Raw genomic sequence first — 115343 nt, 5'->3', positions numbered from 1 at the left:
GAAGTTGTGCCAGTTACGCCAAGACCAACGACTAATAGCCAGGACGTTTGGTCGCAGGCCATCTTTAGCGGTTTCGCTGGCGACAATCCGCCACATGGGACAGGTCGCCAGAAGAGAAATGGCGGGTTTCCCCCTCAAGATTGTGGGAGAGGTTCGAAACCGGTGTGAACGGCATTGTGTGGCGATTGGGCCGCCAAGCGGCCCAGAACCTGGTCAGGCATTGAGCCGGGAGGTGACTTCAGCCAGCTGCCCGGACAGACCATGCAGGCGTTGGCCTGCCTGCTCGGTATGCTGCACGGCCTGCTGGTTGGCCGTGGCGATGCGGGTGATCTCCACCAAGTTGCGGGAAATATCTTCGGCAACGCTGGTCTGTTCCTCAGCTGCCGTTGCGATCTGCCGGTTCATGTCGCGGATCGCCTCCACCGCCGTGGTGATGCGCTGCAGCATCTGCCCTGCCTGCTCGACCTGCTCGGCGCCTTCCTCGCTGCGTCGCTGGCCACTTTCGATAGCCTTGACCGCGTGTACCGCGCCGGACTGCACGGCGTCGATGATCTGGTTGATCTCAGCGATCGACGCAGCCGTGCGCTGGGCCAGGCTGCGGACCTCGTCGGCCACCACTGCGAAACCACGTCCGGCTTCACCAGCGCGGGCCGCCTCGATGGCGGCATTTAGCGCCAGCAGGTTGGTCTGCTCGGCGATACCACGAATCACTTCCAGAACCTTACCGATACGTGTGCTGTCGCTTTCCAGTTCGCGGATCACTTGGGCGGTGCCAGCAATTTCACGGTTGACCACGCCAATGATGTCGATGGTTGCCTGCATCACTTGCTCCCCGGCCTGGGCGCTGTGGTCGGCATCGTCTGCCGCCCGCGCAGCCTCGGCTGCGTGGCGCGCCACCTCCTGCGCGGTGGCGGACATCTCGTGCATCGCCGTGGCCACTTGGTCGGTGCGCTGGAACTGATCATCCGTGCCCCGGGCCATTCCCCCGGCGAGGGTGCGCAACTGACCGCTGGCGGTTTCCAGCTCATCGGCGTTGTCCTTGAGCCGGCCAACGGTCTCGGCCAGGAAGTCCCGCAAAGTATTGGCGGCACGGGCCAGGCGGCCCAGTTCGTCCTGTCGACGGCTGTCAACCCGAGCGCCGAAGCGGCCTTGGCTCAATTGCGCCACATATTCGATCAAACCACGGATCGGCTCGACCAGGCTGCGGTTGACCAGCCACAGGCTGAACAGGCCCACCAGCACCGCCGATGCGAGCATCACCAACATGCCCAGCCACACCGTACGCTGGGCAGCGGCGCTGAGTTCTGTCGAACGCTCGTGGGCGTCGGCTCGCAAATGCTCGACCAACTCGCTCATTTGCTCGCTGGCGGCGCGGTCCACGCCCTTCACCGCCTGGTCACCCACAACCGGATCACCACCTGCGGCCAGAAACGCCTCACGCCCCTGGGCATAGGCCTTGCCCAATTGCCGGTGGCTGTCGCGCAAGTGCTGTAATCGCGCCTTGAGCTCACCGTCGCTGGCGCCGATCAACTGCTCAAGCAACTGTTGTACCTGCTGTTCGCGGGCCTGGAACTGCTGCCAGTACTTGTCCAGCTCGGCGCTCTGACGACCACGCAGCAACACGTTCTTCCATTCCTGCACTTGGATCTTGAACTGCAGGTTGGCCTCGTCGATCAACTGCGAATCACGCAACGGGCCATCGACCAGCGCGGCATAGCCGCGCACGTTGGCGGACAGGAACTGGAAGCACACCAAGGCGATCAGCAGCATCGCCACCAGGCTGCCGCCAAGCAGGGTGAGAATTTGCACTCTGAGGGATTTATGCAACATCGGGAGATCTCGCAAGCAAGGCTTGGGGAAACGACAGGCCGAAGGCTGCCGCACAAGACGTCCTTGTCTTCGTTCGCAGGCCAAAAAAAAGCTGCCATCGATCGATAGCAGCCAGGTCGAGCACTTACGCAACAGTTGAGCTAGATAGTCTCAGGCAATTGCTACAGAAATGTTACAAGCGCATTGCGCGCTATACCGCTGCAAACTGAAGCGCAGCCAGGCGCGCATAAAGTGGGCTTTGCTCGATGAGCTGACGATGACTGCCCACCGCCACCACTCGCCCCTTGTCGATCACCGCGATGCGATCAGCATGCTGCACGGTGGCCAGGCGATGGGCGATGACCAACGTGGTGCGCCCGGCCATGAGCTGCGGCAAGGCCTGCTGGACCAGGTATTCGCTCTGCGCATCCAAGGCACTGGTGGCTTCATCGAGCAGCAGGATCGGCGCATCCACCAGCAAGGCCCGGGCGATTGCCAGGCGCTGGCGCTGTCCACCGGACAAGCCGATCCCTGCCTCACCCAGTGGTGTCTGGTAGCCCTGAGGCAGTTGCTCAATGAACTCATGGGCATAGGCACTGCGCGCCGCTGCCTCGACTTCGGCCAGGCTGGCCTGGGGTCGGCCATAGCGGATGTTGGCCTCCACCGTGCCGCGAAACAATGCTGGGGTCTGCGCCACCAGAGCGAACTGCCGGCGCAAGCAAGTGGGGTCCAGCGCAGTGATCGCCTGCCCATCGAGCAGGATTTGCCCTTGCTGGGGCTCGTAGAAACGCAGCAGCAAGTCGAACAGGGTCGACTTCCCGGCGCCGGACGGTCCGACCAAAGCCACGGTCTGCCCCGGCTCGATGATCAGGCTCAGGCCGTCAATGGCCGCCACGCCCGGGCGCGACGGGTAGGCAAAGTGCACCTCACGCAGTTCGATGTGCCCGCTCGCCCGTCCCGCCACCTGCTCGCTGGGCTGGGCCGGCGTCAGGATCGCACTGCGTGCTGCCAGCAGTTCGGCAATACGTTCAGCCGCACCCGCTGCGCGCTGCAGCTCGCCGATGACTTCGCTGAGGGTACCGAAGGCGCTGCCGACGATCAGGCTGTAGAACACAAACGCGGCCAGCTCGCCACCGGAGATGCGCCCTGCTATCACGTCCATGCCGCCGACCCAGAGCATCACCCCCACCGCGCCCAGCACCAACACGATCACCAACGTGATCAACCAAGCACGCTGGGCGATACGCCGCCGGGCCACGGTAAAGGCCGCCTCCACAGTCTCGGCGAAGCGTTCGCGATCGAGCGGCTGGTGGTTATAGGCCTGTACGGTCTTGATCTGGCCCAAGGTCTCGGCGACATAGCTGCCGACATCGGCGACCCGATCCTGGCTCTGGCGCGACAAGCTGCGTACCCGCCGGCCAAACAGCAGGATCGGCGCCAGCACCAGCGGCAAGGCCAGCACCACGATACTGGTGAGCTTGGGGTTGGTGACAAACAGCAGTACCACGCCGCCGGCGACCATCAAGGCGTTGCGCAGGAACATCGACAACGACGAGCCGATGACCGATTGCAGCAAAGTGGTGTCTGCCGTCAGCCGCGACTGGATCTCCGAGCTGCGATTGTCCTCGAAAAAGCCCGGATGCAGGCCGAGCAGGTGATCGAACACCGCCCTGCGGATATCCGCCACGCAGCGCTCACCGATCCAGGAAACTAGGTAGAAGCGGCTGAACGTTCCCACTGCCAGGGCTAGCACCAACACGAGGAACAGGCCGATGGTCTGGTTGAGCTGATGCGGTGAACCGGTCATGAAGCCTTGGTCCACCAACAGGCGAATGCCCTGCCCCATGGACAAGGTGATGGCAGCCGTCACGATCAAAGCCAGCAATGCCAACACGACTTGCTTGCGGTAAGGACGGATGAACTGCCAGGCCAGGCGCAGAGCCCGACGTTGACGCACGGAAACCGGTTCAGGCATGAAAGGGGCCATCCACTGCGAAGAGCCTGCAGCCTACCACTCATCGGACAATGCGGAACTGTACAGCGTCTGCAGCCATCGTTAACAAGCGAGACGCCGTGCAAGGGAGCATAGATCAGTCCCTATGCGCTTTCGTTCTAAAACGAAGCTGGAGCTTTCATGAACTTTCTGGTGGACTACCCCTGCCGCGACGCAAGGGATATGTCACAAGGCAGTCACGGCAACGGTTTATCCTGAGCTTGAACCTGATGAGGAGACAGGAAATGAGCCTGCAACATGGCAGTGAAACACCCAAGGCCCCCAACCCACCACAACCTCAGGTCTGTGGTTCGATCATCGATGCACAGGGGCGGGAAATCCCGATCACCGAGCAGATGATCCAGAAGGCCTGCAAGGACCTGGAGCAAAGCCGGGTCGAACGCGTTAAAAAGGCCTGAGCCAAGCATTCCTTACAACCCGGCGCATGCGCCGGGTTTTTATTTGCACGCCCGTTGGTGTCTGCTCGAAACCCGCTTGAAGGAAAAGCCCCCTTCGAAAGCCTCCCTCTGGCAATGGAAACGCCGCAGTTTCAACCTGCCGAATCAGACCAGCACACCACCCAGCGCGCAGACCATCTGCGCCAATTGCGGCGCCTCGCCACGCAGGTGTACCGCCAGCCCTTCGATCTCCCGCCGCTGTGGGTAGTGCTTGCGCAACAGGTCGAATGCGGCGCGCTGTTGAGCGGGGTCTTCGCTCAGGCTTCGACGAAAATCGGCGTCGTCCCGACGCGGGTCATAGACCGCACGGCACAGCGTCGCCAATGCCCAGGCCGGGTCACAACTGGCGTCCAGATCGATCTGCGCCAGCGCCGGGGCAGGCAGTAGTTCAGACAATTGCACCTGCTCCGGCTCCCCCCGCCAGCGGCAGAACGCCTGATAGATCTGCGCCGTACCCCGTTGCTTGCCGTCCAGGCTGTAGCCGGCGATGTGCGGCGTGGCCAGGGTGCACAGGTCGGCCAGGTCGAGGCTCACCTGCGGCTCGCCCTCCCACACATCGAGCACCGCGTGCACGTCCTCGCGATCGAGCAGCAGCTCGCGCAGGGCCTGATTGTCCACCACCGGGCCACGGCTGGCATTGATCAGCCAGGCACCAGGGCGCAGGCGCGCCAACTGATCGGCGCCCAGCAAGTGCCAGGTGGGGTACTCGCCATCGCGCTGCAGTGGAGTGTGCAGGCTGATTGCATCGCAGGTTTGCAGCAGAGTGTCGAGGCTGACGAAGTCCCCACCTTCGCGCGCCTGGCGAGGTGGATCGCAGACCAGCACTTTCCAGCCCAGGCCATGCAGCACCCGCACCAGGCGCTCACCGACCTGCCCTGCGCCGACGACGCCATAAACCCGCTCGCTGAGCTTGGCACCGTCGAGCTCGGCCAAGGTCAGCAAGCTGCCCAGCACGTAATCCACAACGCCACGGGCGTTACAACCTGGTGCACTGCTCCAGTGAATGCCTGCTTGGGCAAAGTAGTCCAGGTCCAGGTGATCGGTGCCGATGGTGCAGGTACCGACGAAACGCACCTGGCTGCCTTCGAGCAGTCGCCGGTCGACCTGGGTCACTGAACGCACCAGCAGCACATCGGCGTCCTTGACGCAGGCGGCGTCGATGCTGCGGCCTGGGTAGCGGCGAATCTCGCCGAACCCGGCAAAGAAAGCATCGAGCAGCGGGATATTCTCGTCGGCAACTATCAGCATGGCGCTCTCCTGTGAGGGGAGCGCAGTGTAGGCCCTATTGCGGTGCGCGATCCAGGCTCAGTCGGCCTTCTTGCGGATCCAGTACAGGTAGGTGCCGGCCTGCTCCTGCTGCTCCAGCAGCTCATGGCCCAGGAAGTTGCAGAACTTGGGGATGTCGCGGCGGGTGGAGGGATCGGTGGCAATGACCTTGAGCAGGCCACCGGCCGCCAGGTCACGCACGTGCTGGTGCAGCATCATCACCGGCTCCGGGCAGTTCAGGCCGGTGGCATCGAGGATGGCGTCAGGGGTGAATTCGGTCATGGGGGGCTCCACAAATGATGGGGCATTGTCGCGCATCGGACGACGAGGTCCAAGAGGGCCGAGCCAGCTCCACGACGGTGGGCGCTGGCCAGGCCTGTGGTCGATCAACGCGACTTGAGGTCCAGCCGGCGCAGATGACAAGTGACTTCTTCGCGGTCGTGGTAGAGCTGCTTGCAGGCGATCGATACCTTGACCTTGCGCGCCTTGAAGCCTGCCTCGATCCGGTCGAGCAGTCGGCGTACTTCGCCATAGCGCTGCTTCATCGGCAGCTTGAGATTGACCACCGCCTCGCGGCACAGCCCCTCCCCCAGCCAGGTCTCGATCAGCGAGGCAGTGCGCGCAGGCTTCTCGACGATGTCGCAGACCATCCAATCCACGGTGTGTTTGGGCTGCCAGGTGAACCCATCGGCCATCAGGTGCTGGACCAGACCGGTTTCCATCAGGCTTTCTGCCATTGGGCCGTTGTCGATGGCCGTCACCAACATGCCCCGCTTGACCAGCTGATAGGTCCAGCCGCCCGGCGAGGCACCCAGGTCCACGCCGGTCATGTCGTCGTTCAGCCTCAGGTCCCACTGCTCGCGTGGGATGAACTGGTGCCAGGCCTCCTCCAGCTTGAGGGTCGAGCGGCTGGGCGCTTCGCGAGGAAACTTCAACCGCGGGATACCCATGGGCCACAGGGCCGAGTTGTTCGACTCGGCCAGGCCAACGAACACCCGGCGCCCACTGATGAAGGTCAACAGCAGGCGCGGCCCTGCGGCATTCTCGACCAGGCGCCCGGCCTTGTGCAGGGCCTTGCGCAACGGCACTTCGAATTTACGGCAGAAGGTCGAGAGCTCCTTGCCCTCGTTGCTGTCGAGCACCTCCAGCCACAGGCTGCCGAACACCGGGTAATCGGCTAAGTGTTCGAGCAAGACGCTGATCCGGTCGCTCTCCGGCAGTTCGACGAACGCGCCCCGTGCCCACTGGCGGGGGAAGATCAGTCGCTCGAAACGCAGTTCACGCATCAAGCGCTCGCCGCCATCGGGCTCTGCACAGACGAACTCGGCGCAGGCACTCTGCGGTTTGCCCCGGGCGTAACCGGCAATGCCCAAGAGGGCGGCGTGTTCGCTGATTTCGGCGCAGACCTCGCCCTCGAAACCGGGCCGGCAATGCATGAACAGGGTATTCATCTTTCACTCCACGTCGCTGGCCTGGATCGCCAGCCTTGATCCGGCGCAAAGCAGGCGCCGGCAGGGCGGCGATGATAAAGGAAGATCGGAACCTGCGACATGCCCCACCTGTCCAGAAGTGGGTCAGGACCGGCAAACCAGTCTACCCTGACCATTCAGCCAGGTCCGTTGCGTACGGGCCGTTACAGAGCGGTGATACCGGCATCCACTGGCTTGTGTGGCAAGTCCGCACACTCGAAGCGGGAATGACCGGACACCGGCGCAGAAGGAGTTGGCAATGCCCTCGCTCGATAGCCTGAAGACCCTGAAGACCCTCAAGGTGGCCGACCACACCTATCATTATTTCAGCCTCGCCGAGGCTGCCCGGCAGCTCGGCGACCTGCAGCGTCTGCCCATGTCGCTCAAGGTACTGCTGGAGAACCTGCTGCGCTGGGAAGACGGCAAGACCGTCACCGGCGATGACCTACGCGCCCTGGCCGGCTGGCTGGGCGAGCGTCACTCGGATCGGGAAATCCAGTACCGCCCCGCACGGGTCCTGATGCAGGACTTCACCGGCGTGCCCGCGGTGGTCGATCTGGCTGCCATGCGCGCCGCCATGGCCAAGGCCGGTGGCGATCCGCAGCGGATCAACCCGTTGTCCCCGGTGGATCTGGTGATCGATCACTCGGTGATGGTCGACCGTTACGCCAGTCCCGCCGCCTTTGCCCAAAACGTCGACATCGAGATGCAGCGCAACGGTGAGCGCTACGCCTTCCTGCGCTGGGGCCAGAGCGCCTTCGACAATTTCCGCGTGGTGCCGCCGGGCACCGGCATTTGCCACCAAGTCAACCTGGAGTACCTGGGCCGCACCGTCTGGACCCGTGAAGCCGACGGCCGTACCTATGCCTTCCCCGACACTCTGGTCGGCACCGACTCCCACACCACCATGATCAACGGCCTGGGCGTGCTCGGCTGGGGTGTGGGCGGCATCGAGGCCGAAGCGGCGATGCTTGGCCAACCGGTGTCGATGCTGATTCCCGAGGTGATCGGATTCAAGCTGACCGGCAAGCTGCGCGAGGGCATCACCGCCACCGACCTGGTGCTGACCGTCACCCAGATGCTGCGCAAGAAGGGGGTGGTGGGCAAATTCGTCGAGTTCTACGGCGATGGCCTGGCCGACCTGCCCTTGGCCGACCGCGCCACCATCGCCAACATGGCTCCGGAGTACGGCGCCACCTGCGGGTTCTTCCCGGTGGACCAGGTGACGCTCGATTACCTGCGTCTTTCGGGGCGTCCGGAAGAGGCAGTGCAGTTGGTCGAAGCCTATTGCAAGGCCCAGGGCCTGTGGCGTGTGCCCGGTCATGAACCGGCTTTCAGCGATACCCTGTCGCTGGACATGCACGATGTCGAAGCCAGCCTGGCCGGACCCAAGCGCCCACAGGACCGGGTGGCCTTGTCGCAGGTCAGCCAGGCCTTCGAGGGCTTCATCGAACTGCAGCCCAAACCGTTGGCCAAGGAGGTCGGACGCCTGGAAAGCGAAGGAGGCGGCGGTGTGGCCGTGGGCAATGCCGACCAGGCCGGGGAAATCGACTATACCCATGACGGCCAGACCCACACCTTGCGTGACGGCGCAGTGGTGATCGCCGCCATCACATCCTGCACCAACACCTCCAACCCCAGCGTGATGATGGCGGCCGGCCTGGTAGCCAAGAAAGCCGTCGAGAAAGGCCTCACCCGCAAGCCTTGGGTGAAAAGCTCCCTGGCTCCGGGTTCCAAAGTGGTCACCGACTACTTCAAGGCAGCCGGCCTTACGCCTTACCTCGACCAACTCGGCTTTGCCCTGGTCGGCTACGGATGCACCACCTGCATCGGCAACTCCGGCCCATTGGATGACGCCATCGAGCAGGCCATTGGCAGCGCCGACCTCACGGTGGCCTCGGTGCTCTCGGGCAACCGCAACTTTGAAGGCCGTGTGCACCCGCTGGTCAAGACCAACTGGCTGGCCTCTCCGCCCCTGGTGGTGGCCTACGCCCTGGCCGGCAGCGTGCGCACCGACCTGACACGTGACCCACTGGGCATCGGCAAGGATGGCCAACCGGTATTCCTTCGCGATATCTGGCCCAGCCAGCAGGAAATCGCCGAGGCCGTGGCCAAGGTCGACACCGCCATGTTCCACAAGGAATACGCCGAAGTCTTCGCCGGCGATGCCCAATGGCAAGCCATCGAAGTGCCTCAGGCGGCCACGTATGTCTGGCAGGACGACTCCACCTACATCCAGCATCCACCGTTCTTCGACACGATCGGCGGCCCGCTGCCACAGGTCCGCGATATCCAGGGCGCTCGCATCCTGGCGCTGCTCGGCGACTCGGTGACCACCGACCACATCTCCCCGGCAGGCAACATCAAGGCCGAAAGCCCCGCCGGTCGCTATTTACGCAGCAAGGGCGTGGAGCCAAGGGACTTCAACTCCTACGGCTCACGACGCGGCAACCATGAGGTCATGATGCGGGGTACTTTCGCCAACATCCGCATCCGCAACGAAATGCTCGCCGGCGAAGAGGGCGGCAACACCTTGCATGTACCCAGCGGCGAGAAGCTGTCGATCTACGACGCGGCCATGCGCTACCAGGACGAAGGCACCCCGCTGGTGGTGATCGCCGGCCAGGAGTACGGCACAGGCTCCAGCCGCGACTGGGCCGCCAAGGGCACCAACCTGCTGGGTGTCAAGGCTGTGCTGGCAGAGAGTTTCGAACGTATTCACCGCTCCAACCTGGTGGGGATGGGCGTGTTGCCGTTGCAGTTCAGGGCCGGCGAAAACCGCAAGACCCTTGGGTTGACCGGCAAGGAGCGCATCGACGTACAGGGCCTCACCGACGCGCAGCTGCGCCCCGGCATGACTCTGGCGCTGCGTATCACCCGCGAGGACGGGCAGCAGCAGCAAACCGAAGTACTGTGCCGGATCGACACCCTGAACGAAGTGGAGTACTTCAAGTCAGGCGGCATCCTGCACTATGTGCTGCGCCAGCTGATCGCAGCCTGATCGGACATCGGGGCGCCTGAGCCCCATCACCGACGCGAACCCAGGTGGTGTCCTGAGCGCCACCTGGGCAGTCGAAAGGATTTCGACGACGTCATGACAAGGAATTCCCATGTATCCGCTTTCCTGGCCCGCACTGATCCCGCTCTGTTTCGGTTACGGCCTGGCCTTGATCCATGGCAGCCTGGGCCTGTCCAGTCTGCCCACCTTTGGCGCCCTGATCTGCGCCGCCCTGCTGGCGCACCGTGCGGTGCGCTGGCAACAAGTGGCGGGGCACGTGCTGTTCATCGTCCTGGCCATCGCCTTGGCAGTGCACTGGCTACCTGGCTTCCAGGGCGCCAAGGTGATCGACCAAGCGACCTTCAGCGACGGCGCCCTGCCCTTTTCCATGTACCTGAATCTCGACAAGCCGTTGATCGGCTTCTGGCTGTTGTTGACGTGCCCATGGGTGCTGGCCTGGCGCGGGGCCGCTTGGAGCACCAGTCTGGCATTCATCCTGCCGCCTACCGTGCTCGTGTGCCTCGGCGGCGCTTGGGCGCTAGGTGTAGTGACCTGGGCACCGAAATGGCCGGATCAGGCTTGGCTCTGGCTACTGAACAACCTGCTCCTGGTCAGCCTCACTGAGGAGTTGCTGTTCCGTGGCTACATCCAAGGTGGCTTGCAACGGCTATTGGGCCATGAGTCTCTGGCGCTGTTCGCCGCCGCATTACTGTTTGGCCTGGCCCACCTGGGAGCGGGATGGCAGTGGTTCTGCCTGGCCAGTCTCGCCGGCATCGGTTACGGCCTGGCTTACCGCCGGGGCGGGTTGATGGCGGCGGTGCTTTGCCATTTCGGTCTGAACCTTGTCCACTTTGCAGGCTTTAGCTATCCGATGCTGGCACTTGGCTAAACAATCGGTCATGATCGGACCAGCGCGTCACAAAACCGTAAAAAATCGGCAATATAGACGCCAATTGATTGGAAAAAACCGAATTTCTTTACTCAAGCCTGGGTGCCATTCATTGCGCCAGATCAAGTAAATTAAATAAACATTCAATAAAACCGGCGGCTGGCCGATACGGATTCAAAGCCTTGCGGATTGAACCTCATGCGTAACAACCAACCGATTACCCAGAGAGAGCGGACGTTTCCTGCTGAACAGCGGTTGATCTCCACCACCAACGCCAAGGGGGTGATCACCTACGTCAACGATGCGTTCATCGATATCAGCGGCTTCTCCCGCGAGGAACTGACGGGAGCGCCTCACAACTTGGTCCGCCACCCCGATGTGCCATCGGCGGTGTTCGCCCACATGTGGCAAACCCTCAAGCAGGGCCTGCCGTGGATGGGGATCGTCAAGAACCGCTGCAAGTCTGGCGATCACTACTGGGTCAACGCCTACGTCACGCCCATCTTCGACAATAACCAGGTAGTCGGTTACGAGTCGGTGCGGGTCAAGCCCACGGCCGAGCAGATCCGCCGCGCCGAGGCGTTGTATCAACGCATCAACCAAGGCAAGCCCGCGATTCCACGCCGCGACAAGTGGCTGCCTGTCCTACAGGATTGGCTGCCATTCATCCTGGTCAGCCAGATCGGCTTCTTGATCGGCAACTGGCTCGGCCACTCCTGGGGGTTCGCCCTGGCTGCCGGCCTGTCGGTGCCGCTGGGCCTGCTCGGCCTGAGCTGGCAACAGCGCGGCCTCAAGCGCCTGCTGCGCCTGGCCGAACAGACCACTTCCGATCCATTGATTGCACAGATGTACACCGACAGCCGGGGTGTACAGGCGCGCCTGGAAATGGCCATGCTCAGCCAGGACGCCCGCATGAAGACCTGCCTGACTCGCCTGCAGGACAGCGCCGAGCAACTCAGCGACCAGGCACGCGAGTCCGACACTCTGGCCCATCAGAGCTCCACCGGCCTGGAGCGTCAGCGAGTCGAGACCGAGCAGGTCGCCGCCGCAGTCAACCAGATGGCTGCCACCACCCAGGAGGTGGCCAACCATGTGCAGCGCACCGCCGATGCGACCCAAGAGGCCAATCGACTGACCAGCCAGGGTCGGCAGATCGCCGGAGAAACCCGCGAGGCCATTTCTCGCCTTTCCCAAGCCGTCGGCGAAACCGGGCAGACCGTCACCCAACTGGCTAAGGACAGCGACGAGATCGGCGGCGTAGTCGATGTGATCAAAGGCATCGCCGATCAGACCAATCTGCTGGCCCTCAACGCCGCCATCGAGGCTGCCCGTGCAGGTGAGATGGGTCGTGGCTTCGCGGTCGTGGCCGATGAAGTCCGCCAGCTGGCTCAGCGCACCGCAGAGTCCACCGGGCAAATCCACAACCTGATCGCCAAGTTGCAGCAGACCGCCAGCAATGCGGTGCAGACCATGGAGAATGGCCATCGTCAGGCCCAGGAAGGCGTGGAGCGGGTGATGGAGGCTGACCAGGCCCTGATAGGTATCAGCGAAGCAGTGGCCAACATCACCGACATGGCCACCCAGATCGCCGCGGCCACCGAGGAGCAAACCGCTGTGGCCGACGAGATCAGCCGCAACATCAGCACCATTGCCGATCTGGCCGACCAGACTGCCGAACAGGCCCAGCGCTCTGCCTTGCTCAGTGAAGAACTGACCAGCACCGCCGGTAGTCAGTACTCACTGGTGGAACGCTTCAACCGCTGACGCACGTCGGCGCATGCCCGCCTCTACAGGTGCATTACCAACCTGTAGGCGCGGGCTTGCCCTCACCCCGACAGATTTCACCAATCCAGCGAGAGTCGGCTCTCGAAGTAACGCATCTCCCCAGTCAGGGGATCCTGGAAACGCAAACTGTGCGCCAACAGCTTCAAGGGGCGCTGGTAGTCGTCCTCCTCCTTCGAAAGCTGCGGATAGAACGGGTCATTGCAGATACCGGCGCCCAACGCCGCCATATGCACCCGCAATTGGTGCGTCTTGCCTGTCACCGGTGAGAGCCCGTAGCGCCACAGCTTGCCGTTCTTCTCCAGCACTTCGGCAAGGGTTTCGCTGTTCTCCACACCGTCCACCTCATGCATGCGGAAGAAGGGTTCGCCATGCACCAGGCGGCTACGGTGCACCAAAGGGAATTCGCGCTCAGGCAGTGCCGCCGCTATGGCCTGGTAGCGTTTGTCGATACGCCGCTCGGGAAACAGCCGTTGATAGGCGCTGCGGGTCTGCGGATTGGCGGAAAACAGCACCAGGCCTGCGGTATGCCGGTCGATGCGGTGCAACGGCACCAGATGCGGGTTATCCAGACGGCGGATCAGGCGGCGCAGCAAGGTCTGTTCGACGTATTCGCCGGTCGGCGTGACTGGCAGAAAATGCGGTTTGTCCGCGACCACCAGATGCTCATCGACATGCAGGATCGACTCCTGTACGGGAATCGGCTTTTCATTGAGCACTTCGCGAAAGTAGTGCAAGCGCATGCCCCGACGGTAGGGAAAGTCCGCCGCAATGGGCTGCCCTTGTGCATCCAGCACCCGCCCCCGGGCGAAGCGGTCCAACCACTGTTCACGATCGATCCCCTTGAAGTGCTCGCACAGGCAATCGAGCACGGTTTGCCAGGAGCCCGGAGGCAGGCAGACAGTACTGGCTTGCTGATGGGCAGGGTCGAAAGGTGCGGTCATGACAGGGCTCGGGAATTCAAAGGCGGGCATTATCCCCCATGGCTACAGGCTCAACCAGCCTTGGCCTGCAGTTCAGTGCGCTCCTTGAGCCAGCGCAGTACTTGCACTGGCTCCCAGCGGGCGGGATCGTAAAGGGCATAGATCAGCCCCTGGTAACCCACCACATCCAGCGCACGGTGATAACCCGCGCGCTGGAACAACGCCTCGATCTCAGCGAAACAGGTGTTGAAATGGACTTTGCCGAACGGAGTCCGGTCGTCGGTCACCAAGCCTTCGAGGCGCAGTTCCAGCACGGCCTCGCATACCTGCTCGGGCGGCATGCGATTGACGCTGTACTTCAGTTGCTCGACGTTGAACATGGGCGAATCCGTATACTGTATTTATATACAGCATACGGATTCGCCCAAGCCTGCGTCAACGGCTCACCCCAGAAACGCCACGACTTGCTCGGCATCGAACGGCCAGCCCAGCTCGGCGCCGGTATCGCACCGGCGAAGTACCGGAATGCGCAGCCCATAGCGCTCGAACAGCGCCTCGCTTTCAGCGATATCGACCAGCTCCACCAACAAGCCATGCTCGATGAACGGCATCAGCATGGCCTCGGCGACTTCGCACAGGTGGCACCCCAAGGTGCCGAACAGTTGGCATTCAGGCAGCATGGACACGCCTCGAGTCTGCGGGAACGGGATATCCATTCTAGGACCATGCTTGCTCCCGCGCATCTGACGCGCGTCAATCTTGATTGGTCGCCCCGATGCGGTGCAGCGACAAGTCTGCGCCTTGGAATTCCTGCTCATGGCTAAGACGCAGCCCGTGTACCCGCTTGATCAGGCCATAGACCGCAAAACCACCAGCCAACGCCACGATGACGCCCGCCAGGCTGCCCACCAACTGACTGCCCAGACTGACGCCCCCCATCCCGCCGAGGGCCATCTGCCCGAAAATGCCGCAGGCGATACCGCCCCAGAGGCCGCATAGGCCATGCAGCGGCCAGACCCCGAGGACATCGTCGATCTTCCAGCGGTTCTGCGCCGCGGTGAAGCACCAGACGAACAGCACGCCAGCGATCAAACCCGTGGCTAGCGCTCCGACAGGGTGCATGACGTCCGAACCGGCACACACAGCCACCAATCCGGCCAGCGGGCCGTTGTGCAGAAAGCCCGGGTCGTTACGCCCGGCCAGCAAGGCCGACAAGGTGCCGCCGACCATGGCCAGCAGCGAGTTGATCGCCACCAACCCACTGACCCCTTGCAGGGTCTGGGCGCTCATGACGTTGAAGCCGAACCAACCGATGATCAGGATCCATGACCCCAATGCCAGGAATGGAATGCTCGACGGTGCGAAGGCCACCAGGCGCCCTTCGCGATAGCGCCCACGGCGTGCACCGAGCAACAGCACCGCCGCCAGCGCCAGCCAGCCGCCCATGGCATGCACCACCACCGAGCCGGCAAAGTCATGGAACGGTGCTCCGAAGCGCGCTTGCAACCAAGCCTGCAGCCCGAAGTTGCCGTTCCATACCACGCCTTCGAAGAGCGGATAGACCACCGCCACGATCAAGGCCGTGGCGCACAGCTGCGGCACGAAGCGAGCGCGCTCGGCAATGCCGCCGGAGATGATCGCCGGGATCGCCGCCGCAAACGTCAGCAAGAAGAAGCATTTGACCAATGCATAACCGTGGTCGTCGGCCAGCGTTGCGGCGGGCTGAAAGAAGCTCACGCCATAGGCCACCCAATAACCCACGAAGAAGTACACCAAGGCCGAGACCGCGAAGTCGCTAAGGATCTTCGATAAAGCGTTGACCTGATTCTTGTGACGTACGGTCCCGACCTCCAGAAAGGCAAATCCCGCATGCATGGCGAGCACCAAGATGGCGCCCATGAGGAGGAACAAGGTATTGGAGCCGTGAACGAGGGAGTCCATCGCGCTGTGCATGTTTTCCATGAATAGGCAGACCTGCTGAAAAGGCACCAGGACAGTTCAAGAGCCCGCATCCCTGCACCGATTAGGTGCCAGGCCTTTGCCCTATTTCGGTGAGCCGGGCGCGACCTGCGTGGTTTTTTCTTGGGTTTGTCGTGGATTGGGTTAAGGTTTATCGGTATCGCATGGCCCGCGCACGCATTCGGCGCGGCCACGCTCCGTGAGGTAGCAAGGGCCGTACCAGCGGCCATACTGAACCTTCCGCCAACCCCATCACTCGAAATAGCCACACACTTTTACAGGGAGAGCCTCCATGGCCAGCAAACCGGCAAAGACTGCTCAAGAGATACTGATGGCTGACTTCCAGGCGTTGGTGCGCGACACCGAAAAGCTGCTCGCCGACACCGCCAACCTGGCAGGCGACCAGGCCGACGAACTGCGTGAACAGCTTCATGACCGTCTGGCCCAGGCCCGCGAAACCCTGCAACTGACACAGGACTCGGTCCGCGAACGTGGCCAGGCAGCCTTGGGCAGCGCCGAGCAATACGTCCAGGAAAACCCTTGGCAGGCCATCGGCATTGCCGCCGGCGTTGGCCTGTTGATCGGCCTGCTGGCCAGTCGACGCTAAGGGGTGAGCATGGAAAACGACGCCCCCGGCACCAGCGCATCCGGCAAGCGCCTCGGCGCGGCGTTGCTCGGCCTGCTGCACAGCCACATCGAGCTGTTCGGCATCGAGTTGCAGGAACAAAAATCCCGCACCCTGAGCCTGCTGCTGTTCGCAGGCCTCGCCCTGGTCTTCGCCCTCCTGCTGTTGACGGCCCTGTCGGGCTTGGTGCTGGTGTTGCTGTGGGACAGCTATCGCCTGGCTGGCATCATCGGCTTGTGCGTGTTCTACGGCATCGCCGCCCTGTACTGTGGGCTGCGCCTGAAAGCGGCGGTATTCGATGAGTCGTCCCCCTTCAGTGCCACCCTCGAAGAACTCGCCAAGGACAGGGAGCGCCTATTGCCATGAGCCTGCCCGAACTGCCCAACACCCGTAATCCCCGAGAACTGCGCAAGGCGTTACTGCGCCTGCGCCTTGAAATGCATCGCCAACAGATCCACCACGAATCGGCGCAACTGCTCGAGCCGGTCCGCCGCCTGCGTGGCATGGGCGATTCATTGCAAGATGGGCTGGGGATCAAGCATGCGCCGCTCTGGGGCCTGGGCGCTGTGGTCGCCCTGGGATTTCTCACCGGCAAAGGCGTGCGCAGCGGCAACCTCGGCAGGCTCGTGCGCCTGGGGACTAGCCTGGCACCGCTGGTGCGATTGTTCCTGCGCAACAGTCGACGCCCCTGATCGATCGCGCCCGCTGCTTGCACGGGCGCGCCCGACACGGGAAGCTATGGCGTCCACCTGACGGGAGATCGAGCCTTGGACTGGCACACCCTGCTGACCCGCGAACGCCTGGGCAAAGCCCTGTACAGCCCCGAGGAACTGGGGCGCAGCCCCTTCCACAAAGACCATGACCGCATCATCTTCTCCGGTGCCTTCCGCCGCCTGGGGCGCAAAACCCAGGTCCACCCCGTTTCGAGCAACGATCACATCCACACCCGCCTGACTCATTCACTGGAGGTCAGCTGCGTCGGTCGCTCGCTGGGCATGCGCGTTGGCGAAACCCTGCGCGAGCGCTTACCGGCCTGGTGCGAGCCCAGCGACCTTGGCATGATCGTGCAGTCGGCGTGCCTGGCCCATGACATCGGCAATCCGCCTTTTGGCCATTCCGGCGAGGATGCCATTCGCCACTGGTTCCAGCAGGCCGCCGGACGTGGCTGGCTGGACGACATGAGCGATGACGAGCGCGCAGATTTTCTCAACTTCGAAGGCAACGCCCAGGGGTTTCGTGTACTGACCCAACTCGAATACCACCAGTTCGATGGCGGCACCCGCCTGACCTACGCCACTTTGGGTACCTACCTCAAATATCCATGGAGCGCCCGCCACGCCGACGCCCTGGGCTATAAGAAACACAAATTCGGTAGCTATCAGAGCGAATTGCCGCTGCTCGAGCAGATCGCCCGCAAGCTCGGCCTGCCGCAGCTCGAACAGCAGCGTTGGGCGCGCCATCCGCTGGTATACCTGATGGAGGCGGCAGATGACATCTGCTACGCCCTGATCGACCTCGAAGACGGCCTGGAGATGGAGTTGCTGCAGTACGCCGAGGTCGAGGCCCTGCTGCTCGACCTGGTAGGTGACGATTTGCCCGAAACCTACCGTCAACTGGGGCCCACGGACTCACGGCGGCGCAAACTGGCGATTCTGCGTGGCAAGGCAATCGAGCATTTGACCAACGCGGCAGCCCAGGCCTTCGTTGAACAACAGACCGCCTTGCTTGCCGGGCACCTGCCTGGCGATCTGGTCGAACACATGCACGGTCCAGCCAAGCGCTGCGTGCTCCAGGCCAAGGACATGGCCCGCAAGAAAATCTTCCAGGACAAACGCAAGACCCTGCACGAGATCGGTGCCTACACTACCCTCGAGATTCTCCTCAATGCATTTTGTGGAGCGGCATTGGAGCAGCACGGCGGGCGTACACCTTCCTTCAAGAGCCGACGTGTACTGGATTTGATCGGTAATCACGCTCCAGACCCGCACGACTCGCTGCATACAGCCTTCCTGCGCATGATCGATTTCATCGCCGGCATGACCGACAGCTATGCCAGCGAGATGGCCAGTGAAATGACCGGACGCTCCAGCCCTCCCTGAGGGCTGGGTACCCAATAGTCTTGAGGGCTAGTAATTGAAGGAAATTTCTTATTAGCCCTCAACAGAATTAAACACTTATCAATATCTAAAAATAAAAAGTTACTAAACCAGGTGCCTTTGGTGACGTCAACACGCTCAATTCGTAGCGCGCGTAGCTTTTTACTGTAGGCATTTTCCCATATGCGAGTCGTGGCAGCTCCTCGCATGTCCGACGACTTCCAACTGAGCTAAGGTGCGCATTATTTCCGACACCCGCCGCATGGAAGTTGAATATGCACTCTGTATATATTGTCGATGATCATCCCGTTATCCGCATGGCGGTTCGCATGTTGCTGGAAAACCAGAATTACAAGGTCGTCGGTGAGTCGGACAATGGCGTCCATGCCATGCAGATGGTCCGAGAGACACGTCCCGACTTGGTGATCCTCGACATTGCCATTCCCAAGCTCGATGGCCTCGAAATCCTGTCCCGCTTCCAGAGCATGGCCTTGCCCTTGAAAGTGCTGGTACTGACAGCACAATGCCCCGCCCTTTTCGCGGTGCGTTGCATGCAATCGGGAGCCGCCGGATATGTCGGCAAACAAGAGGACCTGAGCGAACTGCTTAGTGCAATAAAAGCCGTGCTCTCCGGTTACAACTATTTCCCCAGCCAAGCGGTTAACACCAGCCAGATTATTCCAGACCACGAGATACGACTTTTCCGACACGTTAACGACAGAGAACTTATGGTTTTGCAACTTTTCGCCCAAGGAAAGAGCAATAAGGAAATTGCGAAGGGCATGTTTCTGAGTAACAAAACCGTCAGCACCTACAAAAAGCGCTTGATGCAAAAACTTCAGGTCCAGACGCTGGTCGACCTGATTGATGTCGCCAAACGCAACGCGCTGGTTTGAGGTGCGACATGGGGCGGTACCTAACCTGCCTGTTTATCGTTGCCCTTGCGCTGGCTTGCCATCCAGCGCACGCCCACCAAAACAGGCCCAAAGCACTTAACCTCCTGACGCGCTCGTCGCTAAAGCCGGTTCTGCCAATGCTGACACCGACCCAGCGCCAATGGCTCGCTGAAAAACAAGAGTTGGTGATCGGTACATCCTTCCCGGACTACCCACCTTTCGATATCACCACAGGCGGGCGCGACTACCAGGGGCTCACCGCTGAATACGCTGGCCTGATCGGCATTGCGTTGGGATTGAAGGTCCGCGTGCTGGGCTTCGACAGCCGCCAGTCAGCGATCGAAGCGCTCAAGCATGGCCGGATCGACTTGCTTGGCAGCGCCAATGGTTATGAAGCCGTCGCAGGCCTTGCGCTCTCTCGTCCTTATGCGATCGACCAGCCAGTGCTGGTGACGCGAGAACATGAGCGCCGCGTACTGGATGACGAACTCAAAGGGCTGCGCCTGAGCATGCTCTATCACTATCTCTCGCCCAAAGAAGTACTCAGTGCCTATCCGAAGGCCGAACTGCTGGCATTTCGCTCCTCCACATTGGCGCTGAATGCTGTCGCTTTCGGCCAGGCCGACGTGTTCATTGGCGATACCATTTCGACCCATTACCAACTCAATCGCGGCCATCTCCCGCCTTTGCGCATGGCGAGCTTCGGCAAGCACGAGGCCATTGGCTTTAGTTTCGCCCTGCGCCGCCAGGACACCATTCTCAAGGAGGTGATCGATGCGACCCTGGAGAGCCAGACACCCATCATGGCCGCCAGCATCTTCAAGCGTTGGGGGGCGGGAAGCGATTATCTGCTGACTGATCGCAAGCTTCAGCTCTCGGCCGGCGAAGAGCAATGGCTGCGGGAACATCCGGTGATGCGCGTGGCGATCAACGAGACCGCCGCTCCGGTTTCCTACTTCGACAGCAACGGCAACTTTCGCGGTATCGCCGCCGATCTGCTGGACCTGATCCGGCTGCGCACGGGTCTGCGCTTCGAGATCGAGCGGGCCAGCGGCATCCGGGACATGCTGGCCCGACTCAAGGACGGCCGGGCCGATGTCATCGCCGCCATTTCCAGCGACGAAAAGCACGATGGCGCCCTGCATATCAGCCGGCCGTACCTGGAAAGCACCTATGTTCTGGTCACCCGCGCAGGCAGTGACCAGGCGGCGTCTCTGGAGCACCTGCAGAACCGGCAGGTCGCGATCACCCGCGACAGCATCATGGCCGGCTTGCTCTCGGCCCGTTACCCGAAAATCAGCAAGATCGAGACCGACAGCCCATTCTTTTCCATTGCGCTGCTAAGCAGTGGTGAAGTCGATGCGGCCATCACTACCCTGATCGACGCCAACCATGCCCTGGCCGGAAACCCGGACTTGGTCATTCGCAGTACGATCGGCAGCGAGCCGGCCACGGTCGCGATGGCTACCAACAGCCAGGCCCATGCGCTGGCGTCGATTTTGGACAAAGCCTTGCAAAGCATCTCGCCGGAGGAGCTTGGCGTGATCAACAATCGCTGGGGAGGCTATCGGCTGCATGACGACGTGTATTGGCGGGAGTTTCGTCGCCTGGCGCTGAAGTTCTTGCTGGCAGTCGGCTTGCTGTTGCTTTTGGCACTGATCTGGAACGCGCACCTACGGTGGCAGATCAGGCAACGCAAATGCGCCGAGCGGGCACTCAACGACCAGCTTGAGTTCATGCGAGCCTTGCTCAACGGCACCCCTCATCCGATGTATGTGCGGGATCGTGAAGGGCGGCTGCAAAGCTGTAATGACAGCTACTTGCAGGCTGTCGATGCCCAAACCGACGAGGTCATGGGCAAGCGACTGGATGAAAGCCCGGGTGCTGATCGGGAATATACCCAACAGATGGAGGCCGACTACGAGCAAGTCATGGCCGCCGGCACCCCCTTGATCCTGGACCGTCCACTGCGCATGGGAGGACGGGAGCTGACCATCTACCACTGGATCCTGCCCTATCGCGACTCCCTAGGTGAAGTCCAGGGGATCATCGGTGGCTGGATCGACATCAGTGACCGTCGCGAGCTGGTCCAGGAGCTGCGCCTGGCCAAACAACGTGCCGACGACGCCAACCGTGCTAAAAGCACCTTCCTGGCGACCATTAGCCACGAGATCCGCACGCCTATGAATGCAGTCATTGGCATGCTGGAGCTGGCAGTGCGCCGGGCGGATCGCGGGCAACTGGACCGGCCATCCCTGGAGGTCGCCTACCATTCGGCAAAAGACCTGCTCGGGCTCATCGGCGACATCCTGGACATCGTCAGGATCGAGTCCGGCCATTTATGCCTTTCCCCGGAGTCGGTCGATCCCAGCGTTCTGGTCGAGTCAGTGGCCAGGGTATTCGCTGGCCTGGCGCGACAGAAAGACCTGGCCTTGCAAGTGGTCATCGCGCCAAACGCCCGTTGCCACGCGCTGCTCGATCCACTGCGGTTCAAGCAGGTGCTGTCGAACCTGGTCAGCAATGCCATCAAGTTCACCGACCAAGGCCAGATCCAGATCAACTTGCTCGTGAACGAGGACACCGATCGCGATGGCCCGTGTCTGGAACTCAAAGTCCGCGACACCGGCATCGGGATCCACGAGGAGGCACTCAAGGAGCTGTTCAACCCGTTCGTCCAGGCCAATCCACACAGCGAGGGAGCAAGGGCTGGAACCGGTTTGGGATTGGCGATCAGTCATAGCCTGAGCGAGATGATGGGAGGGACGCTGAGCATCAAGAGCCTGCCTGGCGTCGGCACTCAGGTGACCCTGGTAATGCCCCTGCAACGCGTCGAAGCGCCACCGGTGACCACCCCACTGGTGCAGGACGTGGAGACACCGAACAGCGGGCTGAACGTACTGGTCATCGATGACCACCCGGCCAACCTGTTGTTGATGGAACAGCAGTTGAGTTTCCTGGGGCTGAGCCTGTCCGTCGCCAGCGATGGCCGTGAAGGGCTGGAAAAATGGCGCGCGGGCGGTTTCGATGTGGTGATTCTCGACTGCAACATGCCGCAAATGAACGGCTACCAAGTCGCTGAAGCCATCCGCGCGATAGAGCGCCAACGCGACTGGCCACGCTGCCTGATCCTTGGCTTCACCGCCAACGCCCAGCCGGAAGTCCGTCAGCGTTGCCTGGACGTTGGCATGGACGACTGTCTCCTCAAGCCGATAGGCCTGCACACGCTGAATCAGCGCCTGGCAGGCATCGAACCGAGTTGGCATGCGTCGCCAAGGCGCAGGGCAAGCAAACGTCTCGCCCTTGAGGGCCTGTCCGCCATCGTTGGTGACGACCCGGACAGCCGTACTCGACTCCTCAACGCCTTACTGGAAAGTTTGATACAAGACCTGGCCACGCTGATGGCCATCGACCCGAAAGATGCACGGGCCATTGCCGCTCAGGCACACAAGATCCTCAGCACGGCCAGGATGCTGGAAGCCAGGGATCTGATGGAGGCGTGTGAAGCACTGGAGCAGGAAACCTTGCCATTGGCACAGCTGAAACTGCGACGGCAGGTATTGGCACGGCATATGCGCCGAACGGAGAAAGCGCTGGCCAGGCATTTGCAACACCCGGCCAGGGCTGGATGAGCAGCGCGTAAATACGCTGCTCGGGGCGGATCAGGAAGCCTGGGTGTTGATTGGCTTGTCCGGATACCAAGCGTCCAGCAGCGGGCTGAGTTCGATTTTGGTCAGTTCGCTGCGGCCCTTGAGCCACGCTTCGACAATGGCGCGCTGCTCTTCGCTGACCGAGCCACGCTTGGCAAGGCAAACCAGGCCGAAGTCATCACCACCGACGTAATCCAGGCCGTTGGCATCCATGGCTTCAGCGAGGAAGGCATCGAGGAAGGCATCGATGGCTTCGTCGGACAGGTCTTCCTTGAATTCCAGGTTCAGTTCGAAACCCAGCTCCTGGAATTCGTCCACGCACAGTTTCTTGCGCAGACGACGGGAACGGTTGGTGGCCATGAAACTATCCTCTTGAGTATTAACGCGCGGCACTTTACCAGTTTCCGGGCGGCTGCGGCGCTTTTCCGTCGAACATGGCCCATGGAGGATGCGCTTGGGGCATAATGCGCACTATATTTCGTCCTGGGGCCATCATCTTGTACAGCCCCAATGTCACTTTCCCTCGTCCGCAGGGTTCAAATTGCACATGATCAAAACGCTCCGTCCCCTGATTCTCGCCAGCCTGTTCCTGCCCTTCGCCATGCCTGGCCAGGCCGCGCCTGTCAACACTACCCTCCCGCCGAAAGTGCAACAGGCGCTCAAAGCCAACAAACTGCAGGACTCAGCCCTGTCCCTGGTGATGCTGCCGCTCAACGGTCCCGGCACGCCCACCGTGTTCAACGCCGATGTCTCGGTCAACCCGGCCTCGACCATGAAGCTGGTGACCACCTATGCGGCGCTGGAACTGCTGGGCCCCACCTTCCAGTGGAAAACCGAGTTCTACACCGATGGCACCCTGAGCAACGGCGTACTCAACGGCAACCTGTACCTCAAAGGCGGTGGCGATCCGAAACTGAACATGGAAAAGCTCTGGCTGCTGATGCGTGACCTGCGCGCCAACGGCGTGCGCACGGTGACGGGCGACCTGGTGCTGGATCGCAGCCATTTCGTTCAGCCCAACCTGCCGCAGTTCAATGACGACGGCGGTGATGTGAACAAGCCGTTCCTGGTCCGCCCCGACTCGCTGCTGGTCAACCTGAAGGCCCTGCGCTTCGTGGCCCGCAACGATGGCGGAAAAGTCACTGTGGCCATGGAGCCGCCGCTTGCGAACGTGCGCATCGACAACCAGGTCAAGGCCGTCGCCTCCAGAAAATGTGCAGGTGATGTACGTTACAACCCGGTCACCCAGGCCGACGGCGTCAGCGTAGTCGTCAGTGGCCAGCTTGGCGAAGGCTGCAACTCACAGACCTATCTGTCGCTGCTCGATCATCCGACCTATGCCGCCGGTGCGGTGCGAGCGATCTGGAACGAACTGGGCGGTAGCATTCAGGGCCGCGATCGCATCGAGAACGTGCCCAAAGGTGCACGCCTGCTGGCACGGGCATTCTCGCCGGACTTGGTCGAGGTGATCCGCGACATCAACAAGTACAGCAACAACACCATGGCCCAGCAGCTGTTCCTGAGCCTGGGTGCGCAGTTCCGCACGGATGCCGACGGCGACGACGCCCGCGCAGCCCAGCGTGTGGTACGTCAGTGGCTGGCGAAAAAAGGCATCACCGCGCCGCACCTGATCATGGAAAACGGCTCCGGCCTGTCCCGTGCAGAGCGGGTCAGCACTCGCGAGATGGCGGCGCTGCTGCAGGCAGCTTGGAAGAGCCCCTACTCCGCCGAATTCATCAGTTCCATGCCGCTGGTAGGCATGGATGGCACCATGCGCAAGCGGCTCAAGCGCACGGCCATGACCGGTGAAGGGCACATCAAGACCGGCACCCTGAACACCGTTCGGGCGATTGCCGGGTTCAGCCGGGATAGCAATGGAAACACCTGGGCGGTGGCGGCGATTCTGAATGATCCCAAGCCCTGGGGGGCATCGCAGGTGTTGGATCAGGTGTTGCTGGATCTTTACCGGCAGCCGAAGGTGGGAAGTACTGCGGCGGCTGGGGTGCCTTGATCGTGTGAGTATCCATTCTGGGTGGGGCGCCACCGGCGCTTTTCGCCTTTACGGCGACCTACTTTGCTCGCAAGCAAAGTAGGCAAAACCGCTGGCTCCCACCTCCGGCCTCCTGAGGTCACGATCGGCGGCGACTGAACTACAGCGCACCAAAGGCAAACAAGCTAATTAATGTGTTGTTTGTTCCGGCCAATTCGCGGGTAAATCAGAGCGCCGAACCGCCGCGCCTACAGGCAATCCCACCCTCAGCGCAACTCCGCCTCAACCCGATCCCGCCCCGCCTGCTTGGCCGCATAAACCCCGGCGTCAGCCCGCAACAGCAACGCATCAGCTCCCTCCCCCGGTCGCCAACCCGCCACTCCAAAGCTCGCCGTCACCCGGCCCACTCCATCGACCGGAACACTGCGAACCCCCTGCCACAGCTCCAATGCCAATGATCGTGCCTGCTCGGCATTGCTACCCGGGCAAAGCACCATGAACTCCTCGCCCCCCAAACGGCAAAACACATCGGTACGCCGCAGGCGACTGCCGATCCGCTGGCAAAGGCTGCGCAACACATGATCGCCCACCGCATGGCCGTACTGGTCATTGATCCGCTTGAAATGATCGATATCCAGCATGATCACCGCCAGCTCCAATCCGTCACGCTGTGCACGCTCCAGCTCGTTCTGCAATCGTTCCTGGAAATGTCGCCGGTTATGGATGCCGGTCAAGGCATCGGTGACCGAAAGCGCCCGAAGCTCTTCCTCCACCCGCTTGAGGTCGGAGATGTCCGTCTGGTAGCCATGCCACAAGGTGCATCCTCCTTCACCGATTTCGGGGGTAGCTTCCCCGCGCACCCAGCGCAGGCCCGCCTGAGGCAGTATCACGCGGTACTCCTCACGCCAGGGTGTCAGGTGCAAGGCCGAATAACGGACCGAGCGACGGACGCGCTCCAGGTCATCGGGGTGGATGCGTTCGAACACCGCCGATGCATCCTCACGCAGCGTCTTCAGATCGACTTCATAGATATCGTGCAGGCCTTGGCTGGCATAGGGGAAACAAGAGTGTCCGTCGGTATCCAGGCGGTACTGGTAGATCCCACCGGGCACTTCGGCGCTGAGCTTCTCCAACAACCGATCACGGGCCGCCAGCGCTTCATGGACGCGCCGCCGTTCGGTGACGTCGATGCAGATGGCCAGGTAGCCAACCCACAACCCCTGCTCGTCCAGTACCGCAGTGACCAGCATGTTGGCCAGCAGGCGGCTGCCATCCTTGCGCACCAAGGTCCACTCCCCTGCCTCGGTCCCTTTTTCCTGCACGGTCTCGGCAAACATCGCCTGGCCACCGCCGATCTCGCGTCCATAGCGCACGCTCAGGGCGTGGGCGCGCTGGCTGAGTTCCTCAGGGGGGACCAGATCCTCCAGCCGCAACTGACCAATGGCTTCGCTTGCCGAATAGCCCAGCATGCGCTCGGCACCGGCATTGAAGGTACTGACCAGGCCCTTGAGGCTGGTGGCGATGATGGCGACCTGTGTCGCGGCGTCCAATACGCTGCGCAGCTGATTGTGGGTATCGCGCAAGGACTGCTCGCTGACCCGCAATTCGCCAGTGCGCTGATCGACCAGTGCCAGGGCACGCTGACGCTGGCTGAACAGGCTGTAGAGCAAGGCACTGAGCAAGACGCTGAGCAAACCACCCAGCAAACTGACCACCACCACCGCGGAGGAGCGGTTGGCTTGGAGAAAAGCCCGGCTGGGACGGATATCGAGCTGATAATGGTGATCGGCCAGATGCAAAAGGTGGGTGCTGGCCAATGGCACCTGGGCGACGGTGTTGCGTGAGTCGAACAGCACCTCCGGCCCTTTGGCTCCGGAGGTATCGATAATGCGCACCACCAGGTTGTCATCCGCGGCAGGCGGCAGCCCTTCGGCGACCAAGCGCTGCATGCTCAGCAACGCCATGACATAGCCAGAAGGCAACCCACCGGGATCACCATCAGCGAACACCGGCGCCACGACCAGCACCCCACGGGCATAGGTAGGCTCGACATTGATCATGTCCAGCGGCGCAGAGACCGCCATGCTGCCGGGTGACGTAGCCCGAACAAGGGCGGCCTCGCGAAGGGGCTGTCCACGCAAGTCCAGGCCGTAGGGCTGCCCTTGCAGGGACGCCGCCTGGGTATAGAGCACCGGATAGTAATAGTCACGCGTGGGCGCAGGATGCCAGATACCCTGTGCGTCCTGATCACGGATCTGATACGCCTGCCCAAGCCAGGCACTGGCACGTCGCTCGAAATCGGCGCGTTGTCCAGCATCGACCCGGGGCGCCCAGGAATACGCCTGGGTCCGGTACAACAGTGGCCGCGCGTAACCGTCAAACTCCTGCGGGGTGATTTCGTTGGAATAACTGAAAAACCGTCGCAGGCCATCCAAGCGCTGCTCCTGGTCGTCGAAACGTTCGGCGATGCGACTGTACCGCTCGTTAGCCAACAGCTCGAAGCGCTGACGCAGTTGCTGCGTGTAGAAGCTCTGCGTGGCAATGGCCAAGGCCGCCGTCAACAGACCGCCAGCGACCAGGACCACCAACGCCACCCCCCAGGCGGGCAGCGCTTCGCGGAACATGCCGAGCACCTTCGCACGAACGCCACACTTCGACATAAAGCAATCTCATCACGTCAGCGTCCTGCGAATTGTCGGGCCCTTCGCGTCAGTTATAGCTATTGGCCACTAGCCACGCAACCTCATACACGCCGCTTATCGCGCCTGAATGCGCCACGCCCGGTGGATTCGATTGTTGCGCGCGAAATCAGGATCCAGGGTCTGATGACTGATCTCCTCGACGGCATATCGCTCGACCAGACTCGGATCGAGCTGGAATTTGCGGAAGTTGTTGGAGAAGTACAGCACCCCGCCTGGCGCCAGGCGTGCCATGGCCAAGTCCAGCAACTGCACATGATCGCGCTGCACATCGAACACCCCTTCCATGCGCTTGGAATTGGAGAAGGTCGGCGGGTCGATGAAGATCAGGTCGTAGCTGTCCCGGTTGCCTTCCAGCCAGGCCATCACGTCGCCCTGCTCCAGGCGATGGCGGTCCGAAAAACCGTTGAGCGCCAGGTTGCGACGCGCCCAGTCCAGATAGGTCTTGGACAAATCGACACTGGTGGTGCTGCGGGCCCCGCCCTTGGCGGCGTGCACCGTGGCCGTCGCGGTATAGCAGAACAGATTGAGGAAGCGCTTGCCCGACGCCTCGCGCTGGATGCGCAGACGAATCGGACGATGGTCGAGGAACAAGCCGGTGTCCAGATAGTCCGTGAGGTTCACCAGCAGCTTTACACCCCCTTCGTTCACCTCCTGGAAGCGGCCTTCGGCACCTTGGCGCTCGTACTGACGCGTCCCACTCTGGCGCTCCCGGCGCTTGAGCACCACACGCTGTGGGTCGATACCCAGGGCCTGCGGGATGGCGGCCAAGGCATCGAGCAGACGCGCTTGAGCCTTGTCCGGATCGACAGAGCGTGGCGCGGCATACTCCTGCACGTGCACCCAGTCTTGGTAAAGGTCCACCGCCAGGGCATATTCGGGCATGTCGGCGTCATACAAGCGGTAGCAATCGACCTGCTCGCGACGGGCCCACTTGCCCAACTGCTTGAGGTTCTTCTGCAGGCGATTGGCGAACATTTGCGCGCCTTCGGACAGGCGCGCCGGTTCACTGGCCACGGCTGCCGGACGCTGCGCAGCGCCTGCATCCGGCTCGGCCGGGCGACGCTCGCCGGTAACGAACTGGTCGGGCTGAACCTTGAATAGCAGCAGCTTGCACGGCAAGGCGCCGTTCCAGAAGGCGTACTGCTTGTGGCTGCGAATACCCATGCGCTTGCCCAGCTCGGGGGCGCCAGTGAACACTGCCGCCTCCCAGCCCAGGCAGGCTTGACGCAAACGCTCCCCAAGGTTTTGGTAGAGGTACAGCAGGCTGGCTTCGTCACCCAGACGCTCACCGTAGGGTGGGTTGCTGATGACCAGGCCTTTCTGGTTCTGGTCCGGACGCGGTTCGAAACTGCCGACTTCGCCCTGATAGATCTTCACCCAGTCGCCCAGACCTGCGCGCTCGACGTTGTTACGCCCCGGCTGAATCAGCCGCGGATCGGCCTCATAGCCGCGGATCCACAGCGCAGGCTTGGCCAGACCCGCCTGGGCGCGGGCCTGGGCTTGCTCGTGAACTTTGCGCCACAACGCCGGCACATGGCCAAGCCAGGCCGTGAAGCCCCACCGCTCACGCTTGAGGTTGGGCGCGATATCCGCGGCGATCATCGCGGCTTCTACCAGGAACGTGCCCACACCGCACATCGGGTCGGCCAACGCGCCGCCTTCGGCGGCGATGCGTGGCCAGCCGGCTCGGATCAGCACCGCCGCCGCCAGGTTCTCCTTCAAGGGCGCAGCACCTTGCTGCAGACGGTAACCGCGTTGATGCAGGCTGTGTCCGGACAAGTCCAGGGAGAGGATCGCCTCGCCACGATCCAGGCGCAGATGCACACGCACGTCAGGATCAATCTTGTCCACGGACGGGCGCTGTCCTTCGCGGTTGCGTAGCTTGTCGACGATCGCGTCCTTGACCTTAAGGGCACCGAAATGGGTGTTGTCGATTCCGGAGCCATGACCACTGAATTCCACGGCCAAGGTGCCGTCAGCAGCCAAGTGATCTTGCCACTCGACCCCATGCACGCCGTCGTAGAGCTCATCGGCGTTTTTCATGCCGAAGCGCTTGAGCACCAACAACACGCGGTTGGCCAGACGCGACCACAGGCACAGGCGGTAAGCGGTTTCCATGTCGGCCGAGCCACGGATGGCAGAGGTGTGCTCCCGCACATCGTCCAGGCCCAGGCTACGGGCCTCCTCGGCGAGCAGGCCTTCAAGACCTTTGGGGCAAGTGAGATAAAGTTCGAAACGGTCCGACATGAGCAATCCAGAGCCTTGGGCTGATTGAGTGACGGGCCGACGCATCGTCCCGCCGATGTTTGCCCGCACGCCCTTCCAGCAGGCGTCCGGGTGGCCTTGCCCGCAGTCCGGGAAAGCCGGGCCACCTGAACGACAAGCCCCTTCGCACCCTGCGAAAGTGGATTAGATCGTCAGGCAGTATGAAAATTTCCAGCAACGCGGCCACGCATGTGACCCTTCGTCGCATTTCAAATTATTACTGCACACCCGACCACGACGCTGGCCAGATGACTGCAAAGGGCATTAAACCCTGATCATAGCGGGCTTAAGGACAAATCACGTTGAGTCGCAATTATTTACTTATCCTTTGACCCTATGAAACGTTACGTCCTTATGACAAATCGATCATTCACACTGTGACCCGCTTTGGTTAGAACTGGTCTCAGGTTGTCTCGCAACGAGGCAACACTTTCTGCTCGCCACGCCGGCAGCGAGCGCACACCGGCAGAACGATTCTGCCCGGCCTCGGAGAGGCCGACGGGACATTACAGTCAACAAGTGAGGGCAACACCCTATGAGAAGACTTAAGCGTGATCCGTTGGAAAGAGCATATTCACGTGGCTACCAATACGGGGTTACCGGCAAATCCCGCGAACTTTGCCCCTTCAATCTGCCATCCGTTCGTCAAGCCTGGATCAATGGCTGGCGGGAGGGCCGGGGCGATAACTGGGATGGTATGACCGGCACCGCAGGCATCCAGAGACTCAACGAAAATCACGCCGTTGGCTGAGACGAGGACACTGAATTCGAGTCACCATGCGCGCCCTATCCGGGCGGCGGGCTGAGGCCCAGGGGCCCCTTCAAGGGGCCCTTTTTTATGCCTGCCTTTTTACGGCCGAGGCATGGCAGCAATCGCGTCCACTGCCTCACGGATCAGCGCCGGCCCTTTATAAATGAAGCCCGAGTAAATCTGCACCAGGCTCGCGCCGGCAGCGATCTTCTCGGCTGCATGACGCCCCTCGGTGATACCGCCTGCGGCGATGATCGGCAACTTACCGGCCAGCTCGCCTGCCAGAACTTTCACGGTGTGGGTGCTTTTTTCGAGCACTGGCGCGCCGGACAGCCCGCCCGCCTCTTCACCGTACGGCAGGCCCTGGACACCTTCGCGGCTCAGGGTGGTATTGGTCGCGATCACTGCGTCCATGCCTGTCTCGAGCAACGCAGAGGCCACCATGGCGGTTTCTTCATCAGTCATGTCCGGGGCGATCTTGATCGCCAGCGGCACACGCTTGCCATGCTCACTGGCCAGTTGTTCGCGGCGCACGGCCAGCGCCTGGAGCAGTTGCTTGAGCGAGTCGCCGAACTGCAGGGTACGCAGACCTGGGGTATTGGGCGAACTGACGTTGACGGTGATATAGCTGGCGGCTGTATAGACCTTTTCCAGGCAGATCAGATAGTCATCCACCGCGCGCTCGACCGGGGTATCGAAGTTCTTGCCAATATTGATGCCCAGCACGCCGTCGAAGCGCGACGCACGTACCCGCGTCAGCAAATGATCGACACCCAGGTTGTTGAAGCCCATGCGATTGATGATCGCAGTGGCCTCTGGCAGCCGGAACAGTCTCGGCTTGGGGTTGCCAGGCTGCGGGCGTGGCGTCACGGTACCGATTTCGACAAAGCCGAAACCGAGCTGGGCGAAGCCGTCGATGGCGGCGCCGTTCTTGTCCAGACCTGCGGCAAGGCCCACCGGATTGGCAAAGTTCAAGCCCATGACTGTCACCGGCAGCGCCGCCGGCTGCTTGCACAGCAGGCCATTGAGACCGAGGCGGCCACCGGCGCCGATCAGGTCTAGGGAGAGGTCGTGGGAGGTTTCCGGGGAAAGCTTGAACAACAGCTGGCGGGCCAGGGTATACATGGGCGGGCAAGACTCGCGGTGAGTGAGGGGGCGATTATAGCCACCGCGCGGCTCGGACGACAGGGCTCTAGGCTCATGGGTTGCTTGTCAGTTCCACGTCGCGTGCCCTAAGCGGACGAGAATCCCTGGAAAACAGGCGTGCAGCAATTCTCCTGGGACCCTCACCGGGCGTCCCCCGAAAAAAGAAAAACCCGGCCGAGGCCGGGTTTTTCATGAAGCATCAAACCAAATTACTTGGCCTGGGCTTCGACCTGAGCTTCAACGCGACGGTTGATGGCGCGGCCTTCTTCGGTGGCGTTATCAGCAACCGGACGGGTCTCACCGTAGCCAACCGAGTCGATACGGCTGGATTCAACACCGTACTGCTGGGTCAGGACCTGCTTGACAGCATTGGCGCGACGCTCGGACAGCTTCTGGTTGTAAGCGTCTGGACCAACGGAGTCGGTGTGACCTTCAACGGTGGTGGTGGTCTGTGGGTACTGCTTCATGAAGTCAGCCAGGTTCTTGATGTCACCGTAGCTGTTTGGCTTGACGACCGACTTGTCGAAGTCGAACTTGACGTCCAGCTCAACACGTACGACTTCGGCAACAGCCGGGCAGCCGTCGGCGTCAACGGTAACGTTGGCCGGGGTGTCAGGGCACTTGTCGACGTTGTCGCAAACGCCGTCGTTGTCGCTGTCGGAGCAGACTTCAGCAACAGGAGCCGGAGCAGCTTCAGCTTGCTTCGGGCTACCGCCGAAGTTCATGCCGATACCGACGCTAGGAGCCCACTCGGTGTCGCCCTGGTCGATGTTGTACTGAGCTTCAACGCCAGCACGGGCGTAGAACATGTCAGTGATGTACCACTTGGCGCCAGCGCCAACGTTGGCGAAGGTGGAGTGGTTACGACCACCACGGCCGGTCTGGCCCAGGCTCTGGTGCGAGAAACCAGCCGAAACGTACGGACGGATGGCGTCGTACGGGTTGTTGAAGTGGTAAACGGCGTCCAGGGCAGTGTTGGAGCCCTTGATGTTCTTACCGTCTTCGCCACGAGCGTTGTGAACTTCGTCATAGCCCAGACGCAGTTCGACGTCGTCGGTCAGGAAGTAACCGATCGAGCCACCGAACAGGTTGCCGTCGTTCTTGAAGTCGCGCTGGCTGTCGAAGAACTCTTTCTTGTAGAAGAGTTCGGTCTCGACGGCGCCTTGACCTTGTGCCAGAGCGCCAAACGAAGTGGCGGCTACAAGCGAACCAATGGCCAAGCCCAAGGTGTTTTTCAATTTCATCCGTTAAATCCCCATCTGGTGATAGTTAAGCAGTCCCACCAACATCCGGGGGACAACTCGACGGCAAGTCTAGCAGAACTTGCCGGTTGGTTAGAGATATTTACGCGGTGCTAAGTTTCAGCCAGCCCCGTAAATTTCTCTCTAAGCTTGTCGAGCGCACGCTTGTAGCGCATTTTCGTGGCGCTCAGGCCCATGTGCATGATGTCGGCGATCTCCTGAAATTCCAGCTCTGCGACAAATCGAAGCACTAGGATTTCACGGTCGATCGGGTTCACATGCACCAGCCATCTGTCCAGTCCGCCCTTCTCTTCGGCCTTGGGTGCCTTCTCTTCGGACGCCTCTTCAACAGGGTCCAGACTCAAGGCATCCATCAACCGTCGCTTGCGACGCTCCTTGCGGTACTGGGTAATGCATTCGTTGTAGGTGATGCTGTAGAGCCAGGTCTTGAACTTGGACTTACCCTCGAAGTTTTTCAGACCGTAGAGCACCTTGAGCATCACTTCCTGGCAGACATCGTCGGCATCCCGGTCGTTCCCCAGATAACGCGCGCAGACGTTGAAAAGGGTCCGCTGATAGCGCCGCATGAGTTCTTCATAGGCGCGCGTTACGTGATACAGCTCCTCATGCGAACGCGCCACCAACTCCTCATCGGTGAGCTCACGGGGGTCATAGCGCATGGGCGGCGAGTGAACTTTATTCAAAACGGATCTGGCCGACAGTCAGGTCAATGTCGCCGCGCGGCCCCCTTGGGCCGTTTTCGCGGCGGCATACATTAACAGCTTTTGTGCGGTTAGCGGCTATTGACTCGCTGTTCGAGCAATTCTCGATTCGAAAGCGACACCAATTCGCCATCATCGGTCAGCAGGGTCGTCTTGACCGTACCGATCTCCTCGATATGCCCTTCAACCTCTCCAATCCGCACCTGCTGGCCCACTTGATAGAGTTCGCGCACGTAGATGCCTGCCAGTATTTGCCCGGCAATTTCCCGGCTGCCCAGCCCCATCGCCAACGCAACGGCCAGACCAACGGTAATCAGGCCGATGACGATGACATGGTTGAGCAGATCGGTCTTGACCTCCAACTGGCTGATCGCAACCGAGATGCTGATGATAATCACCAGGCCTTGGGCGATACGCCCGACGCCTGCGGCATACTCCAGACCGACGCCTTCGGCAGCGCCACGTACCAAGCCATTGGCCAACTGCGCCAACAGCACGCCAGCCAGCAGCACTAGAGCTGCGCCAAATACCTTGGGCAGGTAAAGGGCGAGCATGTCCAAGGTGGCCGAGACACGCTCAAGGCCCAAGGACTCGGCGGCCGAAACCAGGAAAATCAGCAACACGAACCAATAGACGATCTTGCCGATCAAGGTAGAAATCGGGACCTGGATGCCCACCCTGCTGAGCATCTTGGTCAGACCGGTACCGCTCATCAGGCGGTCCAGGCCGAACTTGGCCAGCAGTTTGGACAACAACGTATCGAGCAGCTTGGCTACCACGAAGCCGAGCAACACCACGACCAGGGCGCCGAACAGGTTCGGGATGAAGTTCGCCACCTTGGTCCAAAGGGCGGTCATGGCGGTGACCAGGCTCTGGGTCCAGAGATCGAGTTCCATATTCAATCGGCCTTATCTGCTTTTCTGCCAGCGGCAGGGTTGCGACGCACCGGCGCGACATGCGCCGAGCCATTGTTCACAGCGATCATCAGCGCCTGGCTCCAGCGCCCCAGCAAGCTGAACAGATCGCCCGCGCCGACCTGGCGGTTGGCGGTCTTGAGGACGCGACCCAGGCATGCGGCATCGTCTCGGTCCTGGCCGGACGGCGATGCCTTGAGCAGGTCGCGCAAGGATTCTTCAAACGGATCGTGCATAGGCACCTCGCGCAATGTCTGTCAAAGACGAGGGCTCGGGACTACGGGTCACACATGAATATGGGACGGATGTTTCAAAATGCCTCATGCATCCCCCGGCCGGACAGCCCATCATACCCAGCGTAACCGTCGGAACAGCCACCATTGCCCCGCCGCCAACCCCAGCACCACGGCGCAGGCGAACAGGAAGCCATACGGGCTCTCGGCGCCCGGAATGCCCCCGACATTGATGCCCAGCAGGCCGGTGACGAAGCTCATCGGCAGGAAAATGCAGGTGATGATGCCGAAGCGGTACATGGTCCGGTTCATCCGCTCACTGCGCCGTCGATCCTCGCTTTCCAGCACCAGAGCGGCCCGCTCGCGGGTCAGCTCGAGCTCTTCGAGATAGCGGATCAGGCTGTTGTTCAGCTCGTTCCAGTAGTCGGCATCCCCTTCGCCGAACCAGCTCCACTTGTTGCGCGAAAGTTGCGCATAGAGTTCCCGCTGTGGGGCGAGAAAACGCCGTAGCCCAGCAGCACGACGGCGGATCTGTTGCAGGCTGCCTTGCACCGGCGAATACCGTTCATCGGTTTCCACCTTCTCTTCTTCGAGATCGACCACTTCCGACAGGTCGCTAACCAACGCCTGGACCTTCTCGGTAAGCAGCTCCCCCATCAGCAGCAACAGCTCGGAGGCCGACTTCGGCCCCCTGCCCTCGTCCAATTGCTGAAGCACTTCATCACTGGCGCGCAGTGGTCGCAGGCGCAACGAAATCACTCGCCGGGCCTCGGCGAAGATCCGCACCGAGACCATGTCTTCGGGCTCGGCGCCGGGATTGAGATTCACGCCCCGCAAAAACAAAAGCATCTGCTCGTTGGCCAAGGGCAACAGACGCGGACGCGTGTTCTCTTCCAGCAGCAAGTCGCAGGCGAAGGTGCTCAGGCCGCTCTCCTGGAGCAACCAGGTACGCGTCTGGGGATGGCTGCGATCCCAGTGCAACCAAAGGCTTTCCTCTGGTTGCAACTGGAGCGCATCCAGCGCTGTCCGGGCAATTGAGCGCGCACCGCCTTTACCATCGAGCACCAGGGCATGGACCAGCCCCCACTGCGCGTTGTCTTCCTCGAACATTCCTGCTCCATCAGCGCGCGCGGCGCATCACTCCGGCATTTTCAACGGGCTTGGCGAGACGATCACGCCATTGTTGTCGGCATACACATATTCGCCCGGACGGAAGGTCACCCCAGCGAAGGTCACGGCCACGTTGAGATCGCCAATACCGCGCTTGTCGGTCTTCATCGGGTGACTGGCCAGGGCCTGGACACCGACGTCGGTCTGCACCAGCACGTCCACGTCACGCACACAGCCATAGATCACCAGGCCTTCCCAGCCGTTCTTGGCCGCCTTTTCGGCCAGCATGTCACCCAGAAGCGCGCGGCGCAGCGAACCACCGCCGTCCACCACCAGGACCTTACCCTTGCCATCGAGCTCGACCTGCTCCTTGACCAGCGAGTTGTCCTCGAAGCATTTGATCGTGACGATCTGGCCACCAAAGGAATCGCGGCCACCGAAGTTGCTGAACATGGGCTCCAGGACCTGGACCAGGTCCGGGTAGGCGTCGCACAAGTCGGGCGTTACGTAATGCTGCATGGCAAACTCCTGTCAGTCACAACGAAAGCGGGATTTGAGCAAGGCTACACCGGGGAGGGCCTTGCAGTCATCCGAGACTACTCAGTCAGCCGCTACTGCTCTTCGGCGGATTCGGCGGCCACCGTAGCCCCCGGCAACGGTGATTCAGGGGCCCTCAGCCAGCGCTCCACCAGTGGCCATACCTGCACCTGGGCCGCCTTGCTAACCAACATGTCCACATGCCCGAATGCGTCGAAGCCTTCTTCAGCGCCAAGCCGTAAAAACTGCTTGCGCTGGCCACCCAACTGCTCGAACAACTTGCGGCAGGCCCAGACCGGGTCCTGGTAATCTGCCGCACCGGCCACTGCCAGCACCGGCACGTTCACGGTCGCCAGCCCCGCCCACCAGTCGTCCTGCTTGTCGCCGAAACGCCCGAACAGGCCGTGCCAGCCCAGGGTCTCCAAGGCCAGACCGATCGGCTCGTCCTCCGGCCCACGTTTGAGCCGCGACCCGGACAGCTGACCTAGGCGCTTGAGCAGCAAACGCGCGCTCCAGGCCACAGGCGGAACCTTCAACGGCCAATAGACCCGACTGACCTGGGTACCGAAGAACGCCGCGCTGGCCACCTGCTCGGCTTCCAAATATGCGCCGCCCAGGGCTGCGGCGAGGATGGTGCCACCCAGGGAGTGGCCGATCCAGTGCGGCGCCTGGCCGGCCTGCTCCTGGATGAATGCGCCGATCACCGGCAAGTCGAAGCGGGCATAGTCGGCCACCCGGTTGTGACGCCAGTGGCGGTTGCGGGGAGAAAGTCCATGGCCGCGCATTTCCGGAATCCACACATCGAACCCGGCGCGCGCCAGAAAGGCGCCTAGGCCGACGCCCTTGGGCGAATACCAGAAGCGGCGATTGGAGAAGCTGCCGTGCAGGAGAATCACCGGCACGCCTTGGGCTACGGCCTGGTCGGCCAGCCCCAGGCGTGTAACGGCCAACTCGACGCTGGGGTCGGGGCTGTTGCCGGCCTTGATCCGGTACACATCCTCGCTCAGATCACCCCGGCGCTCGGCGCTGAGCAAGGCCACGGGAAACAGGGTACTGCTGCTTTGCATAGGTCGATTGCACAAAAAAGGGCGGGATCCATCGCTGGAACTCGCCCTGGAAGAAACCAGGCAGGAGCGCCGTGAAGCGCTTCCGCGTTCATTGCATCATGCCGCGCCCTGATCCTCGGCCAGGAAGAACCAGGTCTCGAGCACCGAGTCTGGGTTCAGCGATACGCTCTCGATGCCCTGCTCCATCAGCCACTTGGCCAGGTCTGGGTGATCCGAAGGGCCCTGGCCACAGATACCGATGTACTTGCCGGCCTTGTTGCACGCGGCGATGGCGTTGGCCAGCAGCTTCTTCACTGCCGGGTTACGCTCGTCGAACAGGTGGGCAATGATGCCGGAGTCACGGTCCAGGCCCAGGGTCAGCTGGGTCAGGTCGTTGGAACCGATGGAGAAGCCGTCGAAGTACTCGAGGAACTCATCGGCCAGCAAGGCGTTGGACGGCAGTTCGCACATCATGATCACACGCAGACCATTGACGCCACGGCCCAGGCCGTTTTCGGCCAGCAGATCGACCACCTGGCTCGCCTCGCCCAGGGTGCGCACGAATGGCACCATGATCTCGACGTTGGTCAGGCCCATTTCGTCGCGCACACGCTTGAGGGCGCGGCACTCGAGCTCGAAGCAGTCACGGAACGACTCGCTGATGTAACGCGAGGCGCCACGGAAGCCCAGCATTGGGTTCTCTTCTTCCGGTTCGTACAGCTTGCCGCCGATCAGGTTGGCGTATTCGTTGGACTTGAAGTCCGAAAGGCGCACGATGACCTTCTTCGGATAGAACGCCGCGGCCAAGGTGCTGATACCCTCGACCAGCTTCTCGACATAGAAGCCGACCGGGTCGGAGTAACCGGCCACGCGCTTGTCGACGCTTTCCTTGAGGTCGGCCGGCAGGCCTGCGTAGTTGAGCAGCGCCTTGGGGTGCACGCCGATCATGCGGTTGATGATGAACTCCAGGCGCGCCAGGCCCACGCCTGCGTTCGGCAGTTGGGCGAAGTCGAAGGCGCGGTCCGGGTTGCCGACGTTCATCATGATCTTGAACGGCAGCTCAGGCATGGCGTCGACCGAGTTCTGCTTGACGTCGAAGCCCAGCTCACCTTCGAAGATGAAGCCGGTGTCGCCTTCGGCGCAGGAGACGGTCACGCCCTGGCCGTCCTTGAGCACTTGAGTGGCATTGCCACAACCGACGACCGCCGGGATGCCCAGTTCACGGGCAATGATCGCCGCGTGGCAGGTGCGCCCGCCGCGGTTGGTGACGATGGCGCTGGCGCGCTTCATGACAGGTTCCCAGTCCGGGTCGGTCATGTCCGAGACCAGCACGTCGCCCGGCTGGACCTTGTCCATCTCGGAGACGTCGTGGATCACGCGAACCTTGCCGGCGCCGATGCGCTGGCCGATGGCGCGACCTTCCACCAGGACAGTGCCCTTCTCCTTGAGCAGGTAGCGCTCCATGACATTGGCGCTGGAACGGCTCTTCACGGTCTCGGGACGTGCCTGGACGATGTACAGCTTGCCGTCGTCACCGTCCTTGGCCCACTCGATGTCCATCGGGCGCTGGTAGTGCTGCTCGATGATCATGGCCTGCTTGGCCAGCTCGCTGACCTCGGCGTCGGTCAGGCAGAAGCGCGCGCGGTCGGCACGGTCGACATCGACGGTCTTGACCGAACGACCGGCCTTGGCCTCGTCGCCGTAGATCATCTTGATGGCCTTGCTGCCCAGGTTGCGGCGCAGGATGGCCGGGCGGCCGGCCTGCAGGGTTTGCTTGTGGACGTAGAACTCGTCAGGGTTGACCGCACCCTGTACGACGGTTTCGCCCAGGCCGTAGGCGCCGGTGATGAACACCACGTCACGGAAGCCCGACTCGGTGTCGAGGGTGAACATCACACCGGCGGTGCCGGTTTCCGAACGGACCATGCGCTGCACGCCGGCGGACAGGGCGACCAGTTTGTGGTCGAAGCCCTGGTGCACGCGATAGGCGATGGCGCGGTCGTTGAACAGGGAGGCGAACACCTCCTTGGCGGCGCGGATCACGTTGTCCACGCCACGGATGTTCAAGAAGGTTTCCTGCTGTCCGGCGAAGGAGGCGTCCGGCAGGTCTTCAGCGGTGGCCGAGGAGCGCACGGCCACGGCCATGTTGTCGTTGCCTTGGGACATTTCGGCGAAGGCGGTGCGGATTTCGGCATCCAGACGCGCCGGGAACTCGGCTTCCATTACCCATTGGCGGATCTGCGCGCCGGTCTTGGCCAGGGCGTTGACATCATCGACGTCCAACGCGTCCAGGGCTGCGTGGATACGGTCGTTCAGGCCACTCTGCTCGAGAAAATCGCGGTACGCCTGAGCCGTAGTGGCAAAGCCGCCCGGCACCGATACGCCGGCACCTGCGAGGTTACTGATCATCTCGCCCAGGGATGCGTTCTTGCCCCCCACATGCTCTACATCATGGACGCCGAGCTTATCGAGGGAAACTACGTACTCTACCAAGGTGATCTCTCCACTAACTGTATTGGAAAAGCTCAAGGGCGGCCGCCTGTCACACTGACTTGGCCGGACGCTTGTGGCCTGGACCTGGAAAATAAGTGAGAATGCCGAACAGTCACGTTCGGCAAACCGAACCTATCATACTCCAGAAAACTTCGGCAGCTTAAGGCCCAGGGTGCAAATGAAACGATCCGCGTTCTTCATCTCCGACGGTACCGGTATCACTGCAGAAACACTGGGCCAAAGCCTGCTGGCACAATTCGAAAGCATTCCTTTCAATAAATTCACTCGCCCCTACATCGACACCCCGGACAAAGCCCGGAGCATGGTGCAGCAAATCAATGCTGCCGCCGAACGGGACGGCATGCGGCCGATCATTTTCGACACCATCGTCAACCAGGACATTCGGGAAATCCTGGCAACGTCGAACGGCTTCATGATCGACATCTTTTCGACGTTTTTATCCCCGCTCGAGCAGGAATTGACCGCCCATTCGTCGTATTCCGTGGGCAAGTCCCACTCGATTGGCGGCAACTCCAACTACATGGAGCGCATCGAGGCAGTCAACTTCGCCTTGGATAACGACGATGGCGCGCGCACCCATTATTACGACAAAGCCGACCTGATCCTCGTGGGCGTGTCGCGATGTGGCAAGACGCCGACGTGTTTGTACATGGCCATGCAATTCGGCATCCGTGCGGCCAACTACCCACTGACCGAAGACGACATGGAACGCCTGCAATTGCCGGCGGTACTGAAAAAGTACCATCACAAGTTGTTTGGCCTGACCATCGACCCCGACCGCCTCACCGCCATCCGCCACGAGCGCAAGCCCAATAGCCGCTATTCGAGCTTCGCCCAGTGCGAGTTCGAGGTGCGCGAGGTGGAGAGCCTGTTTCGCCGGGAGAACATCCCGCACATCAACTCCACGCATTTCTCGGTGGAGGAAATCTCGGCGAAGATTCTGGTTGAGAAGGGTGTAGAGCGGCGTTTCAAGTAACATCCGCGCCGTTTGTTTCGCGGGCCTATCCGTTCCCGCAGACGTGCCCGCCGCCGTCACGAATCTCGACAGCCCCAATGAAAAAAGCCCCGGCATCGCTGCCGGGGCTTTTTGTTTTCAGCTTACGCTCAGGACGGTATCACCGCCGCCTGCCCGCTCATGGCCAAGTCGACCAGCTCACGGTTGGCCACCGCATACATCGCGTAGTCGGTGCCCGTGGCGTTGCGCAGGTCATCGAGCATGGCGCGCCAGCGCTCCGTCATCACCCGGTGCTGTTCACACCACAGTGCGACACGGGCGTCCATGTCTTCCGGTGCATCGGCCATCTGCAACACAGAAATGGTGATCGCTCGCTGTTGCAGGTCGATGTCGTCGCGGAACGCCTCGCGGGCCAGGGCCTGCCAGTTGTTCTCCACCGGCAGGTTGCTGATCTCCTGCAGATACCAGGTCAGGTCCAGCGAGCTGCCCACGGCGAAGAACGCCTTGGCCACCTGGGCCGGATCGTGACCGGTGACATCCGAGGCCTCGATGATCGGCAACAGGGTGTACAGGTGGGTGGTGCCTGCGACCATGCGCGCGAGCAACTCCGGCACCCCGGCTTCGACGAAGCCCTGGTAGCGTTGCTGCCAGCGATCGCGGGTCGGGCCTTCGAGCAGCTCATCGAGCTTCAGGCCCAATTGGGCGATCTTCGGCCCGAAGTGCGCGACATCGCGACCGGCATCCTGCTCGTTGCGGCGGCTGCGCAGGAACCAACGGGTCGCGCGACGCCCCAGGCGCATCAGCTCATCCATCAGGGTCAGCTGGATCTCGGCCGGGACTTGGTAATCCAGCGCCTCGATCTGACGGAACCAGTGCGGCAGGTGGAAAATGTCCCGAACGATCACATAGGCACCGGCGACGTTGGCCGGGCTCATGCCGGTGGATTCCTTCAGACGCTGGACGAACGTGATGCCCATGTTGTTGACCAGGTCGTTGGCGATCTGGTTGCTGACGATTTCTCGCTTGAGGCGATGACGGCGCATGGCGTCAGCGAACTTGCTGACCAACGACGGCGGGAACGCGTTCTCCATGTCGCGGGTCAGGTAGTCGTCATCGGGCACCAACGACTTGAGCAGTTGCTCCTTGAGGTCAATCTTGCTGTAGGAAATCAGCACCGACAGCTCGGCGCGGGTCAGGCCCTGGCCTGCGGCCAAACGCTCGGCCAGTTGCTCCTCGGACGGCAGGAACTCGATAGCCCGGTCCAGTTTGCCACGCGACTCCAGATCAGCCATCAGGCGCTTGTACTCGGCGATCCGCTCCAAGGCACGGCGGGCCGCCAGGGACAGGGCCTGGGTCTGCTTGTAGTTGTTGCCCAGCACCAGCGAGGCGACTTCGTCGGTCATGCTACCGAGCAGTTGGTTACGCTGCTTCTCGGTCATGTCGCCACCCTGCACCACTTCGTTGAGCAGGATCTTGATGTTGACCTCGTGGTCGGAGCAGTCCACGCCACCGGCGTTGTCGATGAAGTCGGTGTTGGTCGCGCCGCCGTTGAGGCCGAACTCGACCCGGCCAAGCTGGGTCATGCCCAGGTTGCCGCCCTCGCCCACCACCTTGCAGCGCAGTTCATTGCCGTTGACCCGCAATGCGTCGTTGGCCTTGTCGCCGACATCGGCATGGCTTTCGCTGCTGGCCTTGACGTAGGTGCCGATACCACCGTTCCACAGCAGATCCACAGGGGCCTGCAGCAGTGCGTGCAGCAGTTCGGTCGGCGTCAGGCGGTCGGCTTCGATGGCGAAGCGTTCCTTCATCTGCGGGCTGATGGCGATGCTCTTGGCGCTACGCGGGAAGATCCCGCCGCCTTCGGACATGATGCTGGTGTCGTAGTCGCTCCAGGCCGAACGCGGCAGCTCGAACAGGCGCTTGCGCTCGACGAAGCTGGTGGCTGGGTCAGGATTCGGGTCGATGAAGATGTGCAGGTGGTTGAATGCCGCCACCAGCTTGAGCTTGTCCGACATCAGCAGGCCGTTGCCGAACACGTCGCCGGCCATGTCGCCGATACCTACCACGGTGATCGGGTCTTCCTGCACATTGATGCCGCGTTCGCGGAAGTGGCGCTGCACGCCGACCCAGGCGCCGCGAGCGGTGATGCCCATGCCTTTATGGTCGTAGCCAGCCGAACCACCGGAGGCGAAGGCGTCGCCCAGCCAGAAGCCGTAGTCGTTGGCGATGCCGTTGGCGATGTCGGAGAAGGTCGCGGTGCCTTTGTCCGCGGCCACTACCAGATAGGGGTCGTCGTCATCGTGACGCACCACGTTGGCCGGAGGTACCACGCCGCCGTCCTTGAGGTTGTCGGTAATGTCGAGCAAGCCCGAGATGAAGATCCGGTAGCAGGCAATGCCCTCGGCCTGGATCTCGTCGCGGCTACCGCCCAACGGCAGACGGCGCGGCAGGAAACCACCTTTGGCTCCCACCGGCACGATCACCGAGTTCTTCACCTGCTGGGCCTTGACCAGGCCGAGCACTTCGGTACGGAAGTCTTCCTCACGGTCCGACCAGCGCAGGCCACCGCGGGCAACGTTGCCAAAGCGCAGGTGCACACCCTCGACCCGCGGCGAGTAGACGAAGATCTCGAACTTCGGCACCGGCTTGGGCAGCTCGGGGATCAGCTTGGGGTTGAACTTGAAGCTGAAGTACGACTTGTTCTGCCCGTTGGCGTCCGGCTGGTAGAAGTTGGTGCGCAGGGTGGCCTTGATCAGGTCCAGGTAGCGACGCAGGATGCGGTCTTCGTTGAGTACCTGGACCTCGTCCAGCGCAGTGAGAATGGCCTGCTCCAAGCGCTGCTGCTTGTCGTCCAGGTCCTCGACGGTGAGCTTGCGTGCCAGGTAGAAGCGGGTCTTGAACAACCGGGTCAGCTCGCGGGCGATGTCGGTGTGGTTGTTCAGGGTACTGGCGATATAACCCAGGTCGAAGCCCAGGCGGATCTGCTTGAGGTAGCGTGCGTAGGCGCGCAGCAGCGCCACGTCACGCCATGGCAGGCCGGCGGTCAGTACCAGGCGGTTGAAGGCGTCGTTCTCGGCGTCGCCCTTGACGATGTGGATGAAGGCATCCTGCAGGATGTCGTTGAGCTGTTGGATGTCCAGGTCCAGGCCTTCGCTGTAGGTGAAGGCGAAGTCGTGGATCCAGTATTCGCGACCACTGGCATGGCGCAGGCGGTACGGGAACTCGCCGAGCACGCGCAGGCCCAGGTTTTCCAGGATCGGCAGCACATCCGACAGCGCCAGCGGGGTGTCGGCGTGGTAGAGCTTGCAGTGCAGCAGGCGGTCGCCCAGACGGGTCAGTGGCTGGTAGAAGCTCATCGCCAGCGGCTTGCTCTCGGACAGCGCCAATACATGCTGCATGTCGACGACCGCCGAGTGGGCAGCGAAGCGCTCGCGGTAGCCGGCCGGGAAGCCTTTGGGGAAGTCGGCCAGGATGTTGGTGCCTTGGGCCTCGCCGAAATTCTCCACCACCAGGGCGGAGTAGTCGTCCTGCCAGGAACGGCAGGCCTGGATGACTTCGTTTTCCAGCTGCTGGGGGTCCAGGTCGATGCGGTTCTTCGGATCGACGCGCAGGATGAGCTGAACACGCGCCAGCACCGACTCGGAGAAGAACGTCCAGAACTCGCAGTCGCTGGCCTTCAGGCGCTCCATCAGCACCTGCTGAATCTTCTGGCGCACCTCGGTGGAGTAGATTTCACGCGGCACATAGGCCAGGCAGTAGCAGAAGCGGCCGTACGGGTCCTTGCGCAGGAACACGCGGATCTTGTTGCGCTCCTGGATCTGCACGATCGACATGACCGTGGTGAACAGCTCGTCCACTGGCGTCTGGAACAGATCGTCACGAGGCAGCACCTCGAGCACCTGGGCCAGCTCCTTGCCCAGGTGGGCCTTGGCGTCGAAGTGCGAGCGGCGCTCGACTTCAGCGACCTTGCCACGGATGTACGGAATGGTACGCACGCTCTCGCCGTACACCGACGAGGTGTACAGACCCATGAAGCGGCACTCCTTGACGACCTTGCCGTCGGCGTCGATCTGACGGATCGACACGTAGTCCGGATACGCCGGGCGGTGCACACGGCTCGGCTGCGAGGCCTTGGCGAACGACAGCAGCTCAGGCGCGCGCAGGTAGGCGACGGCGTAGTCCTCTATGCGCAGGTCATCGGCGCCCAGCCCTGCGCGCAGCAGGCGGGTCAGGCCGAGGAACGAACCTTCGTCATAGACCAGGTGGCCGCCATCGGCGTCGGACTCGACCACGAACTCTTCGTAACCGAGGAAAGTGAAATGGTTGTCCAGCAGCCACGACAGGAAGCTCTTCACCTCGGCCTTGTCATGTTGTGCCGGACCGAATGCGGTCTGCTCTACCAACTCCACCAGGTCGCGGACCTTGGCCTTCATCGGCTCGAAGTCGGCGACAGCCACCCGCACCTCGGCCAGCACCTGCTCGATTTCCTTCGTCAGGGTGGTCAGCTCGGCAGCGCTGGAGCAGCGGTCGATCTCCAGGTACATCAGCGATTCATGGCGCACGCCCTCGCCCTGGGTGCCCTTGGGCAGCAACTCCAGCAGCTCGCCCTTGGCGCCGCGGCGCACGCTGAGCACGGTGGTCTGCAGGGTGTGGATGCTGTAGCCGCGACGGTTGAGTTCGGTACGCACCGAGTCGACCAGGAACGGCAGGTCATGGTGCAGCACCTCGACCACGGTGTGGGTCGATTGCCAGCCGTGGCGTTCGTAATCGGGGTTATAGACCCGCACCTGCGGGTGTTGGGGGTCGAAGCGCTCGATGATGCGCCAGGCAGAGAGGGTGCAACCGGCCAGGTCCGAAAGCCTGCGCTGGGTGAGTTCGTCCAGAGAGATGATGCCGAAGAACTGTTCGGCGAACAGCGCCACTTGTGGCAGTGCCTGCTCGCTGATGTGCTGCGCCAGGGCCGCTTGCAGTTGATGCTGGAAGTCGGCTTTGCTGGCTGCGGTGAAGAACGCCATCTGTGGTACTCCGCTTGGGCTTTGTTATTAGGTGAAGCGTCGCGTGCGTCCGCCGTTCACGGTCAACGATAGTCAAACCGTGACGACAGGGCGGTGAAAACCAGGCGTTTGGACGCGATCTGCACGTCCATCCGTTCCATGGATGGGCACCTGCAAAGACGACTGCCCCTCAGGGCTGTGGCTTTACGGGTGTCCATCGACTGGGCAGCTTAACGACTGAGCGGTCACCACGGCTTGCAGCGCTGCGACAATTTCGGTCAAGGGGCGGTAACTTTACGTTTATGTCCATGCCCAAGGCTGTCAGAATTCCCGCTCATTTCTTTGACCTGAGCCTGCCCATGCAACTGAAAACCGCCCTGCTCTTCGCCACACCCTGCGACGAAGAGGAAGACAACATGGCGACCTTGTGCTGCCACAGCGACAAGGGGCAGATGTTCCTGCTCACCCGTTACCCCGACGAAGACACCGTGGACCTGACCCTGGACGACGAGCCTTCGACGCTAGACGGGCTGAAGGTCACGCTGAGCGCCGACCGCCTGCTGATCGAGGTGGCCGCCGGCGACCGAGATGCGCTCAAGGGCTCGGAGCAGCTGGAGATCCTACTGACCTCACCGGGCACGGACCTCGAGGAGGTCGAGCTGACTTTGCGCAACATTCTCGACGGCACCGGGACCTACGTCAGCGAGCTCTGAACGCGGTAGCGGCAGGCTTGCTTTCTCAAGGGCCCGCTCTCATAACCCCTTGAAATCGTTGACAGGCGATCCTCACCCCAGGCATTGTCTGACAACCTGATCAATAGGCGGCATACCCATGCTAGAGCTTCAGCGCCCGGACACCTTGGTCGAACGGGTCGTCAGCGCCATCCGCGCAGAAATCGATTCCGGCCGCCTGGCCGCCGAATCGCGCCTGCCCACCGAACAGCAACTGGCCGAACAGCTCAATGTCAGCCGTTCGGTGGTGCGCGAGGCAGTGGCGCAACTGAAGGCGGACGGCGTGCTCATCGCCCGGCGCGGGCTCGGCTCCTATATCTCGCAAACGCCCTGCGGCACGGTTTTCCGCTTCCCCGGGAGCAACGGGCGCAAGCCAGATCTCGTGCAGATGTTCGAGATGCGTCTGTGGATCGAAACCCAAGCTGCCGCCGTTGCGGCCCGCCGCCGCGACGACGCGGACCTCGCCCGCATGGCCCAGGCTCTGCAGACGATGCTCGACGGGCGCAGCGACCTGGCCACAGCCTCTGCCGCCGACGTGGCCTTCCACCGGGCCATTGCCGAAGCCAGCAAGAACGATTATTTCGTGGCCTTCCATGATTTTCTGGGTGGCCAGCTAGCCACCGCGCGCCGCAACGCCTGGGAGAACTCCGCGGCTCTTCCCCAAGGCGGTGCAGCCGATGCCAACCGTGAACACCAGGCGCTGTACCAAGCCATTGCCGACGGTGACCGCCAGGCGGCTGCCGCCTGCGCTGAAGCCCACCTACGGGCATCGGCCAGACGCCTGAAGATCGACCTTCCCGACCTCGACTGATTTCGGAGCCTTCGCATACGGCCTGGCGACCTTTCATACGCCCTACTTAGTCTGACAACCTGATAAGCAGATTCACCGACAAGAACACCAAGGTATCCCCTGCATGACTTACGACTACTGCATCATCGGCGGCGGCATCGTCGGCCTCGCCACCGCCATGGCCCTGCTCGAACAGCGCCCCGGCGCCTCGTTGCTGATCCTCGAGAAGGAAACCAGCCTCGGTCTTCACCAGACCGGCCACAACAGCGGCGTGATCCATGCAGGCATCTACTACGCACCAGGCAGTCTCAAGGCTGACCTGTGCAAACGCGGCGCCCAGGCCACCAAGGACTTCTGCACCGAGCACGGCATCGCTTTCGAGGTCTGCGGCAAACTGCTGGTGGCCTCGAACGATCTGGAAATGCAGCGCATGCACGCGCTGTACGAGCGCTCGCAGCAGAACAGGCTGAAGGTCGAGCGCCTGGACGCCGCCGAACTCAAGCGCCGCGAGCCGAACATCGTCGGCAAGGGTGCGCTGTTTCTCGATGCCACCGGCATCGTCGACTACAAGCAGGTGTGCGACGCCATGGCCCGGGTCATCCAGAAGGCCGGCGGTCACGTTCGTCTGGCCACCACCGTGCGGGCGATCCATGAACAGGGCGACTACGTCGAGGTGAGCAGCGACAGCCAAAGCTGGCGCGCCCGCCAGCTGGTCGCCTGCGCCGGCTTGCAGTCCGACCGCCTGGCGCGCCTGGCCGGAGTGAAGATCGACCACCAGATCATCCCCTTCCGCGGTGAGTATTACCGCCTGCCAGCGAGCAAGAACCAGATCGTCAACCACCTGATCTACCCGATCCCTGACCCGGACCTGCCGTTCCTTGGCGTGCACCTGACACGCATGATCGACGGCAGCGTCACCGTCGGCCCCAACGCGGTGCTGGGCTTGGGCCGGGAGAACTACCGCAAGTTCTCGGTGAACTGGCGCGATGTGGCCGAGTACGCGCGCTTCCCGGGCTTCTGGAAAACGATCTGGAATAACCTGGGCTCGGGCACCACTGAAATGAAGAACTCGCTGTTCAAGCGAGGCTACCTGGAGCAGTGCCGCAAGTACTGCCCGCAGCTGGAGGTAGAAGACCTGCTGCCGTATGAGGCCGGCATCCGCGCCCAGGCGGTCATGCGCGACGGCACCCTGGTGCACGACTTCCTGTTCGCCGAGACCCCACGCATGGTGCATGTCTGCAACGCACCCTCGCCTGCAGCCACCTCCGCCATCCCTATTGGCCAGATGATCGCCGCGAAGATCCTCAAGGCCCGCTGAAACCCCTGCATAGCCCACTACAAAGACAATAAGGAAACCTCAGATGTCGGTACACGAGGCGGCCCTGGCCGCGACCGAAACCCCGAACCAGCAGCGCAAACGCCTGCGCAAGGTGGCAGCAGCGACCATCTTCGGCTCGATGCTGGAGTGGTATGACTTCTACCTGTACGCCACCATGGCAGCGATCGTCTTCTCGAAGATCTTCTTCGATGCCAGCAACCCGGCCGTGGCCTCGCTGCTGGCGTTCTCCACCTTCGCCATCGGCTTCATCGCCCGCCCCTTCGGCGGCGTACTGTTCGGCTACCTGGGCGACCGCTTCGGGCGCAAACAGGTGCTGGTGATCACCTTCTGCATGATGGGCGTTTGCACGGCCCTGATCGGCCTGATCCCCAGTTACGCCAGCATCGGCATCTGGGCCCCGATCATCCTGGTGGTGATCCGCATCATCCAAGGTCTGGGCGCGGGCGCCGAATTGTCCGGCGCGGCGGTCACCTCCTACGAGCACGCCAGCGAAGGCAAGCGCGGCAGCCAGGGTGCCTGGCCGGCACTGGGCCTGAACCTGGGCCTGCTGCTGTCGTCGCTGACCGTGTATCTGCTGACCATGAACGGCAATGAATTCCTGCTCGCCGGCGGCTGGCGCATCCCGTTCATCGCCAGCATCGCACTGGTCGGCATCGGCCTGTGGGTGCGCAAGAGCATCCCTGAGACCCCGGATTTCAAGAAGCTCGACCAGGCCAAGGATAAACCCCAGGTCTCGCCGCTCAAGCTGCTGTTCAAACATGACCTCAAGGGCCTGGCGGTGGTGTTCTTCGTAGCCATCGGCTACAACGCACTGAGCTACATCTTCAAGACCTTTTCCCTGGCCTACCTGACCCAATTCAAGGGCGTCGAGGCCCATGTCACTTCGCTATCGGTGACCATTGCCAGCCTGGTGGCGATCTTCACCGTGCCGTTGTTCGGCTGGCTGTGCGACAAATGGAGCAGCAAGACCGTACTGATGCTTGGCGGTGTGCTGTCGGCAGTGTTCGCCTACCCCTTCCTGCAATTGCTGAGCACGGGCGAGCCGACCCTGATCTACATCGCCATCGCGATCGGTACCGGCATCCTCGCGCCCATGATGTTCGCCCCTCAGGGCTCGTTCCTCAGTCGACAGTTCCCAGCCCAGACGCGCTCTTCGGGCTTTGGTACCGGCCGCGAGATCGGCACGGCCGTGGCCGGCGGCCTGGCGCCACTGGGCGGACTGGCCCTGGTGGCCGGATCGGCCACCCATTCCACTGACGGTGTGGCACTGATTTTGGCGATCTCTGGCGTATTGGTGGTGGTCTTTGCCCTGTTCGACCAAGGGCGCAAGCATTCCAGCGCGAAGAACTGACGCGCACTGGCGGCCCGATCGCAGCCAACCCACGATCGGGCCGAGCCACCCCGTTGAACTGCCCCGGCTTCACCGGACCAGCCCTGCAAGAAAAATCCACGCCGCCATTGGTCGGCATGGGCCTGGATGGATTAAAGTATCACCCCCTGCCCGGACGCCGCTGTGCCAGCACGCCAGGCCCATTTCCAGGAACCGTCGACGATGGAACACCGTGAGGCGCTGATCGCGCTGCGCACCTTTCTTTCCTCCCAGATCCTTGGCCAGGAGAAGCTGGTCGAACGCCTGCTGATCGTGCTGCTGGCCGACGGCCACATGCTGGTCGAAGGCGCACCGGGCCTGGCCAAGACCAAGGCCATCAAGGAACTGGCCGAAGGTATCGAAGCGCAGTTCCACCGCATCCAGTTCACCCCCGACCTGCTCCCGGCCGACATCACCGGCACCGAAATCTATCGCCCGGAAACCGGCAGCTTCGTGTTCCAGCAGGGGCCGATCTTCCATAACCTAGTGCTGGCGGACGAAATCAACCGCGCTCCGGCCAAGGTGCAGTCAGCGTTGCTCGAAGCCATGGCCGAGCGCCAGGTCAGCGTCGGGCGCAGCACCTACGAGCTGTCGCCGCTGTTCTTGGTCATGGCCACCCAGAACCCGATCGAGCAGGAAGGTACCTATCCCCTGCCCGAGGCCCAGCTCGACCGCTTCCTGATGCATGTGAAGATCGGCTTCCCGGATGCCGCCGTGGAACGACGCATCCTCCAGCAGGCCCGCGGCGAGGCGCTCGGCGGCGAGGTCAAGCCGGAGCGACGGGTCAGCCAGCAGGCGATCTTCGCCGCGCGCAAGGAAATCCTCGGCCTGTACATGGCCGACGCCGTGGAGGAATACCTGGTGCAGTTGGTGATGGCCACCCGCACACCGGCCAAGTTCGACGCCGAGTTGGCCGACTGGATCGCCTATGGCGCCAGCCCGCGCGGCTCGATCGCCCTGGACCGCTGCGCCCGCGCCCACGCCTGGCTGGCCGGGCGTGATTTCGTCAGCCCCGAGGACATCCAGGCAGTGCTGTTCGACGTGCTGCGCCACCGCATCATCTTGTCCTTCGAGGCGGAAGCGGCGGGGATCGACCAGGACCGGGTGGTCCAGCGCATCCTCGACGTTGTCGCTGTCGCCTGACCCCATGCCCACCGCGCACCTGACCGAACCCGGCATCCGCATCGGCCTTGCCGAGTTGATCGACATGCGTCACCGCGTGCGCGAAATCCAGCTGTTTTCCCGGCCCGGCCAGCGCAGCCCGCTGGTGGGCCTGCACCACTCCAAGCTGCGCGGACGCGGCGTGGACTTCGACCAGGTGCGGGTCTACCAAGCCGGCGACGACGTGCGCAACATCGACTGGCGCGTCACCGCGCGCACCCAGGAGCCGCATACCAAGCTGTTCCACGAGGAGCGCGAACGGCCGATCTTCATCCTGGTCGAGCAGAGCCAACGCCTGTTCTTCGGCTCCGGACTGATGTTCAAGTCAGTCCTGGCGGCCCAGGCTGCGGCCCTGTTCGGCTGGGCCGCGCTGGGCCACAACGACCGCATCGGCGGACTGGTGTTCGGCGACAACGAACACCACGAGATCAAACCCCGGCGCAGCAAACAAAGCCTGCTGCAGTTGCTCAACCGACTGGCCAAAGTGAACCAGTCGCTGCACACCGAGGCCGTGCCCCAGCCCGACAGCTTGGGCCTTGCCTTGCGCCGCGCCCGCGAGGTGCTGCGCCCAGGCAGCCTGGCCATCATCATCTGTGACGAACGCGCCTTGACCCCTGGTGTCGAGCAGCACCTGAGCATGCTCTCGCGCCACTGCGATCTGTTGCTGATGCCCGTCTCCGACCCGCTCGACCACGCGCTGCCGGCCGCCGGCTTGCTGCGTTTTGCCCAACGCAGTGCCCAATTGGAGCTCGACACCCTCGATGCCAACCTGCGCCAGGCCTACCGCCAGCAGGCCGAGGCGCGCATCGAGCGCTGGGAGCTGCTGGCGCAGAAGCTGCGGGTACTGTTGATGCCCTTGAGCACCCAGAGCGAGATGATCGAGCAACTGCGTGAGTACCTCAACGCCCAGCGCCCGGGGAGCGGTCAATGAACCCGCTGGACCAGTTGCAACCCTTGATCGCACCGCCGGCCGTGAGCCTGTGGCCGCCCGCGCCGGGCTGGTGGGGCCTGCTCGCCCTGCTGCCCCTGCTCGGCTGGGGGCTGTGGCGACTGCGCCACTGGCGTCCGGCCAAACCCCGAGTGGTGCGCGCCGAGCAGCCGCTGGACCCCATCCGCCTGGAAGCACTGGCCGAACTGGCTCGCCTGCCCCGCCCCTACGACGGCGCACCTGCCGGCGCCTGGCTGCAGCACATCAACGCGCTGCTCAAACGCCTGTGCCGCAACCACTACCCCGGCGCCAACAGCCACACGCTCAACGGCCGTCAGTGGCTGGCGTTTCTAGACAACCGCTGCCCGGCCGCAGGCCTGACCCGCTGGATGGTGCTGGTCGAAGGCGCCTACAAACCCGAGTGCAAGCTCGACGACAAGGCCATCGCCGGGCTCGCCCAGGCGGTCGAAATCTGGATCCGCAAGCATGTTTGAGCTGGCCTGGCCGTGGGTCTTCTTGCTGTTACCGTTGCCGTGGCTCGCGCGCCTGGTGCTGCCGGCTGCCGACAGCGGCGAGCCGGTGCTCAAGGTGGGCTTTCTCGATGAACTCGAAGGCCTGGCCGGGCGCCGTGCCCGCCTGAATCTGCCGACCTGGCGCCAGCAGGCGCCCTTCGTGACGATCTGGCTGCTCCTGCTGCTGGCCGCTGCCCGTCCCCAATGGCTCGGCGATCCGGTGCCGGTGGCGGCCAGCGGTCGCGACCTGCTGGTGGCGGTGGATGTGTCCGGCTCGATGGACTTTCCCGACATGCAGTGGAAGGACGACGAAATCAGCCGCCTGGACCTGGTCAAGGCGCTGCTCGGCGATTTTCTCCAGGACCGCGAGGGCGACCGGGTCGGGTTGATCCTATTCGGCAGCGAAGCCTACCTGCAGGCGCCGCTGACCTTTGACCGACGCACCGTGCGCACCTTTCTCGACGAGGCGCAGATCGGCATCGCCGGTAAGAACACCGCCATCGGCGACGCCATTGGCCTGGCGGTCAAACGCCTGCGCCAGCGTCCGGCGCAGAGCCGGGTGCTGGTGCTGATCACCGACGGAGCCAACAACGGTGGGCAGATCCACCCGCTCACCGCCGCCCGCCTGGCCGCCCAGGAAGGCGTGCGCATCTACACCATCGGCATCGGTGCCAACCCCGAAGCCAGCGGTACGCCAGGGTTGCTGGGCCTTAACCCGAGCCTGGACCTGGACGAAGCCTCGCTCAAAGAGATCGCCGAACTGACCCAGGGGGCCTACTTCCGCGCCCATGACGGCGCCGAGCTGGTCGCGATCGGCGATACCCTCGACCAGCTCGAACCGGTGGCCCAGCAACCGACCCAGGCACGCACTGCCAAAGCCCTCTACGCCTGGCCGCTGGCCTTGGCATTGCTCTTGAGCGTGCTGCTGGTGGTCGCCGTGCAATGGCCGGACAACCTCTTCCAACGCCTGCTGCGCCGACCGCGCTTTCTACAGCCGCACCCGGAATGGCGCCAGCGCCTCAAGCGCCTGCGTCTGAGGAGGCGGCGATGATCGAACTCTGGCCGCAATGGCTGCGCCCTCTCTGGCTGCTGGTGATCCCTCTGCTCGGCTGGCTGCTGTTCAAGCTCTGGCACCGGCGCAAACGCGCCGGGCGCTGGCAGCTGATCCTTCCCGTGCAATTCCATGGTGTGCTGCTCGGCGGCGGCAACGGCCAGACCAGCAAGTTGCCGTGGATCGCCCTGGGCCTGGCCTGGCTGTTGGTGGTCCTGGCCTTGCTTGGCCCAAGCTGGCAACGCCTGGAAGAAACCCGCCAGCGCCCCGCCGACCCGCTGGTGATCCTGCTCGAGCTGACTCCACAGATGCTCGCCGAAGACAGCACGCCCAACCGCCTGGAGCAGGCCCGCCGCAAGATCTTCGACCTGCTCGAGCACCGTCGCGACAGCCAGACCGCCCTGGTGGTGTATGCCGGCAGCGCGCATACCCTGGTGCCGCTGTCCGACGACCTGGGCACCACCCGCAACCTCCTGGAGGCGGTCGATCCGTCGATCATGCCGCAGCCCGGCCAACGGGCCGACCTGGCCGTGCAGAAAGGCCTTGCCCTGCTCGCCCAGAGCGGCCTGGGCCAGGGGCGTCTGTTGCTGATCGGCTCGGCGCTGAGCGACGCCGAACGCAGCGGCATACTCAAGGCCCTGGGCCGTCAGGGCCCCAGCCTGCTGATGCTCGGGATCGGCAGCAGCGAGGGCGCACCGGTGCGTCAGGCCAACGGCGAATACCTCAAGGACGATCAGGGCGGCATTCTCCTGCCCCGCCTGGACAGCGCCAGTCTCAAAGCCTTCATCAACGGCACCGGTGGACGTTACCGCCACGCCCGCATCGACGACCTGGACCTGCGTGGCCTGGGGCTGTTCGATAACCCTCACGCCCTGCGCAGCAACGGCCAGACCGTGCAACTGGACAGCTGGGCGGACCAAGGCTACTGGCTGCTGCTGCCCTTGCTCGTGCTGGCCGCCTGCGCCGGTCGGCGCGGTTGGCTGTTCTGCCTGCCGCTACTGCTGGCCTTGCCGCAACCGAGCCAGGCCTTCGAATTCAACGACCTGTGGCTGCGCCCGGACCAGCAAGGCCAGCGCCTGCTCGAGCAACAACACCCTGCCGACGCTGCCCGGCACTTCGAAGACCCGCAGTGGCGCGGTATGGCGCTGTACCAGGCGGGCGACTATGAAGCAGCAGCCAAGGCCTTCGCCCAAGGCAGCAGCGCCGCAGCCCACTACAATCGAGGCAATGCCTTGGCCCGCGCCGGGGAGCTGGAAGCCGCGCTGGATGCCTATGAGCAGGCCCTGGAACGTCAACCCGACCTGCAGCCGGCCCTGGACAACCAGGCGTTGGTCCAGCAATTGTTGCAGCAACGCCAGGCCAAGGCCGAGGAACGACCGGCCGGCAGCGAGTCCGAAGGTACCCCCGGCAACGAGACCGAGGGCAACAGCAGCTCAGCGTCCAGCCCAGCCCAAAGCACACCTGGCAGCGATGAGCAGGCCTCCTCCCAGGCTCAGGGCGAGAACGCAAGCAATGCGCAAGGGCCAGGCAGCTCGCAACCTGGCGATGACGACAGCACCACCCAGCCGCCGCAGCGGCCGGTCTCCACCAGCCTGGATGCCGAACAGCGCCAGGCCCTGGAGCAATGGTTGCGGGAAATCCCCGACAACCCGGCCCAGCTGCTGCGGCGCAAATTCTGGTATGAACAGCAATTGCATCAGGACACCTCACGATGAGTCGCCTCGGCGTCTTACTATTCAGCCTGCTGTGGCTTCTCCAGGCCCAGGCCCAACCGACCCTGCAGGCCAGCGTCGACCGCACTCGCCTGCAGGCCGGCGAAACCTTGGAGCTGACCCTGGAAAGCCAGGACGTCACACAATTCGGCAAGCCCGACCTGCGCGCCCTGGAAGGCGACTTCGAAGTGCGTGGCACCCGCCAGCTCAACAGCCTGCACACCCTTGACGGCGAGACCCGCGCGAGCACCCGCTGGATCATCACCCTGCTGCCCAAGCGCAGTGGCAGCTTGCGTATCCCTGAGCTGCAACTGGGCCAGTCGCAGAGCCAAGCCATCGAGCTGCAAGTACTGCAAGCCGATGCCAGCCGTCCCGAGAGCGCCTCCAAAGTCTTCGTCGAGGCCAGCCTGGACAGCCCAGAGGTGTACGTCCAGGCCCAGGCCGTGTTGACGCTGCGCATCTATCACTCGGTGTCGCTGTACGACGACAGCAGCCTGAGCCCCTTGCAACTGGACAACGCCAAGGTCGAGCCGTTGGGCGAATCGCGGACCTATGAAAAGGAAATCAACGGCGTACGCCACGGCGTGATCGAGACCCGCTATGCGATCTACCCGCAACAAAGCGGCACCCTGGAGCTCCCGGCACTGACCTTCACCGCCACCGCCGCCGACAATGGCGAGCAGCCGGCCGGCACCCCGCGCGTGGGTCGCCAGGTCCAGGTCAGCTCGTTGCCACTGCAGCTGAAGGTGCGGCCGATCCCCGGCGCCTGGCCTGCCGATCAACCCTGGCTGCCGACGCGAAGCCTGACCCTGGAAGAACACTGGAGCCCGGACCCAAGCAACCAGCAGACGCAGATCGGCGACTCCCTGACCCGCAGCATCACCTTGCGCGCCGAGGGGCTGTCCAGCACCCAGCTACCGCCTTTGCCAGCCACCGAGATCCACGGTTTGCGCCGCTATCCGGACCAACCTGTACTGCGCAATGAAATCAGCGAACGGGGCATGACCGCCAATCGCGAGGAGCGCGAGGCACTGGTCCCGACCCACAGCGGCGCCCTGGCCCTGCCTGCACTGGAAATTACCTGGTGGAATACCCGCGAAGACCATCTGGAGCACAGCAGCCTGCCGGCGCGCACCCTGCAAGTGGAAGACAACCCGGCCCTGAGCGCCGACACGCCGGTCGGCGACAGCAGTGCCAGCAATGCTCGCGTGTGGCCCTGGCAGCTCGCGACCCTGGTGCTGGCGCTGACCACCCTGCTGGGCTTCGCCCTGTGGTGGCGCGCCCGCTCGCAGCCGGCGGTGCTGCGGGCCACCCAAAGCGGTCCGAGCCCGCGCAGCCTGCTGGACGATCTCAAGCGCGCCTGCCAGGCCAACGACCCCCAGGCCACTCGTCAGGCGCTTGACGCCTGGGCACGCCAGCAGCCGGAAACCCTGGCCGAGATGGCCGCCCGTTTCGTACCCTTGTCCGATGCCTTGGATGGGCTCAATGGCGCCTTGTACAGCGAAAGCGGCCAGTACTGGCAAGGCGACGAGCTGTGGCGTGCCATCGGCACCATCCCACCGGCCGAGCAGGTTCTGACGCCTTCGGGCGAAACAGGCAGCCTGCCGCCGCTTTACCCCAAATAACCTTCAGCGCGTGGTCCTTGACTCCACGCCTGCATGCTTGCGGAAATTTCAATGCGTCTGTTTCACACCTCCGACTGGCACCTGGGCCAAAGCCTGCACGGCCAGGAACGCGACTTCGAACATGCCTGCTTCCTCGACTGGCTGCTCGGCCAGCTGCGCCTGCGCCAACCCGACGCCTTGTTGATCGCCGGCGACATCTTCGACACGGTCAACCCACCGGTCAAAGCCCAGGAGCGGCTCTACGACTTCATCGTCCAGGCCCATGAGCAACAGCCCAAGCTCGACATCGTGATGATCGCCGGCAACCACGATTCCGGCTCGCGGATCGAACTGCCGGCTGCCTTGATGCGGCGCCTGCGTACTCACGCGCTGGGCCGTGTGCATTGGCTCGATGAAGGCCAGCTGGACGCCGAGCGCCTGCTGATTCCGCTGACCAATGCCCGCGGCAAGGTCTGCGCCTGGTGTTTGGCCCTGCCATTCCTGCGCCCGGCGGAAGTCACCGGCCCACAGCTGGGCGACGACTACCTGCAAGGCATCACCCAGGTGCACCAGCAACTGATCGCCGCTGCCCAGGCCAAGCGCAAGAAAGACCAGGCCCTGGTCGCCATCAGCCATGCGCACATGGCCGGCGGCGCAGTCTCGGAAGACTCCGAGCGCAGCCTGATCATCGGCAACGCCGAGGCCCTGCCGGCGCGTCTGTTCGACAAAGCCATCAGCTATGTCGCCCTGGGCCACCTGCACAAACCGCAACGGGTCAACCGTGAGGAGCGCATCCGCTACAGCGGCTCACCGATTCCGTTGTCGTTCGCTGAAATCAACTATCCGCACCAGGTACTGGAAATCGAGCTCGACGGCGCCGAGCTGGTCAGCGTCGAGCCTCGCCCGATACCACGGGCCGTGGCCCTGCAACGTATCGGTCCGGCACCTTTGGGCGAGTTGCTGCAACAGCTGGCCGACCTGCCGGTGATCGATCTTCTGGACGATCCCAACCGCCAGAGCTGGCTGGAAGTGCGGGTGCACCTGGACGAGCCGCAGCCAGACCTGCGCCAGCAGGTCGAGAGTGCCCTGCAAGGCAAGGCCGTGCGTCTGGTGCGCATCAGCGCCGAATACGCTGGGCGCGACAGGCAGGACGAGGACGAGCAACCCTTCGTCGAGCTGTCGCAATTGACCCCGCAAGACCTGTTCAGTCGCGCCTGGGAACAGGCCTATGGCAACCCGGTCGATGAGCAGGCTCTGGCTGATTTCGCCCAGCTGCTGCAAGACGTCCAGTTGGAGGAGGCTCAGCCATGAAGATCCTTGCCATTCGCCTGAAAAACCTCGCCTCCTTGGCAGGCCCGATCGACATCGACTTCACCGCCGAGCCCCTGGCCAGCGCCGGCCTGTTCGCCATCACCGGCCCCACCGGCGCTGGCAAGAGCACCCTGCTCGATGCCCTGTGCCTGGCGCTGTTCGGCGCAGTCCCCCGCCTGGACGACATCGGCCGGGAGGCCAAGGTGCCCGACGCCGATGGCGAGATCCCGACCTCCGACCCACGCAACCTGCTGCGCAGAGGTACCGGCAGCGGCTATGCCGAGGTGGACTTCGTCGGCATCGACGGGCGCCGCTACCGCGCCCGCTGGGAAGCCAACCGCGCCCGCGAGAAAGCCAATGGCAAGCTGCAACACAGCCGCCAGAGCCTGTACGACCTGGACAGCGAGCAACTGCTTGGCAGCGGCAAGAACGAATACAAGCATTTGGTCGAAGCACGCCTGGGCCTGAACTTCGAGCAGTTCACCCGCGCGGTGATGTTGGCCCAGAGCGAATTCGGCGCCTTCCTCAAGGCCGACGACAAAGAACGCAGCGAGCTGCTCGAAAAGCTCACCAACACCGCCATCTACACCCGCCTGGGCCAACGCGCCTTCACCAAGGCCAAGGAAACCGGCGAACGGCACAACGACCTGCAGAAACAGGCCGAGCACCTGCTGCCCATGGACACCGAAGCCCGCGCCGCACTCGACCAGCAACTGGAGCAGGCCCAGCAACAGTTCAAGGCCGACCAGGCGCGCCAGCGGCAACTGCAGCAACAACGCACCTGGCTTCAGGAGCAGCGCCAGCTACAGGCCCAGTACACCGAGGCCCAACAGGCGCTGCACGCGGCCGAGCAACAGTGGCAGCAACTGGCCGAGCAGCGCCTGGACCTGCAGCGCCTGGAACGCCTCGCGCCGCAGCGCCATCAGTTCCATCGCCAGCAAGTGCTGACCGCACAGTTGACCCCACTGGCTGCGGAGCTCGCCGACCAAGCCCGCCAGCAAGACGAACTGCAAGCCCGCATGGGCGAACTCGAGCAGGCGCTTGAAGGCGCGCGCCATGCGCTTGCCCAGCGCCAAGCCCAGCACAGCGAAAACGCCCCACGCCTGCGCCAGGCCTTCGCTGCCCAGGACAGCCTGGCGCGCCTGAGCGAAGAACTGGCCGCCCAACGCGCCGCTGCCGAGCAGGCGGCCCAGGAGGTCGCTGATGGCCAGCAGCAATTGCAGCAGTTGGAGGAAAACCAGCAACGCAGTCTGCACACCTTGGCGCAGATCGACGCGGCGCTCGCGCACAGTGAACAACTGGCCGGGCTGACCGATGCCTGGCAGGCTTATCTGCCGCAGTTGAAGCAAGTGATGCTGGTAGGCGGCCGCCTGGCCAAGGGCCGTGAAGAGCTGCCGGGCCTGCAGGCCCAGGTCAGCCAGGCCAATGCCCAATTGCAGTCCCAACGCGACAGCTTCGAGCTATTGTTCCGCGAAGCCGGTGCCGAACCCCAGGCGCTGGCCGAGCAGATCGACCTGCTGGGCGCAATGCTTCAGGACAACCGCAAGCAGCAACGCGTGGTCGAAGACTTGTCACGCTTGCACGGCCGCGAACAGGAACTGCGTCATACCCTGGCCAGCCTGCGCGAACGCCAGCAGCAGGCCATGCAACAGCGCCAACAGCTCATCGGCCAAGGCACCGCCGCCAAGGCCGAGCTGGAAGCCGCCGAACAGGCCCTCGCCCTGACCCGCCAGTTACTGGAACGCCAGCGCCTGGCACGAACCAGCAGTGTCGAGGAGCTGCGCGCGCAACTGCGCGACGGCGAGCCCTGCCCTGTTTGCGGCAGCGCCGAGCATCCCTTCCACCAGCCCGAAGCCCTGTTACAGAGCCTGGGCCGCCATGACCAGGCCGAAGAAGACGCCGCCCGCACCCAGGTCGAGGCCCTCAACAACCAGTTGATGGAACTGCGTACCCAACTGGGCGTGGTCAACGCCCAGCTCAAGGACTACCAGCAGCAACAGGTACAGTTGGGCGAGCAACTGCAACCGCTCCTCGAGCAGCTCCAGGCCCATGCCCTGTGGCCCGCCCTCGCACCGCAGGACGACAAAGGCCGCAGTGCCTGGCTCGACGGCCAGCTGCGCCGCCTGGATGAAGAGATCACCCGCGACGAGAAGCGCCAGGGCACCCTGCTCGCCCTGCAAAAAGACGCTGCCCGCCTGAACCAGCAGTTGCAGGCTGCCAGCGAAGCCCAGCAGCAGGCCCAGCGTCATCTCGAGCAACAACACCAGGCCCTGGCGACCGATGAGCAACAGCTTGAGCAAGGTATCAACGATCTGACCAACGTCCTGCCCGCGGACATCCTCCAGGCCCTGCGCGACGATCCGGCCAACGCCTTCCTCGGCCTCGACCAGCAGATCGCCCAGCGCCGCCAGCAGCTCGACCAGCGCAAGGACGAGCAACAAGAACAACAGGCACGCCAGGTTCAGCTGGACAAGCTGCGCGACCAGCAGCAATTGCGCCTGAACACCCAGCAGCAACTCCAACACAAGCTCGCCACCCTGGATGAACAGCGCCTGCAAGCCTTGGCCACCCTGGCTGAACTGCTCGGCGAACAGCCCAGTGCCGAGGCCTGGCAACAGCACATGGACGCGCAACTGGAACATGCCCGCCTCGCCGAGACCGAGACCGCCGAGCGCTTGCAGGCGCTGCGCACCCAAGGTGTGCAACTGGCCGGCGAGCTCAAGTCCAGCCGCCAGCGCCAGCAGGCGCTGGAGCAGGAGTGCCAGCAGTTGCAAGGCCAGATCGCCCAATGGCGCAGCGAACATCCCGAACTGGACGACACCGGCCTCGACCGCCTGCTGGCCATCGAGGATGCCCAGCTCGGCGAACTGCGCCAGCGTCTGCAAACGGCGGAAAAAGCCATCGAGCAAGGCCGCGTGCTGTTGCAGGAGCGTGAACAGCGCCTGCAGCAGCACGTCGCCCAAGCCACCGGCGAAGTGGACCCCGAGTCTCTGGAAGAAGCGCTGACCACCCTCGAGCAAGCGCTGGCCAGCCAGGAGCAGCAGTGCGCCGAACTGCGCGCCCGTCAGGCCGACGATCAACGTCGCCAGCAAGCGCACCAGGCGTTGGCCAGCGAGATCGAGCAGGCCTATCACCAGTGGCAGCGCTGGGCACGTCTGAACGCCCTGATCGGCTCGGCCTCGGGCGACGTCTTCCGCAAGATTGCCCAAGGCTACAACCTGGACTTGTTGCTGCATCACGCCAACAGCCAATTGCGCCAACTGGCCAAGCGCTATCGCCTCAAGCGCGGCGGCAGTGCCCTGGGCCTGCTGGTACTGGACACCGAGATGGGCGACGAGCTGCGCTCGGTGCATTCGCTTTCCGGCGGCGAAACCTTCCTGGTGTCCCTGGCCCTCGCCCTGGGCTTGGCGTCCATGGCCTCCAGTACCCTGCGCATCGAATCGCTGTTCATCGATGAGGGCTTCGGTAGCCTGGACCCGGAGTCTCTGCAACTGGCGATGGATGCCCTCGACGGCCTGCAGGCACAGGGGCGCAAGGTGGCGGTGATCTCCCATGTGCAGGAGATGCACGAGCGCATCCCGGTGCAAATCCAGGTCCGCCGCCAGGGCAATGGCCTGAGCGATGTGGAGGTGTGTGGGTGAGGCTCTATTCGTTCCGCCGCTGCCCCTGGGCCATGCGCGCACGCCTGGCCCTGCGTTATGCCGGCTGCCCGGTGGAGATTTGCGAAGTGGCGATGAAGAACAAGCCCGCCGAACTCCTGGCATTGTCGCCCAAGGGCACGGTGCCGGTGCTCGACACCGGTGACCACGTGCTTGAAGAAAGCTTGGACATCATGCGCTGGGCCCTGGAGCAGAACGATCCACAGGATTGGCGTCTGCAGGCCGCCCCCGCGGCGGCGGCCCAGGCGTTGGAGCTGATTGCGCGCAACGACCACACCTTCAAGGCCCAGGTGAATCTGTACAAGTACGCCGAACGTTACCCTGAACATTCGCGCGAGCACTATCGCCAGCAGGCCGAACCCTGGCTGGCGGAGCTGGAAGGATTGCTCGAAGGCCATCCGTACCTGCTGGCAGAGCACCCGAGCCTGGCCGATGCCGCCCTGCTCCCCTTGATGCGTCAGTTTGCGGGGGTGGAACCGGCCTGGTTTGCCGGGGCACCATACCCACGTGTGCGCACTTGGTTGCAGGGCTGGCTGGAATCAGACCTGTTCAAGGCCATCATGGCCCGCTGAGGCCCTGTGTCTGCAGGGTGCCCATTCGCGGCGGCTCGACGCCTCGATAAGCCCGTCCCCACAGGTACAGCGGTGTGCTTGAGAGCACCGAAGGACCTGTGGGAGCGGGTTCACCCGCGAAGAGGCCGGCGCAGCGACCCGAGACCGGCGTTTATATCTTTCAGATAGCCAGGATCGGCGAAGAGAACAGCAACAGCACCACCGCCGCGATACGCCACATCATGCTCCACCTCCGGAGTCAAAAATACAGCGTCAAATTTAAACATATGGCGTTGTGCTACTACCACCCCTTCTACGAATCAATGTGCGTGTTTTCCGCCCAGGGCTGCATGGAAATGCGCGCTTTGCTGCAGGTACTTTTCGGTATAGCTCTGGGTGACAGACGATTTACCGCGCACTTCGACCTGAGCATGGGCAGGCAGGACGACAGAGGCGGAAATGGCGGAAGCGGCAATGACCGGGAAGAGATTGAAGTTCATGCGGGCTGTCCTCGACTTCGATGGTTTGACGATGGCCGTTGTTGGCCTTGGGTCAAACTTACGCCGCCAGGGAGGCCCGCAGAAATTCATTGCGCCAGTAGCGATTATCAAGCCGATTGATAGTCACTCGAGAAACTTGAGGTCCGACGGCGCGTCCTGGGACAGGGTCTGGACGGTCTCGCCGAGCTTGCCGCTGCGTGGGTCGCGGCGCATGACCACGATCTGGTTGCTCTTCTGGTTGGCCACCAGCAAGAAGTTGCCACTCGGATCGAGGGCGAACTCCCGGGGGTGGTCTCCCTCCACCGAGCGGCGCTGCAACAGGCTCAACTGGCCGTCATCCTTGCCCACCGCATACACCACGATCTCGTTGGCAGTGCCGCGGTTGCTGACATAGAGGAATCGGCCGTCGGCCGACAAGTGCAGCCCTCCGGACGCCTTGGCCGCAGCATCCTGCTGCTCGGTCAGGGGCAGGCGCTGGCGTTCGATCAGGTTGCCGTCCTGGGCCTCGAACGTCACCACCTCGCCGCTCATTTCCAAGGTCAGGTAGGCGTACCGGCCCTTGGCGTCGAACAACAGATGACGCGGGCCGCTGCCGGCAGGCAAGGCCACCGAAGCGGGGATCGCCGGGCTCAAGGGATGCTGGGGGCTGGCACCGTCGTAGCGGTAGATGAATACCTTGTCGGCGCCCAGGTCGCTGGCGTACAGGTGGCGACCGTCGGGCGAAAGTACCACCGAGTGCACATGGGCACCGGACTGACGTTCGGGATTGACCTTGCTCGGGGCATGGCGCAGCTGCTGGACCGCCTCCTTGAGCGTGCCGTCCCGTGTCACCGGGATCACCACCAGGCTCCCCCCCGGCACAGGTGCGACAGCGTAGTTGGCAATGAACAGGTAGCGCTGGTCATGACTGAGGCTGGCATGGGTCGGCTCGTCGCCACGGCTGGCCACCTGGTTGAGCGGCTTGATCTGGCCCTGGGTGCCCAGCGAAAAACTGCTCACGTGGCCTTGGGGCGTTTCGTTGACCACGAACAGCAAGCGCTGGTCAGCCGAGAGCACCAGCCACGAGGGGCTCACGCTCTTGACCACCTGCAGCGGCGTGGGGTCGATCTGGCCGCTGCGGGTATCGAAGCTATAGCGATAGAGCCCCTGACTGGCGCCATCGGTATAGCTACCGACTAACAGCACGCCTGCGTGTGCGTTGAACGTCAGGCCCATGAGACTAGCGGTCAGCAGGCTCTTCCAGATCTTCATCGTCGTCATCTTCCGAGGCGCGCAAGGCATCCATACAGACTAGCCGATGCTCACCGTCGGCATCGTCGAGCAGCCATTGATCGCCCTCGGCGACTGCGGCGGCGACTTGCTCTGGCGTGAAGCGCCAACGGCGCAGTTGACGGCCGTCCATGCATTCGACCGACAGGCCATCGGCGTCGAAGGTGAAATCGAAGGCATGCAGCCCATCGATCAGCAGCATGTCACAGGATTCGAGGGCAGTGGCAAGGGTGGTCATGGAAAGGTCCGCAGAGAAATGGACCGGCATTATAGCCTCGGCGACGCGAGAGCTGTGGCCGCGAGTCACGCCTGCGAAGGGCCGCAAAGCGGCCCCCCTCCGGATCAATGTGCGAAGATCGACCCACCCGCCTTGCCCGCCAGCTTCTGCGGACGAATCAGGAAGCGCGCCAGCGCCGGCAGCAGCCACAGCGCGCCGAACATGTTCCACAGCAACATGAAGGTCAGCATCAGGCCCATGTCCGCCTGGAACTTGATCGCCGAGAAGATCCAGGTGCACACCCCGATGGCCAGGCACAGGCCGGTGAACAGCACCGCCTTGCCGGTGGAGCGCAAGGTTTCGTAGTAGGCCTCCTGCAGCGGCAGCCCTGCCCGCAGGAAGCTCTCCAGACGGCTGTAGATGTAGATGCCGTAGTCCACGCCGATCCCCACGCCCAGGGCCACCACCGGCAAGGTGGCAACCTTGACGCCGATGCCCATGAAGGCCATCAGGGCGTTGCCCAGCACCGAGGTGAGCACCAGTGGCAGGACAATACACAGCGTTGCAGCGAACGAGCGGAAGGTGATCAGGCACATCACTGCCACGCACAGGTACACCAGCACCAGGATGGTCAGCTCGGCCGACTTGATCACTTCGTTGGTGGCCGCCTCGATGCCCGCGTTACCGGCCGCCAGGAGGAACTGCAGGCCCTCTTTGTTATGGCTGTCGGCAAAGGCCTGGGCTGCCGCGGTCACCCGCTCCAGCGTCTCGGCCTTGTGATCGTTGAGGAACACCAGCACAGGCGCCAAGGAGCAATCGGCGTTGTACAGGCCATCGGCGCGGGCGATGGAGTTATTGAGCACGTCCGGGTTGCGCGACAGGGTCTCCCATTTCAGGCTGCCCTCGTTCATGCCTTTGATCACTTGCTTGGACACGGTCACCAAGGAGATCGCCGACTGCACGCCGGGGGTGTTCTCCATGGTCCACATCAGCTCGTCGATCGGAGCCATGGTCGAATGGATCGAGCAGCTCTCGGCCGGGGTCTTGACCATGATCACCAACACGTCGGAGCTGGTGGAGTAATTGCTGATGATGAAGTTGTTGTCCTGGTTGTAGCGCGAGTCAGGACGCAGCTCCGGCGCGCCCTGGTCAAGGTCGCCGATCTTGAGGTTCTGGCTGTACCACAGGCCGCCGGCAAAGGCCGCCAGGGCCAGGGCGATAGATACCGGCGCCACCTTGGGGCTGGCGAAGTTGGCCAGCAGGCGCCAGAACGGGTGTTCGCGGGTGGCGTCCTTCTTGCTGCGGGCAATGGCCTTTTGGCTGATGCCTACGTAGGAAATCGCTACCGGTAACAGAATCAGGTTGGTGAAGACGATCACCGCCACGCCGATCGACGCACCGATGGCAAGCTCACGGATCACGCCGATGTCGATCACCAGCAAGGTGATGAAGCCCACGGCATCGGCCAGGATGGCGATCATGCCCGGCAGGAACAGCTGCCGGAACGTGCGCCGGGCAGCGGTCAGGGCGTTGTCGGCTCCGCTCGACTGCAAGGCGATGCCGTTGATTTTCTGCACCCCGTGGGAGATGCCGATGGCGAAGATCAAGAACGGCACCAGCATCGAGTACGGATCCAGCCCGAAGCCGACCGCATGCATCAGCCCCAACTGCCAGACCACGGCCACCAAGGTGGTGATGAGCACGGCGATAGTGCTGCGGATGCACCAGGTGAACCAGTACAACAGTGCCCAGGTGATGGCCAGGGCCACGCCGAAGAACATCACCACCATCACCAGACCGTCGATCAGATCACCGACTTTCTTGGCGAAACCGACGATGTGGATCTTCACGTTGGGATTCTGGGCCTGGAACTTGTCGCGAATCTTCTCTTCCAGCTGATGGGAAAACTGCTGGTAGTCGAGCTTGACCTGCTTGCTCTGGTCTTGAGGGTCCGGGTAACTCTCCATCAACGGCACGTCGACGATGCTGGACTTGAAGTTGTTGGCCACCAGACGCCCGACCTGGCCGGACTTGAGCACGTTGTCGCGCAGCTCGTCGAGGCTTTCGGCCGAGCCATTGTAAGTGTTGGGGATCACCTCGCCGCCGGCGAAGCCGTCTTCGGTCACCTCGGTCCAGCGCACGCTCGGACTCCACAGCGACTTGAGCCCAGCCCGGTCGACGCCTGGAATGTAGAAGACCTCGTCATGGATCTGGCGCAAGGTCTCCATGTAGTCCTTGTCGAAGATATCGCCATTGACCGCTTCCACCGAGATGCGCACGGTGTTGCCGAGGTTGGCCAAGTCATTGCGGTGCTCGAGCATCTGTTCGATGAACGGGTGCTGCAGCGGGATCATCTTCTCGAAACTGGTAGACGGGCGGATCTGCGTGGCCTGCCAGAACAGGAAGATGCTCACCAGCAGGCACAGGGCGATGACGGCCGGCCGATTGTTGAAAATCAGCCGTTCGAGCAAGGTCGCCTTGTCTTGATGATGGTGCTGGTGCATGTCGAAACTCTCCCGGCTGGTCATTGCTGCCCCTCCTCTGCGCCTTCAGCGGTGGCCAGGTGCACGCCCCCTTGGCCCACCAACAGCAGACCGCCATTGGCAAGCTCCGCGGCGCCCGACAGGGCGAGACGGTCGGCGCGGTTGTAGACCGTGAAGCTCTGGCCGTCATCGCGGCTGCGCAGTACCGTGCCGCCATTGCCCACCAGAACCAGGCTGCCATCCTTGAGCAAGGTGGCGCTCGCCAGGCCGAACTCCAGCGAGCCACGGGCAGCCTTGAGCGCGATCGGCTGCCAGGTATCGCCGAAATCAGTAGAACGGAACAGGTTGCCGCGCAGGCCGTAGGCCAGCAGCGTGCGGGGGTGAGCAGTGGCGATCACGCCGAACAGCGACCCCTCGTAGGGGCCTTCGACGCGCGACCAGCTCTGGCCGTTGTCGCTGGAACGGAACATGCTGCCCTGTTCGCCGACGACAAACAGGCCCGCATCCTTGATGCTGGCAATAGCGTTGAGGTGCAACTGATCGGGGTTGTCCAGCCGCTCGGCGATGTCCTGCCAGTGCTGGCCGCCATCGGTGGTCTCGATCAGGGCGCCATAGGCACCCACGGCAAATCCATGCTGGGCATCGAGGAAGGTCACGTCGAGCAATGGTGCTTCGCGCGCGAGGTCTTCGAACTGTTTGCTCCAGGTGGCGCCGCCATCGTTGGTGGTCAGCACCTGGGCGTCATGGCCGACCGCCCAGCCGCGCTTGTCGTCGAGGAAGAACACTGCCGTGAGCAACTGCCGGGTGGGCACCCGGGCCTGGGTCCAGGTCTTGCCCTGGTCGTCGGAGAACAGGATATGGCCACGGTCGCCGACCACCACTAGCCGTTTACCGAGATTGGCGGCATCGATCAACAGGCTCTGGCTGGCCCTGGCCGACTCCACCGAGTACTCCTCGGCAGCGGCGGCCTGGGCACCACCTGCTGCTGTCGAGATGGCCAGCGCCAGCCACATGCTGGCCGCCAGTGGCCAGGCACCACGCCGGGCACGCGCCCTAATCCGGTCTCTCATGACCGCTCCCCTTTTGTGTTCTTGTAGTGGGTGAGCCTATTGGCAGGTGCTGCGAAAACCCTGTTCCAGAGCACTGCAATGGCTTTGGGGCCATCCTATCGGGGATATCGGCGGGAAAACAACGAGCGGGACGTTATGTTTTGTTAAGCAAAAAGAAAGGGGCTGCTGCGCCCCATCGCAGGCTTCGCCAGCTCCCACCTAGGTTGATAGGGGCTGACGAAGCCTGCAATGGGGCTGCCCAGCAGCCCCTGTCAGTCCGGTTCAGGCCAGACTCTTGCTCACCACTTCATACACATCGCTGGACAGCGCACCACAAGCCAGGATGCGCTCCAGCTCGCCACGCATCAGAGCCTGGCGCGCATCGTCGTACTTGCGCCAGCGGGTCAGCGGCGCCAACTGGCGCGAAGCGATCTGCGGGTTGAGCGCGTTGAGCTCGATCACCAGGTCCGCCAGGAAGCGGTAGCCCGAACCGTCGGCGGCGTGGAAGTTCACCAGGTTCTGCCCGGCGAAGGCACCGATCAGCGCACGCACCTTGTTGGGGTTCTTCAGGGTGAAGGCCGGGTGCTGCATCAGCGCCTTGACCCGCGCCAGGCCACCCGGCAGGGGGCTGGCGGCCTGCACGCTGAACCACTGGTCCATGACCAGCGGGTTGTCCTTGAAGTGCTCGGCGAAGGCGTCCAGGGCCTTGGCGCGCTCGGCCTCGAACGGCGAGTTGACCAGCACCGCCAGGGCGGTGAGACGCTCGGTCATGTTGTCGCAGTGCTCGAACTGCTCCAATGTCGCCTGCAACACCTGTGGCTTGCCGGTGAGCATCAGGTACGACAGGGCGATGTTCTGCAGGCTGCGGCGCGCGAAGTGCTCGGCTTCGGCGACGTAAGGGGTCTTGCTGGAGACTTCGCGGTTGGCCTGGTAGCGCGCCCACAGGGCGTCGAACAGCTGCTCGGCGATCTGCTTGCGAGCGAATTCACGGGCTGCATGGATGGCATCGACGTCGGCCACCTGGCTGATCTCGGTCAGGTACGCCTCACCAGGCAGCGACAGCATCTCGGCGACCATCGCTGCATCGAGCGCCGCATTGCCCAGTACCGTGCCCAGGGCAGTGATCAGCCGCTGATCGAGCTTGAGGGCCTCGCCGCGCTGATATTGGCCGATCAGCTCCTGCAACACCTGCACCGACAGCTGCTGACCCGCTTCCCAGCGGTTGAAGCCATCGCTGTCGTGCTGCATGAGGAACATCAACTGGTCGCGATCGTAGGGGAAGCTCAGCTTGACCGGCGCGCTGAAACCACGCAGCAACGACGGCAGTGGCTTGGCGGCGATGCCTTCGAAGGTGAAGGTCTGCTCGGCTTCGGTCACCGACAACACGCGGCTGGTGCCCTGCGGTACAGCTTCGCCGGCCAGGCGCAGTGGCAGGTCGTTGCCCTGGGCGTCCAAAAGGCCCAGTTCCACAGGGATCACGAACGGTTGCTTCTGGGCTTTGTCCGGGGTCTGCGGGCAGCTCTGGCGGAAAGTCAGGCTGTAGGTCTGCGCGGCAGCGTCATAGGCTTCGCTGACCTCCAGGCGCGGCGTGCCGGCCTGGCTATACCAACGCTTGAACTGGGTCAGGTCCACGCCGTTGGCGTCTTCCATGGCCTTGATGAAGTCATCGCAGGTCACGGCCTGGCCGTCATGACGTTCGAAGTACAGGTCGCTGCCCTTGCGGAAGCCTTCGCTGCCCAGCAGGGTACGGACCATGCGCACCACTTCGGCACCCTTTTCATACACGGTCAGGGTGTAGAAGTTGGAAATCTCGATGAAGCTGTCCGGGCGAACCGGATGGGCCATGGGACCTGCGTCCTCGGCGAACTGGTGCGTGCGCAGGTAGGCTACGTCCTCGATGCGCTTGACCGTGCGCGAGTTCATGTCGGCGCTGAACTCGGCGTCGCGGAACACCGTGAAGCCTTCCTTGAGCGACAGCTGGAACCAGTCGCGGCAGGTCACCCGGTTGCCCGACCAGTTGTGGAAGTACTCGTGGGCCACCACCCCCTCGACCCGCTGGTGGGCGGCGTCGGTGGCCGTTTCGGCACGCGCCAGCACACAGCTGGAGTTGAAGATGTTCAGGCCCTTGTTTTCCATGGCGCCCATGTTGAAGTCATTGACCGCGACGATCATGAAGATGTCCAGGTCGTATTCACGGCCGTAGACCTCCTCGTCCCAGCGCATGGACTTCTTCAGGCTGACCATGGCGTGGTCGCACTTGTCGATGTTCTCCGGCTCCACGTAGATACGCAGGGTCACGTCACGACCGGACTGGCGGGTGAAGGTGTCCTCGACGCACCACAGGTCACCGGCCACCAGGGCGAACAGGTAGGCCGGTTTCATGAACGGGTCTTCCCACGTTGCCCAGTGACGACCGTCCTCGGCCGGTCCGCTGCCGACCGGGTTGCCGTTGGACAGCAACACCGGGTAGCGATGCTGCTCGGCGATCACGGTGGTGGTGAATTTGCTCATCACGTCCGGGCGATCGAGGTAGTAGGTGATCTTGCGAAAACCCTCGGCCTCGCACTGGGTGCAGAACATTTTGCCGGACTTGTACAGGCCTTCGAGCGCGGTATTGCTCTCTGGATGGATCTTCACGCTGGTATCGAGGGTGAACCGCTCAGCCTTGGGCTGCACGGTCAGGCTGTCGTCATCGACCTGATAGTCGCCGGTGGCCAGCGTCTGGTCATCCAGCTGCACACTCAGAAGCTCCAGTTGCTGGCCGTCGAGCACCAGCGGCGGCAGACCAGCGCCCCGGGCCGGGTTGCGGCGCATGACCAACTGCGCATGGACCAGGCTGTGGTCCTCGAACAGCTCGAACGTCAGGTGCGTCTCGTCGATCAGGTACTCAGGCGCCTGGTAATCCTTGAGGTAGATCACTTGCGGTTGTTCGGTACGCATCGTGCTGGTCCTTTTACTGGTGCACGGCCAATTGATAGGCCGTGTACTTGCGAATGTTGATCACACCGGTGTCGAAGATCAGGTACTGGCCCTTGATGCCCAGCAGCGTGCCTTCGGCCACAGGGTCTTTGTCCAGGTTGAAGCTCACGATCTTTTTCGGATAGGCCTCGACCGGGTAGCGCATTTCGACCACTTCGGCGTCGGCCAGCGGCTGGATCGCCTGCAGGCCAAAGCGCGCCTGCAAGCCCTGCAGGCCTTCGGCGCAGGCATCGAAGATCTGTTCGCGGATGGCTGGCAGGTCGAGCACGTCGGCGTCGCCCTTGAGCAGCGCTCGCCAGTTGGTACGGTCCGGTACCTGGCTGCGCAGCAGATCCTCGACCAGGCCAGACTGTTGCCGGGTGGCCACGCGCAGGATCGGCAAGGCCTGGCTGGCGCCTTGGTCGAGCCAGCGGGTGGGCAGCTGGGTGGCGCGGGTGATACCGACCTTGATACCCGAGGAGTTGGCCAGGTACACCACATGGTCGGTCATGCAGAACTGCTCGCCCCAGGACGGCTCACGGCAGGTGCCGGCGTCGTAATGGCATTTTTCCGGGGCCATGATGCAGACATCGCACTGGGCCAGCTTGGTCATGCAGGGGTAGCAGTAACCCTGGCTGAAGCTGGTCTTGGTGCGCTTGCCGCAGTGGGTGCAGTGGATGGCGCCGAGGTACTCCAGGCGCAGGGTCTTGCCGATCAGTGGATTGACCGGCACCTGCTCCTCACCGAGGCGAAAGGCGTATTGGACAACCGGTGCTTCCAGGCGCACCGCCATTTTGCTCAGAGAGCCACGAGCGAGTTCGATCAATGTACCGAGTCCGACTTGAACAGGATGTTGGGGACCGGTGCCGATTTCGACGCGCACTCCTGTGGGCCCATATAGCCGGTGCGCTGCTCCTCGGGCAGGTTCTTCATCTCCCAGGCGATCACCGCCTGCAGCGACAGCGCTTTCTGCTCCGGAGTCAGCTTGCGGCCGTCAGCCCATTTGCCGATTTCCACGGCCAGTTTCAGGCTCTCGTAGATCTCGGGGGTGATGTTTTCGATCATTTGCGCAAAGGTGGACATAACATCTCCTAAATCAAGCCGACAGTTTACGCCGTGCCAGGGCCCCGCCCAAGAGCCCGGTCAGGCATCCGATGAGCAGTCCACCGACGTGGGCGGCATTGGCGATCTGGCCGAAGCCGAGCTGGCCGATCACGCCGGTCAGGCAGATCAACAGCCACACCAGCATCATCACCAGTACGCCCTTGGGCAGGCTGAACAACGGGCTGGGCGCCAGCCACTGGTACAGCCAGACATGCCCGAGCAAACCGTAGAGCACACCGGACAAGCCGCCGAACAGGCTGGGGCCGCTGGTGTAATGCTGGGCCAGGTTGGACACCAGGCTGAACAGCAAGGTCAGGCCCAGCAACGCCCAAGGGCCCTGACGCAACTCGATGCGCCGCCCCAACTCCCAGTACCACAGGGCGTTCATGGCCAGGTGCAGCACACCGAAATGCAACAGCATCGGCGACACCAGCCGCCACCACTGCCCCTCGGCCAAGCCTTGCTCCAGCGAGGTGAAGTACAGGTACTGGCCCTGCACTCGGAAATCCAGGAAGGTGAACCAGCCAACCGTCGACAGGTTGTCACCCAGACCGGTCAGCACGGCGACGACCAGGCACGCCAGCAGCATCCCGGCGGTGATCTTGCAGACCCGGGCCTGCTCAGCCAGGGAGGGACGCTGGGCCATGCCCGCGAGCACTTCTTCGGGCAACTGGATTTCGTCGTTGCCCTCGGGATAGCGCTGATACAGCTCGCGCACGTCCTCGGCCAGCGACTCCGGCACCCAGAGGATCTGCTCCTGTCCCTGCTCGACCACCCGGTGCGGGACCTGCAACCGGCGCAACATCTTGACGAATCCGCCCAGGTCGACCGACAGCGGCAGGCGCATTGCGGCGATCACGTTCATTGGCTGGCCTGCGGGCGTTCGACGTCGACCCAGACGAACTTGTGGGGGTCGATGCGGGTTTCATCATCCAGGCGGTAGGCCGCCAGCTTGCCGTAGAGCACGGCGCTGTAGTCCAGGCAGGCCAGGTTGCCGCGGATCGGGGCCGGGCGGCCGCTGCGCCAGTAGTGACCGACGAACAGCAACGGCTCGTCCTCGGCGTAACGCAGCAGGGCGTTTTTCTGGCTGTGGCTCAGGGGCGTGCGGGCCACGTCCTCGGGCAGGGCGTCGGGCTGGAACACAATGTCTCCATAGGTTTGAGGGTCTTCTTCCCAGAACTTGGTGCGGAAGAAGGCGCGAGTCAGACCATCGCCACCGGTCAGCGTCAGACCGTCCGGCAGGCGCATGTCGGTACCGCGCAGCAGGCGGTTGCATACGGTAGATGCAAAGCTACCGGAGACCGCCGAGGCCTGGATGAAATGCTCATCGATGCACCCGTTCGGGTACTCCCGACGCAGCGGCTCGATCAGCCCCGGGTCCCAGCAGGCATGGACCAGGCGGAAGCGCCCAGCGTCGACGAACAACGGCAGCTCATAGAACCATTGCAGGAAATCGTGCCAGTCACCTGGGTGCTGGGCGAACTGGGTCAGGGTTTCGTCGATCAGCCGAGCGTGGCGCGGGGTGTGCTCGCGCACGTAGGTCTTGCCACTGCCTGGCAGCGCCGGAGTGACCCAGGCCAGGGCGTTGTACTCATGATTGCCCATGATGCAGAAGGCCTGCCCGGCTTCGACCATGTCATGGACGATGTGCAAGGCCTCGCGGATGCGCGGGCCGCGATCGACGATATCGCCGAGGAACAGCGCCTGGCGGCGAGGATGGCGCCACACGCCCCCCTGGCGCTTGTAGCCCATGGCGTCGAGCAGGCGTTCCAGGGTCAGGGCACAACCGTGTACATCGCCGATGATGTCGAAACTGCGTGCCGGATCGAACATCAGTCGCCTCCACTCCCCAGACGGCTGCCCCAGCCGAGCTTGGTGCGGCACACCTCGTAGTAGTTATGGTCCAGCGGATGGATCAGGCGCAGCTTCTGCGGTTTCTTGCTTACCGTGATGGTGTCGCCTGGGGCGCAGGTGAAGTGGTTCTGGCCGTCGCACGAGACCTGCGGGTAGATCTGCAGGTCCTGGGAGACGACGATCTTGAGTTCACTGTTGCCGTCCACCACGATCGGCCGCCCGGACAAAGTGTGCGGGTACATCGGCACGATGACGATGGCATCGAGCTTGGGGTGCATGATCGGCCCACCCGCGGAGAGCGCGTAGGCGGTGGAGCCGGTGGGGGTGGCGATGATCAAGCCGTCGGCCTTCTGGCTGCAGACGAACTGGCCATCGATGTAGATCTCGAACTCGATCATCCGCGTCGACTTGCCTGGGTGCAGCACCACGTCATTGAGCGCATCGCCCTGGCCGATGGCCTCGTTGTGACGACGTACCTCCGCCTGCAGCAGGAAGCGGTTTTCCACCAGGTAGTGGCCGTCGAGCACCTCGGCGACCTTGGTCTCCAGCTCGTCGGGACGGATGTCGGTGAGAAAGCCCAGGTTGCCGCGGTTGATCCCCAGCACCGGGATGTTGTGTCGAGCCAGGGCGCGAGCCGCGCCGAGCAGACTGCCGTCGCCACCGACCACGATGACCAGGTCGCAGACCTCGCCCAGCAGCTTGCGTGTGGAGGTTTGCAGGCCATGGCCGGGCAGCACCTCGGCAATGGTGTCCTCGAGGATCACATGCAGGTGGCGCTCGATCAGGAATTTTTTCAGTCGGCGAATGGTGTCCAGCACCTGGGAGCTGCCAAGGCGACCGATGATACCGATATTGCGAAATTGCTCCATGGTGCTCCTGCAAGGCTCTGCGGCGGGGTGACGGATGGCCAGTGTGGCCCTTGGGATTATGGGCGAAACGACCAGCCAGCGGCAAACCGGCTATGCTCGCTGGATGACGCCTTTCGCCGATCTTCACGACCTCCCTGGCCAGTTGCGCCGCCCCGCCGTACGCGACCTGGCGTGGACAGTGTTGTCGCCTGCCCTGCTGAGCCAACCGCCCTGTGCGCAACGTCACCCGTTGACGGCCAGCGCCTGGGCGGACGACCCCGAACGCCTGCGACAGTGGCTACTGGCGCTGGACCAAGACGAACAGGCGCTGCTCGACTGGCTCGCCCGCCTCACCAGCCACCGCCTCGGGCTGTACTACGAAAGCCTGTGGCAGTTCGCCCTGGGCCAAGCGCCCGGCGTCGAGCTGCTGGCAGCCAACCTGCCGATCCGCGAAGGCGGACACACCCTGGGAGAGCTGGATATCGTCCTACGTGACCGGGAAGGCGTTCACCATCTGGAACTGGCCATCAAGCTCTACCTGGGGCCATCCGGCGGGGACGGCCATGATCCGGCGCACTGGCTGGGCCCGGGCTGCCATGACCGCCTGGACCGCAAACTGGGCCACCTGGCCCGCCATCAGTTGACGATCTCATCCTGGCCCCAGAGCCGCCAGGCCCTGGCATCGCTAGGGGTGCACGAGGCACGGGCACATGCTTGGCTCGGCGGCTACCTGTTCTACCCTTGGCCAGTGCTTGCCGAATCACCGGTCGGCGCCAACGCACAGCATCTGCGCGGGCGCTGGTTGCGTCGAAGCGACTGGCCTGATTACCAGCAGGCCAATCCAACCGGACGCTGGCAGCCCCTGCCCCGCCATGCCTGGCTGGCACCGGCGCGGGTGGAGGCCACGGCGTGCTGGTCGCCCCTGCAGTTCGAGGCCTGGCTGGGCGAACTGGACGATCAGGCGCGCGCGCAATTGCTGGTCAGGCTGGAGGTGGCCGGGGACGGTACCTGGCAAGAGACCGAGCGGGTGTTCCTGGTCGCCGACAGTTGGCCGCAACTCTCGGCTTGATAATCAAAGCGCCCCGACCTCGCGTCGGGGCCACACCAAGAACAAATTTCATCGACCTGGCGCAAAGAAAAAATCCAGCCTGCCATTAAAATACCTCTCACGCGCCACTCAAGAGCGCAATTGCGACCTGATGATGAGGAACCACCATGGCTTCACCCACGCCCACGGCGCATTACGCGCGTCTGTCCATCACCCTGCACTGGCTGATGCTGGTGCTACTGGCTGCGGTCTACGCCACCATCGAGCTGCGCGGTCTGTTTCCCAAAGGCAGCGCCGAGCGCGACCTGATGAAAGAATTGCACTTCATGCTTGGCCTGACGGTGTTCGTGTTGGTCTGGCTGCGCCTGGCCCTGCGCCTGAGCCGCCCGACGCCACCGATCGTCCCCAAGCCACCGGCCTGGCAGACGGGGCTGGCGCACCTGGTGCACCTGCTGCTGTATGTGATGATGATCGGCCTGCCAATCGCCGGTTGGATCATCCTCAGCGCCGCCGACAAACCGATCCCTTTCTATGGCCTCGACCTGCCTGCACTGGTCGCGCCCGATCAAGACCTGGCCAAATTCGTCAAAGGCTGGCATGAGCGAGTCGGCAGTTGGGGCTACTGGCTGATCGGCCTGCACGCCGTGGCCGGCCTCTATCACCACTATGTGCGCCGCGACGACACGCTGCTGCGCATGCTGCCCTACAAGTAACCGCGACGTCCCTGCAGCCCGCCGGTGTGCAGGAAGATCAGGCGTGTGCCGCGCGCAAAACGCCCGGCCACGACCTGATCGCGCAGGGCCAACAAGGCCTTGCCGGTGTACACCGCTTCCAGCGGCAGGCCACTTTCGCGCTCGCTTTGGTCAATGAACGCCAGCAGCTCATCGTCGATCCGGGCGAATCCGCCACGGCACGCGCCATGCAGTTCATAGCCGCCCTGCACCAAGGCCGAGAGGTTTTCTTCGACGCCATGCCCAGGTGGCACCGCCAAGGCGCCATGCACCCCACGACGGCCCTGCTCTGCCATCACCAGGCCTGCCAACGTGGTCCCGGTCCCCACCGCCAGCCACCAGCCGTGGTAATCCGTCCAACCCAGCATCGGTAGCTGCGCCCTCGCCTGCTCCACGATCAGTCGACAACCCTCGGCGCCCGCCAGCCCGCCACCGCCTTCGGGAATGCAGTACCACCCAGGATAGCGCGCCAGCCAAGGCGTCCAGAAACCTACCTGGTGACGTTCCCGGTAGCCGCCGTAACCCAACCAGTGCAGCTCCATGCCAAAGGCCTGCAGATCACGAACGGTGGCAGTGTCCTGCGGATGCCCACGCAGCAGCCCCGCGGTGGCGAAGCCAAAGCGCTTGCCCGCAGCCGCCAGGGCGTGAAGGTGATTGGAGTGATTGCCGCCGAGGCTGATCAGCCCGGGGGCGCCCATGGCATGGGCGTCGCGCAGGTGGTGGCGAAGCTTGAAGCCTTTGTTGCCGCTGATCAGCGGGTCGATCAAGTCCAGCCGCAGCACGGCGAGCTGGACACCGGCGTGCTCGAGCCAGGGCAAGGACAACGGCTGCAAAGGTGCTTGGGGAAGGTCGGCAAAGGCGTAAGACATTAGGCGAGTGTATCGAGATCAGGAGGCTCCTGTGCACCCCGTCCTGCGCCTTTGCACCCGGTGGGCACCCGCTCAGAGCGTGGCATCGAACAATACCGTCACATCGCCCTGATACACACTGCCGGGATAGTCGAGCATGGATTTGACATGCTGGGAGACGACATCGAAGTGCAACTGCCCCGACTGGCCAGCCACGGGCATGGCCATGTCAAACGCCAGGGCGCTAGCGCGGCCGGTCGGAATAGTCAGTCGCTGCACAGGCGCATTGGCATGCTGCACGCTTGAGGGCAGCGTCAAGGCCACGTCTACCGGCACCTGATGCCCCGCGCCGTTGCGAATGCCACAGCTCGTCCCTTGATCGTACTGACACGTCTTATAGACCTTGAACGGGCCAGTGGACCACAGGTTCAAGCGCAGGCTGCGCTCCAGGCGAGAAGGCGGCGTGCCACCCCCGAGCCACCGCGACCAGCCCCCTGGAGGTTCCAGCACGGCACGATCACTCGCTGCGGGGAAGTTCAGGACGAAGGCGTGCTGCACGTCCAGTTCAAAGTTGATTGTGAGAGTCGGCGAGTTGAGATTGCTGACGCCATCGCCCAGATCAAAATCACCTCCCGGCCCCACCGTGAAGCTTGCACTGCCTCGATAGAGGCCCTGCTTCATGCGCAAAGCTGAAGGCATGGTCAGTCTATAGCCGATCCCCATGTCACTCACCGGGGTGAAATACACCTCTTTTGGCTGCCCCCCCTGACCGCTGGAATAACAGGGCGAGGGACTTTCGGGTGACCGCGTTGCCCAAAGATAATAAGCCCGATGCGCAGTCAGATAGGTTCTTAGATAACTGCAGCCGCCCTGAGGATAAGCCGTGAACACAGGATTTGCCGTATTGGAAAAATTTGTGTCGCCTTGTATTTTCTGACTGCTGTGAGTGATCTCGAAAACCAGCTGATGGGTGTCGATGCCCTTTTCATGGACCACCTGAACAGTACGACGTGCCGGTAACTTTATGTAGAACTGTTCCCGTGCATTCGCAGCTTGATGGGTCGACACCTTGTCGTAGGTTAGCGGCAAGCTCACCGTGAACGCCTGGAAGTCCTTGCACACACCGACCCAGATACTGCAGAAGCTGGCCTGGGGTGTGGTGTTCTCAAACGCTCCGGTCACATTCCCCTTGTAACGAGCACTGACAGTGACCTCTGCTGTCTGACCATCAAGCGGCGCAGTTAACAACCACAACAACACGCTCGTGCTGAATAGACGCGAGGCTGTAAATGCACTAATGATTTTGGTGGAAAACATGCAACGCTCTCATAAGCTTGGATAGCTTTCAGGAGCGTACGCGTAATCCCGATCATCCCTACAGGCGACGTTTCCGAGCGTCTTTGAAGAAACTTCCCAAGACCGAGATCACGGGAAGCGGAACAGACTGCGGGGGATGCAAAGCCCCCGCACCCTCGAGACGATCACAATTGAGCAGCCAACCTCGACCCCTGGTTGATTGCCCGCTTGGCATCGAGCTCCGCCGCAACGTCCGCCCCACCGATCAGGTGCACCGATTGCCCCGCCGCGACCAGCCCGTCGTACAGCTCACGCAGCGGCTCCTGGCCCGCGCAGATGACGACATTGTCCACTGCCAGCACCTGCGGCTCGCCCTCGCCGATACGCACATGCAGACCATCATTGTCGATGGCCAGGTATTCCACGCTGTTGAGCATCTGTACCCGCTTGTTCTTCAGGCCTGTGCGGTGAATCCAGCCTGTGGTCTTGCCCAGGCCATCGCCGACCTTGGTTTTCTTACGCTGCAACAGGTACACCTGCCGCGCTGGCGCATGCGGCTCGGCCTTGATGCCTGCCACACCACCACGGGCCTCGAGATGGGTATCGATGCCCCACTCTTTCCAGAACGCCTCGCGATCCTGGCTGGTAGCCACCCCCTGATGTACCAGGTACTCGGATACGTCGAAACCGATGCCGCCCGCTCCGATCACCGCCACGCGCTTACCGACCGGTTTACGCTCGAGCAGCACGTCCAGGTAGCTCAACACCTTCGCATGCTCGATGCCTGGAATGGCCGGTGTGCGAGGGCTGATGCCGGTGGCGAGAATAATCTCGTCAAAACCGCCCGCCACCAGCTGATCGACCCCGACCCGAGTATTCAGACGCAGGTCGACACCGGTGCGCGCCACCTTGTTGCGGAAGTAACGCAGGGTTTCATGGAACTCTTCCTTGCCTGGGACACGTTTGGCAACATTGAACTGCCCGCCGATCTCACTGGCACTGTCGAACAGCGTCACTTGGTGACCACGTTCGGCGGCCACAGTAGCCGCGGCCAGGCCCGCGGGGCCCGCACCGACCACGGCGATGCGCTTGATCTGGGTGACTGGGAGGTAGTTGAGCTCGGTCTCGTGGCAGGCACGAGGATTGACCAGGCAACTGGTGAGCTTGCCGGCGAAGGTGTGGTCCAGGCAGGCCTGGTTGCAACCGATGCAGGTGTTGATCTCTTCGCTGTGGCCTGCGGCGGCCTTGTTGACGAACTCCGGGTCAGCCAGGAATGGTCGGGCCATGGACACCATGTCGGCATCGCCTTCAGCCAGCACGGCTTCGGCCACTTCCGGCGTGTTGATACGGTTGGTGGTGATCAGCGGAATGCTCACAGCGCCCCGCAGCTTGGCGGTCACTTTGGTGAAAGCCGCGCGCGGCACCTTGGTGGCGATGGTTGGAATGCGCGCCTCGTGCCAGCCGATTCCGGTGTTGATCAAGGTAGCCCCGGCCTGCTCGATGGCCTTGGCCAGCAGCACGATCTCGTCCCACGTGCTGCCTCCTTCCACCAGGTCGAGCATCGACAGGCGGAAGATGATGATGAAATCGGTCCCGACTGCCTCACGCACCCGGCGCACGATTTCAACGGCCAGGCGCATGCGGTTCTCGTAGCTGCCGCCCCAACGGTCGGTACGCTGGTTGGTATGGGCGGCGAGGAACTGGTTGATGAAGTAGCCTTCCGACCCCATGATTTCGACGCCGTCGTAGCCCGCGCGCTGGGCCAGCGTGGCGCAGTTGACGAAGTCGGCGATCTGCTTCTCGATGCCCTGCTCGTCCAGCTCCTTGGGTTTGAACGGGTTGATCGGCGCCTGGATGGCGCTGGGCGCGACTTGGCGTGGGCTATAGGCGTAACGCCCGGCGTGCAGTATCTGCAGACAGATCTTGCCACCGGCGGCATGCACAGCCTCGGTGACGATCCGGTGCTGGTCGGCCTCCTCCTCGGTACTGAGCTTGGCCGCGCCGGAATACACCCCGCCTTCGTCATTCGGCGCGATGCCACCGGTGACCATCAGGCCGACACCACCCCGAGCCCGCTCGGCGAAATAGGCGGCCATGCGTTCGAAACCACCTGGGCGCTCCTCGAGGCCTGTGTGCATCGAGCCCATCAAGGTCCGATTGCGCAAGGTGGTAAAACCTAAGTCGAGCGGGGCCAGCAGGTGCGGATAAAGGGTGGCGGCCATGGATGAACTCCCAGGTGGCAGGATCACGGAGCGCGGGTGCCTCGCAGGCCCCGTCGTTTATAGACAGCGACATTAAACAGCCGTTTGAACAGGCTCAATGATCGAAACTGACAACTTATTGATCCTCCTGCACAGCAGGACTACCCTAGGACACCCTATACAGTGAAGGTGCCTTGGCGCTTCATGCGAAAACTCCTGGCAGGCGCTCTAGCGCTGGTGATGATCGCCGCCCTCTGCGGCTACGGCTTCTGGACGATGCAGCGACCGGAAGGCCATTACCTTTCCGATTTGCGAATCGAACTGGCGCTCAATCACGGCGTACCGGGCGAACACGGCAACTTGCTGGGAATCGAACCGGTGCTCTACCCGGGCGATTACCAGAACCTGCAACGTCTGCACCGCAAGCTGTCAGCTTATCTGGAACAGGCTCGCGCCCAAGGTCTGGTCAGCCCGCGTACAGTGGTGGTGTTGCCGGAACACATCGGCACTTGGCTCTGGGCCCGGGGCGAAAAGAACGAGCTGTACCAGGTCACCCAGCGCCACGAAGCCTGGCAGTGGCTGGAGGTGAGCAACCCACTGCGCTACGGCTTGGCCATGCTCACCGCCACCGGTGACGATCGCCGCTCCGACGCCCACCTGCGAATGAAGGCCGAACAGATGGCCAGCGACTATCAGCAACTGTTCGGTGGCCTGGCCAAGGAGTTCGGCGTGACGCTGGTGGCAGGCTCCATCGTCCTGCCCGCGCCCTACCTGGATAACGGCGTGCTGCGCCCCGGCAGCGGCCCTCTGTTCAACAGCAGCCTGGTGTTCGGCGGTGACGGTTCGGTACTGGGCCAACCCCAACGCCAACAGTATCCGGACAGCGAAGTACGCCGCTACGTCCATCACGGACGCAAGTTTCCCTTGCAGGTCATTCAGACCCCGGCTGGCCGCCTCGGCGTGCTGGTGGGCAGCGACAGCTGGTACCCGGAAAACTACCGGCAATTGGCGCAGCAGTCGGTGGATCTGATCGCCAATCCTGTTTTCCTCAGCGGCAAGGACACCTGGAATACACCCTGGCGCGGCAACCGCCACCAGGACGCGACGGCCGAATTGCCACTGCAACGTGGCGAAGTCAGCGAACAGACGGCCTGGCAACAACTGACCCTGACCGCCAACAGCATCACCCCAAGCCTGAGCGTATTCCTGCGTGGCCAGTTTTGGGAACAAGGCAGTGACGGACAGGGCTTTGCCAACCAGGCAGGCACGCATTTGGCCGGCACTTCCAGCCAGGGTGCCCGCCTGCTGAACCTTTGGTTGTAACCCCATGACCCGGCCTCGCGTACGCCTGGGCGACCTCTCGGTGGGCTTCGTCCAACCGCTGGGCGAAGCACTCCAGCAACTGGGCCACGACCCGGCTCCTCTCCTACGCCGCTATGGACTGGACCACCCTCGCCTGGCCGAAGCGGGCGCACGCCTGTCGATTCCCCGCTACATGCATTTGGGCCATGCCGCCATCGAGCTGTGCGGCGAACCAGCCCTAGGCCTGCACATGGGCCGCTTGAGTCGTCTGGCCCAGGCAGGGCTGGCTGGCGTCACGGCAGCCCAGGCCCCGACCCTGGGTGAGGCCGCGCGTGTCCTGCTGCACTTCGAGCCGCTGTATGCCGCCAATTACCGGGGCCAGTCGAGCTTTCAGGAGGACGCCCACGGCGCTTGGCTGCGCTTCTACTCCATCAGCCCCTACAATGCCTACAACCGTTTCGTGGTCGACTCGTTGCTGGCTGGCTGGCTGGCCCAACTCTCGCACTTGGCAGGCCACTCGGTGCAGGCCGAGCGCATGGAGATCGAATTCCAGGCGCCCAGCTATGCGGCCCAATACCAGGCGTTGAGCGCAACCCCGGTGCAGTTTGGCGCATCCAGCAACCAATTGCGCCTGGACCGCGCCACCCTGGATTTGCCCAACCTCCAGCATTGCCCTAGCACCTGGCAGCACCTGTTGCAGCTGTGCGAAGCGGAATTGGCCCAACGCACCCGCGTGCGCAGCCTGGGTGAACGCATCACTCATCTGCTCGGCCCGTTGCTCAATGGTGGACAGGAACCGGACCTTGAAGCCGTGGCGCGTCACCTGCAACTACCCACTTGGACTTTGCGTCGCAAGCTGGCCGAGGAAGGCACGCGCTTTCGCAGCCTGCTCAATGACACACGCCGCGACCTCGCCGAAACCTACATCCGCGATACGGAGCTGGCCTTCGGTGAAATCGCTTATCTTTTGGGGTTTGCCTCGGCGGAGGCCTTCCAGCGCGCATTCAAGCGCTGGACCAGCCTGACGCCGGGGGAGTTTCGCCGCAATCAGCGGCGGGTGGGCTAAGGCCTGTGTGAAATGCTAGAGCTCGGTGGCGTCGTCCGCCGGCTCCATAGGGTCCAGCTCATAGGCCTGGTATTCGAGCAGCTCTTCCTGATAGTCATCCATTGGCTTGCTTCCTCTTCTCATTCATCTGTTCGGTCATGCCGTCACGCTAAGCGGGACGGATGAAGGTTTCATGACAGGTTTATGAAAGGTAAACGTAGCCGACATTCGGGAAGTTAGGTGATCGTCTTTACAAAGGCGCAGGCGCCGCCTCGGTTGCAGGAGCCTCCTGCTGCACCTGGATCGGCGCAGGTTCGGCAGGCGGGGTGACAGGCTGCGAGCCCTGGCTATCATCGACCATGGGGGCCGCCGGAACTTCGCTGGCAGGCGCCGCGAGGGCTGCGGGTGCTGGGGCTGCAACTGGGGCTGCAACTGGGCCTGCCACGGGGGCTGGGGGCGGTACGGGCTCAGCTGTCGAAGCCGGTGCGCTGACCGCGAGCGGCGCGGCCACAGGCTGTGCAGAGGTCTGCTCTGGCAGCCCCAGATCAGCAGCCGGCTTTTCGGACTTGGGCGTCTCGACCTTGGGCTCGGCCTTTTTCACTTTCTTAGGCTTTGGCAGGTAACTTTCGACCAAGGCGAAATAGCGCTCGTAGAACTGCGGCGCAGTGACTGTCTCGCTGGCCACCTTGACCATGGAATCGTCAGTCGAACCGATAGGCATGGATACCGAACCCAGCACGCCCACGCCAAGGCTCGCAGAGGTGTTGGATTTCTTCAGCGCATAACGATCCTGCAGGGCGTTGGCGAACATGGTGGAGCGCTGCTCATCACCGCTGTCCGGGACACAGGTGATGTTGAAGCTGATCTGCAGGTGATTCTCGGCGTTCTGCTGGAAACTCTTGTTACCCGCGATCTGGTTGGCACCGCTGCTGGTGATGATGTAACCCTGACTGAGCAGCGCGCGCCGGGCTGCCTCGCACGAGCCAGCTTCGCTGACCGGGAAGCTGCGCGAAAACGTGCCCGAGTCGTCGAAGTTTTCGTGCTCGTAGATGGCGGGCTTCTTCGAGGAGCAACCGGATACGCCCGCCAGCACAAGGGCTAGCCCGAGCGCACCGAAGACGGAGGTTCTGGACATCATGGATTCCGGGTAGGACAAACTGCGCCTATTGTGCAACACATGGCTCATCACTGAAACCGCGTTGCACGCTTGGCTGGGCAAAATTCATATAATCGACAAGCAGGCCCACTTGAGTGAGGCGAGCCCAGAAAGCAAAAAAGCGACCCTAAGGTCGCTTTCGTGTTGCTTCGAGGTGTTCATGGAGCCTCGAAGCGAATATGGCGCAGCGGACGGGACTCGAACCCGCGACCCCCGGCGTGACAGGCCGGTATTCTAACCGACTGAACTACCGCTGCGTATCGCTCAGGCTTGCGCCTGATTGAAACTGGGATCCCCCTTTCGATCACGGCTCGAAAGGCAGGCACAAAAAAAGCGACACGCTGATCGCTTTGATTGTTGCTTCAAGGTGTTCATGGGACCTCGAAGCGAAGATGGCGCAGCGGACGGGACTCGAACCCGCGACCCCCGGCGTGACAGGCCGGTATTCTAACCGACTGAACTACCGCTGCGTATCGTTCAGGCTTTCACCTGATTGAAACTGGGATCGGCCTGAAGTGCACTTGGCCTTCAGACCTCAGACCGGTGATGACACCCATCTGAAGAAAAAGTGGCGCAGCGGACGGGACTCGAACCCGCGACCCCCGGCGTGACAGGCCGGTATTCTAACCGACTGAACTACCGCTGCGCATATGGACTTGCGTCCGGTTCCTCTCAATTAGGAAGCTTCTTACGAAGTCTCCTGGGTCAGGAACATCTCAGGAAGTGGTGGGTGATGACGGGATCGAACCGCCGACCCTCTGCTTGTAAGGCAGATGCTCTCCCGGCTGAGCTAATCACCCTCGCAGTGTTGCTTGGTGCGTTTGCTTCGCTGAGGCCGCGAAATTTACGCAGGTACCGAAGCTAAGTCAATAGCCCCATTGGATTTTTTTCAAAAAGGCCGAAAAAGCTACAAGCTGCGAGTGGCAAGCGACAAGGAAACGCCTGCCGCTGTAGCAAGTAGTCCTGTCCTACAAATGACGAAGGGACCTCACGGTCCCCTCTTGCAGCTTGTGGCTAAAAGCCTGCAGCTCAGGTGTAGATCATTTTGCGGCTCATCCCGCCATCGACCACGAACTCCTGGCCGGTGACGAACCCTGCCTGGCGTGACAACAGCCAGGCCACCAACGCCGCGACATCCTCCACCGTCCCTACCCTGCCCGCAGGATGCTGGGCATGATCAGCCTCGGTCAGCGGTTCGGCACGGCGCTGGGAAGGGTCCCGGGCGTCGATCCAGCCAGGGCTGACCGCATTGACGCGAATCTCCGGCCCAAGGCTCATGGCCAGTGCATGGGTCAACGCCAACAGGCCACCCTTGCTCGCCGCATAGGCCTCGGTGTCCGGCTCTGACTGCCGGGCCCGGGTCGATGTCAGGTTGACAATGGCCCCGCCATGGGCGCGCAGGTAGGGCGCACAATGCTTGGCCAGCAGCATCGGCCCGTTGAGGTTGACCGCCAGCACCCTGTTCCACTGGGACAACGACAGGCTCTCCAGGGTCTGGTTGTGTGGATTGGCGATAGCCGCATTGCAGACCAAGGCATCCAGACGGCCGAACTGCGCCAGCACCTCAGAGACGCCAGCGCTGACCTGGGCCTCGTCGGCGACATCCATAGACACGAACCAGGCATTGTCGCCCAGGGCCTTGGCCACTTTGGAACCCCGCACGCGGTCCAGGTCGCTGAGCACCACCTGCCAACCTTCGCAGATCAGCCAAGCGGCGATGCCCAGTCCGATGCCACGAGCGGCACCGGTGACCAAGGCGACCCGACCATTGTGGCCCGGCTCACCGCCCTTCCAGTCGATCACAGCGCCGCCAGACCGCGGGCCAGATCGGCTTGCAGGTCAGCCACGTCTTCCAGGCCGACAGCGACGCGGATCAGGCTGTCGCGGATGCCTGCGGCTTCACGCTCCTGCGGCGTCAGACGCCCATGGGAGGTGGTAGCAGGGTGAGCGATGGTGGTTTTGCTGTCACCCAGGTTGGTGGTGATGGAAATCACGCGGGTCGCATCGATGAAGCGCCACGCGCCCTCTTTGCCCCCCTTGACCTCGAAACTGACCACCGCGCCGAAACCACTCATCTGGCGCTTAGCCAGTTCGTGTTGCGGATGGCTAGGTAGTCCGGCGTAATGAACCTTCTCCACACCCTCCTGCTTCTCCAGCCACTCTGCCAACGCTTGGGCACTTTCGCAGTGGGCGCGCATACGCAGCTTTAGCGTTTCCAGACCTTTGGTGAAGATCCAGGCGTTGAACGGGCTGAGCGTCGGGCCGGCGGTCCTCAGGAAGCCCACCACTTCTTTCATCTGCTCGCTGCGCCCAGCCACCACGCCACCCATGCAACGGCCCTGGCCGTCGATGAACTTGGTCGCGGAGTGGAAGACGATATCGGCACCGAGCTTGAGTGGCTGCTGCAATGCCGGGGTACTGAAGCAGTTATCCACGACCAGCATCGCGCCGCGGGCGTGGGCGATTTCGGCCAGTGCGGCGATATCGACCAGTTCGGCCAGCGGGTTGGACGGTGACTCGACGATCAGCAGCTTGGTGTTGGCCTTGATGGCCTTTTCCCACCCGCTGAGGTCGACCAACGGCACGTAGTCCACCTGCACGCCGAAACGCTTGAAGTACTTCTCGAACAGGCTGATGGTCGAGCCGAACACGCTCTGCGACACCAGCACATGATCACCAGCGCTGCACAGGGACATCACCACGGCCAGGATCGCGGCCATGCCAGTGGAGGTCCCCACGGCCTGCTCGGCGCCTTCCATGGCCGCCAGACGTTCCTCGAAAGCGCGTACTGACGGGTTGGTGTAACGCGAATAGACGTTGCCGGGTGTTTCGCCAGCAAAGCGCGCAGCCGCATCGGCGGCCGTGCGGAAGACATAACTGGAGGTCAGGAACAGCGCTTCGCTGTGCTCGGCTTCCGGTGTACGGTTCTGACCGGCGCGCACCGCCAGGGTGTCGAAACCGACACCCTCGAGGTCACTGTCCAGTCGACCGGCATCCCATTGATCGGTCATGCCGTCGCTCCCAAATCAGTTGTTGTAGAGGTCGATGATCGCGCTGACAGCCTGATTCTTCGCCTTGGCCAAATCGTTGCGCTGCTGCTCGATACGCTCAAGGTAGGCTTCGTCGATGTCGCCAGTGACGTATTCACCATTGAACACCGCGCAATCGAAGTGCTCGATCTTGATCTTGCCGCCACCGACCGATTCGATCAGGTCAGGCAGGTCCTGGTAGACCAGCCAGTCGGCGCCGATCAACTCGGCCACCTGTTCGGTGGTACGGTTGTGGGCGATCAGTTCGTGAGCGCTCGGCATGTCGATGCCGTAGACGTTGGGATAGCGCACCGCGGGGGCCGCGGAGCAGAAGTAGACATTCTTGGCACCGGCTTCGCGGGCCATCTGGATGATCTGCTTGCAGGTGGTGCCGCGCACGATGGAGTCGTCCACCAGCATCACGTTCTTGCCGCGGAATTCCAGCTCGATGGCATTGAGCTTCTGGCGCACCGATTTCTTGCGTGCGGCCTGGCCGGGCATGATGAAGGTCCGGCCGATATAACGGTTCTTGACGAAGCCTTCGCGGAACTTCACACCCAGGTGGTTGGCCAGCTCCAGGGCAGCGGTACGGCTGGTGTCCGGGATCGGGATGACCACGTCGATGTCGTGATCGGGGCGCTCACGCTGGATCTTCTCGGCCAACTTCTCACCCATGCGCAGGCGCGCCTTGTACACCGAGACGCCGTCCATGATCGAGTCCGGGCGGGCCAGGTAAACATGTTCGAAGATGCACGGCTGAAGTTTAGGGTTGTTGGCGCACTGCTTGGTGAACAGCTGGCCTTCCTCGGTGATGTACACCGCTTCGCCCGGCGCCAGGTCACGGATCAGGGTGAAACCGAGCACATCCAGGGCAACGCTTTCGGAGGCAATCATGTACTCGACGCCCTCGTCGGTATGACGCTGACCGAACACGACCGGACGGATACCGTTGGGGTCACGGAAGCCGACGATGCCATAGCCGGTAACCATCGCCACCACAGCGTAGCCGCCGACACAGCGGCTGTGCACGTGGGAGACCGCGGCGAACACGTCTTCCTCGGTCGGCTGCAGCTTGCCGCGCACGGCCAGCTCATGGGCGAACACGTTGAGCAGCACTTCCGAGTCGGAGTTGGTGTTGACGTGGCGCAGATCCGATTCGTAGATCTCCTTGGCCAGTTGCTCGACGTTGGTCAGGTTGCCGTTGTGCGCCAGGGTGATGCCATAGGGCGAGTTGACATAGAACGGCTGAGCCTCGGCCGAGGTGGAGCTGCCCGCGGTCGGGTAGCGGACATGGCCAATGCCCATGTGACCGACCAGGCGCTGCATGTGGCGCTGCTGGAAGACATCACGTACCAGGCCGTTATCCTTGCGCAGGAACAACCGGCCGTCGTGGCTGGTCACGATACCGGCAGCGTCCTGGCCGCGGTGCTGGAGCACGGTTAGCGCGTCATACAGCGCCTGATTGACGTTCGACTTACCGACGATACCGACGATGCCACACATGCGACGCAACCCCTACTTTGATGAAACTTGATTGAAAAGCGCTCAAGGCCTGGTAGGCCCGAGCAACTGTTCCTTGAACGGAAGATCAGCCGGTGCGCTGATCCCACTGGACATCCATTGACCGGTGAATCCCAGAATCAGGTTCTTGGACCAGTCAGCGACCAATAGAAACTGTGGTATCAGGCGCGACTCCTGCCACCACGGATCCTGTTGTACCGGCCCCAGGCTCAACAGCCCAATGGCCACCACCACCAGCAAGGCCCCGCGCGCAGCTCCGAAGGCCATGCCGAGGAAACGATCGGTGCCGGACAGCCCGGTCACGCGAATAAGCTCGCCGATAAGGAAGTTGATCATGGCCCCCACCAGCAAGGTGGCGACGAAAAGAATGGCGCAGCCGGCAATGATGCGTGCCGATGGCGTCTGGATATAGCTTTCAAGATACTGCGAAAGGGAGCCGCCGAACATCCAGGCGACCGCACCGGCAATGATCCAGATGAGCAGGGACAAGGCTTCCTTGACGAAGCCGCGCTTGAGACTGATCAGTGAGGAAATGGCGATGATCGCGATGATCGCCCAATCGACCCAGGTAAATGCCACGGTGTTGCCTGCCGACGTTTGAGGCGGCGCATTTTACCAGAGCGGCGGGTTTGGGGTAAGCGGAATGTCAGCCCATTAGGGCGACTTTGCCTCTGGCGACGCAGGTCCGGGTGCAAGCCTGCGCAGCCGGGACAGGCTGCGCAGGCATTCTGGATCAGTTGCGCTCTGGCTGGAAGCGCACCACAAAGCCCTTGAGGTTGTGCTGGCGATTGATCACATCCCGCAGGCGCTCAGCCTCGGCCCGCTCGATCAGTGGCCCGACATAGACACGATTCATGCCGTCGGCAGCACGGATATAGGCGTTGTAGCCCTGGCTGCGCAGGGTTTTTTGCAGATTGTCGGCGCCAGCGCGATTGGAAAGACTGGCCAACTGGATCGACCAGCTCACCGGCAGACCATTGACATCGACCTTGGAGGGCGCGGCTGGCTTGGTAGTGCTGGCTGTCGCTGCAGGTGCAGGCGTGGCGGCCGGACGCGTCTCGGCCTTCGGCGTGGGCGTTGGTGCAGGCTTGGGAGCTGGTGCCTGGGCGGCCTGGGTCGGTGATGGCGTGATCGGCTGGCTCGGCGTGGTCATCGGCGCACTGGATTCGTTGACCACCACAGGTGGCTGCTCCGGCACCGGCTCCGACACGTCGGGCAATGGCTGGGGCTCCGGTACCTGCACAGGCTCGACCTGCACCTGCGGCAAGCTCGGCATGGCAGGCGCCTCAGGCGCCTCGACACGCACTTGACGCATCTCGTCTTCGCGGGTGAACAGCATCGGCAGGAAAATCACCGCCAGCGCCACCAGCACCAACGCACCCACCATGCGCTGCTTGATCCCTTTATCCAGCACTGCCATCTACTCCTCCGGAGCTTGCCGCTCTAGCCATTCCAGGGCTTGGCCAACACAGAAAAACGAACCGAACAGCAGGATCTGATCGTCCGCCGTCGCCTGCGCGCATTGCCCCTCAAGGGCCGCATCGATGCTGGCATAAGACTTCACCGCTGCACCGACGTTCGTCAAGGCTGCTACCAGCTCCGCGGCCGGACGACTGCGTGGCGTTTGCAGCGGTGCCACCGCCCATTCATCGACAACGCCCTTGAGCGGCGCGATCACGCCCTCCAGATCCTTGTCGGCGAGCAGGCCGAACACCGCCAGGCGACGCCCCTTGATCGGGCGCGCGGCCAAACGGGCAGCCAGGTATTCGGCAGCATGGGGGTTGTGCCCCACATCCAGCAACAGCTCCAGACGCCGGCCTTGCCACTGCACCGTGCGGCGGTCCAGACGACCGGTAACCTGGGTATCGAGCAGCGCCTGGCGTATCTGCCCAGCCTCGAAAGGCAAGCCCATCAGCAAGTAGGCCTGCAGCGCCAGGGCGGCATTCTCCATCGGCAGGTCAAGCAAAGGCAGGTCATGCAGTTCCACGCTGCTGCCGTCGAGCCGGCTGCCACGCCACTGCCAGTGCTGGTCAGTGGTTGCAAGATCGAAATCGCGACCCCGCAGCAGGAACGGGCAAGCAAGTTCACGCGCCTTGTCCAGCAAAGGCTGTGGCGGGTTCAGATCGCCACACAGGGCCGGCTTGCCCTGACGGAAGATACCCGCCTTTTCGAAGGCAACGGATTCGCGGGTATTGCCCAGGTAATCGGCGTGATCCACGCCGATGCTGGTGACCAACGCCAGGTCCGCGTCGATCAGGTTGACCGCATCCAGACGGCCACCCAGGCCGACCTCGAGCACCACGGCATCCAGCGCGGACTGCTGGAACAGCCAGAACGCCGCCAGCGTACCCATCTCGAAGTAGGTCAGGGAGATCTCGCCACGGGCTGCCTCCACGGCAGCGAACGCCTCGCACAGGCGTTCATCGCTGGCGTCGGCTCCGTCGATGCGCACCCGCTCGTTGTAACGCAACAAGTGAGGCGAGCTGTACACGCCGACTTTAAGCCCCTGCGCCCGGAGCAGTGATGCCACGAATGCGCAGGTCGAGCCTTTGCCGTTGGTACCGGTAACCGTCACCACCCGGGGCGCCAGCTTGCCTAACCCGAGCCGCGCCGCCACCTGCTGCGAACGCTCCAGCCCCATGTCGATGGCCGATGGGTGCAACTGCTCGAGGTAGGCGAGCCAGTCACCCAGAGTGCGAGTGCTCATCACGCGACGGCAGCCGCCTCAAGGGCTTGCGCCGGAGTCGCCTGGCCGGTCATCTGGGCCAGCAGGCGGGCAAGACGCGGACGCAGCTCGCCACGGGAGATGATCAGATCGATGGCACCGTGCTCGAGCAGGAATTCGCTGCGCTGGAAGCCTTCCGGCAGCTTCTCGCGGACGGTCTGCTCGATCACGCGAGGACCGGCGAAGCCGATCAGCGCCTTCGGCTCACCGACGATGACGTCGCCGAGCATCGCCAGGCTTGCGGAAACACCGCCGTAGACCGGGTCGGTCAGTACCGAGATGAACGGAATGCCTTCTTCCCGCAGGCGGGCCAGCACAGCCGAAGTCTTGGCCATCTGCATCAGCGAAATCAGGGCCTCTTGCATGCGCGCGCCGCCCGAAGCGGAGAAGCAGACCATCGGGCAGCGGTTTTCCAAGGCGTAGTTGGCGGCACGTACGAAGCGCTCGCCCACGATGGCGCCCATGGAGCCCCCCATGAAGGAGAACTCGAAGGCGCTGACCACGATCGGCATGCCCATCAGGGTGCCGCTCATGGAAATCAGCGCGTCCTTCTCGCCAGTCTGCTTCTGGGCTGCCGTCAGGCGATCCTTGTACTTCTTGCCGTCACGGAATTTAAGGCGATCCACAGGCTCGAGGTCAGCCCCCAGCTCGGCACGCCCCTCGGGGTCGAGGAAGATGTCGATACGAGCACGGGCGCCGATGCGCATGTGGTGGTTGCACTTGGGGCAGACATCCAGGGTCTTTTCCAGCTCCGGACGATACAGCACGGACTCGCATGCCGGGCACTTGTGCCACAGGCCCTCAGGCACCGAGCTCTTCTTCACCTCGGAACGCATGATCGAAGGGATCAGTTTGTCGACTAACCAGTTGCTCATGCTTTCTTTCTCCAGTATCGGTGGGCGGGGGCCGGTCTGGCCGGCCATGCCCTGCCCTTGAGCTCATGTTCTTCAATGAAACGATGATGACCCGGTCCGGGGCCCGCATTGAAGCGGAGCCGACCTGGCGGTCGGGCCATCGTCAATCTGTCATGCCGGCGATCCGCACCACCTGTCCGAGGAACAGGCTTGGCAGCACCGGGCTGCGAAAGCTATGGACGATGCCGCGCGGGCAGCCGTCACATCCATCGTCACGCCTGTTTCACCGCACGCATGAAGGCTTCGATCTTCGCCGCGTCCTTGATGCCCTTGGCCTGCTCAACCCCGCCGCTGACATCCACGGCGTAGGGGCGCACCTGGGCGATGGCCTGACCGACGTTATCCGCGGACAGGCCACCGGCCAAGATGATCGGCTTGCTCAGCGAAGCAGGTACCAGCGACCAGTCGAAGGCCTCGCCAGTGCCGCCCGGCACGCCCGGCACGTAGGTGTCCAGGAGAATACCTCGAGCCCCTGCATAGTGTTGGCAGGCAGCATGCAGGTCATCGCCAGGGCGCACCCGCAGCGCTTTGATCCAGGGCCGATGGTAACCCTCGCAATCGGCCGGGGTTTCGTCGCCGTGGAACTGTAGCAGGTCCAGCGGCACCACCTCGAGAATCTCGTTGAGCTCGCACCGCGATGCATTGACGAACAAGCCCACCGTAGTCACGAATGGTGGCAGCTCGGCGATGATCGCACGCGCCTGGCGCACATCCACCGCACGCGGGCTCTTGGCATAAAAGACCAAGCCGATAGCATCGGCACCGGCTTCGGCGGCCGCCAGGGCGTCCTCGATGCGGGTAATCCCGCAGATCTTGCTGCGAACGTTGCTCATGGACGGCGGACCTTGAGTGGGCGGTTAAAGGCCGGATGGTAGCAAATGACGTTTCGCCCGTCAGTCTGCCAATGCTTCGTACCCGGTGAGAAAGTGTGGACCGATGTAACGTTGCGGCAAGGCGAAGACCTCGGGGTATTCCACCTGGACCAGATACAGGCCGTAGGGGTGGGCCGTTACCCCGCCCTCGCGACGATTGCGTCCTTCGAGCACCTCGCGCGCCCAGGTCACGGGGCGCTCGCCCGCACCGATGGTCATCAGCACACCGGCGATGTTACGCACCATGTGATGGAGGAACGCCGTGGCGCGAACGTCCAGCACGATCATCTTGCCGTGGCGAGTGACGCGCAGGTGATAGATGTGCTTGATCGGCGACTTGGCCTGGCACTGGCTGGCCCGGAACGCGCTGAAGTCATGGGTCCCCAGCAGGAACTGCGCCGCCTCGGCCATGCGCTCGACATCCAGCGGCCGATGGTTCCAGGTGACCTCCTCGGCCAGGTGCGCGGGGCGGATCGGGTCGTTGTAGATGACATAACGATAGCGCCGTGCCACGGCCTTGAACCGGGCATGGAAATTCGCAGGCATCGGCCGTGCCCAGGTGACACTGATGTCATTGGGCAGATTGAAGTTGGTGCCCATGGTCCAGGCGCGCTCATCGCGCACCGCGCGGGTATCGAAATGAACGATCTGGCCACAGCCATGCACTCCGGCGTCGGTGCGCCCGGCACAGATCACTGAGATTGGCTCGTTGGCCACCGTCGACAGCGCTTGCTCCAAGGCTTGCTGGACGCTTGGCACGCCACTGGCCTGACGCTGCCAGCCACGGTAGCGCGAGCCTTTGTATTCCACGCCCAAGGCGATGCGGGAGTAGCCTTCGGCTGCCGATTCGGCTGCCTCGATGTCGTTGATGTCCAAGAACCTGAAACCTGTGGATGGAACGAAAGGCCGGCATTATAACGGCAACGGCAGCCACAAGGGCTGCCGTTATCGGGGGACCGGCCGTATTACAGCGGCGCTATCTTGACAGGCGGGCCCGCCCCACCTGTGCTGCGCGCGTGGGAATGGGCCAGGCCTCGGGAAGGTATTACACCAGGCGCGAAAGCATCTCCTCGGCTTCCTGGCGCTGGTTGTCATCACCATCCTTGACCACTTCGTCGAGGATGTCCCGCGCGCCTTGGTGGTCGCCCATGTCGATGTAAGCGCGAGCAAGATCCAGCTTGGTCGCCACTTCGTCAGCGCCGGAGAAGAAATCGAAGTCCAGGTCATCCAGCGGATCAAGCTCCTGGGCGGCATCTTCGGCGGTGAAATGCGGCTCGAGCGAAGGCGACTCAAGGCTCTGGGAAAGCTTGTCCAGCTCGGCGTTGACGTCGTCGAGCTCCGAGGCAAAGCTCTTGGCCGCAGGCGACTCATCGTCCAGCGACAGGGACAGGTCGAAGTCTTCCGGCAGTTCCAGTTCGGAGATTGGATCGAACTCTGGAATCTCGTCGAAGGCCGCCAACTCAGCCGCCACATCCACCGGTGCCTCTTCGGTCTCCACTGGAGCAGGCTCCGGCGACTGCGCCTCGCCAATGTCCAGATCGAAGTCGGCCAGATCGTCCAGGCTTTGTGGTTCGGTCTGGACCTGGGCCTGCTCGAGCAAGGCTTCGAAATCTTCGTCGGCATCGGTCTGGGGTGCGACAGGTTCGGCACTGTCCAGAACGGGTTCTTCGGCGACCACGGGCTCTTGCGGCAGCTCAAGCGCCGCATCCTCAGGAAGGTCATCATCCAAGCTGAGATCGAAGGCGCTGTCCAGATCGCTTTCATCGATAGCTGGCGCCTCGATGATCGCGTCCTGCTCAGTCTCCGGCTGTGGCTCCGCCTCGACCTGGGTAACGGCTTCTGGCTCGGGCTCTGGCGCAGGTTTGCCTTCAGCGACATCATCCGTGCTTTCCTGCAGCAGGTCCTGAACGTACTGCGCGTCCATTTCGGCAGCCAGGGCTGCGGCACCAAGGCCTGCAGCGGCCACTGCAACCATCGCCGGGAAACGCTCTTTGAGCGACTCGACTTCGGCCTTGTTCTGCTCGGTCGGCGCCAGTTGGCGCTCCTCGTTGGCGAACGCGTTCTGATCGCCCTGACGGGCATAGACCTCCATCAGCTTAAGACGCAGGTCGCCGCGCTCGGGGTGAGCGGCCAGCGCCGGCTCGAGCAAGTCAGCGGCGTGGTTCAGACGGCCTTGCGCCAAGCTCTGGTCGACCTCGACCAGCAGGCCGGCCAATGGATCGGTCACTGGCGCAGGCGAAATTGCAGGGGCGGGCTCCGGTGCCGGTGCAGCCGGTTTCTCCGCGGCAACGGCAGCCGCTGCGGAGGCTGCGACAACGGCGGGAGACAGCGTCACGCTAGGTGCCGACACCTCCAGGTCATCGAAGCTGCCCGGCGGCATGTTCAGGTCAGGGCCGCGCTCATTTTCCTCAGCCAGAGCCCGCGCCATGCGCAGGTGTTTCTCGGCTTCCTGTTGAGCCTTGCGCTTGCGCGCCAGAAGCAGCAGCAACAACAGCAACACCAGGAAAGTCGAACCGGCCAGCAACCCTAGCAACAGCGGGTTGCCAAGCAGCTCGTCGAGCACGCCTTGATAAGGGGTTTCCTTGACCACAGGCGCCGTGTCCACCGCTGCCGGCGCCGGTTCGACCACGGGCTCGGCCGGCGTCAGCTGGGCACTGACCGCAGGCTGCGCAGGAGCTGGCTCGCCTGGCAAGGCCGCTGCAGCAGGGGGCTGCGCTGCAGCACCCTGGGCTTCGAGGCGGGCCAGTTGATCGTTCTTGAGCTGGATCAGACGCTGCAGCTTGTCCAACTGGCTCTGCAGGTCTGCCATGCGGCTTTTGAGTTCTTCGTTGTCACGTCGGCTGGTGTCGAGGCTCTCCTGAGCCACGGCCAGCTTGTCGCTGAGCGCCTTGGCATCGCCCGCAGCGCCCTTGGCATCCGGGCTGACCAGGCGCAGATTGTCACCTTGGGCGATGCGCGCCGGTGCGGCCTCGGCAGCGCCTCGGCGGGTCGCGTCCAGCTGACGGGCCCGCGGGCCCAGGCGTCGACCTTCACGCCAGGCAGCGTACTGCTCGGCAACTTCGCGAATGGCCTCGCCCTGTGGGATGTTCTGGATTTGCTGCTGGTCAGGCAGGCGCAGCACCTGCCCGACCTTGAGCTGGTTGATGTTGTTGCCGATGAAAGCATCCGGATTCAAGGCCTGGATAGCCAACATGGTCTGCTGGACCGAGCCGCCCTGGGTGTTACGCGCGGCAATCTGCCAAAGCGTATCGCGCCGCTTGGTGGTGTAGCGACCCGCGCCACTGACCGCCGGCGCGATACCAGCGGCAGAAGCCGCCTCGCCCTGAGCCTTGGGCTGATCGAGCAGCATGTTGTAGTCACGCAGCAGGCGACCTTGGGGCCACATCACCTGGACCAGGAATTTCACCACCGGTGCCGGCAGCGGCTGGCTGGAAGTCACCCGCAACACACTCTTACCGTTTGGGTTGATCACCGGCGTGAAGGTCAGGTCTTCGAGATAGGAAGGGTAAGGCACCCCAGCCTTGGCGAATTCTTCCGGCGGTGCCAGGCTCGGCGCCACTTCGGCAGTGGTGAGGTCACGCACGTCGAGCAGTTCGATCTCGGCGTCCAGCGGCTGGTTCTGCGCCGACTTGAGGGTCAGCTCACCCAACCCGAGGGCATTGGCCATGCCCGACGACAGCGCCGAGGCTGCTGCCATGGCCAGAACCAGTTTGCGAATTCGAAGCATGACCTCTTCCCTTCTAAGAATCGTCCCTAGACCTGCGTGTGGTGTAGGACAAAAGTACGCGCCAGTATCTTTTACACCATGTCTTTTATCAACAATCCGGCCACTTGCACGGCGTTAAGGGCGGCCCCTTTGCGCACGTTATCGGTCGTCAGCCAAAGGTTGAGTTGTTCCTGCTCGTCGATGCCATGGCGTACACGACCAACATAGACCACGTCTTGCCCCACTGCGTCGCCGACAGCCGTCGGATAATCATCCGGCTCGACCAGCTCGATACCTTGTGCAGCCTCGAGCGCCTCATTGACCGCGACCAGGTCGACCGGGCGACGGCTCTGCACCGCCACACTGAAGCTATCGCCATAAAACACCGGGACTTGAACGCAGCTCACGGAGATTTTCAGCGCCGGCAGGTCGAGCAGCACACGCAACTCATCGACCAAGCGCCGCTCCAGGCTGGTATGACCGTGCTCGTCGGCGGCACCGACCCGCGCCAACACATTGAAAGCGACCTGACGATCGAAGAAGCGCGGCTCCAGCGGCCTGGCATTGAGCAGTTCGGCTGTCTGTCGGGCCAGTTCGCTCACCGCCTCCCGGCCTTGGGCCGACACGGCCAGGCTAGCCATCACCTGTACCCGCTCGATGTCGAGCAAGCCTTTGAGCGGGGCCAGCGCCACCGCAAGCGCGACGGCCGCTGCACTGGGGCTGGCAATCAGCGCGGGATGCTTGAGCTGGGCAACCTTGTCCCCGTTGGCTTCCGGGACCAAAGCCAATGCCTGCTCCAGTCCTCCGGACAGGTCGATCACAGAGCAACCGGCCTGCTGGGCCTTGGGAGCAAAACTAAGGGTGACTGCGGGGCTTGCGGCAAAGAACGCTAACTTGACCTGAGAGAAGTCGAAACTGTCGACTTCCCGGACGCGCAGTTTCTTGCCCGCGAACATCATGTTGCTGCCAGCGGATTCCATACTGGCCAGCAAGTGCAGGGTAGCGACGGGGAATTCGAGTTCCTCGAGGATCTGGACGAGGGTTTCGCCGACGCTGCCGGTGGCGCCGATGATGGCGATGTCTATGGGCTGGGGCATGGTTGGGTCCTTCTGGTGGAACTTAGGGTGCGGCACTTTACTTGGATTGGGCGATGGGGAGTAGTTTTGCTTGGGCTTGGGGTTTGGGGTTGGGCGTTTGGAGTTTTGAGCATATCCATTTTTTGTGGGGGCGCCACTGGCGCTTTGCGCCTTTACGGCGCAATGGTGAACTAGCGTCACACTATCAAGTGGATATGCCTTCCACCTCGCAACACCAACACCCGCCCCAAAAACAGAAAACCCACGCCAGGCGTGGGTTCTCGGTCAAAGCAAAGATGCGATCAACGCTCGAGCAGGATCCGCAACATGCGACGCAGCGGCTCGGCAGCGCCCCACAGCAGTTGGTCACCGACCGTGAAGGCCCCCAGGTACTGAGAACCCATGTTCAGCTTGCGCAGACGGCCAACCGGCACGTTCAGGGTGCCAGTCACCTTGGTCGGGCTCAGTTCCTGCATGCTGATCTCACGCTGGTTCGGCACCAGCTTCACCCATGGATTGTGCTGGCTGATCATGCCTTCGATATCTGCCAGCGGCACGTCTTTGTTCAGCTTGATGGTCAGCGCCTGGCTGTGGCAACGCATGGCGCCGATGCGCACGCAGATGCCGTCGACCGGGATCGGGTTCTTGAAGCGTCCCAGGATCTTGTTGGTCTCGGCCTGGGCTTTCCATTCCTCACGGCTCTGGCCGTTCGGCAGCTCCTTGTCGATCCAGGGGATCAGGCTGCCTGCCAGCGGTACGCCGAAGTTCTCGGTCGGGAAGGCTTCGCCGCGCATGGTCTCGGCAACCTTGCGGTCGATGTCAAGGATGGCACTGGCCGGGTTGGCCAGGTCATCAGCGACCGCCGCATGGATACCCCCCATCTGCTTGATCAGCTCGCGCATATTCTGCGCACCGGCGCCGGAGGCGGCCTGATAGGTCATAGCGCTCATCCACTCGACCAGGCCCGCTTCGAACAGACCACCCAGGCCCATCAACATCAGGCTGACAGTGCAGTTGCCGCCGATGTAGTTCTTGGTGCCGGCGTCGAGCTGCTGGTCGATGACTTTGCGGTTGACCGGATCAAGGATGATCACGGCGTCATCCTGCATGCGCAGGGACGAAGCAGCGTCGATCCAGTAACCCTGCCAGCCGGCTTCACGCAGCTTGGGGAAGACTTCGTTGGTGTAGTCGCCACCCTGGCAGGTCAGGATGACGTCGAGGGTCTTGAGCTCTTCAATGCTATAGGCGTCCTTGAGCGGAGCAATGTCCTTGCCCACATTCGGACCCTGGCCACCCACGTTGGACGTGGTGAAGAACACCGGCTCGATGAGGTCGAAATCCTGCTCCTCCAGCATCCGCTGCATGAGCACGGAACCGACCATACCTCGCCAACCGATCAGACCTACACGTTTCATCGCAACTACACCTTTGCTAAAAGTGGGCCGCCATCGAAGGGAAGACGATGGCGGGCCAGAGAGATTACAGATTCCGCAGCGCTGCGACTACTGCGTCGCCCATTTCCTGCGTACCTACCTTGCTGCAGCCGGCCGACCAAATGTCGCCGGTACGCAGGCCCTGATCCAACACCACGCTGACAGCCTTCTCGATCGCGTCGGCGGCAACCACCTGGTTGAAGGTGTAGCGCAGCATCATCGACACCGACAGAATGGTCGCGAGCGGGTTGGCAATGCCAAGGCCTGCGATGTCCGGCGCCGAACCGTGGCAAGGCTCGTACATGCCTTTGTTGTTGGCATCGAGGGACGCAGACGGCAGCATGCCGATGGAACCGGTCAGCATGGAAGCTTCATCCGACAGAATGTCACCGAACATGTTGTCGGTCACCATCACGTCGAACTGCTTGGGCGCGCGGACCAGCTGCATGGCGGCATTGTCGACGTACATGTGGCTGAGTTCGACGTCCGGGTAATCCTTGGCCACCTCCTCGACCACTTCACGCCACAGTTGGCTGGAAGCGAGCACGTTGGCCTTGTCCACCGAGCACAGCTTCTTGCCGCGCACGCGGGCCATGTCGAAGCCGACGCGGGCAATGCGGCGCACTTCACTTTCGCTGTACGGCAGCGTGTCGTAGGCCTGGCGCTCGCCACCTTCCAGCTCGCGCTGACCACGTGGCGCACCGAAGTAGATACCGCCGGTCAGCTCGCGGACGATGAGGATATCCAGGCCCGCGACGATTTCCGGCTTGAGCGAGGAGGCATCGGCCAATTGCGGATAGAGGATGGCCGGGCGCAGGTTGGCGAACAGGCCCAGCTGCGAACGGATCTTGAGCAGGCCGCGCTCTGGACGGATATCACGCTCAAGCTTGTCCCACTTGGGCCCGCCGACCGCGCCGAGCAGCACGGCATCGGCCTTGCGTGCGCGCTCCAGGGTCTCGTCGGCCAGCGGAATGCCATGCTTGTCGATGGCGGCGCCGCCGATCACGTCGTGCTCCAGGGTGACGCCGAGCTGGAACTTGTCGTTGGCCAGCTCCAGCACCTTGACCGCCTCGGCCATGATTTCCGGGCCGATACCATCACCTGGGAGAATCAGAATCTGCTTGCTCATGCTTTCCTCTATCCATTCGAACGGCGCGCCTGCTCGGCCCACCGAAAAAAACCGGCCCGGCGAACCGGCGCCTGCCTACATCGTTACAGGAGCCGCCTAGCCGGGCAATCCGCGTATCAGGCGTCGCGGAACAACCAAGGCTGACTGGCCCGGTGCTTGGCCTCGAACGCCTGGATGGCGTCACTGTCCTGCAAGGTCAGGCCGATGTCATCGAGGCCGTTGAGCAAGCAGTGCTTGCGGAAGGCATCGATCTCGAAATGCAGCACCTTGCCGTCTGGACGTGTCACGGCCTGGGCTTGCAGGTCGATGGTCAGTTGGTAGCCCGGGTTGGCTTCGACCTGCTTGAACAACTCATCGACTTCTTCGTCGCTGAGGATGATCGGCAACAGGCCGTTCTTGAAGCTGTTGTTGAAGAAGATATCGGCGAAGCTCGGTGCGATGACGCTACGGAAACCGTATTCGTCCAACGCCCACGGCGCGTGCTCGCGGCTCGAGCCGCAACCGAAGTTCTCCCGCGCCAGCAGCACGCTGGCACCCTGGTAGCGCTCGTGGTTGAGCACGAACTCCTTGTTGAGCGGACGTTTGCTGTTGTCCTGGTAGGGCTGGCCTACGTCCAGGTAACGCCACTCATCGAACAGGTTCGGACCGAAACCGGTGCGCTTGATCGATTTCAGGAACTGCTTGGGAATGATCTGGTCGGTGTCGACGTTGGCGCGATCCAATGGAGCGACAAGGCCGATGTGCTGGGTAAAGGCTTTCATGCTGCGCTCCCTTGGATCAACTCGCGGACATCGATGAAGTGGCCGGTGACCGCGGCGGCGGCGGCCATGGCCGGGCTGACCAGGTGGGTACGACCTCCTGCGCCCTGACGGCCTTCGAAGTTGCGGTTGGAGGTCGAGGCGCAATGTTCGCCGCTCTCCAGGCGGTCCGGGTTCATCGCCAGGCACATGGAGCAGCCGGGCTCACGCCATTCGAAACCTGCCTCGATGAAGATCTTGTCCAGCCCTTCGCGCTCGGCCTGGGCTTTGACCAGGCCCGAGCCTGGCACCACCAAGGCTTGCTTGACGTTCGCCGCGACCTTGCGGCCCTTGGCGATCTCGGCGGCGGTGCGCAAGTCTTCGATGCGCGAGTTGGTGCACGAACCGATGAACACACGGTCGAGCTTGATGTCGGTGATCGCCTGATTGGCGGCCAGGCCCATGTACTTGAGGGCGCGCTCGATGGAGCCACGCTTGATCAGGTCAGGCTCGGCAGCCGGATCCGGCACACGCTGATCGACGGCCAGGACCATCTCCGGCGAGGTGCCCCAGCTCACTTGCGGCTTGATCTGGGCAGCGTCCAGCTCAACGATGGTGTCGAACACGGCATCGGCATCGGAAACCAGCCCCTTCCAAGCCGCCACCGCCTGTTTCCACTGCTCGCCCTTGGGCGCGTACGGACGACCCTCGACATAAGCGATGGTAGTGTCATCCACAGCGACCAGCCCCACACGGGCACCGGCTTCGATGGACATGTTGCAGATGGTCATGCGGCCTTCCATGGACAGCGCGCGGATGGCGCTGCCAGCGAACTCCATCGCGTGGCCATTGCCGCCGGCGGTGCCGATCTTGCCGATCACAGCGAGGACAATGTCCTTGGCGGTCACGCCTGCAGGCAACTCGCCTTCGACGCGTACCAGCATGTTCTTCATTTTCTTGGCAACCAGGCACTGGGTGGCCAGCACATGCTCGACTTCCGAGGTGCCGATGCCATGGGCCAGCGCGCCGAAGGCGCCGTGGGTCGAGGTATGCGAGTCACCGCAGACGACGGTCATGCCTGGCAAGGTGGCGCCCTGCTCGGGGCTGATGACGTGCACGATGCCCTGACGTTCATCGTTCATCTTGAATTCGACGATGCCGTATTCGTCACAGTTCTCGTCGAGGGTCTGCACCTGCAGGCGCGACACTTCGTCGGCGATGGCTGCGATGCCGCCCTTGCGCTCTGGCGTGGTCGGCACGTTGTGGTCAGGGGTCGCGATGTTGGCATCGATACGCCATGGCTTGCGGTTGGCCAGACGCAGGCCTTCGAAGGCCTGGGGCGAAGTCACTTCGTGGATGATGTGACGATCGATGTAGATCAAGGACGAACCGTCGTCGCGCCGCTTGACTTCGTGCGCATCCCAGAGTTTGTCGTAGAGCGTTTTGCCAGACATCTGACTATTCCTCATCAGCGTATTTCTATGCCAATAACCCCTTGGCTTGTACGGTCGATGCTATGGGGTTAGATTGAATAACTCAAATTCATAATTTTTATGCTTTGGATAACCAATAGGAATTCTAAGCCGTGGACCTGGCCAACCTCAGTGCCTTCATCGCCATTGCCGAAACCGGAAGTTTTTCCGGTGCCGGGGAACGCCTGCACCTGACCCAGCCGGCTGTCAGCAAACGCATTGCCGGGCTCGAACAGCAACTGGATGTGCGCCTGTTCGATCGCCTGGGTCGGGAAGTGACCTTGACCGAAGCCGGGCGCGCCCTGCTACCGCGCGCCTACCAGATCCTCAATGTCCTGGATGATACCCGACGAGCCCTGACCAATTTGACCGGTGAGGTGAGTGGTCGCCTGACCCTCGCCACCAGTCACCACATCGGCTTGCACCGCTTGCCCCCGCTATTGCGGGCTTTCACCCGCGAGCATCCGGCGGTGGCGTTGGATATTCAGTTCCTGGATTCGGAAGCGGCCTACGACGAGATTCTGCATGGGCGCGCAGAGATCGCGGTTATCACCCTGGCTCCCGAACCCCACCATCTGGTGCGTGCCGTGCCCGTCTGGGACGATGCACTGGATTTCGTCGCCGCACCGGAACACCCCTTGGCCAGCAACCAGCAGGTCAGCCTGGCCGATGTCGCCCGTCACCCGGCGGTATTCCCCGGCGGCAATACCTTCACCCACCATATCGTCCAGCGGCTGTTCGAAAGTCAGGGCCTGACGCCGAACATCGCCATGAGCACCAACTACTTGGAGACCATCAAGATGATGGTTTCCATTGGGCTTGCCTGGAGCGTGCTACCGCGCACCATGCTCGACGAGCAGGTTGCACCCATCGCCTTGCCCGGCATACAGCTGTCGCGCCAGCTAGGCTACATTCTGCATACGGAACGCACGCTGTCGAACGCGGCCAAGGCCTTCATGGCGCTGCTCGACAGCCACGCAGCGACCGCCTGAGCGCAGTCGGCCGGTCTTCCACACTACAGGGACGCGTCATCCGCCAAAGGTCTGGTACCGATGCCCAAATCAGCAAACCGTTTTCCGCGCCTGCCGCGCATCCACGCGGCAGCCCCCCAGGAGTCGGAGCAGACTTGGCAGAACGCTCCGCAACTGTTGGCCGCGCTCAATGGCGCGCGTCTGGGGGCGTGGTTGTGGGATATCGACAGTGGCCGGATCAGCTGGTCGCGGGCCACCCAGGCGCTGTTCGGCTTCGAACCCGATCGGCCCCTGCCCAACGACATCGACTACCTCGACCTGCTGCCCGAGGAGGACCGGGCCCGCACGCGCCAGATGTTCCAGGCCGTGGTCAATGGCGAACCCGTGGAACCGGCGATGCGCCATCGCATACGCTGGCCCGATGGCAGCGTGCATTGGCTGGAAGTCACAGGCAGCCTGACACACGCCCCTGACGGTCGCCCTCAAATGATCGGGGTCGTACGGGAAATCACCCGTCAACACGATCGGGAAACCGCACTGATCAACTCCGAGAAGCGCTTCGCCACGCTCTTTCACCTGAGCCCTAATGTCATTCTCTTGACCCGTCGCCAGGACGGCATGATCTTCGAGGTCAACCAGCATTTCGAAGACATGTTCGGCTGGCCCGGACACCAGGTCATCGGCAAGACCACCTTGGAGCTCGGGTTGTGGGTCAACCCTGAACTGCGCCATCAGGTGCTGGACAACACCCGAAACAGCAATGGCGGCCCACTGACCCTAGAGGTCCAGTTTCGCGCCAGCACCGGCAAGCTTCACGACGGCATCCTCTGCACCCAGAGTATCGAGCTCGAAGGCGTGACCTACCTGCTCAGCACCTTCGTCGATACCAGCGAACGCAAGCGCGCTGAACAAGCCCTCAAAGACAGCCAGGAACGCCTGGACCTGGCCCTGGATTCGGCGCAACTGGGCACCTGGGACTGGCACATCCCCAGCGGCATGCTCTACGGCTCGGCCCGCGCCGCACAGCTGCACGGCCTGCCCCCGGTGCCTTTCCACGAGTCGTTCGAGGCCTTCTTCGAAGGGGTCTCGGAGCACGAACGCAGCGTCATGCGCCAGACCTATCGCAGCCTGCGTGAGGGACCTGCGGGCAACTATCAGGTCACCTACCGCGTGCAACTGGACAACGGCCAGTCGCGTTACATCGAAAGCCGCGCCCGCCTCTATCGCGACGAACAGGGCAACCCCCTACGCATGGCCGGCACGTTGCTCGACATCACCGACCAAGTGGAACGTGAACAGCGCTTGAGCGCCTCTGAGGAAAAATTCGCCAGCCTGTTCCAGGTCAGCCCTGACCCGATTTGCGTCACCCGCCAGGACAATGGCCAGTTCATCGAGATCAACCGCGCCTTTACCCAGACTTTCGGTTGGAGCGCCGAACAGGTCATCGGCCGCACTGCCGAACAGATCGGTCTGTGGGCGGAGTCGGCGAAACGGGCACAACGCATCGAGCAAGTGATCCGGGAACGGGCATTGAGCAATGTGGCGGTGGTAGTCAATCACCACAACGGCTCGTCGCTGACATGCGTCATCTCCAGTTGCCAGATCACCGTCGACAACCAGCCCTGCAGCGTCACGACCTTGCGCGACATCACCCAACAGCAGCGCGCCGAGGCGGCCCTGAAGGCCAGCGAAGAGAAATTCGCCAAGGCTTTCCACTCAAGCCCCGACGCCATCACCCTGACCGAGCGCTCGACAGGCCGCTACCTCGAAGTCAACGATGGTTTCTGCCGACTGACCGGTTACAGCAGCGCCGAAGTGATCGGACGCACGGTCTATGAGATCGGCATCTGGGCTGACGACAAGCAACGCGCCGCCCTGCTCACCGAGCTGCGCGAACGTGGCAGGGTGCACCACCGTGAAATGCTGGGCCGCAACAAACGCGGCGACATCCTCACCGTGGAGGTTTCGGTGGAGCCGCTGAGCCTCAACGAGGCCGATTGCCTGCTGCTCACTGCCCGCGATGTGAGTCAACTGAAGAACGCCCAGGCGCAGATCCGCCACCTGGCTTATCACGACCCGCTGACCAACCTGCCCAACCGTGCCTTGCTGATGGACCGCCTCAGCCAACAGATCGCCCTGCTCAAACGCCACAATCTGCGCGGCGCGCTGCTGTTCCTGGACCTTGACCATTTCAAGCACATCAATGATTCGCTCGGTCACCCGGTGGGCGATACGGTGCTCAAGATCATCACCGCGCGCCTGGAGGCTAGCGTACGCCTGGAGGACACAGTGGCCCGCCTGGGTGGCGACGAGTTCGTGGTACTGCTCAGCGGCCTGGAGGGCAGTCGCGATCAAGTGGAAGCGAAAGTCCGCGACCTGGCCGATACCCTGCGCGAACTACTCGCCGAGCCTATGTCCCTCGATGGCCAGCGCCTGCAGGTCACACCCAGTATCGGCGTGGCGCTGATACCCGACCATGGCGCGACCCCCGCCGACCTGCTCAAACGCGCCGACATCGCCCTGTATCGAGCCAAGGACTCCGGGCGCAACACCACACAACTGTTCCACACCAGCATGCAAAAGGCCGCCAGCGAACGCCTGCGCATGGAAACCGACCTGCGCCTGGCCTTGGCCCGCGGCGAACTCGCCCTGCACTTCCAGCCGCAAGTGGACGCCCGCGACAATCGCATCGTCGGTGCCGAGGTACTGCTGCGCTGGCATCACCCGCAACTGGGCCAGCAGCCACCCTCGCAATTCATCCAGGTGCTTGAAGAGAGCGGCCTGATCCTTGAAGTGGGCAGCTGGATCCTTGACGAAGCCTGCGATGCCTGCGCGCGCATGCTCGAGGATGGACTGATCGATGCCGATGATTTCAGCCTGTGCGTGAATATCAGCCCCCGGCAGTTCCGTCAGAACGATTTCGTCGAACGGGTGCTGCGCAGCCTCGACGACTACCGCCTGCCACGGCGCATGCTGAAGCTGGAGATTACCGAAGGCATCGTTATCCAGAATCTGGAGGACACCATTAGCAAGATGCGCGAACTCAAGCGTTACGGGGTGAGTTTCGCCATGGATGACTTCGGCACCGGCTATTCTTCTCTGACCTACCTCAAGCGCCTACCCGTCGATGCCCTGAAGATCGACCAGACCTTCGTGCGGGACGCCCCGATCGACCCCAACGATGCCGAGATCGTCCGCGCCATCGTGGCCATGGCCCGTAGCCTGGATCTGGCGGTGATCGCAGAAGGGGTCGAACAGTCCGATCAGCTAGAGTTTCTCGAGCGCCAGGGTTGCTACCTCTACCAGGGCTACCTGCACAGCCGCCCGCTGCCCTTGCCAGAGTTTCGCCAGATGTTGATGGAGGCACCGGCGGATTATTGATTTCCCTGCACGCATCATCAGATACAAAAAAAGGGCACCCGAAGGTGCCCTTTTTTCACTCTGCCGAACTTAGTTCAGCGCTGGCTGCTCGCCATTGATCGGGATGCGCTTTGGCTTGGCCTCTTCCGGCACGATGCGCAGCAAATCGATGCTGAGCAGACCGTTGGCCAGGCCCGCGGACTTCACTTCGATGTGGTCAGCCAGGCGGAAAGACAGCTTGAAGGCCCGTTGGGCAATGCCCTGGTGCAGATAGGTGACGCCTTCGGTGCTGTTGTCGCGCTTGCCACCGATAACGGTCAGGACGCCTTTTTCGACCTGCAGGTCGAGGTCCTGCTCCTGGAAACCGGCTGCGGCAACCACGATGCGATAGTGGTCATCGCCATGTTTTTCCACGTTGTAGGGAGGGTAGCTGCTACCCGCCTCGTTACGTGCCGCGGATTCGAACAGATCGTTGAAACGGTCGAAACCAACGGAATGACGGAACAGTGGAGCGAGAGAGAAAGCGGTAGTCATGGTCATGAACTCCTGAGATTCAGCAAGTTAAGTCACTACGCGACCCGGCTTCGGCATCGCGTACTCAAGAGATAGGGCCCGACAAGAGGGTTTCAAGAGGTCATCCAAAAATTTTTTCGAAGCCATGCCAGCGTCGGCTGGCACGGGACCAGCCGGCATTGCATGCTCAGGCAACGCAGGCGTCCAGCGCTAGCGCCTGCTCTACGCCTAGCAACCGGCTGATGCGCTGGCAATCATCCTCACGCCGCAGTTCGGCAAACAACACCACTGCCTCGGGATAACTACGGGTCAGCATGGCCAGCCACTGCTTCAAGCGCCCGGGCGCATAACGCGGCGACAGTTTGGCCTGAGCCTGACGCCAGAATTCACGCAGCAGCGGCATCAGGTCGTCCCAGGTCATCGGTCGGTAGTCCCGCCCGTCGCGAGCCGCGGCGATCTGCAAGCCCAGGTCCGGCCGCGACACCAGACCACGGCCGAGCATGATGTCTTCGGCCCCGCTGACTTGGCGGCAACGCCGCCAATCATCGACGGTCCAGATTTCGCCATTGGCGAACACCGGCACTTTCACCACATCCTGCACCCGCGCCACCCATTCCCAATGGGCCGGCGGCTTGTAGCCCTCAACCTTGGTCCGGGCGTGCACCACCAGATGTTCGGCTCCACCTTCGGCCAGCGCAGTGGCGCATTCCAGGGCACCGTCCGGACTGTCGAAGCCTAGCCGCATCTTCGCGGTCACCGGAATGTGGGCCGGTACCGCACGACGAACCTCGTGGACGATGGCATGCAGCAACTCGGGCTCCTTGAGCAGCACCGCGCCACCTCGAGACTTGTTCACCGTCTTGGCCGGGCAACCGAAGTTCAGGTCGATCACCGGCGCGCCCAGCTCGCAGGCCAGCACGGCGTTGTCGGCCAGACAGGCCGGATCCGAACCCAGCAATTGCACGCGCATCGGCACCCCGGCTGCCGTCCGCGCGCCCTGGCGCAGCTCAGGCGCCAGCTTGTCGAACGACGAGGCCGGCAGCAGGCGATCACAGACACGGATGAACTCGGTGACACACCAATCGATGCCGCCCACCCGGGTCAGGACGTCGCGCAGGATGTTGTCTACCAGCCCCTCCATGGGGGCCAGGGCAATTTGCATGTCAGGGTCTCGGCGAAAAAGGCGGCAGTCTAGCAAAAAAGACTGCCGGATCAGGCACCGGCCAGCGCCGGGCCGTAGCCTTCGATAAATTCTGCAGGCATGCGCTTGGGCTTGCCGCTGGACAACTCGATACAGGCAAAGGTGGTTTGCGCTCGCAATAGGGTGACGCCGTCACGCGGGCGCTTGAGCTGAAAGCGGCGGGTCATGCGTAGGCGCTGGTCCCAGTCGATGATCCAGGTGGCCAATTGCAACTCGTCGTCTTCATAGGCGGCGGCGAGGTAGTCGATCTCGTGGCGGACCACGGCCATGGCACGGTCCAGGCGGCGGTACTCGGCCAGATCCAGCCCCAGCCGCTGCGAATGACGCCAAGCGCAACGCTCCAGCCAGGTGACGTAGACCGCATTGTTGGCATGGCCGAGGCCGTCGATGTCCTCGGTGCCGACGCGAAGATCAATGATGAATGGCGATGCCAGATCCCAGCTCATGCCCGCTCCCCTTGGTCAGTGATCGGGCAGAGTGTACCGGATGCTCAGGCGCTTTGCCGCGCTCCTTGTGACGTGCGCGCCAGCAGCTCAAGCACCGCCTGATTCACCCGCGGATCAGCCAGCACACGCTGATGGCCACCCTCCTCCAACAACATCAGGCGGCTGTCGAACCAGGCGTTGTGGATGGCCTGAGCCTCACTGACCGGCACCAGGATATCGTCGCAGGCATGCACCACCAGGCCAGGCACGTCCAACTGGTAGCCGCTGACATCCAGCCGCGAGATCTGCACGCCAACTTCCTGCTCGACCTGGCGGATGAACGCTGCTCTAGCCCGCGCCGGTAGCCCCAGGCGATGGGCAAAACCTCGCAATACACCAAGCAATTGCGCCGGCGCAGCGATGCTCACCGCGGCCTCGGCACGCAGCCCCCATTGCAGAGCCAGCAGCATACTGGCCCCGCCCATGGAATGCCCCACCACCGCACGCAGCGGCGGCAATTCGGCAGCCGCCTCCAGCAAGGCGCGGGCAAACAGCCCTACATGGGCATGCTGCCCGGGAGACTGCCCGTGACCCGGCCCCTCAAGTGACACCACGGTGTGCCCGGCCGCTACGAGTGCCTCGATCAGGGCTGCGAACTGAGTGGGCCGACCTTCCCAACCGTGCATCATCAACACGGTCGGCCCCTTGCCCCAGCGCAAGGCCGAGAGCCCAAAACGCAGGGTGATGCGCTCGGCCCTGGCCAACAGGGGCAGTTCCCATTGCCGAGGCGGCAAAGGACGCGGGGTCATGAATGCGCGACGCATCTTGCCGGCGACATGCTCTGGGGCCAGGCGACCCAGAGTGCCATTGACGCCACGAATCCAGCTCAGAGTAGTCATCACCTTGCTCCAGAGGTCGGTTAGCTCAGATCACCGCCGATTTGGCGGCGCGCAGGATACGGTCGGACAGCTCGCTATCACCCAAGGCCCGCGCCAAGGTCAATCCGCCAATCATCAGGGATAGATCGGCAAAGGCCTTGTCGATGTCTTCTGGGCGATCAACCATTTGCGCGGTCATCAACTCGAGGTGCTCGGCCAACACCTCACGGAAGGTTTCGGGCAGGCGCTGCATCTCGCTCAGGGCAGTGGGCAGTGGACAGGCGTGCTCATGGGCATCGCGGTGCTTGCGCGACAAGTAGAACGCTGCCACCAGCGCACGTCGCCCTGCCCCATCGACGCTCGGGTCCACTTGGGCAAGCAAGGCTCGGCGCTCACAAAGCAACTGGCGAAATGCCTCGAGCATCAGCTCGTCCTTGCTGTCGAAATGGGCGTAGAAGCCCCCGACTGTCAGCCCGGCGGCCCCCATCACCTGACTTACGCTAGGGTCGGCGGGGCCTTGTTGAATCAAGGCACTGCGGGCTGCCGCCAGGATGCGCTCGCGGGTCTTGCTCTTCTTGTCACTCATGGCAACCTCGGAAATATTATGATCGGAATATTATTCCCATAATATTTTTTTGCAAGCAGAAAACCGCCATCCCGTCTGGAGGACTGCTTTTTTCGAGGCAGAAAAACAAAAGGCCCATTCAATATGCGAATGAGCCTTTAAAGTCCCGCAAAACGCGGGTAAAAGTGGCGTCCCCTAGGGGACTCGAACCCCTGTTACCGCCGTGAAAGGGCGGTGTCCTAGGCCACTAGACGAAGGGGACGTGAACCTTCGTGCAGATCCGCTGATGCAGACCTTGGCAGAATTGGTGGAGCTAAGCGGGATCGAACCGCTGACCTCCTGCATGCCATGCAGGCGCTCTCCCAGCTGAGCTATAGCCCCAAAGTGAAAACAAAAGGCCCATCCAAACATGAGAATGAGCCTTTCAACTCCCGCAAAGCGCGGGTAAAAGTGGCGTCCCCTAGGGGACTCGAACCCCTGTTACCGCCGTGAAAGGGCGGTGTCCTAGGCCACTAGACGAAGGGGACAACAACCTTCGTGCCGATCCGTTTCCACGGACCGCGGCAAATTGGTGGAGCTAAGCGGGATCGAACCGCTGACCTCCTGCATGCCATGCAGGCGCTCTCCCAGCTGAGCTATAGCCCCACGATGTCGCGCTGAGCTGAAGTGCTGGCTGGGTGCCTTGCGCTTCGTTTTGCTCATCGCTGTGGACGGGGCGCATATTAAGTTCCGATTGCAGGGCTGTCAAACAAATTTTTGAAAATACCCAAAAATTTTTTCACAGATAACAATCACTTACCGCCCTGCCCTGAGGAACCCGCAACGCCGCGCCCGTAGGAGCAGGTTTGTCCGCGAATGCCGAGGTGAATGCACCTTCGTATACGCGGGCCAACCCGCCCCCACAGCTCAACGACGAGCCTCGGAAAGCTGTCAGGCGATGCTCGCCAGCAGTTTTTCCCATTCCTTGTTTTCTTTCTTCGACACGCCACCGAGCAAGTCCAACGCCTGGCGCAGACGGTAACGGGTCAGGTCAGGGCCGAGGATTTCCATGGCATCGAGCACCGATACCGAGCTGGCTTGGCCCGTGACGGCCGCGAACATCAGCGGCATGGCGTCACGCAGTTTCAACTCAAGGGCATCGACCACCGCCTGGATGCAGCCGGTGATACGGTCCTTCTCCCACTGGCGCAAGCTTTCAAGCTTCCACAGGATCAATTGCATGACCTGGCGCACCTGATCGGCGGACAGCTTCTTGCTCTCGAACAGCTTGGCATCGAGCTTGAGGGCACCTTCGAAGAAGAAGCCGCCCAGCGCAGCGATCTGGCTGAAGGTCTCGACCCGGCCCTGCACGTGTGGCGCGATCTTCATCATATAGTCGCTGTTGAAGGCCCACTTCTGCACGCGTGCGGCGAACTCTTCCACCGGCAGCTCGCGCAGCCACTGGCCATTGAGCCAGGACAGCTTTTCGATGTCGAAGATCGGACCACCCAGGGAGATGCGCGACAGGTCGAAGTGCTCGACCATCTCGGCCAGGGAGAACTTCTCGCGCTCGTCCGGCATCGACCAGCCCATGCGGCCCAAGTAGTTGAGCATGGCTTCAGGCATGAAGCCCATGCGCTCGTAGAACGTCACCGAGGTGGGGTTCTTGCGCTTGGACAGTTTGGATTTATCGGGGTTGCGCAGCAGCGGCATGTAGCAGAGCTTGGGCTGCTCCCAGCCGAAGTACTCGTACAGCTTGATCAATTTCGGCGCCGACGGCAGCCACTCCTCACCACGCAGGACGTGGGTGATGCCCATCAGATGGTCATCGACCACGTTGGCCAGGAAGTAGGTCGGCAGGCCGTCGTTTTTCATCAACACCTGCATATCCATGCGATCCCATGGGATCTCGACGTCGCCACGGAGCATGTCAGGAACCACGCAGACACCTTCGCTCGGCACCTTCATGCGGATCACATGGGGTTCGCCGGCGTCCAGTCGTCGCTGCACTTCCTCGGCGCTCAGCAACAGCGCGCGGCCGTCATAGCGCGGGGTCTCACCACGGGCCATCTGCTCGGCACGCATCTGCTCCAGCTCTTCAGCGGTGCAGAAGCAATAGAAAGCGTGGCCGGCATCGACCAGTTGCTTGGCGTACTTGGCGTAGATCTCACCGCGCTCGCTCTGCCGGTATGGACCGTGGGGGCCGCCGACGTCCGGGCCTTCGTTCCATTCGATGCCGAGCCAACGCAGGGCGTCGAAGATCTGCTGCTCAGACTCACGGGTCGAGCGCAACTGGTCGGTATCTTCGATACGCAGGATGAACTCACCGCCGTGCTGCTTGGCAAAGCAGTAGTTGAACAGGGCGATGTAGGCGGTGCCGACATGGGGATCGCCGGTGGGCGATGGCGCGATGCGCGTGCGAACGGTGGTCATGGAGAGTCTCGAACGAAAGATGAAACAAAGGCGGGATGTTAGCAGGGAGCGGGCGTCCGGCTCCAGCAATGGCGCGATTGTCACTTGTGAGGGCGCCAGTACTGGCTGTTAAATTTACTTACATTTCTGGAACCATAGTACCCATGCCCGCCCAGCTCAAACGTCGCCTGTTGATCTTCTTCACCCTGGTCCTGCTCGTCGCCCTCGCCTTCCTGGCCCATTGGTACTTCAAGGGCCGCTTCTACGAGAGCACCGACAATGCCTATGTCCAAGGTGAAATCACGCGCATCTCAAGCCAGCTCGGTGCCCGCATCGACAACGTCCTGGTCGAGGACAACCAGCATGTGACCAAGGGCGAGCTCCTGGTTCACCTGGAACGGGCCGATTTCGAACTGGCCGTCGAGCGCGCCCGGGCAGCCCTAGCCACCCGCGAAGCCGAACGTGAGCAGGCGCAAAGCCGGCTGACCCAGCAAGGCAGCCTGATCGCGGCCGGCCAAGCCCAGGTGGCCGCCAACCAGGCGACCTTCAACCGCTCGCAACTAGACCTCAACCGCGCCCAAGCCTTGCGTAAGCCGGGTTTTGTCTCTGAGGAACGTGTCACTACTCTCTCGGCGGAGAGTCACGTGGCCCGCTCCCAAGTCGACAAGGCCCAGGCCGATCTGCAAAGCCAGCGCCAGCAGGTCAATGCCTTGAGCGCTGACCTCAAGCGCCTCGATGCGCAGATCGCCAATGCTCGTGCCGACCTGGCCCAGGCCGAGCTGAACCTGAGCCGCTGCGAAATCCGCGCGCCGATCAGCGGCACCATCGGCCAACGCAACGCACGCAATGGACAGGTAGTGCAAGCTGGTGCCTACCTGCTATCGATCGTTCCGGATGAAGACATCTGGGTGCAGGCCAACTTCAAGGAGACCCAGATTGGCCGCATGCACCCAGGGCAACGCGCAGAGCTGGTGTTCGACAGCTACCCGGATACCCCAATAGAAGGCCAGGTGAACAGCCTGTTCGCCGCCTCCGGGGCACAGTTCAGCCTGCTGCCGCCGGACAACGCCACCGGCAATTTCACCAAGGTGGTCCAACGTATCCCGGTGAAGCTCACCTTTGCCGCGGACAACCCGCTGCATGGACGTATCCGTCCGGGCATGTCGGTAACCGTGACCGTTGACCTGCGCGATGCGGACGAAGGCCAAGATGGCCGGTGACGCGCTGATACGCCCCACTGCGGAGCCAAGCCGTCGCGACTGGATCGCGGTGATGAGCGCGATGCTCGGGGCCTTCATGGCGGTGCTGGATATCCAGATCACCAACTCATCGCTCAAAGACATTCAGGGCGCGCTTTCGGCCACCCTTGAGGAAGGCTCATGGATCTCCACCTCGTATCTTGTGGCGGAGATCATCATGATCCCTCTTACCGCCTGGCTGGTGCAACTGCTCTCGGCCCGGCGCTTGGCGGTCTGGGTGTCACTGGGATTTCTCGCTTCCTCGCTGCTGTGCTCCATGGCCTGGAACCTGGAGAGCATGATCTTTTTTCGCGCTCTTCAGGGTTTCACCGGCGGCGCCCTGATCCCCCTGGCGTTCACCCTTACGCTCATCAAGCTGCCGGAGCACCAACGCGCCAAGGGCATGGCCATGTTTGCCATGACGGCCACGTTCGCCCCGTCGATCGGCCCGACACTGGGCGGCTGGCTGACCGAGAACTGGGGCTGGGAGTACATCTTTTATATCAATGTGCCACCAGGCATCGTGATGATCGCGGGCCTACTCTATGGTCTTGAGAAGAAAGAGGCCCATTGGGACCTGCTCAAGCGCACCGATTACGCCGGCATCGTCACGCTGGGGCTGGGCCTGGG

At 62.8% G+C, this 115343-nt stretch carries 91 protein-coding genes, 8 tRNA genes and 1 pseudogene (1 of these 100 running past the window's edge); 34 read left to right on the top strand and 66 right to left on the bottom strand.

Features of this window, described 5'->3' with window-relative positions:
* Positions 1-213: 213 nt before the first annotated feature.
* Both BLS27_RS24375 and BLS27_RS07195 read right to left on the bottom strand, forming a co-directional pair.
* Complete coding sequence (locus tag BLS27_RS24375; RefSeq protein WP_070573395.1) at positions 214-1830, bottom strand: methyl-accepting chemotaxis protein; 1617 nt, start codon at positions 1828-1830, stop codon at positions 214-216.
* A gap of 190 nt (positions 1831-2020) precedes the next feature.
* Entirely contained in the window at positions 2021-3784 is a 1764-nt protein-coding gene (locus BLS27_RS07195) for an ABC transporter transmembrane domain-containing protein (RefSeq protein WP_090344035.1), read from the bottom strand.
* Positions 3785-4047: 263 nt separating this feature from the next.
* Between BLS27_RS07195 and BLS27_RS23790 the strand changes: the two genes are divergently transcribed.
* Positions 4048-4221, top strand: a complete 174-nt coding sequence (locus BLS27_RS23790; RefSeq protein ID WP_167358070.1) for a PA1571 family protein — start codon at positions 4048-4050, stop codon at positions 4219-4221.
* Positions 4222-4365: 144 nt separating this feature from the next.
* Here BLS27_RS23790 and pdxB read toward each other — a convergent pair whose 3' ends face one another.
* From pdxB to rlmM, 3 genes are all read right to left on the bottom strand, one after another.
* A complete protein-coding gene (gene pdxB / locus BLS27_RS07190) occupies positions 4366-5508 on the bottom strand; it encodes a 4-phosphoerythronate dehydrogenase PdxB (RefSeq protein ID WP_090343867.1) in 1143 nt (380 codons plus the stop codon).
* 57 nt (positions 5509-5565) lie between these two features.
* The gene (gene tusA, locus BLS27_RS07185) at positions 5566-5808 is read right to left on the bottom strand and encodes a sulfurtransferase TusA (RefSeq protein ID WP_043206710.1); all 243 of its coding nucleotides are present in this window, start codon (positions 5806-5808) and stop codon (positions 5566-5568) included.
* A gap of 104 nt (positions 5809-5912) precedes the next feature.
* Positions 5913-6977, bottom strand: coding sequence for a 23S rRNA (cytidine(2498)-2'-O)-methyltransferase RlmM (rlmM, locus tag BLS27_RS07180; RefSeq protein ID WP_043206711.1), 1065 nt, complete (start codon positions 6975-6977; stop codon positions 5913-5915).
* A 277-nt stretch (positions 6978-7254) separates the two neighbouring features.
* Between rlmM and acnA the strand changes: the two genes are divergently transcribed.
* From acnA to BLS27_RS07165, 3 genes are all read left to right on the top strand, one after another.
* A complete protein-coding gene (gene acnA, locus BLS27_RS07175) occupies positions 7255-9996 on the top strand; it encodes an aconitate hydratase AcnA (RefSeq protein WP_090343865.1) in 2742 nt (913 codons plus the stop codon).
* 109 nt (positions 9997-10105) lie between these two features.
* Entirely contained in the window at positions 10106-10882 is a 777-nt protein-coding gene (locus BLS27_RS07170) for a CPBP family intramembrane glutamic endopeptidase (protein ID WP_043206713.1), read from the top strand.
* A gap of 198 nt (positions 10883-11080) precedes the next feature.
* Positions 11081-12646 (top strand): methyl-accepting chemotaxis protein, encoded by a 1566-nt coding sequence (locus BLS27_RS07165; RefSeq protein ID WP_043206714.1) that lies wholly within the window; start codon positions 11081-11083, stop codon positions 12644-12646.
* A gap of 77 nt (positions 12647-12723) precedes the next feature.
* Here the strand turns inward: BLS27_RS07165 and BLS27_RS07160 are convergent, their stop codons facing one another.
* The 4 genes from BLS27_RS07160 to BLS27_RS07145 all read right to left on the bottom strand — a co-directional run bounded on the left by BLS27_RS07160 (position 12724) and on the right by BLS27_RS07145 (position 15549).
* Complete coding sequence (locus BLS27_RS07160) at positions 12724-13608, bottom strand: pseudouridine synthase (RefSeq protein WP_090343863.1); 885 nt, start codon at positions 13606-13608, stop codon at positions 12724-12726.
* A gap of 50 nt (positions 13609-13658) precedes the next feature.
* Entirely contained in the window at positions 13659-13967 is a 309-nt protein-coding gene (locus BLS27_RS07155; protein ID WP_070573380.1) for a transcriptional regulator, read from the bottom strand.
* A gap of 63 nt (positions 13968-14030) precedes the next feature.
* Positions 14031-14267 (bottom strand): glutaredoxin family protein, encoded by a 237-nt coding sequence (locus tag BLS27_RS07150; RefSeq protein WP_043206719.1) that lies wholly within the window; start codon positions 14265-14267, stop codon positions 14031-14033.
* Between the two features lie 73 nt (positions 14268-14340).
* A complete protein-coding gene (locus BLS27_RS07145; RefSeq protein ID WP_090343860.1) occupies positions 14341-15549 on the bottom strand; it encodes an ammonium transporter in 1209 nt (402 codons plus the stop codon).
* A 289-nt stretch (positions 15550-15838) separates the two neighbouring features.
* Here BLS27_RS07145 and BLS27_RS07140 point away from each other — a divergent pair, with 289 nt between their 5' ends.
* The 6 genes from BLS27_RS07140 to BLS27_RS07115 all read left to right on the top strand — a co-directional run bounded on the left by BLS27_RS07140 (position 15839) and on the right by BLS27_RS07115 (position 22792).
* A complete protein-coding gene (locus BLS27_RS07140; protein WP_043206722.1) occupies positions 15839-16153 on the top strand; it encodes an ElaB/YgaM/YqjD family protein in 315 nt (104 codons plus the stop codon).
* Between the two features lie 9 nt (positions 16154-16162).
* The gene (locus BLS27_RS07135) at positions 16163-16537 is read left to right on the top strand and encodes a phage holin family protein (RefSeq protein WP_043206723.1); all 375 of its coding nucleotides are present in this window, start codon (positions 16163-16165) and stop codon (positions 16535-16537) included.
* On the top strand, positions 16534-16863 hold the full coding sequence (locus BLS27_RS07130; RefSeq protein WP_043206724.1) for a hypothetical protein: 330 nt from the start codon (positions 16534-16536) through the stop codon (positions 16861-16863). The genes BLS27_RS07135 and BLS27_RS07130 overlap by 4 nt, the downstream gene beginning before the upstream one ends.
* A gap of 75 nt (positions 16864-16938) precedes the next feature.
* Positions 16939-18270: a deoxyguanosinetriphosphate triphosphohydrolase gene (locus BLS27_RS07125; RefSeq protein ID WP_090343858.1), complete on the top strand. Its 1332-nt coding sequence runs from the start codon at positions 16939-16941 to the stop codon at positions 18268-18270.
* A gap of 272 nt (positions 18271-18542) precedes the next feature.
* Positions 18543-19163: a response regulator transcription factor gene (locus BLS27_RS07120; RefSeq protein ID WP_043206726.1), complete on the top strand. Its 621-nt coding sequence runs from the start codon at positions 18543-18545 to the stop codon at positions 19161-19163.
* An 8-nt stretch (positions 19164-19171) separates the two neighbouring features.
* A complete protein-coding gene (locus BLS27_RS07115) occupies positions 19172-22792 on the top strand; it encodes a transporter substrate-binding domain-containing protein (RefSeq protein ID WP_090343856.1) in 3621 nt (1206 codons plus the stop codon).
* A 30-nt stretch (positions 22793-22822) separates the two neighbouring features.
* Here the strand turns inward: BLS27_RS07115 and BLS27_RS07110 are convergent, their stop codons facing one another.
* On the bottom strand, positions 22823-23170 hold the full coding sequence (locus tag BLS27_RS07110) for a YggL family protein (protein ID WP_043206729.1): 348 nt from the start codon (positions 23168-23170) through the stop codon (positions 22823-22825).
* Positions 23171-23357: 187 nt separating this feature from the next.
* On the opposite strand from BLS27_RS07110, the gene dacB reads away from it, so the two are divergent.
* Complete coding sequence (gene dacB, locus BLS27_RS07105) at positions 23358-24821, top strand: D-alanyl-D-alanine carboxypeptidase/D-alanyl-D-alanine endopeptidase (protein ID WP_043206731.1); 1464 nt, start codon at positions 23358-23360, stop codon at positions 24819-24821.
* 245 nt (positions 24822-25066) lie between these two features.
* Here dacB and BLS27_RS07100 read toward each other — a convergent pair whose 3' ends face one another.
* Both BLS27_RS07100 and rlmKL read right to left on the bottom strand, forming a co-directional pair.
* Positions 25067-27460 (bottom strand): sensor domain-containing diguanylate cyclase, encoded by a 2394-nt coding sequence (locus BLS27_RS07100; protein WP_090343854.1) that lies wholly within the window; start codon positions 27458-27460, stop codon positions 25067-25069.
* A 96-nt stretch (positions 27461-27556) separates the two neighbouring features.
* Complete coding sequence (rlmKL, locus tag BLS27_RS07095) at positions 27557-29749, bottom strand: bifunctional 23S rRNA (guanine(2069)-N(7))-methyltransferase RlmK/23S rRNA (guanine(2445)-N(2))-methyltransferase RlmL (protein ID WP_090343852.1); 2193 nt, start codon at positions 29747-29749, stop codon at positions 27557-27559.
* A 553-nt stretch (positions 29750-30302) separates the two neighbouring features.
* Between rlmKL and rmf the strand changes: the two genes are divergently transcribed.
* On the top strand, positions 30303-30518 hold the full coding sequence (gene rmf, locus BLS27_RS07090) for a ribosome modulation factor (protein ID WP_080642046.1): 216 nt from the start codon (positions 30303-30305) through the stop codon (positions 30516-30518).
* A 99-nt stretch (positions 30519-30617) separates the two neighbouring features.
* Here the strand turns inward: rmf and BLS27_RS07085 are convergent, their stop codons facing one another.
* From BLS27_RS07085 to ppsA, 9 genes are all read right to left on the bottom strand, one after another.
* Complete coding sequence (locus tag BLS27_RS07085; RefSeq protein ID WP_043206735.1) at positions 30618-31643, bottom strand: quinone-dependent dihydroorotate dehydrogenase; 1026 nt, start codon at positions 31641-31643, stop codon at positions 30618-30620.
* Between the two features lie 230 nt (positions 31644-31873).
* On the bottom strand, positions 31874-32908 hold the full coding sequence (locus tag BLS27_RS07080) for an OmpA family protein (protein ID WP_043206737.1): 1035 nt from the start codon (positions 32906-32908) through the stop codon (positions 31874-31876).
* A 110-nt stretch (positions 32909-33018) separates the two neighbouring features.
* Positions 33019-33585 carry an RNA polymerase sigma factor SigX gene (gene sigX / locus BLS27_RS07075; protein ID WP_043206738.1) on the bottom strand — a complete coding sequence of 189 codons (567 nt, stop codon included), beginning with the start codon at positions 33583-33585 and terminating at the stop codon, positions 33019-33021.
* 113 nt (positions 33586-33698) lie between these two features.
* Positions 33699-34523: a mechanosensitive ion channel family protein gene (locus BLS27_RS07070; protein ID WP_043206740.1), complete on the bottom strand. Its 825-nt coding sequence runs from the start codon at positions 34521-34523 to the stop codon at positions 33699-33701.
* 2 nt (positions 34524-34525) lie between these two features.
* The gene (locus tag BLS27_RS07065) at positions 34526-34777 is read right to left on the bottom strand and encodes a hypothetical protein (RefSeq protein ID WP_043206741.1); all 252 of its coding nucleotides are present in this window, start codon (positions 34775-34777) and stop codon (positions 34526-34528) included.
* A 111-nt stretch (positions 34778-34888) separates the two neighbouring features.
* Complete coding sequence (locus BLS27_RS07060; protein ID WP_043206743.1) at positions 34889-35884, bottom strand: zinc transporter ZntB; 996 nt, start codon at positions 35882-35884, stop codon at positions 34889-34891.
* Positions 35885-35911: 27 nt separating this feature from the next.
* Complete coding sequence (gene rraA, locus BLS27_RS07055; RefSeq protein ID WP_043206744.1) at positions 35912-36403, bottom strand: ribonuclease E activity regulator RraA; 492 nt, start codon at positions 36401-36403, stop codon at positions 35912-35914.
* Positions 36404-36495: 92 nt separating this feature from the next.
* Positions 36496-37488 carry an alpha/beta fold hydrolase gene (locus BLS27_RS07050; RefSeq protein ID WP_090343850.1) on the bottom strand — a complete coding sequence of 331 codons (993 nt, stop codon included), beginning with the start codon at positions 37486-37488 and terminating at the stop codon, positions 36496-36498.
* A gap of 96 nt (positions 37489-37584) precedes the next feature.
* Complete coding sequence (ppsA, locus tag BLS27_RS07045; RefSeq protein WP_070573363.1) at positions 37585-39960, bottom strand: phosphoenolpyruvate synthase; 2376 nt, start codon at positions 39958-39960, stop codon at positions 37585-37587.
* A gap of 178 nt (positions 39961-40138) precedes the next feature.
* On the opposite strand from ppsA, the gene ppsR reads away from it, so the two are divergent.
* Complete coding sequence (gene ppsR, locus BLS27_RS07035) at positions 40139-40957, top strand: posphoenolpyruvate synthetase regulatory kinase/phosphorylase PpsR (RefSeq protein WP_043206750.1); 819 nt, start codon at positions 40139-40141, stop codon at positions 40955-40957.
* 128 nt (positions 40958-41085) lie between these two features.
* Here ppsR and BLS27_RS07030 read toward each other — a convergent pair whose 3' ends face one another.
* Entirely contained in the window at positions 41086-45951 is a 4866-nt protein-coding gene (locus tag BLS27_RS07030; protein WP_070573361.1) for an NAD-glutamate dehydrogenase, read from the bottom strand.
* A gap of 338 nt (positions 45952-46289) precedes the next feature.
* On the opposite strand from BLS27_RS07030, the gene BLS27_RS07025 reads away from it, so the two are divergent.
* The 13 genes from BLS27_RS07025 (at position 46290) to BLS27_RS06965 (ending at position 62669) form a co-directional block, all read left to right on the top strand.
* Positions 46290-46643, top strand: a complete 354-nt coding sequence (locus tag BLS27_RS07025; RefSeq protein WP_043206753.1) for a hypothetical protein — start codon at positions 46290-46292, stop codon at positions 46641-46643.
* Positions 46644-46761: 118 nt separating this feature from the next.
* Positions 46762-47472 carry a FadR/GntR family transcriptional regulator gene (locus BLS27_RS07020; protein WP_043206755.1) on the top strand — a complete coding sequence of 237 codons (711 nt, stop codon included), beginning with the start codon at positions 46762-46764 and terminating at the stop codon, positions 47470-47472.
* A 103-nt stretch (positions 47473-47575) separates the two neighbouring features.
* The gene (gene lhgO, locus BLS27_RS07015) at positions 47576-48769 is read left to right on the top strand and encodes an L-2-hydroxyglutarate oxidase (RefSeq protein ID WP_090343848.1); all 1194 of its coding nucleotides are present in this window, start codon (positions 47576-47578) and stop codon (positions 48767-48769) included.
* A 43-nt stretch (positions 48770-48812) separates the two neighbouring features.
* Positions 48813-50141, top strand: a complete 1329-nt coding sequence (locus BLS27_RS07010) for an MFS transporter (protein ID WP_090343846.1) — start codon at positions 48813-48815, stop codon at positions 50139-50141.
* Between the two features lie 201 nt (positions 50142-50342).
* Complete coding sequence (locus BLS27_RS07005) at positions 50343-51302, top strand: AAA family ATPase (RefSeq protein ID WP_043206762.1); 960 nt, start codon at positions 50343-50345, stop codon at positions 51300-51302.
* Positions 51303-51306: 4 nt separating this feature from the next.
* Positions 51307-52251, top strand: coding sequence for a DUF58 domain-containing protein (locus tag BLS27_RS07000; RefSeq protein WP_043206852.1), 945 nt, complete (start codon positions 51307-51309; stop codon positions 52249-52251).
* Positions 52248-52742, top strand: coding sequence for a DUF4381 domain-containing protein (locus BLS27_RS06995; protein WP_070573355.1), 495 nt, complete (start codon positions 52248-52250; stop codon positions 52740-52742). Before BLS27_RS07000 ends, BLS27_RS06995 begins: the two co-directional genes overlap by 4 nt.
* Positions 52735-53811 carry a vWA domain-containing protein gene (locus tag BLS27_RS06990; RefSeq protein ID WP_043206765.1) on the top strand — a complete coding sequence of 359 codons (1077 nt, stop codon included), beginning with the start codon at positions 52735-52737 and terminating at the stop codon, positions 53809-53811. The genes BLS27_RS06995 and BLS27_RS06990 overlap by 8 nt, the downstream gene beginning before the upstream one ends.
* Positions 53808-55526, top strand: a complete 1719-nt coding sequence (locus tag BLS27_RS06985; RefSeq protein WP_090343844.1) for a tetratricopeptide repeat protein — start codon at positions 53808-53810, stop codon at positions 55524-55526. Before BLS27_RS06990 ends, BLS27_RS06985 begins: the two co-directional genes overlap by 4 nt.
* Positions 55523-57148 (top strand): BatD family protein, encoded by a 1626-nt coding sequence (locus BLS27_RS06980; RefSeq protein ID WP_043206767.1) that lies wholly within the window; start codon positions 55523-55525, stop codon positions 57146-57148. The genes BLS27_RS06985 and BLS27_RS06980 overlap by 4 nt, the downstream gene beginning before the upstream one ends.
* Positions 57149-57199: 51 nt before the next feature.
* Positions 57200-58438, top strand: coding sequence for an exonuclease SbcCD subunit D C-terminal domain-containing protein (locus BLS27_RS06975; protein WP_090343842.1), 1239 nt, complete (start codon positions 57200-57202; stop codon positions 58436-58438).
* Positions 58435-62079 carry an AAA family ATPase gene (locus BLS27_RS06970; protein ID WP_090343840.1) on the top strand — a complete coding sequence of 1215 codons (3645 nt, stop codon included), beginning with the start codon at positions 58435-58437 and terminating at the stop codon, positions 62077-62079. Before BLS27_RS06975 ends, BLS27_RS06970 begins: the two co-directional genes overlap by 4 nt.
* Positions 62076-62669 carry a glutathione S-transferase gene (locus BLS27_RS06965; protein ID WP_090343837.1) on the top strand — a complete coding sequence of 198 codons (594 nt, stop codon included), beginning with the start codon at positions 62076-62078 and terminating at the stop codon, positions 62667-62669. The genes BLS27_RS06970 and BLS27_RS06965 overlap by 4 nt, the downstream gene beginning before the upstream one ends.
* 299 nt (positions 62670-62968) lie before the next feature.
* Here the strand turns inward: BLS27_RS06965 and BLS27_RS06960 are convergent, their stop codons facing one another.
* The 11 genes from BLS27_RS06960 to BLS27_RS06910 form a co-directional block, all read right to left on the bottom strand.
* Positions 62969-63148, bottom strand: a complete 180-nt coding sequence (locus tag BLS27_RS06960; protein WP_043206774.1) for a hypothetical protein — start codon at positions 63146-63148, stop codon at positions 62969-62971.
* Between the two features lie 123 nt (positions 63149-63271).
* The gene (locus BLS27_RS06955) at positions 63272-64399 is read right to left on the bottom strand and encodes a lactonase family protein (protein WP_437343466.1); all 1128 of its coding nucleotides are present in this window, start codon (positions 64397-64399) and stop codon (positions 63272-63274) included.
* Entirely contained in the window at positions 64368-64655 is a 288-nt protein-coding gene (locus BLS27_RS06950) for a DUF5629 family protein (RefSeq protein ID WP_043206779.1), read from the bottom strand. Before BLS27_RS06950 ends, BLS27_RS06955 begins: the two co-directional genes overlap by 32 nt.
* A 104-nt stretch (positions 64656-64759) precedes the next feature.
* A complete protein-coding gene (locus BLS27_RS06945) occupies positions 64760-67162 on the bottom strand; it encodes an efflux RND transporter permease subunit (protein WP_090343835.1) in 2403 nt (800 codons plus the stop codon).
* Entirely contained in the window at positions 67159-68187 is a 1029-nt protein-coding gene (locus BLS27_RS06940; RefSeq protein ID WP_090343833.1) for a WD40/YVTN/BNR-like repeat-containing protein, read from the bottom strand. The genes BLS27_RS06945 and BLS27_RS06940 overlap by 4 nt, the downstream gene beginning before the upstream one ends.
* Positions 68188-68448: 261 nt before the next feature.
* Positions 68449-71106, bottom strand: coding sequence for an aminopeptidase N (gene pepN, locus BLS27_RS06935; protein WP_043206782.1), 2658 nt, complete (start codon positions 71104-71106; stop codon positions 68449-68451).
* A 13-nt stretch (positions 71107-71119) separates the two neighbouring features.
* Positions 71120-71950, bottom strand: coding sequence for a DUF2797 domain-containing protein (locus tag BLS27_RS06930; RefSeq protein ID WP_043206785.1), 831 nt, complete (start codon positions 71948-71950; stop codon positions 71120-71122).
* The gene (locus tag BLS27_RS06925; protein WP_043206786.1) at positions 71947-72207 is read right to left on the bottom strand and encodes a YeaC family protein; all 261 of its coding nucleotides are present in this window, start codon (positions 72205-72207) and stop codon (positions 71947-71949) included. Before BLS27_RS06925 ends, BLS27_RS06930 begins: the two co-directional genes overlap by 4 nt.
* Positions 72208-72220: 13 nt before the next feature.
* Entirely contained in the window at positions 72221-73093 is an 873-nt protein-coding gene (locus BLS27_RS06920; RefSeq protein ID WP_090343830.1) for a rhomboid family intramembrane serine protease, read from the bottom strand.
* Positions 73090-74061 (bottom strand): metallophosphoesterase, encoded by a 972-nt coding sequence (locus tag BLS27_RS06915; protein WP_090343828.1) that lies wholly within the window; start codon positions 74059-74061, stop codon positions 73090-73092. Before BLS27_RS06915 ends, BLS27_RS06920 begins: the two co-directional genes overlap by 4 nt.
* Positions 74061-74951: an NAD(+) kinase gene (locus BLS27_RS06910; protein WP_043206793.1), complete on the bottom strand. Its 891-nt coding sequence runs from the start codon at positions 74949-74951 to the stop codon at positions 74061-74063. The genes BLS27_RS06915 and BLS27_RS06910 overlap by 1 nt, the downstream gene beginning before the upstream one ends.
* A gap of 58 nt (positions 74952-75009) precedes the next feature.
* Between BLS27_RS06910 and BLS27_RS06905 the strand changes: the two genes are divergently transcribed.
* Positions 75010-75999: a DUF1853 family protein gene (locus BLS27_RS06905; protein WP_090343825.1), complete on the top strand. Its 990-nt coding sequence runs from the start codon at positions 75010-75012 to the stop codon at positions 75997-75999.
* A 146-nt stretch (positions 76000-76145) separates the two neighbouring features.
* On the top strand, positions 76146-76691 hold the full coding sequence (locus BLS27_RS06900) for a cytochrome b (RefSeq protein ID WP_090343824.1): 546 nt from the start codon (positions 76146-76148) through the stop codon (positions 76689-76691).
* Here BLS27_RS06900 and BLS27_RS06895 read toward each other — a convergent pair.
* From BLS27_RS06895 to BLS27_RS06885, 3 genes are all read right to left on the bottom strand, one after another.
* Positions 76682-77578: a 1-aminocyclopropane-1-carboxylate deaminase/D-cysteine desulfhydrase gene (locus BLS27_RS06895; protein WP_043206800.1), complete on the bottom strand. Its 897-nt coding sequence runs from the start codon at positions 77576-77578 to the stop codon at positions 76682-76684. The two genes, BLS27_RS06900 and BLS27_RS06895, sit on opposite strands and share 10 nt — an antisense overlap.
* Before the next feature lie 72 nt (positions 77579-77650).
* On the bottom strand, positions 77651-78874 hold the full coding sequence (locus BLS27_RS06890) for a hypothetical protein (protein WP_090343821.1): 1224 nt from the start codon (positions 78872-78874) through the stop codon (positions 77651-77653).
* A gap of 164 nt (positions 78875-79038) precedes the next feature.
* Positions 79039-81075, bottom strand: coding sequence for an NADPH-dependent 2,4-dienoyl-CoA reductase (locus BLS27_RS06885; RefSeq protein WP_090343819.1), 2037 nt, complete (start codon positions 81073-81075; stop codon positions 79039-79041).
* Between the two features lie 183 nt (positions 81076-81258).
* Here BLS27_RS06885 and BLS27_RS06880 point away from each other — a divergent pair, with 183 nt between their 5' ends.
* Both BLS27_RS06880 and BLS27_RS06875 read left to right on the top strand, forming a co-directional pair.
* Positions 81259-82377, top strand: coding sequence for a carbon-nitrogen hydrolase family protein (locus BLS27_RS06880; protein WP_090344033.1), 1119 nt, complete (start codon positions 81259-81261; stop codon positions 82375-82377).
* A 4-nt stretch (positions 82378-82381) separates the two neighbouring features.
* Positions 82382-83422 (top strand): AraC family transcriptional regulator, encoded by a 1041-nt coding sequence (locus tag BLS27_RS06875; RefSeq protein WP_090343817.1) that lies wholly within the window; start codon positions 82382-82384, stop codon positions 83420-83422.
* 229 nt (positions 83423-83651) lie between these two features.
* Here the strand turns inward: BLS27_RS06875 and BLS27_RS06870 are convergent, their stop codons facing one another.
* From BLS27_RS06870 to leuC, 20 genes and pseudogenes are all read right to left on the bottom strand, one after another.
* Positions 83652-84536, bottom strand: a complete 885-nt coding sequence (locus BLS27_RS06870) for a DUF2242 domain-containing protein (RefSeq protein ID WP_090343815.1) — start codon at positions 84534-84536, stop codon at positions 83652-83654.
* A 201-nt stretch (positions 84537-84737) separates the two neighbouring features.
* Positions 84738-84814 (bottom strand) — tRNA-Asp (locus BLS27_RS06865).
* A gap of 136 nt (positions 84815-84950) precedes the next feature.
* A tRNA-Asp gene (locus tag BLS27_RS06860) sits at positions 84951-85027 on the bottom strand.
* A gap of 99 nt (positions 85028-85126) precedes the next feature.
* Positions 85127-85203 (bottom strand) — tRNA-Asp (locus BLS27_RS06855).
* Between the two features lie 78 nt (positions 85204-85281).
* Positions 85282-85357 (bottom strand) — tRNA-Val (locus BLS27_RS06850).
* Between the two features lie 229 nt (positions 85358-85586).
* Complete coding sequence (locus BLS27_RS06845) at positions 85587-86360, bottom strand: SDR family oxidoreductase (protein WP_043206810.1); 774 nt, start codon at positions 86358-86360, stop codon at positions 85587-85589.
* A complete protein-coding gene (locus BLS27_RS06840; protein ID WP_043206813.1) occupies positions 86357-87568 on the bottom strand; it encodes an O-succinylhomoserine sulfhydrylase in 1212 nt (403 codons plus the stop codon). The genes BLS27_RS06845 and BLS27_RS06840 overlap by 4 nt, the downstream gene beginning before the upstream one ends.
* A gap of 15 nt (positions 87569-87583) precedes the next feature.
* On the bottom strand, positions 87584-89089 hold the full coding sequence (gene purF / locus BLS27_RS06835; RefSeq protein ID WP_043206817.1) for an amidophosphoribosyltransferase: 1506 nt from the start codon (positions 89087-89089) through the stop codon (positions 87584-87586).
* 42 nt (positions 89090-89131) lie between these two features.
* Positions 89132-89686, bottom strand: coding sequence for a CvpA family protein (locus BLS27_RS06830; RefSeq protein ID WP_043206819.1), 555 nt, complete (start codon positions 89684-89686; stop codon positions 89132-89134).
* 154 nt (positions 89687-89840) lie between these two features.
* Entirely contained in the window at positions 89841-90527 is a 687-nt protein-coding gene (locus tag BLS27_RS06825; RefSeq protein ID WP_090343813.1) for an SPOR domain-containing protein, read from the bottom strand.
* Positions 90511-91814 (bottom strand): annotated as a pseudogene (folC, locus tag BLS27_RS06820) (bifunctional tetrahydrofolate synthase/dihydrofolate synthase). Before folC ends, BLS27_RS06825 begins: the two are co-directional and overlap by 17 nt.
* Positions 91814-92707, bottom strand: coding sequence for an acetyl-CoA carboxylase, carboxyltransferase subunit beta (gene accD / locus BLS27_RS06815; RefSeq protein WP_043206823.1), 894 nt, complete (start codon positions 92705-92707; stop codon positions 91814-91816). The pseudogene folC and the gene accD overlap by 1 nt, the downstream one beginning before the upstream one ends.
* Before the next feature lie 251 nt (positions 92708-92958).
* The gene (locus tag BLS27_RS06810; protein ID WP_043206825.1) at positions 92959-93579 is read right to left on the bottom strand and encodes a phosphoribosylanthranilate isomerase; all 621 of its coding nucleotides are present in this window, start codon (positions 93577-93579) and stop codon (positions 92959-92961) included.
* A 60-nt stretch (positions 93580-93639) separates the two neighbouring features.
* Positions 93640-94494, bottom strand: a complete 855-nt coding sequence (gene truA, locus BLS27_RS06805; protein ID WP_043206829.1) for a tRNA pseudouridine(38-40) synthase TruA — start codon at positions 94492-94494, stop codon at positions 93640-93642.
* 169 nt (positions 94495-94663) lie between these two features.
* The gene (locus BLS27_RS06800) at positions 94664-97345 is read right to left on the bottom strand and encodes a FimV/HubP family polar landmark protein (protein WP_090343809.1); all 2682 of its coding nucleotides are present in this window, start codon (positions 97343-97345) and stop codon (positions 94664-94666) included.
* Between the two features lie 71 nt (positions 97346-97416).
* The gene (locus BLS27_RS06795) at positions 97417-98421 is read right to left on the bottom strand and encodes an aspartate-semialdehyde dehydrogenase (RefSeq protein ID WP_090343807.1); all 1005 of its coding nucleotides are present in this window, start codon (positions 98419-98421) and stop codon (positions 97417-97419) included.
* 281 nt (positions 98422-98702) lie between these two features.
* Positions 98703-99815, bottom strand: coding sequence for an aspartate-semialdehyde dehydrogenase (gene asd, locus BLS27_RS06790; RefSeq protein WP_043206838.1), 1113 nt, complete (start codon positions 99813-99815; stop codon positions 98703-98705).
* Between the two features lie 64 nt (positions 99816-99879).
* The gene (leuB, locus tag BLS27_RS06785; RefSeq protein ID WP_043206840.1) at positions 99880-100962 is read right to left on the bottom strand and encodes a 3-isopropylmalate dehydrogenase; all 1083 of its coding nucleotides are present in this window, start codon (positions 100960-100962) and stop codon (positions 99880-99882) included.
* A 116-nt stretch (positions 100963-101078) separates the two neighbouring features.
* The gene (leuD, locus tag BLS27_RS06780) at positions 101079-101723 is read right to left on the bottom strand and encodes a 3-isopropylmalate dehydratase small subunit (protein ID WP_043206841.1); all 645 of its coding nucleotides are present in this window, start codon (positions 101721-101723) and stop codon (positions 101079-101081) included.
* Complete coding sequence (leuC, locus tag BLS27_RS06775) at positions 101720-103153, bottom strand: 3-isopropylmalate dehydratase large subunit (protein WP_090343805.1); 1434 nt, start codon at positions 103151-103153, stop codon at positions 101720-101722. The genes leuD and leuC overlap by 4 nt, the downstream gene beginning before the upstream one ends.
* Before the next feature lie 131 nt (positions 103154-103284).
* Here leuC and BLS27_RS06770 point away from each other — a divergent pair, with 131 nt between their 5' ends.
* Positions 103285-104163, top strand: coding sequence for a LysR family transcriptional regulator (locus tag BLS27_RS06770; RefSeq protein WP_090343803.1), 879 nt, complete (start codon positions 103285-103287; stop codon positions 104161-104163).
* 60 nt (positions 104164-104223) lie between these two features.
* The gene (locus tag BLS27_RS06765) at positions 104224-107523 is read left to right on the top strand and encodes a PAS domain S-box protein (protein ID WP_090343801.1); all 3300 of its coding nucleotides are present in this window, start codon (positions 104224-104226) and stop codon (positions 107521-107523) included.
* A 69-nt stretch (positions 107524-107592) separates the two neighbouring features.
* Here BLS27_RS06765 and BLS27_RS06760 read toward each other — a convergent pair whose 3' ends face one another.
* From BLS27_RS06760 to gltX, 10 genes are all read right to left on the bottom strand, one after another.
* Positions 107593-108036 carry an Hsp20 family protein gene (locus BLS27_RS06760; RefSeq protein WP_043215803.1) on the bottom strand — a complete coding sequence of 148 codons (444 nt, stop codon included), beginning with the start codon at positions 108034-108036 and terminating at the stop codon, positions 107593-107595.
* Between the two features lie 166 nt (positions 108037-108202).
* Positions 108203-109177, bottom strand: coding sequence for a tRNA dihydrouridine synthase (locus BLS27_RS06755; protein WP_043215804.1), 975 nt, complete (start codon positions 109175-109177; stop codon positions 108203-108205).
* Between the two features lie 50 nt (positions 109178-109227).
* On the bottom strand, positions 109228-109662 hold the full coding sequence (locus tag BLS27_RS06750; RefSeq protein WP_043215805.1) for an acyl-CoA thioesterase: 435 nt from the start codon (positions 109660-109662) through the stop codon (positions 109228-109230).
* Positions 109663-109706: 44 nt separating this feature from the next.
* The gene (locus tag BLS27_RS06745) at positions 109707-110540 is read right to left on the bottom strand and encodes an alpha/beta fold hydrolase (RefSeq protein ID WP_090343799.1); all 834 of its coding nucleotides are present in this window, start codon (positions 110538-110540) and stop codon (positions 109707-109709) included.
* A gap of 25 nt (positions 110541-110565) precedes the next feature.
* Positions 110566-111105, bottom strand: a complete 540-nt coding sequence (locus BLS27_RS06740) for a TetR/AcrR family transcriptional regulator (RefSeq protein WP_043215808.1) — start codon at positions 111103-111105, stop codon at positions 110566-110568.
* A 165-nt stretch (positions 111106-111270) separates the two neighbouring features.
* Positions 111271-111346 (bottom strand) — tRNA-Glu (locus BLS27_RS06735).
* A gap of 43 nt (positions 111347-111389) precedes the next feature.
* Positions 111390-111465: transfer RNA gene (locus BLS27_RS06730), tRNA-Ala, on the bottom strand.
* 70 nt (positions 111466-111535) lie between these two features.
* A tRNA-Glu gene (locus BLS27_RS06725) sits at positions 111536-111611 on the bottom strand.
* Positions 111612-111653: 42 nt separating this feature from the next.
* A tRNA-Ala gene (locus BLS27_RS06720) sits at positions 111654-111729 on the bottom strand.
* 285 nt (positions 111730-112014) lie between these two features.
* Positions 112015-113496 carry a glutamate--tRNA ligase gene (gene gltX, locus BLS27_RS06715; protein ID WP_043215431.1) on the bottom strand — a complete coding sequence of 494 codons (1482 nt, stop codon included), beginning with the start codon at positions 113494-113496 and terminating at the stop codon, positions 112015-112017.
* Positions 113497-113639: 143 nt separating this feature from the next.
* Between gltX and BLS27_RS06710 the strand changes: the two genes are divergently transcribed.
* Both BLS27_RS06710 and BLS27_RS06705 read left to right on the top strand, forming a co-directional pair.
* A complete protein-coding gene (locus tag BLS27_RS06710; protein WP_043215434.1) occupies positions 113640-114695 on the top strand; it encodes an HlyD family secretion protein in 1056 nt (351 codons plus the stop codon).
* A protein-coding gene (locus BLS27_RS06705) for a DHA2 family efflux MFS transporter permease subunit (RefSeq protein ID WP_090343797.1) crosses the window boundary here: on the top strand, positions 114685-115343 show its start. 892 nt of this gene lie beyond the right edge of the window; the window shows 659 of its 1551 coding nt (coding positions 1-659); the start codon lies at positions 114685-114687; its stop codon lies beyond the right edge, outside the window. Before BLS27_RS06710 ends, BLS27_RS06705 begins: the two co-directional genes overlap by 11 nt.

The sequence above is a fragment of the Pseudomonas guariconensis genome (assembly GCF_900102675.1).
Taxonomy (GTDB): Bacteria; Pseudomonadota; Gammaproteobacteria; order Pseudomonadales; family Pseudomonadaceae; genus Aquipseudomonas; species Aquipseudomonas guariconensis.
Note: the sequence above shows the minus strand (reverse complement) of the source record. Positions and strands in the feature narration are given on the sequence as shown.

Bases quoted from the DNA above. Each gene is read 5' to 3' on its own strand.
- BLS27_RS24375 (WP_070573395.1), bottom strand. From the start codon at position 1,830: ATGTTGCATAAATCCCTCAGAGTGCAAATTCTCACCCTGCTTGGCGGC.
- BLS27_RS07195 (WP_090344035.1), bottom strand. From the start codon at position 3,784: ATGCCTGAACCGGTTTCCGTGCGTCAACGTCGGGCTCTGCGCCTGGCC.
- BLS27_RS23790 (WP_167358070.1), top strand. From the start codon at position 4,048: ATGAGCCTGCAACATGGCAGTGAAACACCCAAGGCCCCCAACCCACCA.
- pdxB (WP_090343867.1), bottom strand. From the start codon at position 5,508: ATGCTGATAGTTGCCGACGAGAATATCCCGCTGCTCGATGCTTTCTTT.
- tusA (WP_043206710.1), bottom strand. From the start codon at position 5,808: ATGACCGAATTCACCCCTGACGCCATCCTCGATGCCACCGGCCTGAAC.
- rlmM (WP_043206711.1), bottom strand. From the start codon at position 6,977: ATGAATACCCTGTTCATGCATTGCCGGCCCGGTTTCGAGGGCGAGGTC.
- acnA (WP_090343865.1), top strand. From the start codon at position 7,255: ATGCCCTCGCTCGATAGCCTGAAGACCCTGAAGACCCTCAAGGTGGCC.
- BLS27_RS07170 (WP_043206713.1), top strand. From the start codon at position 10,106: ATGTATCCGCTTTCCTGGCCCGCACTGATCCCGCTCTGTTTCGGTTAC.
- BLS27_RS07165 (WP_043206714.1), top strand. From the start codon at position 11,081: ATGCGTAACAACCAACCGATTACCCAGAGAGAGCGGACGTTTCCTGCT.
- BLS27_RS07160 (WP_090343863.1), bottom strand. From the start codon at position 13,608: ATGACCGCACCTTTCGACCCTGCCCATCAGCAAGCCAGTACTGTCTGC.
- BLS27_RS07155 (WP_070573380.1), bottom strand. From the start codon at position 13,967: ATGTTCAACGTCGAGCAACTGAAGTACAGCGTCAATCGCATGCCGCCC.
- BLS27_RS07150 (WP_043206719.1), bottom strand. From the start codon at position 14,267: ATGCTGCCTGAATGCCAACTGTTCGGCACCTTGGGGTGCCACCTGTGC.
- BLS27_RS07145 (WP_090343860.1), bottom strand. From the start codon at position 15,549: ATGGAAAACATGCACAGCGCGATGGACTCCCTCGTTCACGGCTCCAAT.
- BLS27_RS07140 (WP_043206722.1), top strand. From the start codon at position 15,839: ATGGCCAGCAAACCGGCAAAGACTGCTCAAGAGATACTGATGGCTGAC.
- BLS27_RS07135 (WP_043206723.1), top strand. From the start codon at position 16,163: ATGGAAAACGACGCCCCCGGCACCAGCGCATCCGGCAAGCGCCTCGGC.
- BLS27_RS07130 (WP_043206724.1), top strand. From the start codon at position 16,534: ATGAGCCTGCCCGAACTGCCCAACACCCGTAATCCCCGAGAACTGCGC.
- BLS27_RS07120 (WP_043206726.1), top strand. From the start codon at position 18,543: ATGCACTCTGTATATATTGTCGATGATCATCCCGTTATCCGCATGGCG.
- BLS27_RS07115 (WP_090343856.1), top strand. From the start codon at position 19,172: ATGGGGCGGTACCTAACCTGCCTGTTTATCGTTGCCCTTGCGCTGGCT.
- BLS27_RS07110 (WP_043206729.1), bottom strand. From the start codon at position 23,170: ATGGCCACCAACCGTTCCCGTCGTCTGCGCAAGAAACTGTGCGTGGAC.
- dacB (WP_043206731.1), top strand. From the start codon at position 23,358: ATGATCAAAACGCTCCGTCCCCTGATTCTCGCCAGCCTGTTCCTGCCC.
- BLS27_RS07100 (WP_090343854.1), bottom strand. From the start codon at position 27,460: ATGTCGAAGTGTGGCGTTCGTGCGAAGGTGCTCGGCATGTTCCGCGAA.
- rlmKL (WP_090343852.1), bottom strand. From the start codon at position 29,749: ATGTCGGACCGTTTCGAACTTTATCTCACTTGCCCCAAAGGTCTTGAA.
- rmf (WP_080642046.1), top strand. From the start codon at position 30,303: ATGAGAAGACTTAAGCGTGATCCGTTGGAAAGAGCATATTCACGTGGC.
- BLS27_RS07085 (WP_043206735.1), bottom strand. From the start codon at position 31,643: ATGTATACCCTGGCCCGCCAGCTGTTGTTCAAGCTTTCCCCGGAAACC.
- BLS27_RS07080 (WP_043206737.1), bottom strand. From the start codon at position 32,908: ATGAAATTGAAAAACACCTTGGGCTTGGCCATTGGTTCGCTTGTAGCC.
- sigX (WP_043206738.1), bottom strand. From the start codon at position 33,585: ATGCGCTATGACCCCCGTGAGCTCACCGATGAGGAGTTGGTGGCGCGT.
- BLS27_RS07070 (WP_043206740.1), bottom strand. From the start codon at position 34,523: ATGGAACTCGATCTCTGGACCCAGAGCCTGGTCACCGCCATGACCGCC.
- BLS27_RS07065 (WP_043206741.1), bottom strand. From the start codon at position 34,777: ATGCACGATCCGTTTGAAGAATCCTTGCGCGACCTGCTCAAGGCATCG.
- BLS27_RS07060 (WP_043206743.1), bottom strand. From the start codon at position 35,884: ATGTTCGAGGAAGACAACGCGCAGTGGGGGCTGGTCCATGCCCTGGTG.
- rraA (WP_043206744.1), bottom strand. From the start codon at position 36,403: ATGCAGCATTACGTAACGCCCGACTTGTGCGACGCCTACCCGGACCTG.
- BLS27_RS07050 (WP_090343850.1), bottom strand. From the start codon at position 37,488: ATGCAAAGCAGCAGTACCCTGTTTCCCGTGGCCTTGCTCAGCGCCGAG.
- ppsR (WP_043206750.1), top strand. From the start codon at position 40,139: ATGAAACGATCCGCGTTCTTCATCTCCGACGGTACCGGTATCACTGCA.
- BLS27_RS07030 (WP_070573361.1), bottom strand. From the start codon at position 45,951: ATGGCGTTCTTCACCGCAGCCAGCAAAGCCGACTTCCAGCATCAACTG.
- BLS27_RS07025 (WP_043206753.1), top strand. From the start codon at position 46,290: ATGCAACTGAAAACCGCCCTGCTCTTCGCCACACCCTGCGACGAAGAG.
- BLS27_RS07020 (WP_043206755.1), top strand. From the start codon at position 46,762: ATGCTAGAGCTTCAGCGCCCGGACACCTTGGTCGAACGGGTCGTCAGC.
- lhgO (WP_090343848.1), top strand. From the start codon at position 47,576: ATGACTTACGACTACTGCATCATCGGCGGCGGCATCGTCGGCCTCGCC.
- BLS27_RS07010 (WP_090343846.1), top strand. From the start codon at position 48,813: ATGTCGGTACACGAGGCGGCCCTGGCCGCGACCGAAACCCCGAACCAG.
- BLS27_RS07005 (WP_043206762.1), top strand. From the start codon at position 50,343: ATGGAACACCGTGAGGCGCTGATCGCGCTGCGCACCTTTCTTTCCTCC.
- BLS27_RS07000 (WP_043206852.1), top strand. From the start codon at position 51,307: ATGCCCACCGCGCACCTGACCGAACCCGGCATCCGCATCGGCCTTGCC.
- BLS27_RS06995 (WP_070573355.1), top strand. From the start codon at position 52,248: ATGAACCCGCTGGACCAGTTGCAACCCTTGATCGCACCGCCGGCCGTG.
- BLS27_RS06990 (WP_043206765.1), top strand. From the start codon at position 52,735: ATGTTTGAGCTGGCCTGGCCGTGGGTCTTCTTGCTGTTACCGTTGCCG.
- BLS27_RS06985 (WP_090343844.1), top strand. From the start codon at position 53,808: ATGATCGAACTCTGGCCGCAATGGCTGCGCCCTCTCTGGCTGCTGGTG.
- BLS27_RS06980 (WP_043206767.1), top strand. From the start codon at position 55,523: ATGAGTCGCCTCGGCGTCTTACTATTCAGCCTGCTGTGGCTTCTCCAG.
- BLS27_RS06975 (WP_090343842.1), top strand. From the start codon at position 57,200: ATGCGTCTGTTTCACACCTCCGACTGGCACCTGGGCCAAAGCCTGCAC.
- BLS27_RS06970 (WP_090343840.1), top strand. From the start codon at position 58,435: ATGAAGATCCTTGCCATTCGCCTGAAAAACCTCGCCTCCTTGGCAGGC.
- BLS27_RS06960 (WP_043206774.1), bottom strand. From the start codon at position 63,148: ATGAACTTCAATCTCTTCCCGGTCATTGCCGCTTCCGCCATTTCCGCC.
- BLS27_RS06955 (WP_437343466.1), bottom strand. From the start codon at position 64,399: ATGAAGATCTGGAAGAGCCTGCTGACCGCTAGTCTCATGGGCCTGACG.
- BLS27_RS06950 (WP_043206779.1), bottom strand. From the start codon at position 64,655: ATGACCACCCTTGCCACTGCCCTCGAATCCTGTGACATGCTGCTGATC.
- BLS27_RS06945 (WP_090343835.1), bottom strand. From the start codon at position 67,162: ATGACCAGCCGGGAGAGTTTCGACATGCACCAGCACCATCATCAAGAC.
- BLS27_RS06940 (WP_090343833.1), bottom strand. From the start codon at position 68,187: ATGAGAGACCGGATTAGGGCGCGTGCCCGGCGTGGTGCCTGGCCACTG.
- pepN (WP_043206782.1), bottom strand. From the start codon at position 71,106: ATGCGTACCGAACAACCGCAAGTGATCTACCTCAAGGATTACCAGGCG.
- BLS27_RS06925 (WP_043206786.1), bottom strand. From the start codon at position 72,207: ATGTCCACCTTTGCGCAAATGATCGAAAACATCACCCCCGAGATCTAC.
- BLS27_RS06920 (WP_090343830.1), bottom strand. From the start codon at position 73,093: ATGAACGTGATCGCCGCAATGCGCCTGCCGCTGTCGGTCGACCTGGGC.
- BLS27_RS06915 (WP_090343828.1), bottom strand. From the start codon at position 74,061: ATGTTCGATCCGGCACGCAGTTTCGACATCATCGGCGATGTACACGGT.
- BLS27_RS06910 (WP_043206793.1), bottom strand. From the start codon at position 74,951: ATGGAGCAATTTCGCAATATCGGTATCATCGGTCGCCTTGGCAGCTCC.
- BLS27_RS06905 (WP_090343825.1), top strand. From the start codon at position 75,010: ATGGGCGAAACGACCAGCCAGCGGCAAACCGGCTATGCTCGCTGGATG.
- BLS27_RS06900 (WP_090343824.1), top strand. From the start codon at position 76,146: ATGGCTTCACCCACGCCCACGGCGCATTACGCGCGTCTGTCCATCACC.
- BLS27_RS06895 (WP_043206800.1), bottom strand. From the start codon at position 77,578: ATGTCTTACGCCTTTGCCGACCTTCCCCAAGCACCTTTGCAGCCGTTG.
- BLS27_RS06890 (WP_090343821.1), bottom strand. From the start codon at position 78,874: ATGTTTTCCACCAAAATCATTAGTGCATTTACAGCCTCGCGTCTATTC.
- BLS27_RS06885 (WP_090343819.1), bottom strand. From the start codon at position 81,075: ATGGCCGCCACCCTTTATCCGCACCTGCTGGCCCCGCTCGACTTAGGT.
- BLS27_RS06880 (WP_090344033.1), top strand. From the start codon at position 81,259: ATGCGAAAACTCCTGGCAGGCGCTCTAGCGCTGGTGATGATCGCCGCC.
- BLS27_RS06875 (WP_090343817.1), top strand. From the start codon at position 82,382: ATGACCCGGCCTCGCGTACGCCTGGGCGACCTCTCGGTGGGCTTCGTC.
- BLS27_RS06870 (WP_090343815.1), bottom strand. From the start codon at position 84,536: ATGTCCAGAACCTCCGTCTTCGGTGCGCTCGGGCTAGCCCTTGTGCTG.
- BLS27_RS06840 (WP_043206813.1), bottom strand. From the start codon at position 87,568: ATGACCGATCAATGGGATGCCGGTCGACTGGACAGTGACCTCGAGGGT.
- purF (WP_043206817.1), bottom strand. From the start codon at position 89,089: ATGTGTGGCATCGTCGGTATCGTCGGTAAGTCGAACGTCAATCAGGCG.
- BLS27_RS06825 (WP_090343813.1), bottom strand. From the start codon at position 90,527: ATGGCAGTGCTGGATAAAGGGATCAAGCAGCGCATGGTGGGTGCGTTG.
- accD (WP_043206823.1), bottom strand. From the start codon at position 92,707: ATGAGCAACTGGTTAGTCGACAAACTGATCCCTTCGATCATGCGTTCC.
- BLS27_RS06810 (WP_043206825.1), bottom strand. From the start codon at position 93,579: ATGAGCAACGTTCGCAGCAAGATCTGCGGGATTACCCGCATCGAGGAC.
- BLS27_RS06800 (WP_090343809.1), bottom strand. From the start codon at position 97,345: ATGCTTCGAATTCGCAAACTGGTTCTGGCCATGGCAGCAGCCTCGGCG.
- BLS27_RS06795 (WP_090343807.1), bottom strand. From the start codon at position 98,421: ATGCCCCAGCCCATAGACATCGCCATCATCGGCGCCACCGGCAGCGTC.
- asd (WP_043206838.1), bottom strand. From the start codon at position 99,815: ATGAAACGTGTAGGTCTGATCGGTTGGCGAGGTATGGTCGGTTCCGTG.
- leuB (WP_043206840.1), bottom strand. From the start codon at position 100,962: ATGAGCAAGCAGATTCTGATTCTCCCAGGTGATGGTATCGGCCCGGAA.
- leuD (WP_043206841.1), bottom strand. From the start codon at position 101,723: ATGAAAGCCTTTACCCAGCACATCGGCCTTGTCGCTCCATTGGATCGC.
- leuC (WP_090343805.1), bottom strand. From the start codon at position 103,153: ATGTCTGGCAAAACGCTCTACGACAAACTCTGGGATGCGCACGAAGTC.
- BLS27_RS06765 (WP_090343801.1), top strand. From the start codon at position 104,224: ATGCCCAAATCAGCAAACCGTTTTCCGCGCCTGCCGCGCATCCACGCG.
- BLS27_RS06760 (WP_043215803.1), bottom strand. From the start codon at position 108,036: ATGACTACCGCTTTCTCTCTCGCTCCACTGTTCCGTCATTCCGTTGGT.
- BLS27_RS06755 (WP_043215804.1), bottom strand. From the start codon at position 109,177: ATGCAAATTGCCCTGGCCCCCATGGAGGGGCTGGTAGACAACATCCTG.
- BLS27_RS06750 (WP_043215805.1), bottom strand. From the start codon at position 109,662: ATGAGCTGGGATCTGGCATCGCCATTCATCATTGATCTTCGCGTCGGC.
- BLS27_RS06745 (WP_090343799.1), bottom strand. From the start codon at position 110,540: ATGACTACTCTGAGCTGGATTCGTGGCGTCAATGGCACTCTGGGTCGC.
- BLS27_RS06740 (WP_043215808.1), bottom strand. From the start codon at position 111,105: ATGAGTGACAAGAAGAGCAAGACCCGCGAGCGCATCCTGGCGGCAGCC.
- gltX (WP_043215431.1), bottom strand. From the start codon at position 113,496: ATGACCACCGTTCGCACGCGCATCGCGCCATCGCCCACCGGCGATCCC.
- BLS27_RS06710 (WP_043215434.1), top strand. From the start codon at position 113,640: ATGCCCGCCCAGCTCAAACGTCGCCTGTTGATCTTCTTCACCCTGGTC.